Genomic DNA, 115,343 nt, shown 5'->3' on the forward strand with positions numbered 1-115,343 from the left:
GACCCTCGACAAGTCCCATCGTTGCAGGTCAGGAGCACTCTCCGCTTATTTGATCAAGCCTCGGACACCCCATCTCGTGAAAGCGCGAGGCTAGGCGAAGTAGCTCGCGCCCTTGATGTCCCCGCCCCGGTAGTCACCGCCGGCTTCGTGGATCTTGTGGCCGATGGCGATGAGTGCGTGGTGGATGGCGTTCGCGTGGGTGTCCCACTCCTTGTGCTGCCGGGTGAACGCCTCGTGCGCCTCACCGCCCCACCCGTCGGCGATCTTCTTCACATCGGCTTCGAGCGCCTTGATGTTGGCCTCGAACTGCTTCGCCAGGTCACCCAGTTCGGTCGTGAGTGCGTCCAGGCCGCCGTAGTTGACGGCGAGATCCCGGTAGTGAGCGTCGGTCATGGTTGATTGCCCTATCTGGTCGGTGGTGGGTTAGGGAAACGTCGCGAAGCGGCTTACGCCGCCGCTCAGTAGCTGCTGAGAGCCGAGTTCTTCCCGCCCAGGTCCTGCACGTCGATCTGGTGGATCCGCTGGTGCAGTTCCTCCTCGAGGGCGTCCTTGTCCTTGCGGTTGAGGTCGACGCCATCGAGGACCTTCTCGAGCATGCGTCCGATCTTCACGACGTGCTCGTTGATTTCCGTCTGCTTCTTGTTGAACGCACCCGCGCCGAGACCCGACCAGTTGTTCTCGAGCATGTCGATCGTCCCCTGGAGGCGGCCGAGCAGGCCCTTGATCGTCTCGTACCTCTCGATGATCCCTTGTTCCAGCTTGAATACTTCAGCGCTGTCGAGCTTGCGGCCACCGGCCATGCCTGCACTCCCTTTGTCGTAGCTGGGCTTCGTCTTCCTCACGCGTCACCGGGTGATGAGGCGCTCGTTCTCTGCTGCCGCATGGCCTGCCTCTCCCGTGCGGCAACAGTCGTCCTGTGGTCATGCGCCTCGCCGTGAACGCACCACCGCGAAGGCGGCTCCGCCGATCAGCACGACGGCCGCCACTCCCCCGAGCGCCCACCACATCGTGTCGTCGTTGTCGTCGGAGGACTGGGCACTTGATTCCGCCGCCACCTGGCTTCCCGCAGCGTCCTTCGAGGGCTTCGGGGAGTGTGACGCGGAGGTGGACGGCGATGCGTCCCCGGCACCGGCCGCCCCCGGAGTCTTCTCGTCGGTGAGCGGGTCGACATCCGCGGCGCCCGGCTTGCCCTTGCCGTCCAGGAGCACCTGCCCGGGGCGGATCAGGCCGTACCCGAGGTACTTGCTGGGCCGGTCCTTCGGCCAGTCACGCCCCGCGGTGTCGATCATGACGCGGAGAACCTGGTTGGCCGTCCAGTCGGGGTGAGCGGACCAGATGAGGGCGGCGGTGGCGGAGGTGATGGCGGAAGCCGCACTGGTTCCGTTGTCCTGGCAATGGGACTGGAAGGTCGCGTCGCACCAGAACGGAACGTCCAGGCCCGGCGCCGCCAGGTCCACGTAGGCGCCGGATTCCGAGAACTTGCCTACAGTTCCCTCGTCATCAGCCGCGGAAACCCCGACCACTCGCGGGTAGGCAGCCGGGTAGCCGATGAAGTTTTTCTTCTGAGCGTCGTTCCCCACGCTCGCGAACATCAGTTTCCCTTTGGACGCGGCATACGCGATTGCCGCTTTCTCGTCCGGGTCGACAAAATCCCGTCCGAACGACATATTGATGATCTTGACGTCACTGTCGGCGACTGCCCTGATAACCGCATCCAGGCTAGGACTTTTCCGCTTCTCCGCCTTGTTCTTCAAACCTGTGGTGACAATGCGATACGGCACGATCTTCGCACCCGGAGCAAGGCCTCTTATACCGCTCCCGGCTCCAGTACCTGCAATCAGTTCGGCCACACTGGTTCCATGTCCGGCGTAGTCCTCGGTCACGTGGTACGAAACCTTCTTCGGGACCTCGTCGACAAGAACCTGTCCCCTCAGCGATGGAGTGTCAGGATTGACTCCCGAGTCGATGACAGCGACCTTGACACCTTTGCCGGTGCTCACCTTCCACAGGTTGTCGGCTTCCATCGCGTCCAAGTACCACTGCCGGGACCGGACGTCGTCGGCCGTTGCGTCAGGAACTGGTCCCACAACCACGGCTGCCAGAGCCCCGAATGCTGCGCACACGGTAGACAGCCACCTTCCGGTACGCCTGGCGGAAGGTGTGACCCAACTGCCGCGTCGGTGCGTCCCTGACCTCATGCCTCGGTACATCCTCGCTCGTGTTCAGTCGGTTGCCGGTGATCCGTCACGCCGCTGGCTCTCTTGGTTTCGAGGGTCGTCTCGCTCATTTCGTCGAGCAACCTGCCGCTGGCTCCCTGCCGTGGACCGACCTCGTGGCTCACCGATCACACCGTCGCCACGGCCCGCCGAGCGGCGCCGGGACTGCCCCGTTCCCCTGTCGGTTGCTGGGCTGGCGGCACCGACCACTCCTCGTTGCCCGATGCTTCCAGATGCCGGGGTACGCGGATTGACGGCGCTCTCGCCTCCGACGACCGCGCCGCGCGGCGTTCTGGAGGTGTTCCTGGTGGGGACGGGCCCCGACGTGGGCTTTCCCCCCACCACACCGTTGCCGCGTCCTGCGCCTGTGGCACCGGGACTGCCGACGCGCCCGTTCGTCGCACCGCCGGCCCTGGGTGTGCCGCCGGTGATACCGCGCCCCATCATGGGTCGGCCCGCGGGTGACGCGTTGCCGCGCGGCGCGCCCTGTCCGGTGGCAGCGACACGGCCGGACGGACCGATGGGGCCCCGCCCCGTTATGCCTCGGCCGGCACCAGGTGTATTGACGGGCCGCCCCTGTGCTGAGGCCGCCTGCTGTGGTCCAGCACGGTACGCCGGTGGAGAACCGACTGGTCCCGACATCACAGGGTTACCGCTGCCGGTGAGGAACGGGGGACTCGTCTCCCCCGTCCCCGACGGGACGCCTTGAGCATGCAACGACGCGCTGGGGGGAGAGCTACCGTTCTGCGGCACCGTGCTGACGCTGTCAATCTCTGTACCCACCTGCCGATCGGGCGAGGACGGGGAAACGTGCACCTCCTGCAGGGAGCGCGTGCCGTCGCTCAAGCGGGCAGCATCGGTACCCGAATGTGGGGAGTGGTGGACGCTTGTGGCGGCATCGACCGTGCCGGCGAGGGTTCCGCTCCCTTCGGCCTTTTGCTTGTCCTGAGGCCCCACATTGAGCGCCGATTCCGCCTTCGGCACCCCCACATCCGGCATCGACTCGAACTTCGGGGGTTCCTGGGTCGCCAGGGTGTCTCTCGATACCGCGTAGAAGGACGCCAGGCGGTTCATCTGGTTGATCGCCTCTTGGCGGTGCTTCTCCGTCTTCAGCGCGGCCGCGTACTCCTCGTTGCCGTCGACCCGTTTCGCCACCGGGATGTCGTCGACCGACTTGGGGTCGGCCCGGTCGTCGCGCGGGGGCATCGCGCTGATCACCGACGCCAGTCCCGTGCCCGCCGCTGTGATCTGGTCGCCCGCGACATCCGCGAAGGTGGACAGGGCGTGCGTGTTGTTGACCAGCTTCCGGCCCCAGCTGCGGAACGCGTCCCCGGATTCGCCGACCCATTCCACACGGTCGATGTGGCCACTGAGCTCGTCGGCGGCCGACTTGATGGCGTCCCGGGCGTCCCAGAGGGCCTTGCCCACGCTCTCCAGGTCCTCCGGCTTCGTCCGGTGGACCATGTCGAGCAGGCTGTTCAGTTCGCAGTCCTCGAAGCTGGAGCGGCCCTGCCGCGCCACGCCGCTGAAGAACGTGCCGTCCAGGAGGTCCGCCATCGCGGTCCTGGCGTCGGTGACGTAGACCTGGGCGGCCACGTCCCGCAGATCTTCCTGGTGCCGCTCGTCGTGGTTCCTGCCGCCGGACATCAGCGATACCCACCCTTGGACGTGTCGTTGTCGGACAGCTTCTCGCGGGGCTTGCCGTCCTTCTCCCGCTGAGTCGTGTCCTCTTCACGCTGGAGCTCGGTCTGGATCTCCCAGAAGCGATGCCGGAGGTCGTCCTCGAGAGCGTTGAAGCCGACCTTGGCGCCCTGTACGGCGATGCCCGTGGCCTCGATCTGCAGGCCCAGCGTCTTGACGAGCGAGGTGAGGCGTTCGTGCACCCGCTCGTACTCCGCGAACAGACCGTCGGCCTCGACGAAGCACACGCTGTCGCTGCGCAGAGAGGTCCGGGCGATCCTCTGGGACCCCACCTTGGTCGCGCTGCCCGCGGAGTTCTCGAACTCGGCCAGAAGGGTGGTCACCCGCTTCTGGAAGGCCGACAGGACCTCATTGCCGGCCTTCAGGTTCGCGGCCCTGGACGCGGAGACGCCCCCCACCATGTCCGCAGGAAGCACTATGCCTTCCCTCCCCGTTTCGCTGCCCCTCGTCCGGCTCGCGGCGCACAGCCCCCGAACGTTCCTTTCCGCAACGCCACCACTCTAGTCACCTCCTGTGACAGCCCCAACTGCCCTCTGCCACAAGCCGGTCGCCACCGGGCGAAGCTTCACCCTTCCTCCACCGCGCCCCTGCCCCACGCGCTACGGCCATCGTCTCAACGACCCGTCGAGAGGCTAGACGGTCGACGGGCGGTCGGCATGAGTACGGCTACTCAGTCAAGGAAGTTCCTCACCGCCGACCGCGCCCGCCTGGACGGCGATAACCGGCCAGCGCGAACACCGGGGCCGTTGCGGTCGCGCACGGTCCTTCGTCCCGCGTCCCACGAACGGGTGGCATCGCGACGCCCCGTTGCCCTGTCCGGGCAGGGCGGCTCGTACGCGGCTCCCCTTTCGCGCCGCCTCCACGCGCCACGCTCTGGCTACGCTTCGGATCGCTAATGTGACCGTGAGTGAAGCGCCGAGGGAGGAGTCCTGCCATGACGTGGGACGAGTGGGAGCGGGCACGGGGGCGGGTGGCCGGGCGAGAGGGCAGTGAGCGTGCGGACGCCGTTCCCGGTCTGCGGCAAGGACCCGCCCAAGGGCGGCCTGATCTCGCCTCCAGCCCCTCGGAGAAGAAGGCCGCCGCCCACGCCATCGAGGAGCGTCTTGAACCGGACACCAGGAAGGCCGGGGAATGGGCCGATCAGGAGACCGCCGCCGCGGTGAAGGCCTTCGGCGCCAAGGACGGTGACGGCTGGGCGACATCGAATGCCTTGAAGAAGGCGCACGCGGCATGGGGTGATCAGGTCAAGGCGCTGCTGGACCGGCTCGGGTCCGAGAAGCGGGCGCTCGGGAACACCGCCGTTCTCTTCCAGAAGACCGACATCGGGGTCGGTGCCCAGCTGCGCCGGCCGTCCGGGCTCGACCGGCTCTAGGAGGAACCATGCCGACCTATCACGAGATCATGACCACCGACCTCTCCGCCCTCACCGCTGCCGCCGACCGCTGGGACGGCATGGCCGCGGAGTTCGGGAAGCGGGAAGCACATTATGGGCGGGCCGTGCACGGGGTCTCCATGGGGCAGTCCTGGCAGGGACTCAGCGCCGATGCCGCCAACGCGCGGTTCGACATCACCCTCGAACAGTTCCGGGCCGCCCAGACCGAGGCGAGAGCACTCGCCTCGCTCCTGCGCGACGCCCACACGCAGTTCGTCGATCTGCGCGGTGCTGTGCGGGCCGTTCGGCAGGCCGCCTTCGACGCGGGCATGAGGGTTTCCGAACGGGGCGTGGTCTCCCACGATGCCGACCGGCAGGGCGGGAAGGGCAAAGCTACGGCTACGGACGCGGCCTCTTGGCAGCAGCGTCTCGATCGGGCGGTCCGGGCGGTGGGGGACGCCGATCAAGGGGCCGAACTCGCCCTGGCGGCCGTGGTCGTGGACGCGGACGTCTGCGACGGCACGCTCAACGGCTTCAACTCCCGTGCTCTCGGCGACATCGAGAAGTACGAGGCCCGGGCAGCCGACGAGATCGCCATGAGACTGAGCGGCGGTGCGGATCTGCCGGGCAGCGACATCGCGGAGTTGCGGCGGGTATTTCGCGACAACGGCGACGACAAGGCGTTCAGCCGTACGTTCCTCGACGGACTCGGAGCCGGCGGGACGATCAGGATGACGAACCGGCTCAACGACCTCATCCATGCCCGGGGCGGCAAGCGGAGCGGCGATTTCTCCGCCATCGAGTCCGGGCTCGCCCGCACGCTCGCCACGGCCACGCGGGACACCAGGTCGGGGTGGTACAAGGGCTGGCGCGCCGATATGCGGAAAGCGGGGGGCGAGCGCATTCGGACCGCGTTCCACGACGGACGGCTCGACAAGGTCCGGGGATATCAGTCCCTGGTCACGCTCATGGGGAAGGGGCACGGGTACGCGCCTCAGTTCCTGGAGGACGTGAGCGACGACATCATCGCGGCGGAGAGGAAGAACCCCGACGTGTGGGACATGAAGGGCCCGTACAGCGGTAGACGCGGGGGCTGGTTCGCCAACGACCCGTTGGACGGCGTACTCGGCGTCATGAGTCATGATCCGGACACCGCGGCGGCCTATCTCAAGTCGGACGACCGGATGAAGTACCTGATGGAGGAGCGGGACTGGAAGGTCGTCGTCCAGGAGCGGGACGGTACGAAGGTCTCCACGTACAGCGATGCACTGGACGCTGACGACCGGGCGGGCTTCGGAGCGGCGCTCCAGGCGGCGGCGACGGGGATCGATCCGTCCGACAGGCATGGGGTGTTCGTCCCCCATTCGAAGGACAACGACGCGGTCTTCAGGTCGTCCCTGAAGTATCTCGCCGCCAACGGGGACGACTTTCCTGCCTCACTGCGGGAGCCCGTCGCCAGGATTCTCGTCAACCACGGGGACACGGTTCACGCCGCCGCGAGCAGCGTCGACATGTCGGATTCTCCGGTCCCGCAGGACCGGCTCTTCGAGGTCATGAAACAGGTGTCCAAGGACCAGCATGCCTACGGCGAGCTCAATGGCGGGCTGAATCGGACGATGGTCGCCGAGATCCATGAGCCCGGTCAGAGGAATCCGGAGGATTCCCTCATCCGGGCGGGCAGGACCGTCGGGTTCCTGGAAGGAAGTCGTGCTCAGGCTCTCGGCGACCCGGACACCGCCGCCTGGGACGACAAGTGGATCTTCGACAGAGCCATCAGCTACCTGCCGGTCGGCAGCGACGACGTGCAGCAAGGGTTCGACTACGTGACGGACAAATGGCTCGCGGACGAGCAGCAGCGCCTCGACGAGAGAGCGGAGGACCGCAGCATCAGCATCTACCGCAGGAGAAACGGCCAGCTCATGGCCATCGCCGGAGAATGGCAGAAGGCGCATCCCGGCTCGGGGGGCTTCGCTGCCCAGACCACCATCGAGCGGGCTTCCAATGACGGGCTGGCCCGGTCTACCGGGGTTTCGGGCCAGGGGGCGAGTTGAGTACCCGACACGTCCGCGCTGCTCGCTTGGCCACGCTCGCCTTGCTGATGACCACTGCTGCGGTCTCGTGCGGCGCTCGGTCGCCGGATCGCCGTATCCCTTCGTCACTTTGCGGGACGCCTGTCGACGAAGATCTTTCCAGGCCCCTCTTCCAGTCGCCGGGGGAGATCACCGAGTGGAACCGCGTGGACCGGGCTGCCGCGGGCTCATCCTGGTGCGTCCTGCTCGTGGGCAAGCGCGAGGCCCTCAGCTTCAAGTTCGCCTGGCACGGGGGAAGCATGGACCCCCTTGCCGCCGCGTCGCCCGACAACTCGGTCACCGGTTTGCAGAACGCCCACCGCATCGACCTCGCTGACGACGCGGTACTCGCCGACGACGGTGCCATCGCCACCACACACTGCAAGACCAGCGGCGGGGACCACTTCACGCTCGCCATCAAACTGCACCAGGGCGTCAAGAATCGCCCTGAGCGGAAAGACATCGAACGGTTCATGCGCGCCTACATGCCCGCCACCGTGAAGACCCTCGGCTGTGGCTAAGCGTTGTCCCGGGGCCTGGTGAGGGGGCCCCTTCTGCGGCGGGCGTCGCGGGTGGCTATCGCGGCGCCGGTGAGGCCCGCGACCAGGACTCCGGCGGCCACCGCCGCGTACGTGGCGAGGCGGGTGTTGCGTTCGTCCGGGGTCTCGCCGAGCTGGAGCTCGGCGGGGGTGGGGGCCTCGGCCCGGGTCAGGCCTTCGTGCGGGTGGGGGGACTCGACGGGGGCGTCGTCCTCCGTGAGCGCGCGGACGGGGTCGACGACGCCCCAGCCGACCAGGCGGTCGTGCCCGGCGATGGAGCGTTCCGCGGTCTGTTCGATCTGGGCGACGATCTCGCGGCCGGTCCAGTCGGGGTGTTTCGCCTTGATGAGCGCGGCGACTCCCGCCACGTACGGGGCGGAGAAGCTGGTGCCGTTGTCGGAGCAGTGGCCGCCCCGGGGGACGGTGGAGATCATGTCGACGCCGGGTGCCGCGACGTCGACGGTCTCGTCGGACTGGGAGAAGGGGGCGCGTTCGTTGTTGCGGTCGGAGGCGGCGACGGCGAGGACGCCTTCGTAGGACGCCGGGTAGGTGCGCTTGACGTTGCCGCCGAGCCCGTCGTTGCCGGCGGAGGCGACGACGACGATCCCCTGGGCCAGGGCGGCGTCCACGGCGTCCTTCAGGGCGGAGCCCGGCTTCACCGCGTTGGACGTGTCCTGGGAGATGTTGATGACGTCGGCCTTGGCCCGGATCGCGTAGCGGATGGCGTCGGCGAGGGTTTCGGCGGTGCCGTGGCCCTCCGCGTCGTTCTGCTGGATGGGGATGATCGTGGCCTGGGGGGCGAGGCCGACGAAGCCGGTCTTCTCGGCGGGGCGGGCCGCGATGATGCCGGCGACGCGGGTCCCGTGGCCGACGGTGTCCGTCGTGCCGTTCTCCTTGCCGCGCGGGACGGGGTCGCCGTTGTCGTCCTTCAGCTTCCGGGGAAGGAGGTTGCGGCCGGCGCCGGTGTCGACGGCGTGGGTGAGCTGGGGGTTGTGCACGTCGACGCCGGTGTCGATCACCGCCACGCGTACGCCCTTGCCCTTGGACTGGCGCCACAGTTCGTCGAGGAGGACGCGCTGGAGGGACCAGGGGCGGCCCGCGTACTTCTTGTTGGGGAACGTGCACTGGCCGGTGGACGTGTCCGCGGAGGCGGGGGACGCGAGGACCAGCGGGGCGCAGGCGAGGGCGGCGGTCGCCGCCGTCGCGGCCACCCTACGGAAGACGGCCACCGTACGGAGGACTGTCACCGTATGGAGAACGGCCACCGTACGGAGGGGGCGTGGGGTGGGTTCGTACGCCATGGTCGCCCTCCTTCCTACGAGCCCTGCGGCTGGCGGGCCGCCGTGGTCGACAGGCGGGGGCCCGTGGACAGGAACGAGGACCAGGCGACGGGGATGCGGGCCGGGTCGACGTCGGCGTATCCGAGGCGGGTCTGGGCGAGTTTCGCCTCCTGCTGGAGGTCCTTGCGCTCCTTGGCCGTGGTGCCGATGCCCGCGTCCTCCTTGTCGCTGTCGGCGTTGGACTGCATGGCGTACCGCAGCCCGGTGTCGGTGACGAGGAAGACGCCGCCCGCCTCGGTCTCCTTGCCCTGGAACTGGCGGTAGAGCTGGCCGGACCCGGGGGTGACGTAGGCGCTGGAGGAGCCGGTGGGCAGGGTGGCGGGGAAGTCCGTACCCGCCCAGGTGCTGAGCGTGGTTCCGCCGTCGTCGCCGACGTCGCGCAGGACGTTGCAGACGGTGTTGCGGCTGCCGTGCGAGGAGTCCGCCTCGTTGACGGCCTTCGGCCAGTGGCTCGGCCAGTGGTGACCGGCCGCGAACTCGACCGGGCTGGGGACGAAGGCGCCCGCGCTGACCTCGATGGCCTTGCCCGCCTCCTTGCCGAGGCTCGTCAGGGCACGGTCGGACAGGAGCAGCTTGGCGGTGAAGTCCGAGACGGGGGCGACCTTGCCCTGTTCGACGACGTAGTACTGCTCGGTGGCGCCGTCGAGGGCCCTGAGGACGATGCCGACCCGGTTGGCCCGGGCGGGCAGACTGCCCTGGACGCCCGCGTCGGCGCCGATCCGCCCGTCCACCTTCGGGAAGCCGACGGGATCACCCTGATGGAGGGTCTCCATCCACTCGTCCGACACCTTTTGGGGGGCGCGTCCGGCGCCGACGGTGGCGCGCAGCAGCAGTTCGTCGTCCCTGTCGACCTCGTACGCGGTGCCGCCGGCGTCCACGATGTAGCGGGTCCCGTCCGGGGCGGCGACGTACATCATCTCGCCGCCGTGCAGGCGCTCGGTGCCCTCGGTCCGCTTCATGTCACGGGAGGCGAGGACGAACGCGGCCTTCTGGATCGACCTGCCGCCCGCGCCCGGGCGCTCGCACACGGCCCAGCGCTTCGGGGCGCCCGCCTCCTTCCCGGAGGGCAGCCGGTCGGGGGCGTACGGGATGCCGATGGTGACGCCGTGCGGGATGTCGCCCTTGTCGAGGACGGACTCGTCGACGGTGACGACCTCGCCCTTGCCGGGGACGAGGAGGAGTTTCGCGGAGGCCATGTTGAGGACCGGGTGCAACTGGACCTTGCCGTCGGTCCTCAGGACGACGTAGCGGGTGGTGGAGTCGCTGGCGATGATCACCTTTTCGCCGGGCGTGTCCCAGCCCTGCGGCGCGGTCGGTTTGAACATCCCCCACGCGCCGAAGACGGCCATGATGACGACACCCACGATGGTGCCGGGGACCACGGCGCGCAGCGGGCGCGGTGCCCCTTCCTCCGAGCCGTCGGGCGACGACTGGACGAAGGCCGCGAGCATGCGGCGCTTCGCGAAGGTGTAGGCGTTGAGCTGGTCCCGCCGAGATGCCATGTGTGCCTGAGTCTCCCCGTGTCTCGCCTGGGCGGCGCTCGGGGGTCACCGTCCCCGCCCTCCGTTGTCAGACCGGGCCCCTACTATGCCTGGTGACGGGAGGGGTCTGCGGAGCGGGTAGGGTACCGGGGCCTCAAGGGCCCTGTGCGGCGGGGCGATTGCAGTGAGTCGTGAGGAAAGCGGGGGGACGAAGTGATGGCTTCCGGACCGCGGACGCGGTCGCGTGACCGGTCCGGGACGCGGGGCACGGCGGCGCCTCTCCCCCAGCCCTCCGGCCGACGGCCGCACGCTCCGGCCGCTCCTCCGGCGGCGGCCGCCCCGCACCTCGGATCGCGTGCCGGGAGGCCCGGATCGTTCCGGCTGCAACGGATCGTACTGATCGAGATCGCGGCCGCGGTGCTGCTCGCCGGGTGGGTGGTCGGCCCGCTGGCGCTGGCCCCGGCGGCCGTCGTGGCGGTCACCCTGGTGCTGCTCGCGGTCGTACGGCGGCGTGGACGCTCCCTGCCCGAATGGCTCGGTACGGCGCGGGCGTTGCGGGCGCGGAGGCGGCGGGCCGCCCAGTCGCCGGTGCCCGCGGGGACGGAACCAGGGCTCGCTCCGGCCGTGGAGTGCGACCCGAGCCTGCGGACCTGCACGTACGGGGGCAGGGACCAGCGGCCGGTGGGACTGGTCGGGGACGGCACGTTCTTCACCGCCGTGCTCCAGGTGGAGGCCGACGCGACCGCGCTGCGGGCGGAGCGGAGCCGGCAGCCACTGCCGCTCGGGCTGGTGCGGGACGCTCTGGACGTCGACGGCATCCGGCTGGAGTCGGCGCAGATAGTGCTGCACACCCAGCCCGCACCCGCGCTGCATCTGCCCCGGCAGTCCGTGGCCGTCAGCAACTACGCCCCGTTGCAGGCGCAGACCGGTGCCCCCGCCGTGCGGATCACCTGGATCGCGCTGAAGCTCGATCCGGAGCTGTGCCCCGAGGCCGTGGCCGCGCGCGGCGGAGGGCGGACCGGGGCACAGAAGTGCGTCGTGCGCACGGCAGATCATCTGGCGAGCCGCCTTACCGGGGCGGGTTTCAGGGCGACCGTGCTCAACGAGGAGGAGTTGACCGCGGCGCTGGCCACCTCGGCGTGCGCCGACCCCCTGGTGACCGCGGAGGCGGGCCGCGGCGACCGTCCGGAGCGGCGGACTGAGGAGTCGGGCCGCAGCTGGCGCTGCGACGGCCGTCGGCACACCACGTACTGGGTGCGCCGCTGGCCCTCGCTGGGCGGCGGCACGGGACCCTCGTTGCCGCAACTGGTCGGACTGCTCACCGCCGTCCCCACCTTGGCGACCACCTTCAGTCTGGCGCTGCGGCCGGGCGAGCGTCAGGAGGTGTCGTTCTGCGGCCACCTGCGCGTGACCGGTCGTGACGACGACGAACTCGTCGCGGCGCGGCGCGCGTTGGAGGACGCGGCGCGACAGGCCGGTGCGGGGCTCGCCCGGCTCGACCGCGAGCAGCTGCCCGGTGTGCTCGCCACGCTCCCCCTCGGAGGTGCCCGCTGATGGCCACGACCAGCCCGCGCACGACGGGCCCCGCGGGGGCGCACGGACAGGCGAGGACGATGAACGGAGCTCCCCCGCCCGGCGGACCGACGGCGGTGCCCGGGTCTCCCGACGTGACGGGGGACCCGGCGCCCGGCGGGCGTCCACGGGGCCTGCTGCGCAGCGGGTTCGGGCTCATCGGTCCCCGGCACGGACGGCATGCGCTGTCCGCGGAGCAGTTGGACGCGCTCGCGCTGCCCATCGGGGACGACGGTGTGGTCATAGGGGTGGACGCCGAGGGCCGGCCGGCCGTGCTGGGGCTCAACCGGCCCACGCCGTACGACGTCGTCCTCATCGGCGGCCTGTGGACCGCGCAGGTGCTCGCGCTGAGGGCGGCGGCCACGGGTGCGCGGGTGGCCGTGGAGACCGGACGCCCGCAGTCCTGGATGCAGATGGTGCACGCCATGGGCGGCGGGCAGAACGGGATGTCCGTGCACGACGTCGGCCGGGTCCCGCCGCAGGGCGCCTCGGCGGGCAGTCCCGTGCTGGTGGTCCGCGACTGCGGGATGCGGCCGCCGCGCGGGCGGGTGGTCTCCGGGCCCTGGCAGTCGGTGCTGACGCTGCTGCCGTATCTGAGCCCGGTGGCCCCTCGACTGCTGCGGCAGGCGCGGCTGGTGGGTGTCCAGCGGGTGTCGCCGGACGAGGCCGCGGAGATCGGGCGCACGATGGCGCTGCCCCGGGCGGACGTCGAGTCGCTGCCCACGCTCGTCGACGGCGTCACCCTGTGGTGCGCCGACCGCGATCGGCAGTACGTGATGACGCAGCCGACGGACTCCGAGACGGGCTTGTTCGGTATGCCACGAAGAATGGACTGACGAGGGCGGGCCCGAAGGAGCCTCTTTGCGAGGGGTATTGGATGTTTCCGGACCTTTCACCCGCGTATCAGGGTGACTCGTCGACCACTATGGCCCGGTTTGGCCCGAGTGGACGCGTGGGCGTCGGTCACCAGCGGACGGCGCGGGGCGGAACGGTCCCGCGCGGACGGGCGGACGGGCCTGCCACGGGGGCGCTCGTGGTGATTAGGCTGGGACCGGGGCGCGGCTCGGAACCCGTGGACGGACTGCTCGCGTCTCTTGGGGGACCGGTCGTTTCGGACGGCACCCCGAACGACTTCTGAGGGCTTCGGCCGTACGCATCCGAACGACTCCGAGCGGAAGACAGGGCTCGGAACAGCTCGGACGGCTTCGGTGCGGACTTCTTCAGGAGTGTGCGGGAGCGTGCGAGTTCGAACGGGCTCGGACGCGTTTCGCACGGGTTCGGACGACACGACGGGCGCCCCGCACGGCATTGAAGGTGCTCGACCACACCAGGAGGAACTGTGAACAGCGATCGGGACGGGATCCGCGGGGGCTGGGCCACACCCGGCGATGACCAGCCCGACGCCGAGTCCGCCATCGAGACGACGGGCGAGTTCACCATCGACTACGCGCCGCCTGCCTGGTACACGCAGAACGCGTCGGGAGGTGCGGCCGGACCGGACGGTCCGGACGGTCCGGGTGACGCCGGTGCTCCGGGTGAGTCCGGTGACGAGGCGGAGGCGGCCCAGGAGCCGCCACCCGCCTGGGCACCCTCGGCTCCCGCGCCCGCCGAGGCGGATTCCGGGACGGGGAACGGCGATCTGGAGAGCGGCGCGACCATGCGCTTCTCCTCGGCCGCTCTGAAGCGTGAGATCGCGGAGCGCTCGGGCGAGGGCCGGGACGCCGGGGAACCGGCGGCCGCCCCGGCCGCCGACGTTCCCGCGCCGCCCTCACCCGCCCCCTCGCCCGGCCCCGCAGCCGAGGTGGCAGGCGGGGACTTCGCACTCAGGATGCCGGAACCGGTCACGGCGGTACCGGAGTTCACCGGCGGTACGGCTGCCGACGACGCCGCTCCCGTGGACCCGGCGGCCGGCCCGACGGACGCCGTCACGACCGACGGGGCAGACGGGGCCGTGACCGAGGGCGCTGGGACCGACGGGGCCGGTGGGGCCGTGACCGACGGTGACGCGGCGGATGCCGTCACGGCGGGTGCCGTCGCCGCAGATACCGAGGACGTCGCGGCGGGGAGCGACGCCGGGCCCGCACCGGAGACCCCGGAGGGGTCCGCCTCCCCCGAGGCTCCGCAGGCCCCGACGGCGACGGCGACGGCGGGTGACAGCTCGTCGGAGGCGCTCTCGGAAGTCGTGGCATCCCACGCCTCTACCGCCGCGCCCGGTTCCGTCCCCACTGACACCGCTCCCACCGGTTCCGTCCCCACTGACGCCGCTCCCACCGGTTCCCTCCCCGCCGACGCCGCTCCCACCGATCCCCGTCCTGCCGACGCCGCTCCTGCCGTCCCCGTCGTCGCGGCGGGCACCGGTGGCGAGCCGGCGGACGCCGTTCCCGAGGATGCCGTCCTGGCGGACGCCGTCCCCGAGGACGCGGTTCCCGCCGTCCCGGCCGACGGAGGTGCCGGACCCGACGCCGGGATACAGGACGCGCCGCCCGCCTGGGCCCCTCCCCCCGCACCGCAGGCCGGGCTTCCGCCGCTGCCCCCGGCGTACCAGCCCGCCGCGCCCGCTCCGGCGCCGCAGTGGCCGATGCCGACGGCACCGGCGCCCGAAGCGCCGCAGCAGCCGCCCACGGCCGCGCAGCCCGCTCCGGGCGTGCCGCCCCAGCAGCAGTCGGCGTACCCGCCGCAGGCGCCGCAGCCCGCGCCCGCGCCCGCGCCCGCCGCATGGAACCCACCCGCCCCGGCGCCCGCGCCGACCCCGGCGCCGCCCGTGACCCCCGGTCCGACCGCTCCCGCACCGGCCGCACCCCAGGGCGGCTACGGGTTCCCGCAGACCGGGGCCCCGGCTCCCGCCTCCCCGTCCGCTCCTCCCGCGGCGCCCGGTGTTCCGGATCAGCCGGCCGGCTACGGCTTCCCCCCGCAGGGCGGCGCACCGGTGCCGCCTCCGCCCGCCCCGCAGGGCAGCGGCTACGGGTTCCCGCAGCCGGGTGCCCCGCTCCCGTCTCCCGCCACTCCGCAGCCCGCGGCGCCCCAGCCCTCCAGCCCCCAGGCCGGTTACGGCTTCCCGCAGCAGCAGCCCCAACCCGGTCAGCAGCCCGGTCAGCCGGGACACCCTCACGCGCCCCAGGCACCGCAACCGCCCCAGGCGCAGCATCCCCAGCACCCGCAGCCCGCTCAGCACCCGCAGCCCGCTCAGCACCCCCAGCCCCAGGCCCAGCCCCCGGTCGACCCCCGTACCGGAGCCGCCTGGCCGCAGCCCATCCAGCACGACCAGCGACAACCCACCAACCCGAGCGCCGCGCCCCTCGGTTACACCGCCGCGGTGGAGCTGTCCTCCGACCGGCTGCTCAACAACAAGCGGCAGAAGGCCAAGAGCGGCAGGCCGACGGCGGGTTCGTCGCGGTTCAGGCTCGGCGGCAAGAAGGAGGAGGCGGAGCGGCAGCGGAAGCTGGAGCTGATCCGGACGCCGGTGCTCTCCTGCTACCGGATCGCGGTCATCAGCCTCAAGGGCGGCGTCGGCAAGACGACGACCACGACGGCGCTGGGTTCGACGCTCGCCACCGAGCGGCAGGACAAGATCCTCGCGATCGACGCCAACCCGGACGCCGGTACGCTCGGCCGCCGCGTGCGCCGTGAGACCGGGGCCACCATCCGCGACCTCGTACAGGCGATCCCGTACCTCAACTCCTACATGGACATCAGGCGGTTCACCTCGCAGGCGTCCTCGGGGCTCGAGATCATCGCCAACGACGTCGACCCGGCCGTCTCCACGACCTTCAACGACGAGGACTACCGGCGCGCCATCGACGTCCTGGGCAGGCAGTACCCGATCATCCTCACCGACTCGGGTACCGGTCTGCTCTACAGCGCCATGCGCGGCGTGCTCGACCTCGCCGACCAGCTGATCATCATCTCGACCCCGTCCGTGGACGGTGCGAGCAGCGCCAGTACGACGCTGGACTGGCTCTCGGCGCACGGATACGCGGATCTCGTGTCGCGGTCCATCACGGTCATCTCAGGGGTGCGCGAGACCGGCAAGATGATCAAGGTGGAGGACATCGTCAGCCACTTCGAGACGCGGTGCCGCGGTGTCGTGGTCGTGCCCTTCGACGAGCACCTGGCCGCGGGCGCTGAGGTCGACCTGGACATGATGCGCCCGAAGGTGCGTGAGGCGTACTTCAACCTGTCGGCCATGGTCGCCGAGGACATCGCACGGCATCAGCAGTCGCACGGGCTGTGGACGTCGGACGGCAACCCGCCCCCGGTGGCCGCGCCTCCGTTGCCGGGTCAGCAGATCCCCGGTCAGCCGGCGCCCGGACAGCCCGTGCCGGGCGGCCCCTACCCCGGCCAGGGACACCCTGCCCCGCAGCAGCCCTACCCCGGCCAGCCGTACGCCCAGCCGGGCCAGCCGGGCCAGCCGGGCCAGGGTTACCCGCAGCAGCCGCCGCAGGGACAGCCCCAGTCGCCCCCACAACCCCAGCCCCAGCCGCAACCCCAACCCCAGCCGTACCCGCAGTACCCGCAGCCGGGAAGCCCGCCGCCGCCTCCTCACCAGTAGCGCCGACGAGAGAGCGGGCCCGCGTCGTGTGAACGACGCGGGCCCGCTCTCCCGGTTCGTGGGCACCCCGGCCGGCTGGCGAGCGCCGACGCGCGGGCGCTACCTCGCCTCGTACGCCCCGATCAGCTCCCGGGAGCGCTTCACGTCGTCCGAGATGGCCTCGAGCAGAGCCTCGATGGAGTCGAACTTGGCCTGGCCCCGGACGAAGGCGAGGAAGTCGACGGCGACGTGCAGCCCGTAGAGGTCGAGGCCGACACGGTCGATGGCGTACGCCTCTACCGTCCGCTCGGTGCCGTCGAACTGCGGGTTCGTGCCGACGGAGATCGCCGCCGGCATGGCCTCGCCCTGGGCGTGCAGCCAGCCGGCGTAGACGCCGTCGGCGGGGATCGCGGTGTGCGGCAGCGTCTCGACGTTGGCGGTGGGGAAACCGAGCTCGCGGCCCCGCTGCGCCCCGCGCACGACGATGCCCTCGACGCGGTGCGGGCGGCCGAGGATCTCGCTCGCGCCCTCGACGTCGCCCTCGGTGACGAGGCGCCGGGTGAGCGTCGAGGAGAACGGCTGCCCGCCCCCGGCGTCACCGGTCACGTACAGGTCGACGACCTCGACCTCGAAGTCGTACGTCTTGCCCTGCTCGGCGAGGAAGGCGACGTCGCCGGTGGCCTTGTGGCCGAAGCGGAAGTTGGGGCCCTCGACGACGGCCTTCGCGTGCAGCTTGTCGACCAGGACCTTGACGACGAAGTCGGCGGGCGACAGCTTCGAGAACTCGGTGGTGAACGGCAGGACGAGCACCGCGTCCACGCCCAGCTCGGCCATCAGTTCGGCGCGACGGTGGTGCGGGGCGAGCAGCGGCGGATGGCTGCCCGGGCGCACGACCTCGCTGGGGTGGGGGTCGAAGGTGACCACGACGCAGGGGACGCCCCGCTCGCGGGAGCGTTCCACGGCGTGCCGGATGATCAGCTGGTGCCCCCGGTGGACCCCGTCGTAGGAGCCGATGGTGACGACGCTGCGTCCCCAGTCCTGGGGGATGTCCTCCAAGCCACGCCAGCGCTGCACTGTGACCGCTCCTTGTCGAACCCGTGTCCGTGATTGCCTCATTACGCAGGTCTAAGGGTGCCATGCCGCGTGCTCCCGGCTTGCATCGGCATGGAGGCTGTGACGGGCGGCACGTGCGGACCGGAGCGCCGGGCCGGCCGTCCCGGCCCGCTCCGGGACGGCCGTCTCAGGCGTCCTGCCCGATCAGAGGCTCGGCACGGGTGCCGGGGCGGGGTCCGGGAGGACCGTCGGTCCGGTTCGCCGGGTGGGCGTCCGGGGCGGTTCCGTCCCGTCCCGGTGCGGAGGCGGTGGCCAGCTGCCCCAGGGTGTGGCGGGCGCTGGGGCCGACCATCGCCACCCACGTCGCGGGCTCCTCGTCGAGCCACTGTACGAGGCGGGCGGCGAATCCGGGGTCGTGGAGGGCGACGTCGATCAGGGCGCGGTCGAAGCGGGCCGCCCCGGCGGGCGTTCGCAGGAACCGCAGGCCGACGCGGTGGACGAGCGCGCGGGCGTGTTCGTCCGTGTCAAGGAGGACTCCGGCGCCCGTCACCGCGGCGCGCAGCAGTGCGTCGAGGACGAGCGGATCGCTCTCGCAGGCGAGCAGGAGATCCATGAGTTCGTTCCGCAGGGGGCGGGACTCCGGGCGGCCCGGCCCGGCCAGGACCTCGGCGAGCACGGCCCGCACCCGCGCGGAGGTCCCCTCCAGCACACCTTCGACCAGGGGGAGGAGAGCGGCGCGCGCCGCGGGGCCGTGCTCCAGGCAGCGGTCGACGTACGCGGCCAGGTGCGCGTGGACCCGGTCGGCCGCCTCGGGGCAGTGCTCCGCCGGGACCCGTACGACCGTCTCGTGCACCAGCGCGGCGACGCGGCGGGCCAGGGCGGGCACGGTGACGTCGGCGAGGGCGCGCAGATCCTCGCCGGCGTCCTGGTCCGGGCGGCGCAGCCGGGCCCCGAGCGCGTCGAGCACCGGATCCGGGTCGGTGACGAGGGCGGGGAGCAGCGCGCTCGCGGGCAACCCGGGGTCGCCGGCCGCGCACCGCTCCAGGGCCCGGTGGAGGTGGTCGACCCGGGTGCTCGGGTCCCGTACGAGGAGGGCGAGCGCGGCGCTGTGCAGGGCGCCGTCGGCGGCGCGGGCGAGGACGGCCCCGGCCGCGTACCGCAGCAGGGCGCGGTCGGCCTCGGTTCGGACCCACGGTGCCACGCGCAGTCCGTAGGTCATCGCCGCCGCCCTTCGTACCGGGCGGTCGTCGTGGGCCCAGCGGTCCACCGCGCGGCAGACGGCGGCGGGCTCCTCCTCGGCGAGCGTCGCGAGCAGTTCGTCCGCGCGCCGGTGCGGCCGGCCGGCCAGCGCTTCCGTGAGGGCGTCCGGGTCGCGCCGCCGGTGGGCGTAGAGCAGCGCCTGCGCGGCGGTCGCCACGGTCGCGTCGGGCGTCGCGGGGAGGGGCCGCTCGTCGTCGAACCAGTCGGTGAGGTGGGGCTGTACGGCGCTCGGGGCGGCGGCGAGCAGCCGGGCCACGACGTCGAGGTAGCGGCCGGGACCGGCCTCGTCGCCGTCCGCCACGACCAGCCGGCCGAGCAGTTCGAGCCGCTCCTCCTCGGGCAGGGCCAGCGCCTCCCAGAACGCGGGCCCGAATTCCCCCGGCACGCGTGCGCCGCACTCCCGCCAGGCCACGATCCGGTCGGCGAGGAGGCGCAGGAGCCCGGTGTACGGGACGGCGTCGGGCACCCGCAGCAGCGTGCCGGCGACGAGGCGGCCGGCCCACCAGGCGGAGTCGTCGGACTCGCCCCCCGCCCCCGCCCCGGTACCAACTCCGGCTCCGGCTCCGGGGGCGTCCCCCGGCGCGGGCCCGGGGACGTCCATGCCGAGGACGAGTTCCTCCAGGTACAGGGCGAGCGCTCCGGCTCCGCGTCGGCGGCCCAGCAGGAGGAGGGCCTGCACCAGGGGCCCGACGCGGTGCCGGGGCACAGGGAGGGAGGCGTCCGCGTCCGGGACGGTGCGGTCACGGCGGCGCGCGCCGGGCACGGCGGGAGCGGACGGAAGGTGCCCGGCGGCTTCCGCGGACGGGTCCTCGTGGTGGAGCAGGGACCGCAGGGCGGCGTCCAGGTCGAGGTGCACGCCCTGGATCCAGTCGGCGAACTCCTCGTCGGCGAAGCGGTAGCCGTTGCCCGCGGGGACGAGCACGCCCTCGGTGAGCACGGCGGAGGCCCAGCCCGTGACCCCGTGGAACGGACCGCCGCCCGGCGCGGGCCCCCAGGGGAAGACGGCCTCGAACGACCGCCGGTCCAGCTCACCGCGTCCGGGCCACAGACACCGCCGCGCGGCCTCGTGCACCTGCCCGCAGACGCGGGCCGCGAGGCGTCGTACGGCCGTGCCGTGCAGCCCGTTCTCCGCGGCGAGACGGACCGCGACGCGCAGGCACCTCAGGTCCAGGTAGGCGGCGAGGATCTCGTCCCGGTCGGGCCACCCGGCGCACGGGCCGGGCTGCGCCGCCCGCACCTCTGCCAGCATCCGCAGGGTCAGCGGGTGCCGCGCGTCGGCCGCGTCGAGCACGCCGTCGGGGATTCCCAGCCGGGACCGGGCCGACCGCGCCTCGTCCTCGGTCAGCGGGCCGAGCCACACGCACGGGGGCAGCGGCCCGCCCGCGTACGCCGTCGGCTCCCCCGGCAGCGGCGCCGCCACGGGCCGGTGCAGCGTCCCGGGCGGGAATCGCGCGCCCGCCTGCTCCCAGTACTCGGCCCCGCAGGCGACGACGAGGCGCGTGCCGGTCTCCCGCAGCCACGCGGCGCTCTCCGCGGTCCATTCGGGCAGCCGGTGGGCGAGTTGGGGTGGCATCTCCTCGGGGCTGTCGAGGAGGAGGAGCAGCGCGCGCCCGGCCCGCCTCGCGATCCCGGCCACGCGCTCCGGGCCGATGTCGCCGAGTTCGCCGCCGTATCCGGGCGGGGGCAGCACGCTCGACGCGGCGGTCCCCTCCGCCGCGCGCCCGGTCCCGGGGGCGTCTCCGTCGCCCGCCGCCGAGGCCGTCACGATGCGTCCGGCCCGCTCCAGTGCGCGTGCCGCCGCGTCCGCCACGGAGTCGTCCGAGGCGAGCAGGTCGGCGCCGCGCAGCCAGAGCGTGGGCGCCGGTTCCGCTCCGCCGGTGCGGCGGGCGGCGAGGGCGGCCAGTTCCGTCGTACGGCCGCTGCCGGGCTGGCCGACGAGGCCGAGGACACCGGCCGGGCCGTCCGCGAACGCGGTGAACTCCTCGACCACGCGCACCCGTTCGACGGGCGCGGGGGCGGGGGCGGGGGCCGGTCCGGCGGGTGCCGGGGGCCGGGGGCCGTCGGAGCCGACGGAGGTGGCCGTGAGTTCCAGGACGCCCGCGAGGTTCAGATCGGCTCCGTAGGCCGGGACCGTCGCCGCGTTGCGGGCCAGCAGGGCGGCCAGGGGGCCGTGCGCGCCGTCCCGGAGGGGTACGGCGAATCCGGCCGTCCGGTCCCCGGAGTGCAGCGTGGTGCCGAGGACGCCCAGCACCGCGCCGGTCGCGGCGTCGAGGACGGGGCCGCCGGCCGCGCCTCCTCCGGGGCGCAGCGCGTCACGGCCCGCCGTGCCGATGGCCAGCTCCAGCGCGCCGGTCAGGGTGTGGGAGGCGCCGGTCGCGGTGCAGGTGACGTCGGCCGTGCCGAGCAGCCGGGCCTGACGCCATCCGCCGGCGGCGACCCGGACGTACGTGCCCGTCCCGAACCTGTGCCGTGCGGTGACCGGGAGGGGTTCGAGGCCGAGTCCGTCGGTGCGTACGAGCGCGAGACCGGCCCACGGCAGTGCGGTGATCTCCGCGGCCGTCACGACGCGGCTGCGGCCGCCGGCGCCGTGCAGGACCAGGGAGGCCGCGCCGTCGACCGTCTCGTGGCTCGTGATCACCGTGCCGTGGTGGTCGGCGAGGAATCCGGTGCCGCGCGGCCGCCCGGACGTGTCGCAGACGCGGACCAGGACCTCACCACCCGTCTCCGGGCCCTCGTCCGGTGCCTGACGGACGCCTCCCGCCATGCTCGAACCTCCCGACGTGCGCTCTCGTCCCGACGGTAGGCGCCGGATGATCAGCGGCACAGATCACGCCGTGAACGCGCCCCTTCCACCCCCTCGGTTCACTCCGAGCGCCTGCCCGAAGGGGTGAATCGGCGGGGGTGGATGGATACACCCTTGGGTGGGGGAAGAGGGGGACCGTGGAGCGGCGGACCGGGCCCCGTGATCGCCGCTCCACGGGAGAGACCACCGGCCGGGCCGCGACGATGCCAGGCGGTTCCCGGCGAGACCGGCGGGCCGGCGCCCGCCCACCGTCCTGAAGCGCCGTCCCGCCCCGCCGAGCTGAAGTGCCGTCAGCCGAAGACGGCCAGGCTCTTCGCCTTGCCCTTCTGCTCCTCCACCAGCGCGAGGAACTGCCCCGCCGCGTCGTAGACCGCGACGGCTCCGGCTCCCGCGTACTCCTCGGGCATGTCGAGCCGCACGCCGTTGGTGAGCAGCCGGGCCCGCCGTTCGTCGACGTCCCAGCGCGGGAAGGCCGCCGTGGCCGCCTCCGCGATGGGCATCACGGTCAGGTCCTGCTGGAGCTGGTCCAGGGTGCGCGCGGAGTCCAGCTTGTACGGCCCGACGCGGGTGCGGCGCAGCGCGGTGAGGTGTCCGCCGACGCCCAGGTCCGCGCCCAGGTCCCGGGCGAGCGCCCGGATGTAGGTGCCGGAGGAGCAGACCACCGAGACCACCAGGTCGCGGACGGGGGTGCCGTCCTCGGCGACGGCGTCCCGCATGTCGTGCACGGTGAACGCGGAGATGGTCACCGGGCGGGCCGGGATCTCGAAGTCCTCGCCCTCACGGGCCCGCTTGTACGAGCGCACGCCGTCGATCTTGATGGCGCTGACCTTGGATGGCACCTGCATGATGTCGCCGCTGAGCTTGGCGATGCCGGCGTCGACGGCGTCCCGGGTGACGGCGGAGGCGTCCGTGGAGGACATGATGTCGCCCTCGGCGTCGTCGGTGAGCGTGTTCTGCCCGAGCCGGATCGTGCCGAGGTACTCCTTCTCGGTCAGCGCGAGGTGACCGAGGAGCTTGGTCGCCTTCTCGACGCCGAGGACCAGCACACCCGTGGCCATGGGGTCGAGGGTGCCGGCGTGTCCGACGCGTCGGGTCCTGGCGATCCCGCGCATCTTCGCGACGACGTCGTGCGAGGTGAAGCCCGACGGCTTGTCCACGATGACAAGCCCGTCGGGCGTCCGGTGCTTCTCGGTCATTCGGCGGTGTCGTCCTCGTCCTCGCCCGGCTTGCGGTACGGGTCTGCGTCACCGGCGAAGGCGGCGCCCGCCGAGACCTCACGGACCTTGGCGTCGGAGGCCCGCGCCTTGTCGAGCAGGTCCTCGATGGTCTTGGCGGTGTCCGGAAGGGCGTCGGCGACGAAGGTGAGGGTCGGGGTGAACTTCACGCCCGCCGCGGCACCGACCGCCGACCGGAGCACGCCCTTGGCGCTCTCCAGACCCGCCGCCGCCGCCGCGCGCTCCTCGTCGTCCCCGTAGACCGTGTAGAAGACGGTCGCCTCCCGGAGGTCCCCGGTGACCCGGGTGTCCGTGATGGTCACATGCGAACCGAGCCGCGGGTCCTTGATCCCGCGCTGCAGCTTCTGGGCCACCACCTCTCGGATGAGGTCCGCCAGCCTCTTCGCCCGCGCGTTGTCGGCCACTGGTCCGTCTCCCGTTCTTCCTGTTTCCCTGTTCTGGGCTCTGGGTCTCGACCGGCCGTCGGTCGCGGCCCGGTCGTCTCGGTGTCGATCAGTCGTCGTCGCCGTGCAGGCGCCGCCGGACCGACAGAAGCTCGATCTCCGGGCGGGCGGCGACCAGCCGCTCGCACCGGTCCAGCACGTCGGTCACGTGCCCCACGTCCGAGGCGACCACCGCGAGGCCGATGCCGGCCCTGCGGTGGAGGTCCATGTTCTCGACCTCGGCCGCGCTCACCGCGTACTTGCGCTGGAGCTCGGCCACGATCGGGCGGACGACGGAACGCTTCTCCTTCAGCGACCGTACGTCGCCGAGCAGGAGGTCGAAGGACAGAGTCCCCACATACATGTGTGTCCGGATGTCCCGCCGGTACGGGGTAGACGGCCTGCCCATGCGCTGGACAGGGACATCTGAACCGTACAACGAACGGCCGGGGCCGATCGACGGAAATAACTCTCCGCCGACCGGCCCCGGACCGGACCCGTACGGTCAGCCGCGCCCTTACGAGCGGGGCTTCTCGCGCATCTCGTACGTCGCGATGACGTCGTCGACCTTGATGTCGTTGAAGTTGCCGAGGTTGATACCGCCCTCGAAGCCTTCGCGGATCTCGGTGACGTCGTCCTTGAAGCGGCGCAGACCGGAGATGGTGAGGCTCTCCGCGATGACCTTGCCGTCGCGGACGAGGCGCGCCTTGGTGTTGCGCTTGACCTCTCCGGAGCGGACCAGGACACCGGCGATGTTGCCCAGCTTGGACGACTTGAAGACCTCGCGGATCTCCGCCGTGCCGAGCTCGACCTCCTCGTACTCCGGCTTCAGCATGCCCTTCAGGGCCGCCTCGATCTCCTCGATCGCCTGGTAGATGACCGAGTAGTACCGGACGTCGACGCCCTCGCGCTCCGCCATCTGCGCGGCACGGCCGGCCGCGCGGACGTTGAAGCCGATGACGATGGCGTCGGAGCCGGTCGCCAGGTCGATGTCCGACTCGGTGACCGCACCCACACCGCGGTGCAGGACGCGGATGTCGACCTCGTCGCCGACGTCGAGCTGGAGCAGCGAGGACTCGAGGGCCTCCACCGAACCGGACGCGTCGCCCTTGATGATGAGGTTGAGTTCCTGCACCAGGCCGGCCTTGAGGGCCTCGTCCAGGTTCTCCAGGGAGAACCGGACGCCACGGCGGGCGAAGTTGGCGTTGCGCTCGCGCGCCGCGCGCTTCTCGGCGATCTGCCGGGCCGTGCGGTCCTCGTCGACGACGAGGAAGTTGTCGCCGGCGCCCGGGACGTTGGTGAGACCGAGGACGAGGACCGGGGTCGAGGGACCCGCCTCTTCCACGTTCTCGCCCTTGTCGTCGAGCATCGCGCGGACACGGCCGTACGCGTCGCCGACCACCATGGTGTCGCCGACCCGCAGGGTGCCTCGCTGGACCAGGACGGTCGCGACGGCGCCGCGGCCACGGTCCAGGTGGGACTCGATCGCGATGCCCTGCGCGTCCTGCTCCGGGTTGGCCCGCAGGTCGAGCGAGGCGTCCGCGGTGAGGACCACGGCTTCGAGCAGCTGCTCGATGTTGAGGCCCTGCTTGGCGGAGATGTCGACGAACATGGTGTCGCCGCCGTACTCCTCGGCCACCAGACCGAACTCGGTGAGCTGACCGCGCACCTTGGTCGGGTCCGCGCCCTCGACGTCGATCTTGTTGACCGCGACCACGATCGGCACGTCGGCCGCCTTGGCGTGGTTCAGCGCCTCGATCGTCTGGGGCATCACACCGTCGTTGGCCGCCACCACGAGGATCGCGATGTCGGTCGACTTGGCACCGCGGGCACGCATGGCGGTGAACGCCTCGTGACCCGGGGTGTCGATGAAGGTGATCCTGCGCTCTTCGTCGTTGACCTCGGTGGCGACCTGGTAGGCGCCGATGTGCTGCGTGATGCCGCCGGCCTCGCCCGCGACGACGTTCGTCTTGCGGATGGTGTCGAGGAGGCGGGTCTTACCGTGGTCGACGTGACCCATGACGGTCACGACCGGCGGACGCGCGACGAGTGCTTCCTCGCCGCCCTCGTCCTCACCGAACTCGATGTCGAAGGACTCGAGCAGCTCGCGGTCCTCCTCCTCCGGGCTGACGATCTCGATGACGTAGTTCATCTCGCCGGCGAGCAGCTGGAGGGTCTCGTCGGAGACGGACTGCGTGGCAGTGACCATCTCGCCGAGGTTCATCATCACGGCGACGAGCGACGCCGGGTTGGCGTTGATCTTCTCCGCGAAGTCGGTGAGGGACGCACCGCGCGACAGGCGGACGGTCTGTCCGTTGCCGCGAGGCAGCATCACGCCGCCGACCGACGGGGCCTGCATGGCCTCGTACTCCTGGCGCCTCTGCCGCTTCGACTTGCGGCCACGACGCGCGGGACCGCCGGGACGGCCGAAGGCGCCCTGCGTGCCACCACGGCCACCCGGGCCACCGGGACGACCACCGAAGCCGGGACGGCCACCGCCGCCACCCGGACCACCGGGACGGCCGGCGAAGCCGCCACCGCCGCCACCGCCGGGACGGCCGGCGAAGCCGCCGCCGCCACCGCCGCCGGGACGGCCGGCGAAGCCGCCGCCACCCGGACGACCGCCGCCGCCACCACCGGGACGACCGCCGCCACCGGGACCGCGGCCGCCGGGGCCACCGCCACCGGGACGCGGGCCCGCTGCGGGACGCTGCGGCATCATGCCGGGGTTCGGACGGTTGCCGCCGGGGCCGCCGCCGGGACGCGGGGCCTGCGGACGGGGCATGCCGCCCGGAGTCGGACGGGCACCGCCCTGACCCTGCGGACGCGGAGCGCCGCCGGGACCGCCCTGCGGGCGGGGACCGCCCTGGCCGCCCTGGGGACGCGGAGCACCGCCCGGGGCACCGCCGCCGGGACGCGGGGCGCCGCCCGGACGGGGCGCCTGCGGGCGCGCCATGCCGGTGGAGCCACCAGAGGTGAACGGGTTGTTGCCGGGACGCGGGCCGGCCGGACGGGCACCGCCGGGACGCGGGGCACCGCCCTGGCGCGGAGCGCCCTGACGGTCACCGCGGTCGCCGCGCTCACCACGGCCCTGGCCGCCCTGACCACCCTGTGCGGGGCCGGCCGGACGGGCGCCGGGCTTGGGACCGGCGGGGCGCGCACCGGGACGCGGGGCGCCGGTGGCCGGGGCACCGGCGGCCGGGGCCGCAGGGGCCGCGGGGGCCGACGGCGGCGCGGTGAACTCGGGCGCGGCCGGTGCCGGAGCCGCCGGGGCGGGCTTCGGCGCGGGCTTGGGACCCGGAGTCGGGCGCGGGCCCGGCGTCGCCGGGGCCGCGGGCCGCTCGGCCGCCGGCTTGGGGGCCGGCGGGCGCGGGGCGGCCGGACGGGCGGCCTGCGCCTGGGAGGGGGCTGCCGGCCTGGCCGGGGCAGCCTTGCGGGCGGCGGGCTTGCCGCCGCCGTTGCCCTGCTGGAGGGCGTCAGTCAGTTTGCGTACAACGGGCGCCTCGATCGTCGAGGACGCCGAACGGACGAATTCACCGAGTTCTTGGAGCTTGGCCATGACGACCTTGCTCTCCACCCCGAACTCCTTGGCGAGTTCGTATACCCGGACCTTAGCCACTTCGCTCCTTTTAGGTCCGGGTCTGCGTCCGGACCGTCGCTACTTCATGGGCGTACTCATCGCGTGCTCATCGAGTGCTCATCGCAATCTCGACCTACTTCCAACTCGCGGGGTACCAGGGCCGCACGGGGTTCCGTGCGACACGTTTTACTGTGTTGCCTGCTCGACGTGGTGGCGCAGCGCCAGGGTGTCGAGCGGTCCCGGGACGCGCAGCGCCCTCGGGAGTGCCCGGCGGCGGACCGCCAGGTCGAGACAGGCCAGGGCGGGGTGCAGATACGCACCCCGGCCGGGCAGCGTACCGCGAGGATCGGGGGCACACTCGCCCCCGACCGCCACGATGCGCAGCAGATCGGGCTTGGCCGCTCGCTCCCGGCACCCCACACAGGTGCGTTCAGGGCAGGCGCGGGCTCGCGTCCGGCCAGACACCGTTAAGTCTACCTCCCCGCACCGACCTCACCCCTGCGGGGCAAAAATCGAACAGTGCTGCGCGTGAAACTGTCGTGATCTCAGCGTCGGGCGGCCTGGATTTATTCCCGGGCCTGGTCGGCGCCCTGATCGCCGGGCCGCTGGGAGCCCTGGGGCTGCTCCGTGTCGGGCCGGATGTCGATCCGCCATCCGGTGAGGCGGGCGGCCAGACGGGCGTTCTGCCCTTCCTTGCCGATCGCCAGGGACAGCTGGTAGTCGGGGACGGTCACGCGGGCCGAGCGGGCCGCGAGATCGACGACCTCGACCTTGGAGACGCGGGCCGGGGACAGCGCGTTCGCCACCATGTCCGCCGGGTCGTCCGACCAGTCGACGATGTCGATCTTCTCACCGTTCAGCTCGGCCATGACGTTGCGCACACGGCCGCCCATGGGACCGATGCAGGCGCCCTTGGCGTTCAGGCCCGATCGGGTGGACCTGACGGCGATCTTCGTCCGGTGACCGGCCTCACGGGCGATCGCGGCGATCTCGACGGAGCCGTCGGCGATCTCCGGGACCTCCAGCGCGAAGAGCTTCTTCACGAGGTTGGGGTGCGTGCGCGAGAGGGTCACGGAGGGGCCGCGGACGCCCTTCGCCACCCGCACGACGTACGAGCGCAGGCGCATGCCGTGCTGGTACGACTCGCCGGGGACCTGCTCCTGCACGGGCAGGATCGCCTCCAGCTTGCCGATGTCCACGAGCACGTTCTTCGGGTCGCGGCCCTGCTGGACGACACCGGTGACGATGTCGCCCTCACGGCCCGCGTACTCGCCGAGCGTGGCGTCGTCCTCGGCGTCGCGCAGGCGCTGCAGGATGACCTGCTTGGCGGTGGTGGCGGCGATCCGGCCGAACCCGGACGGGGTGTCGTCGAACTCGCGTGCCTCCTGCCCCTCCTCCAGGTCCTCCGGGTCCTCCTTCGCCCACACGGTCACGTGGCCGCTCTCGCGGTTCAGCTCCACGCGCGCGTGGCGACGGCTTCCGTCGGTGCGGTGGTAGGCGATGAGGAGGGCCGACTCGATCGCCTCGACCAGCAGGTCGAAGGAGATCTCCTTCTCCCGTACCAAGCCCCGCAGGGCGCTCATGTCGATGTCCACGGCTACGCCTCCTCCTCGTTCTTGTTCTTCCGGTTGAACTCGACCTGGACGCGCGCCTTGGCGACGTCCGCGAAGGCGAGCCTTCTGGCGGTGGGCCTGCGCCCCTTCACGCCGGGAACTTCCACGTCGATGCCGTCCTCGTCCACCCGGAGGATCCGGGCGACGAGTTCGCCGGCCCCCGCGGCCTCGGTCAGCTGGAACTTCACCAGCCGCTCGGTGGCGCGGACGTAGTGACGGTGTTCGGTGAGGGCGCGCTCGGCGCCCGGGGTCCCGACCTCGAGGGTGTACTCGCCCTCGCCCATCGCGTCGCTCTCGTCGAGCTTCGCCGAGAGCGCGCGGCTCACATCGGCGATCCGGTCCAGGTCGGCTCCGTCGTCGGAGTCGACGACGACGCGCAGCACACGCTTTCGCCCCACCGAGTCGACGGCGATCTCCTCGAGATCGAGTCCCTGAGAGCCGACGAGCGGTTCCAGCAGTTGTCGCAGCCTCTCGCTCTGGGTGGTGCTCATCCGGGTGACTCCTCGGCCGCGTGTGCTGTTGTGGTTGGTCGTGTGTCAGGTCAAAGGGTATCCGGTCCCGGAGGGTGTTGCCGTCCACCTCGGCTCGTCCCGGCGGTGCGCGGGGACGCGATGCCGGGCCGTGTCCCGCGTGGGCGAGGCGCAGCGGGACCGCGTATCCGCGCGCGGGCGGGCGGAGCGCGGGGAGAGCCGCTGTCGGACGCGGAGGCGGGGCGCGGGTACCTTGATCAAGGGCGCGCCGCCCTCCTGGCCGCTCTCCTGTTCGTACGAGCCCTCCGAGGACGTCTGCCGTGCCGTTCACCCCGCCGCCGCGCGACCCCTCGGGGCCGCGCCGGAGATCTCTCCTCTTCGCGTCCGCCGCGGGCACCCTGGTGCTCGCGGGCTGTTCCGGGTCCGGCTCGTCGGACGGCACGGCCGCGAAGGGCCCGTCGGCCGCCGACCGCGCGCGCACGCGCGCCGCCCGCGACAGCGAGACGCTCGCGGCGCACTACGCCGCGGTGATCGGGGTGCACCCGAAGCTCGCGGAGCGTCTGGGGCCGCTGCGCGCGGAGGTCCTGCGTCACGCGGAGGCGTTCGGCGCCGGGAAGGACGCGCCGGCCTCCGCCTCACCGGCGACTCCGTCGGCGAGGAAGGCGTCCGGATCCGCTTCCCCCTCCCCGGCGGCCACGGCCACCGTGCCGGCCGACGAGCGGGACGCGCTGGCCGGCCTCGCCTCGGCGGAACGTTCCCTGGCGGACGGGCGGGCCAAGGCGCTGCTGGATGTGCCGGGCGAACTGGCCCGGCTGCTGGCCTCGGTCGCGGCGGCCGGGGCGGCGCACGCGTATCTGCTGACGGAGGGCGACAAGTGAGCGAGGAACGAGCGGGCGAACTGCGGGCCCTGCAGGCCGCGCTGGGCGCGGAGCACGCCGCCGTCTACGGGTACGGGGTCGTCGGCGGCAGGATCGGCGAGAAGCGGCGGGACGAGGCGCGGGCGGCGTACGACGCGCACCGCGCCCGGCGGGACGAACTCACCCGCGCGGTACGGGACCTCGGGGGCGAGCCGCAGGCCGCGTCGGCGGCGTACGCCCTGCCTTTCGCCGTCCCGGACCCGGCGGCGGCCCTGCGGCTCGCGGCCGAGCTGGAGGAGCGGGTGGCGGGGGTCTACTCCGACCTGGTGCGGGCCGCGCGCGGGGACCGCCGGCGCGGGGCGGCGGACGCCCTGCGGGAAGCGGCGGTGCGGGCGGTGCGGTGGCGGGGCGGCAGCGTAGCCTTCCCTGGTCTCGCCGAGCGGCCGGCCACCGCCACCGCGTCGGCGGCACCGCGGACGTGACGCGTACGCGGACGAAGGCGACGTCGGAGAGGACAACGCGCGCATGGCTTTCGAACCGCCGCCCAGGCTCGTACGGGCACTCGGTGAGGCGCGGCGGGGCGTGACGGGGGCGTCCGGTGGGCCCGGCTCACCGGACCCGGCGGGCGCTGCGCACTCGGCGGACGCCACGGATGGCTGGCTGGACGCGTTGCCGCGATTGCTCCAGGAAGCCGTCGAGCAGCGGGAGTTGACCGTCGAACGGGTCCAGGCCCCCGGCGGGCGCAGCAGCCTGGTCGTCCTGGTGCGGCGGATCGACGGGACGCCCGCGGTGCTGAAGCTCGCGCCGCCCCGGGCCCGGCCCGAGAGCGAGCGGGCCGCACTGGCCCACTGGGACGGACGGGGCGCGGTACGGCTCCTCGACCCGGGCGACACCCATGGCGTACTGCTGCTGGAGCGGCTGCACCCCGAGATGTCCGTGCGGTCGCTGCCGGAGCCGAAGGCGCTGCTGGAAGCGGCGGGGACGCTGCGCCGGCTGTGGGTGGAGCCGCCGGCCGGGCACGTCTTCGAGACGGTCGCGGAGCGGACCGGCCGCCAGGCCGAGGCCATGCGGGCGGAATCCGACGCGGTCGTCGGCCCGCTGGTGGACGCGGCGCTGGCGGCCCGCGACGAGCTGCTCGACCAGGCTCCGGAGGCGCGGCTGCTGCACGGCACGTTCCGGCAGAGCAAGGTGCTGGCCGGGGAGCGGATGCCGTGGCTGGCCGTGGGCCCCGACCCGGTGATCGGCGAGTGCGCGTTCGACCTGGCCCGGCTGGTGCGCGACCGGGTGGAGGACCTGATCGCCTCCCCGTCGGGCGCCTCGATCACCCGCCGCCGGGTGAAGCGTCTCGCGGAGTCCCTGGAGGTGGACCAGGAACGGCTGCGCGGCTGGACCCTCTTCCGCGCGGTCGAGTCGGGCGTACGGGCCCGCCGTGTGGGCCGCGCCCAGGACGCGGAACTGCTGCTGGAGTTCGCGGGCTGGCTGTAGGGGTCCCGGCCCGCTGCATCCACGGGCTCCACAGAGGGCCGCCCCCATGCCGGCTCCCGTGCTGCGGCATGGGAACGGGCCCCGTTCTCCTCGGTGGGAGAACGGGGCCCGCGGCCGTTCGTGTCAGGCCGAGAGACGGGCGATCGCCTCGGCGACCGTCAGCTCCTCGCGCTCACCGGTGCGGCGGTCCTTCAGCTCCAGGACGCCCTCGGCCGAGCGGCGGCCCGCGACCAGGATCTTCGGCACGCCGATGAGCTCGGCGTCCGTGAACTTCACGCCCGGGGAGACCCCGGCCCGGTCGTCGACCAGGACGCGGACGCCCGCCGCGCCCAGCTGCTCGGAGACGTCGAGGGCCAGCTCGGTCTGCAGGGCCTTGCCCGCGGCGACGACGTGGACGTCGGCCGGGGCGATCTCCTTGGGCCAGCACAGGCCCTGGTCGTCGGCCGACTGCTCGGCCAGCGCCGCGACGGCACGCGAGACGCCGATGCCGTACGAGCCCATGGTCACGCGGACCGGCTTGCCCTGCTGGCCCAGGACGTCGAGCTGGAAGGTGTCCGCGTACTTGCGGCCCAGCTGGAAGATGTGACCGATCTCGATCGCACGGTCGAGCTTGAGGCCGGTGCCGCAGGCGGGGCAGGGGTCGCCCTCCTCGACCACGACGACGTCGAGGTAGTCGTCGACCTGGAAGTCACGGCCCGCGACGACGTTCTTCGCGTGCGTGTCGGGCTTGTTGGCGCCGGTGATCCACGCCGTGCCGGGGGCGACGCGCGGGTCGGCGATGTAGCGGACCTTCTCCAGGCCCTGCGGGCCCACGTAGCCCCGTACGAGGTCGTCGCGGCCCTCGAAGTCCTCGGCCGTCACCAGTTCGACGACGGCGGGGGCGAGGTGCTCGCCCAGCTTGCCGAGGTCGACCTCGCGGTCGCCCGGGACGCCGACGGCGACGATCTCGCCGTCGACCTTGACCAGCAGGTTCTTCAGGGTCGCCGAGGCCGGCACACCCAGGTGCTCGGCGAGTGTCTCGATGGTCGGCGTGTCGGGGGTGTCCAGCTCCTCGACGGGGCCGTGCTCCTCGGAGACGGGCGTGAGCGCGAAGGTCACGGCCTCCGTGTTCGCCGCGTAGTCGCAGGCCGGGCAGTCCACGAAGGTGTCCTCGCCGGCTGCGGCGGGCGCGAGGAACTCCTCGGAGGCCGAGCCGCCCATCGCGCCCGAGACCGCCGACACGATGCGGTAGTCGAGGCCGAGGCGGGCGAAGATCTTCTGGTAGGCGGCGCGGTGCAGCGCGTACGACTCGGCCAGGCCCTCGTCCGTGGTGTCGAAGGAGTACGAGTCCTTCATCTGGAACTCACGGCCGCGCAGCACGCCGGAGCGCGGACGGGCCTCGTCGCGGTACTTCGTCTGGATCTGGTAGAGCATGACCGGAAGGTCCTTGTACGACGCCACCTGGTCCTTCACCACGAGGGTGAAGATCTCCTCGTGGGTCGGGCCGAGCAGGTACTCGCCGCCCTTGCGGTCCTTGAGCCGGAACAGCAGGTCGCCGTACTCCTCCCAGCGCGCGGAGGCCTCGTACGGCTCCTTGGGCAGCAGGGCGGGGAGCAGGACCTCCTGGGCGCCGATCGCGTCCATCTCCTCGCGGACCACGCGCGAGACGTTGTCGAGGACCTTCTTGCCGAGCGGCAGCCAGCTCCAGATGCCCGCGGAGTTGCGGCGCACGTAGCCGGCGCGGACGAGCAGTTTGTGGCTGAGCGTCTCGGCGTCCGCCGGGTCGTCACGCAGTGTCTTGACCATCAAACGGGACATGCGCTGGACCTGGGCCATGATTCTCGACTCCTGCTGCGTAAGGGTGATGCCTAGGAGGTTAGCCGGGCGGGACGGGGCGGTGGAAATCCATTCCTTGCCGCGCCCTCGGCCGGGAGCATCCCGCCGTCGCGGCGCGGCCGGGTCATCGTCGCCGCAGCGGCAGCGGCGCCCCCATCACGGCGTACGGCTTCGGGGCGCTGGGGAACAGGACCCGGCGTGCCAGGTCCTGGTAGCCGAGCGAGCGGTAGAGGCCGCGCGCAGGGCTCCGCGTGTCGATGGCGGAGAGGATCGAGCGGGGCTGTGCGGCCCCGTCGGTGATGCCGGTGATCAGGGAGCGTCCGATGCCGCGGTTCTGGTAGTGCGGGTGGACGTGCAGCTCGGTGATCACGAAGGAGTCGTCGAGCCAGCCTTCGTGGCCCTGGGCGCGCAGGTAGGGCTCGACGACGGTGGACCACCAGTGGGACCGGTCGTTGGGCATCCCGTAGACGAAGCCGACCAGCCGTCCGTCGGGGGTGGTGGCGCCGAGGGCGCGGGCGCCGGGCTGGGTGAGGTGCCGCAGCACGATCTGCCGCCGTACGGCGACCTCGTCGGCGCCGAGCCCGAAGGCCACGGCCTGCACGGCGAGCGCCTCGTCGACGCGCGCGGCGAGATCCAGTGGGCCGATGACCACGTCGTCGGGGTTACTGGGGCCCTGACCCGGGAAGCGCAGCATGCCGGGGAGACTACCCGGCGGGAGGCGGTGTGATCAGAACAGGACGCTCATGAAGGCGCCGACCTCTTCGAAGCCCACCCGCCGGTACGTGGCCCGGGCTGCGGTGTTGAAGTCGTTGACGTAGAGACTGGCGACCGGTGCGACGTCCGCGAGCGCGTAGCGCAGGACGGCGGCCATCGCGGGGGCGGCGAGTCCCTGGCCCCGGTGTTCGGGGGCGACCCAGACGCCCTGGATCTGGCAGGCCCGCCGGGTCGCGGCGCCGATCTCCGCCTTGAAGACGACCCGGCCGTCCTGGTCGAGGCGGGCGAAGGAACGGCCCGAGCCGACCAGTTCGGCGACCCGGGCCTGATAAAGCAGTCCGCCGTCGCCGGCCAGCGGGGAGACGCCGACCTCCTCGGTGAACATGGCCACGCACGCCGGCATGATCGTCTCCATCTCGTCCTTGCGGATGCGGCGGACGTACGAATCGGGGGCTATGCCCTCCGGGAGACGGTCGGCGACCATCAGGGGCTGGTGGGCGCGGACCTCGCGGGCACGGCCCCAGTTCGGCTCCAGCAGCCGCCACAGCTGGGCGGTGGGTTCCGCGGGGCCGACGATCGAGGAGCAGCGGCGCCCGGCGCGACGGGCGCGGTCGGCGAAGGCGCGCACGGCGCGCGGGGTGGCGCAGATCGGCACCAGGTTCGCGCCGGCGTAGCAGAGGGACGTCAGCATGCCGTCCTCGTACCAGCCCCACATCTCGCCGCCGAGGCGCCAGGGGTCGAGTCCGGCGACCTGGACCCGGGATGCCACGAAGGCGTTCGCGATCGGGTCACGGTCGAGGACGGCGAGCGCGGCGTCCAGGTCGCTCGGTTCGAGGACCCGGGTGGTGGTCTGCGTCAACACGAGGGGCCTCACCGTACGGGCTGCTGGTCTCCGCACTGTACCTGGCGGAGTTGTGGGGCGCGGCTCGGTGAGGGCGTTCCTGGTGAGGGGGCGGGGTCGCGCCGGGGGCGGGCCGGGGTTCCGTCTCCGGTGCGGGACGGCTTCGGCGCGGGGCGGCTCACGCCGTGCCCCGCCTCGGGGCGGGGCCGGTGCCGGAGGGGGCGGGGCAGGGGCGGGTGCCGAGCCTGTTTTCGCCCCCTCCGCCCCTTCCCGTCCCGTTCCCAGGGGCTCCGCCCCCGGACCCCCGGTCGCCCTCACGGGCTCGTCCTCAAACGCCGGACGGGCTGGAGACCCGCACGGAGCCGGTCTCAGCCTGCTACCGATACCTCGGGTTCGCCGGAGGCGGTGCCGTTCTTCTCCATCTCGGCGGCGATCTTCATGGCCTCCTCGATGAGGGTCTCCACGATCTTCGACTCGGGCACCGTCTTGATGACCTCGCCCTTCACGAAGATCTGGCCCTTGCCGTTGCCCGAGGCGACGCCCAGGTCGGCCTCACGCGCCTCCCCCGGCCCGTTCACCACACAGCCCATCACCGCCACCCGCAGCGGCACCTCCATGCCCTCGAGACCGGCCGTGACCTCCTCGGCCAGCTTGTAGACGTCCACCTGCGCACGCCCGCACGACGGACACGACACGATCTCCAGGCCACGCTGCCTCAGGTTCAGCGACTCCAGGATCTGGATGCCGACCTTGACCTCCTCCGCCGGGGGCGCCGACAGCGACACGCGGATGGTGTCCCCGATGCCCTCGCTCAGCAGCGCCCCGAAAGCCACCGCCGACTTGATCGTCCCCTGGAACGCCGGACCCGCCTCCGTCACACCCAGATGCAACGGATAGTCACACGCCGCCGCCAACTGCCGGTACGCGTTCACCATGACCACCGGATCGTTGTGCTTCACCGAGATCTTGATGTCCCGGAAGTCGTGCTCCTCGAACAGCGACGCCTCCCACAACGCCGACTCGACCAGCGCCTCCGGCGTCGCCTTCCCGTACTTCTGCAAAAGCCGCTTGTCCAGCGAACCCGCGTTGACCCCGATCCGGATCGGCGTCCCCGTGTCCTTCGCCGCCCGCGCGATCTCCTTCACCTGATCGTCGAACTGCTTGATGTTGCCCGGATTCACCCGCACCGCCGCACACCCCGCGTCGATCGCCGCGAACACGTACTTCGGCTGGAAGTGAATGTCCGCGATCACCGGGATCTGCGACTTCCGCGCGATCGTCGCCAACGCGTCCGCGTCGTCCTGCGTCGGACACGCCACCCGCACGATCTGGCACCCCGACGCCGTCAGCTCCGCGATCTGCTGCAACGTCGCACCGATGTCCGACGTACGCGTCGTCGTCATCGACTGCACCGACACGGGTGCGTCTCCACCCACGGCCACGGTCCCGACCTGGATCTGCCGGCTCTTGCGGCGTTCGGCGAGCTTGGTCGGGACGGACGGCATGCCGAGAGAAATCGCAGTCATCTGCTGTGCAACCCCAAGTGATGTATCAAGGTCCCGGAACAGCGGGCTCCAGGAGCCGAGATTACGTCACCGCCCTGGGCCCGGGCACATCCCGCTGCTCACACCGCACGACGGGTCGCGGCCGGGCACGAAGCGTGCCCGGCCGCGGGGAGCGTCCTGGGGACCGCCGGGCGGAACGCGCCGGACGGGTCCCTGACGGTCAGGAGATCTTCACCGGGTTGACGACGTCGGCGAGCAGCACGAGCACCGTGAAGCAGAGGAAGATCCCGGCCACCACGTAGGCGACGGGCATGAGCTTCGCGACGTCGAAGGGGCCCGGGTCGGGCCTGCGGAGCACCTTGGCCGTGTTGCGGCGCAGCGCCTCCCAGAGCGCGCCCGCGATGTGCCCGCCGTCGAGCGGGAGGAGCGGGAGCATGTTGAACAGGAACAGGGAGAGGTTGAAGCCGGCGACGAGGAGCAGCATCATCGCGATCTGCTGGGACGGCGGGATGTCGAGGGTGAAGACCTCGCCGCCGACGCGGGCCGCGCCGACCACGCCCATCGGGGAGTCCGCCTCGCGCGGGCCGTCGCCGAAGACCGCGTCCCACAGGCCGGGGATCTTGCCGGGAAGGGCGACGAGCGACTCGACGCCGTTCTGCATCATGTCGCCCATGCGGTCGACGGAGTCCCCGAAGGACTGCTGGACGATGCCGGAGGCGGGCGTGAAGCCGAGGAAGCCGGCCTGCACGTACTTCCCCTCGACATAGCCTCCGTGGCCGTCGGTCTTGCTGACCTGGTTGCTGATCAGGTGGGCGTCGAGGTCGATCCGCTCGCCCTTGCGCTCGACGGTGATCGTGACGTCGTTGCCGGGGTTGTCGCGGATGTCGGACTGGAGGGCGGACCAGTCGGTGACGGCCTTGCCGTCGAAGGCGACGATCTTGTCCCCGGCCTTGAGGCCGGCGGCCTTGGCGGGCGCCGCCTCGTCGCCCTTGGCGCACTTCGTGCGGTTCTCGCTCTGCTGGATGACGCAGTCGGAGACCTTGCCGACGGTGGTCGTCTGGGTGTTGATGCCGAAGGTCATCATCACGCCGAAGAAGATCGCCACGGCGAGGATCAGGTTCATGAAGGGGCCGGCGAACATGACGATGACGCGCTTCCACGGCTTGCGCGTGTAGAAGAGACGGGTCTCGTCGCCGGGCTTGAGCTCCTCGAACGCCGCCGACCTGGCGTCCTCTATCATCCCGCGGAACGGCGAGGTCGAGCGTGCCTCGATCCTGCCGTCCGGTCCGGGCGGGAACATGCCGATCATGCGGATGTAGCCGCCCAGGGGGACCGCCTTCACCCCGTACTCGGTCTCGCCCTTCCTGCGCGACCAGATGGTGGGGCCGAAGCCGACCATGTACTGGGGCACGCGGATGCCGAAGAGCTTGGCCGTCGACAGATGCCCCAGCTCGTGCCAGGCGATCGAGACCAGCAGGCCGACCGCGAAGACGACTATGCCGAGGATCATCATCAGGGTCGTCATGCACGGGCCTCCGCGGTCTGCGCCGTCTGCTTCGTCTGTTCGGTCAGTTCACGGGCCCGGGCGCGCGCCCAGGTCTCCGCTTCGAGGACGTCCGCGACGGTCAGGGAAGTTCCCGTACGGGGGGTGCCGTGTTCCTCGACCACTCTCGTGACGGTGTCCATGATGCCGTTGAACGGCAGGGCGCCGCTCAGGAACGCGTCCACGCACTCCTCGTTCGCGGCATTGAACACCGCCGGGGCCGTGCCCGCGAGTCCGCCGACGTGCCGGGCGAGTCCGACCGACGGGAACGCCTCGGTGTCGAGGGGGAAGAACTCCCAGCTCGACGCCTTGGTCCAGTCGAAGGCGGGGGCCGCGTCGGGGACGCGCTCGGGCCAGCCGAGGCCGATGGCGATGGGTCCGCCCATGTCGGGGGGCGTCGCCTGCGCGAGCGTGGATCCGTCGGTGAACTCGACCATCGAGTGGACGTACGACTGCGGGTGGACGACCACCTCGATGCGGTCGAAGGGGATGTCGTAGAGGAGGTGTGCCTCGATGACCTCGAGGCCCTTGTTGACGAGGGTCGCGGAGTTGACGGTGATGACCGGTCCCATGGCCCAGGTGGGGTGGGCCAGGGCGTCCGCGGGGGTGACGTCCGCAAGGTCCGCCCTGGTGCGCCCCCGGAAGGGGCCGCCGGACGCGGTGACGACGAGTTTGCGCACGTCGGCGCGGGTGCCGGCGGCCAGGGCCTGGAAGAGGGCGGCGTGCTCGGAGTCGACGGGGATGATCTGGCCCGGCTTGGCCAGCGCCTTGACCAGCGGGCCGCCGACGATGAGCGACTCCTTGTTGGCGAGCGCGAGGGTGCGGCCCGCCTCGAGTGCGGCGAGGGTGGGGGCCAGGCCGATGGATCCGGTGATGCCGTTCAGCACGGTGTGGCAGTCGGAGGCGGCGAGCAGGGACGCGGCCTGCGGGCCGGCGAGGATCTCGGGAAGCGGCTCACCGGTGCCGTACCGCGCGGCCAGGGCCTCGCGCAGGTCCGGTACGACGTCCTCGCGGGCGACGGCGACCGTCCTCACGCGCAGCCGGCGGGCCTGCTCGGCGAGCAGGCCGACGCGTCCGCCCGCGGCGGAGAGCCCGGTCACCCGGAACCGGTCGGGGTTGCGCAGCACGAGGTCGATGGCCTGGGTGCCGATCGATCCGGTGGAGCCGAGGATCACCACGTCCCGGACTCCGTCGACGGGGTCGAAGACGAGATGCGGGTCGGCGAGGGGGGCTGGACTGTCGCTCATCCCCCCATTCTTGCCGCATCGCCGCCCGCGCAGGGCAGGGTGTCCCGGCATTCCCCCGTTTCGGCGCGGTTCGTGGCGCGCGTCGGCCCGCTTCCCCTCGCGCCCGTCCCCGGACCGGGGACGGGCGCGAGCGGGTGCGGGTACGGGTCAGCGGATGGAGGGCGCGGGTCAGCGGATGGGGCGGCGGACGTTCTCGCGCCGGGACGGCCCGGGGGTCGCGTCGGCGATCCAGGGTCCGTCGCCGGACGGGTCGATGACGCCCTCCTCCAGCCACGTGTACGTACCGGACAGGACGCCCTTGACGACCTTGCGGTCGAGGTCGTCGGTGTTGGTCCACAGCCGGCCGAACAGTTCGTCGACGCGGACGCGGGACTGCTGGCAGAAGGCGTCGGCGAGCTGGTACGCCTCGCGGCCGTGCTCGCCGGTGGTCCGCAGGTGCTCGGCGCGGACGCAGGCGGCGCTCATCGCGAAGAGCTCCGCGCCGATGTCCACGATCCGGCCGAGGAAGCCCTGCTTGGTCTCCATGCGGCCCTGCCAGCGGGACATCGCGTAGAAGGTGGAGCGGGCGAGCTTGCGGGCGCCGCGCTCCACGAAGCGCAGATGGACGGAGAGGTCCTGGTGGCCCGCCGGATGGAACTCCGCGTACGAGCGGGGCAGCTGGCCCGCTCCCGCGACCAGTTTCGGCAGCCACTTGGCGTAGAAGACGCCGGCGTTGGCGCCCGCCCTCGCCTTGTCGGAGAGGGACTTCTCGGGGTCGATCAGGTCGCCCGCGACGGAGAGGTGGGCGTCGACGGCCTCGCGGGCGATCAGCAGGTGCATGATCTCCGTGGAGCCCTCGAAGATGCGGTTGATGCGCAGGTCGCGGAGCATCTGCTCGGCGGGGACCGCGCGTTCGCCGCGGGCGGCCAGCGACTCGGCCGTCTCGAAGCCGCGGCCGCCGCGGATCTGGACCAGCTCGTCGGCCATCAGCCAGCCCATCTCGGAGCCGTACAGCTTGGCGAGGGCGGCCTCGATGCGGATGTCGTTGCGGTCCTCGTCGGCCATCTGCGAGGACAGGTCGACGACGGCCTCCAGGGCGAACGTGGTCGCCGCGATGAAGGAGATCTTGGAGCCGACCGCCTCGTGGAAGGCCACCGGCTTGCCCCACTGCTCGCGTGCCGCCGACCACTCGCGGGCGATCTTCAGGCACCACTTGCCCGAGCCGACGCACATCGCGGGCAGCGAGAGGCGGCCGGTGTTCAGGGTGGTGAGGGCGATCTTCAGTCCGGCGCCCTCGGGGCCGATGCGGTTCGCGGCGGGGACGCGGACCTGGTGGAAGCGCGTCACGCCGTTCTCCAGGCCGCGCAGGCCCATGAAGGCGTTGCGGTTCTCGACCGTGATGCCCTCGGAGCCCGCCTCGACGACGAACGCCGTGATGCCGCCCTTGTGCCCCTCGGACTTCGGCACCCGGGCCATGACGACGAGGAGGTCGGCGACGACTCCGTTGGTCGTCCAGAGCTTCACCCCGTCCAGGACGTAGGAGTCGCCGTCGGGCACGGCCGTGGTGGCCAGGCGGGCCGGGTCGGAGCCGACGTCGGGCTCGGTCAGCAGGAACGCGGAGATGTCGGTGCGGGCGCAGCGCGGCAGGAAGGCGTCCTTCTGCTCCTGGGTGCCGAAGATCTTCAGCGGCTGCGGTACGCCGATCGACTGGTGCGCGGAGAGCAGGGCGCCGACCGCCGGGTTCGCGGAGCCGGCCAGGGCGAGCGCCTTGTTGTAGTACACCTGGGTCAGCCCCAGGCCGCCGTACTTGGTGTCGATCTTCATGCCGAGCGCGCCGAGTTCCTTGAGGCCGTCGATCACCTCGTCGGGGATGCGGGCCTCGCGCTCGATCCGGGCGGAGTCGATCCGCGTCTCGGCGAAGTCGCGGAGCTTGGCGAGGAACTCCTCGCCGCGCTGGACGTGTTCGGCGGGGGGCATGGGGTGGGGGTGGATGAGGTCCAGCCGGAAGCGGCCGAGGAACAGCTCCTTGGCGAAACTGGGCTTGCGCCAGTCCTGCTCGCGCGCGGCCTCCGCTACCTGACGGGCCTCACGTTCGGTGACAGTGGGCTGGTGGGGTGTTGCGGACAAGAGGCTCACCTCGCCGCGAATAGGGATCTTGGTCCCGGTACGTTACCGACCGGTGCTACTCGATCGTTGGTACCCGATTCCGGGCGCTGCTACCAGTCTTCGCGCAGCGTTCGGCCGATCCCCGTCCCCTTACGGGTCTGTCGGGCCCGTGTTCGTCCGGGGGCGCGGGATGCCGGGCCGCCGGGGCCGGGGCGCGATCCTGGCGGTGCTGCGGCTGAGCGCGACGCCGGGACCGTACGACTACGCCACCGTCACCGCGCGGACGGCCGGCGTCGCGGGGGTGCGGGACCTGCGCCTGGGACTGCGCGGCCCGCTGCGGCTCGCGCACGTCGGCTTCTCCGGCTGAGGGTCCGGGGCTGCCGACGCGAAGGGGCCCGGAGCCGATGGCTCCGGGCCCCTCCGCACGGGCGGGACGGTCAGAGCGCGAGACCCGTCAGGACCATGACCCGCTCGTACGTGTAGTCGTCCATCGCGAACCGGACGCCCTCACGGCCGACGCCGGACTGCTTGACGCCGCCGTACGGCATCTGGTCGGCGCGGTAGGACGGGACGTCGCCGACGACGACACCGCCGACCTCCAGCGCCCGGTGGGCACGGAAGGCCGCCTGGAGGTCGTGCGTGAACACACCGGCCTGCAGGCCGTACTTGGAGTCGTTGACGGCGGCGAACGCCTCCGCCTCGCCGTCCACCTTCTGCACGGTCAGGACCGGCCCGAAGACCTCCTCGCAGGAGAGCGTCACGTCCGCCGGGACGTCGGCGAGCACGGTCGGCGCGTACGAGGCGCCGTCCCGCTTGCCGCCCGTGAGCAGCGTGGCGCCCGCGGCGACCGCCTCCTCGACCCACGACTCCACGCGCTTGGCGGCGTCCTCGCTGACCAGCGGGCCGACATCGGTGGCGTCGTCGGACGGGTCGCCGGTGACCTGCGCCTCGACGGCGGCGACGATGCGCGGCAGCAGCCGCTCGTACACGGAGGCGTCCGCGATCACGCGCTGGACGGAGATGCAGGACTGGCCGCCCTGGTAGTTGGAGAACGTGGCGATGCGGCCGGCCGCCCGGTCCAGGTCCTCGTCGCTCGCGAAGTCGGCGAGGACCACGGCCGCGCCGTTCCCGCCCAGCTCCAGCGTGCAGTGCTTGCGCGGCACCGAGTCCATGATCGCGTAACCGACCTGCTCGGAACCGGTGAAGGAGATCACGGGCAGCCGCTCGTCCTGGACGAGGGCGGGCATCCGGTCGTTCGCCACGGGCAGGATGCTCCACGACCCGGCCGGCAGTTCGGTCTCCGCGAGCATCTCGCCGATGACCACACCCGACAGCGGGGTGGCGGGGGCGGGCTTCAGGATGATCGGCACACCGGCCGCGATCGCCGGGGCGATCTTGTGGGCACAGAGGTTCAGCGGGAAGTTGAACGGCGCGATCCCGAGGACGACGCCCTTCGGGAAACGGCGGGTGAAGGCGAGCCGCCCCTGGCCGCCGGCGTCGGTGTCGAGACGCTGGGCCTCGCCGCCGTTGAACCGCCGGGCCTCCTCGGCCGCGAACCGGAACACGGACACCGCGCGGCCGACCTCGCCGCGGGCCCACTTGAGGGGCTTGCCGTTCTCGGCGGAGATCAGCCGCGCGAGCTCCTCGGTGCGCTCCGCCAGCCGCTTGCTGACGTGGTCGAGGGCGGCTGCCCGTACGTGGGCGGGCGTCGCGGCGAACTCGTCGCGGACGGCGTACGCGGCGGCGACGGCCTCCTCGACCTGCTCCTCGGTCGGCACGCTCGCCCTGCCGACGAGCCGCCCGTCCCACGGGGAGGTGACGTCGAGCGTGGTCTCACCGGTGGCCTGGCGGCCGGCGAGCCAGAAGGCGTGGGTGGAAGTCATAGCGAGTCCCGGCCCTTCCGAGGTTGAGGTTCTGGTCGGTTCTTCCCGACCACGGTAGGGCCGGGACGGCGGACGGTCGTTTGTCCGGGGTGTCGCAGTCGGGGGGACGGGTACGCCGGTTTGGCCGGGTGGGCGGGGGTGCGGGGCCTCCCCTTCCGGTCCCGAACGCGGGGATCCGCTCCGGACCCGGCTCCTTGAGCGCCGGAGGGGCTGGACCAGGCGCTCACACGCCGGAAGGGCTGGTCGCCGTCGCCTTCAGGGCCAGCCAGAGTTCCATCCGGACGTCGGGGTCGTCCAGGGAGCGGCCCAGGATCTCCTCGACCCTGCGCATCCGGTACCGCAGCGTGTGGCGGTGGACGCCCAGGTCGGCGGCGGCCGCGTCCCACTGGCCGTGCCGGGAGAGCCAGGCCCGCAGCGAGGCGACGAGGTCGCCGCGCCCCGTGGCGTCGTGCTCGCGCAGCGCCCGCAGCAGGCCGTCCGCGAAGGCACGCACCGCGTCGTCCGCGAGCAGGGGCAGCACCGAGCCCGCCGCCAGCTCCTCGTGCTCGACGAGGGTGCGGCCGCGCCGCCGCGCCACCGACAGCGCCTGCTCCGCCTGCTTGTAGGCGGCGGCAGCGGCGATGGGTCCCGCGGGCGCCGAGAGGCCGACGACCAGCTCGTCCTCCTCACCGGCCGCGGCGCCCCGGGCCGCGCCCCGCGCCGCCTCCAGAGCCGCCGCGTGCTCCCCGCAGGCGGCGACCGCCGCTCCGCCGTCCACGGCGAGCACCACGAGCCGTTCCCCGTCGGGCACGACGAGCACGGACTCCCCGGAGCGGGCCGCGGCCGACTCGACGACCTCGGCGAGGACGTCGAGCGGGTCCCCCGCCGCCTCTGCGGGCGCGGGGGCGGCCGCCGGGGGCTTGGCGGCGGCGGCCACGCGCGCGTGGCCGTCGGCATGGGCCCGGCCCGCCGAGGCGGACGCCGACTCGGCGACGATCATCCGGTACGGGGCGTCGAGCAGCGCGCCGTACAGATGCCCGGCGACGGCCCTGGCGTGGTCGGGTTCGCCCGCGAGCAGCATCCGCAGGACGGCCCCGCCGATCCGCTGCTCGGCCGCGTGCAGGGACCGGGAGCGCTCGGTGGTGAGGGTGAGCAGGGCGATCGCCGAGTGCACGGCGTACCGCTCGGCGGTCCCCGGTGCGGCGGCCGTCCCCACCGCGAGCGCGGCGCGGGCCCTGCGCCCGGTCCCGAGGGAGTGCAGCTCGACCCGGTCCTCGCCCTCGGGCCCGCCGACGACGGAGCTCGCCGGAGCGGGCCGCTCGCGCAGCCGCTCGACGTCGGCGGTGAGCCGGGCGGCCCTGCGGCCCGCCCAGTCGGGCGCGGTGGCGACGACGGCTCCGGACGCGTCGTAGAGAGCGGCCCAGCCGTCGACCTGCCCGGCGAGCGCGGCGAGCAGTCCTTCGGGACCGGAGTTGAGGGCCTGCTTGGTCAGTTCGCGCTGCGCGGCGAATCCCGCGGTCACGGCCCGGTACTGGTCGGCGGCGAGGGCGGCGGAGACCGCCTTGCTGATGGCGAGGAAGGGGGTGCGCCTGGGTACTTCGAGGAGCGGGAGCCCCGCCCCGGCGGCGGCGTCGAGGAGGGCCTTCGGGATCTCCTCGTAGTGCACGCCGACGGCGAAACCGAGGCCGACGACGCCCGCTCCGACCAGCCGCTTCACATAGCGGCGCATCGCCTTGGGGTCCCCCGCGTCCAGCTTCAGGGCGGTGATGAGCAGCAGCTCCCCGCCCTCCATGTAGGGCACGGGGTCGGCGAGTTCGCTGGCGTGCACCCAGCGGACGGCCGCGTCCAGGTGCTCCTCGCCCGCGCGCACGGCCAGCTTGAGCGTGGAGTGGTGGACGAGCGAGGCGAGCGTGGGAGGCATGGGACCTTCAGGCCTTCGGGCGGACTTCGGCGGTCACGGAGCGGTCGGCGTTCGGTGATCGTTCCGGCGGTCGCAGGCGGTGTGATCCTCCGGCGCCGAGGGGGTAGATCTTTTGGCCGTCGCGTATGAACGGCCCCTGTCGATTCTGCCTCACTGTACGGTCGCCGCGCGCCGCGAAGCCCGGATCGCCCCGCCGCCGGGGAGCGCCTCAGCCGCGGAGGTCCACCAGCAGCGGAGGCGCGTGCTCGCCGCTCACGCTGGTGAGGGAGAGGACCGCGTGCCCCGGCGGCACGGCGTGCGCCAGCTCGGACGCCGACCACCGCTCCCGCTCGACCTGCCGCACGGTCACGGCGCGCGCGGTGGGCGCGTTGCCGGTGATCACCCGGCGCAGCATGTGCACGGCCTTGCCCGCCGGGGTCTCCGCGATGATCTGCCGGTCGGTGACGTCCCGTGCCTCGGTCCACTCCTTGCCCCAGACCTCCGCGAAGTCCTGCCCGTCCCAGGGCGTGAGCCCGGACAGCGCCATCCGGCAGCCGATGGCGCCGAGCAGCGGACTGCGCAGCGCCCGGGGGACGTCGTCGAGGGTGCGCAGGGTGAGGACGGTCCCCGCGTTGGCGGACCGCAGCCGCTGGATGCCGCGCACGGCCTCGGGGGTGACGACACCGGTCGCGTCGTCGAGGACGAGGGCGGCGAACAGCGAGCGGTCCTCGCGGACGGCGACGTTCGCGGTGAACTGGGCGAGCACCAGCCGGGCGAGGATCCGTGAGGCGTCGGCGTGGCCGCGCTCGGGCAGGTCGATCCGGACCCGTACGGGGTGGTCGAGGGCCCGCAGCGAGAAGGGCCGGGACTGCCCCGAGGTGTCGAAGAACCCGGCGAAGGCGGGCCGGTCGAGCAGCGCGACCCGGTCGGCGAGCACTCCGCCGAGGTCCGCGGGGTGGGCCAGCTGCCGCTCCCGCGCGTCCAGTTCGCGCAGCAGCGACTCCTGTCCGGTGTCCTGGAGCCCCTGGCGCAGCGCCCCGAGCGGTCCGGGGGCGCCGTCGAGGAGCTGCCGCAGCTCGGGCACGGAGGGGAAGCGGCCGTGGACGGCGTGGTACGGGCCGAGCAGCTGGGCGAGCACAGTGGTCGAGCGGCGGCTGTCGCCGCCGGGGTGCGGGTCGGCGAGGTCGCCGACGAGGGCCTCGGCGAGCACGGCCGCCGCCTCGTCGGGGTCCGTGGTGCCGCCGTACAGGTCGAGGTCGTACACGGACTCGGGGTTGCCGATCCGTACGACGACGTCGTAGGCGTCGGCCGAGCCGACCCCGGCGCCGGCGGCGCCCACCACGACGACGGCGGCGCGCCCGGCGAGCGCGTGCAGGCACAGGGACTCGGCCAGCGGCCGGACGACGGCGCCGGTCTTGCCGGACCCGGCGGGGCCGACGGCGAGCAGTGAGGTGCCGAGCAGGTCGGGGCCGAGGGCGAGGCCGGTGCCGCGGTAGGCGTACGGGTTGCGGGCGTCGTCGGCGGTGGTGCCGAGCCGTACCTGTCCGGTGACCAGGTCGTGCCGGGCGAGCCGGCCGGGCAGGTCGCGGTGTCCGGAGGGGTGCGGGCAGGCGGCGGAGCCGTCCTCGAGAACCGCGCCGGTGAAGGTGGCGAGGCTGTGCCGGCCGCTGCGCACGCCCTGCCAGGCGCGGAGGATGCGGGCGTGGTCGACGTCGCGCATGAGGCCCTGGTGCGCCTCGGTGGAGAGCCGGTCCGCGGCCTCGGCGGCACCGGCGGCGCGCAGCGGGTTCCACAGGGCGGGGTCGTCCTCGGGGGCGGGTGGGCGCTCGTCGGCGGGCGCGGCGCGGCGCCAGGCGGGCAGTCCGTACCTCCGCCAGATCTCGTTCCAGCGGCCGAGCCGTCCCACTCCGATCATGATGGCGAGCGCGATGGCCGTGTAGTAGGCGTAGACGACGATCACCGCGCCGAAGCTGTGGGGCTGCGCCCAGGAGTCCGGGATCATCGCGTAGAGGGGCAGCAGCCACCAGCCGCCGAGGTAGCCGTTCCACAGCAGCGACCAGATCAGCCAGCCGACGAGGAACGCGATCAGCGCCCCGCTGACGAGCTGGCGGGCGGGGATGACCTCCGGTTCCTCGGCGGGGCGGGGCCGGTGCCCGAACCGCCAGACGCCGGGTGCCGCGTCGGGGCGCGGAGTCCGCACCCAGGTGAGGAACGCCGACCCGTCCGGCAGCGGCGGCATCCCCGGGGCCCGCGCGGGCCTGGGCGGCGTCGCGGGCGGCTGCGAAGTGTTCGGCGGCGGGGCCGCCGTGTGCGTCTCCCACGAGCCCGCCGGGGGTCCGGCGGGCATCCGAGGCGGGCCCGCCGGGCGCGGCACGGGATGGGGATGCGTACCCCGTGCGTCCTGCGTGCCGTCGCTGTCCATCGCCCCTGCCCCCTGACCAGCCGCTCCGTCCACCGTCAGCGAGCCAATCTAGTGCCCCGGCGGGTGGAGTCCACCGTGTACGCGCCCGGACCCGCGCCGGTGCGGAGATCTTCGGCCGCCACCGTTCTATGTCCACGGCGGACAACCGGCTCCTTCGACACTGCCCACATGGAGCATGCCCAGCCCCCCGGCCCGGCCCTAGCCTGCGAAGAAAGAAGGCAAGCGTCCGAAAAACGCCCCGACCCCCCGCCGCAAGATCATCAGGGAGCCCCTCATGACCGCACTTCCGCAGGAGCGCCGCGTCGTCACCGCCATCCCCGGCCCGAAGTCCCAGGAGCTGCAGGCCCGGCGCACCGCCGCGGTCGCCGCCGGTGTGGGCTCCGTGCTGCCGGTCTTCACCACGCGCGCGGGCGGCGGGATCATCGAGGACGTCGACGGGAACCGCCTGATCGACTTCGGGTCCGGCATCGCCGTGACGTCCGTCGGCGCGTCCGCCGAGGCCGTGGTGCGCCGGGCCTCCGCCCAGCTCCAGGACTTCACGCACACCTGCTTCATGGTCACGCCGTACGAGGGGTACGTGGCCGTCGCCGAGGCGCTGGCGGAGCTGACCCCGGGCGACCACGCGAAGAAGTCGGCCCTGTTCAACTCGGGCGCCGAGGCCGTGGAGAACGCCGTCAAGATCGCCCGCGCGTACACCAAGCGGCAGGCCGTCGTGGTCTTCGACCACGGCTACCACGGACGCACCAACCTCACGATGGCGCTGACGGCGAAGAACATGCCGTACAAGCACGGCTTCGGCCCGTTCGCCCCCGAGGTCTACCGGGTGCCGGTGGCGTACGGCTACCGCTGGCCGACCGGTGCCGAGAACGCGGGTCCGGAGGCCGCCGCGCAGGCGATCGACCAGATCACCAAGCAGGTCGGCGCGGAGAACGTGGCCGCGATCATCATCGAGCCGGTGCTCGGCGAGGGCGGCTTCATCGAGCCGGCCAAGGGCTTCCTGCCCGCGATCAGCGCGTTCGCCAAGGACAAGGGCATCGTGTTCGTCGCCGACGAGATCCAGTCGGGCTTCTGCCGCACCGGCCAGTGGTTCGCGTGCGAGGACGAGGGCATCGTCCCGGACCTGATCACCACGGCCAAGGGCATCGCGGGCGGTCTGCCGCTCGCCGCCGTCACCGGGCGCGCGGAGATCATGGACGCGGCGCACTCCGGCGGTCTGGGCGGCACCTACGGCGGCAACCCGGTGGCCTGCGCGGGCGCGCTCGGCGCGATCGAGACGATGAAGGAGCTCGACCTCAACGCCAGGGCGAAGGCGATCGAGGCGACGATGAAGGCGCGGCTGACGGCGATGGCCGAGAAGTTCGACGCCATCGGCGACATCCGCGGCCGCGGCGCCATGATCGCGATCGAGCTGGTCAAGGACCGCGACACCAAGGAGCCGGACGCCGAGGCCACCGCGGCGCTCGCCAAGGCCTGCCACCAGGAGGGTCTGCTGGTCCTGACCTGTGGCACCTACGGCAACGTGCTGCGCTTCCTGCCGCCGCTGGTCATCGGCGAGGACCTGCTGAACGAGGGCCTCGACATCATCGAGCAGGCGTTCGCCGGGATCTGACACACCGTGCCCGTGCCCGTGCCCGTCGCGAACGGCCACGGGCACGGCCGGGCGTCGGGGCGTGTGAAGAAGGTGTGCGAGGTGGATGGCGGGAGGCGATTCCTGCTGACCCGGACGCACGCCCTGTCGTAGGTTCTACCCAGATGAGAGAAACACCCCGCCCACAGGGGACTGTGGGCGAACCCGGGACGGGGCCTCCCCGGCTTCGACCTGGTCGTGCCCTCGCGCACACACCCGGAGCCTCCGACTCCGGATCTCCTCACCGATCGGATGGCCGCTCGCCCCAGACCCCCCGGGGCGTGCGGCACACCGATCCGGTCGGCCGCCCCGGAACCACCCCCCCTGTTCCGGGGCGGCCGAGCCTCCTCCTCGGCCTCCTGGCCCTCCTCTTCGCGCTGATCACCTGGCAGGTGGCCGTCGACGGCCCGCTCGCCCGGGCGGACGCGCGCCTCAGCGGCCGCCTCGTGCGTCCGGACCGGTTCCCGGAGCTGCTCGCCGACCTCGGCAACGTCACGGTCGCCGTCCCGGTGCTGGCCCTCGCCCTCGCGTACGCCGCCCTGCGTGCCCGCCGGTCCGGTGTGCCGCGCTGGTGGGTGCCGCCGCTGGCCGGCGCCGTCCTGATGGCCCTCGTACCGGCCCTGATCGTGCCCCTCAAGGAACTGGTCGCCCGTCCGGGCCCACCGGTGACGGGCCCGGGCACGGGCTTCTACCCCTCCGGCCACACGGCCACCGCCACCGTCGCGTACGGCACGGCGGTCCTCCTGCTGCTGCCCTGGCTGCGCTCGGCCCGTGCCCGCGCGGGGCTGGTCTGCCTCGGCCTCGTCGTCAACCTCGGAGTGGGCTTCGGGCTGGCCCGGCGGGGCTACCACTGGCCGCTGGACGTGGTGGCCGCCTGGTGCCTGTGCGGGATGCTGCTGCTGGGACTCACGGTGTTCCTGAGCCGTACCGGGACCACGGGGAACGGCGACGGGGACGGCGGGGGACCGGCGCCGACCGGGCACCCACGGCGGCGTCACCGCGCGGCTGACCCGGCCGGCCCGCCCCTCCCCCCGGCTCTCAGCCGAAGTAGCTGTCGAAGTTCTTCGAGAACTCCCAGCCGCCGAAGCGGTCCCAGTTGACCGACCACGTCATCAGTCCGCGCAGCGCGGGCCAGGTGCCGTGGGGGGTGTACGACCCGCAGTTCGTCTTCTTCGTCAGGCAGTCGAGGGTCTTGTCGACCTCCGCCGGTGACACGTACCCGTTGCCCGCGTTCGTCGTGGCCGGCATGCCGATGGCGATCTGGTCGGGGCGCAGCGGCGGGAAGACGTTGTTCGCGTCGCCCGCGACCGGGAAGCCGGTGAGCAGCATGTCGGTCATGGCGATGTGGAAGTCCGCGCCGCCCATCGAGTGGTACTGGTTGTCCAGGCCCATGATCGAGCCGGAGTTGTAGTCCTGGACGTGCAGCAGCGTCAGGTCGTCCCGCAGGGCGTGGATGACCGGCAGGTACGCGCCGGCGCGCGGGTCCTGGCCGCCCCACTTTCCGGTGCCGTAGTACTGGTGGCCGAGCTGGACGAAGAAGGTCTCGGGGGCCATGGTCAGGACGAACTTCTGGCCGTACCTGGCCTTGAGGGTCTTCACCGCCGAGATGAGGTTGACGATCACCGGGGTCTTCGGGTTCCTGAAGTCCGTGTCGTCGGCGTCGAGCGAGAGGGAGTGCCCCTCGAAGTCGATGTCGAGTCCGTCGAGACCGTACTCGTCGATGATCTTCGAGACGGAGGAGACGAAGGTGTCGCGGGCCGCCGTGGTCGTCAGCCGCACCTGTCCGTTCTGGCCGCCGATGGAGATCAGCACCTTCTTGCCGGCCGACTGCTTGGCCTTGATGGCGGCCTTGAACTCGGCGTCGCTCTCCACACCCGGACACTCGGAGACGGGGCAGCGGTCGAAGCGGATGTCGCCGGAGGTGACGGAGGTGGGCTCGCCGAAGGCCAGGTCGATGACGTCCCAGCTGTCCGGGACGTCGGCCATCCGGGTGTAGCCGGCGCCGTTGGCGAAGCTGGCGTGGAGGTAGCCGACCAGGGCGTGGGCGGGGAGGTCCGAGGAGCCCCCGCCGCCGTCCCCGCCGCCCGGGCCGGGTGACGTGGTGGCGCTGACGGACGCCGACCTGGCGGACTCGCCGGCGTCGTTGACCGCGGCGACCTGGAAGGCGTACGCGGTCGAGGGCGTCAGTCCGTCGACGGTGGCCGACGTGCCGGTGACCGTGCGGACCTTGGCGCCGTCACGGTAGACGGCGTAGCCGGTGGCGCCGGGGACGGCGGTCCAGGACAGGGCGACGGCGGTGGCGGTGACGGTGCCGGTCCGCAGGCCGGTGGGTGGGGCGGGCGGCTGACTCGTGTCCCCGCCGGGCCCCACGAGGGTGATGTCGTCGGCGTGGTAGGCGCCGGTGCCGTACCAGCCGTGTGTGTAGAGGGTGACCTTCGTGGTGGAGGGGCCGGTGCGGAAGGTCGTCGTCAGGTGCTGCCAGTCGGTCGCGGACTGGGTCCAGGCGTAGACGTCGCTCGTGCCGGTGCCGCTCGCGCCGAGGTAGACGTAACTGCCCCGGACGTAGCCGCCGATGGTGTACTGCGAGTCCGGCTTCACGGTGACGGTCTGCGCGCACTGGGCGTTGTCGTTGCCGGCCGGGGTGGCCTTCAGCGCCGAACTGCCGCCGTGGACGGGACTGTCGACAATGGCGCCGCTGCCGGACGTGCAGGTCCAGCCGTCGAGGCCGGACTCGAAGCCGCCGTTGCGCGCGAGGTCGGCGTCGGCTGCCCGGGCGGCCGAGGAGAGCACGGTGAGGCCGGGCACGGCCAGCGCGGCGGCCGTGCACACCGCGAGCAGTCTGCGTCGAAGAGCGGGTCTGGTGCGGTCCACAACTGCCTCCGGACATGGGGGAAACGGGGAGGGCGGAGCGCGCTCAATTTGGTCCAGACCAATCAAGTTGTCAATACCTCTGACGGCATGCGGGGTCCGTCCGGTGCGCCCCCGCGCCGCTAGGGCCTTTCGGTTGGATCAGGCCGGACCCCGCGAGCCCGGCATGATCCAGACGAGAGGCCCTAGCTGTCGAAGCCGAGGCCCAGCCGGTCCATCGTCCGCAGCCACATGTTGCGCCGGCCCTCGTGGGCGTCGGCTCTGGCCAGGGACCACTTGGTGAGGGCGATGCCCGTCCACGCGAACGGCTCGGGCGGGAAGGGCAGCGGTTTCGTGCGGACCATCTCCAGTTCCGTGCGCTCGGTGCGTTCGCCGGACAGCAGGTCGAGCATCACGTCCGCGCCGAACCGCGTCGCGCCCACGCCGAGCCCGGTGTACCCGGCCGCGTACGCGACCCTGCCGCCGTGGGCCATGCCGAAGAACGCCGAGAAGCGCGAGCAGGTGTCGATCGCGCCGCCCCAGGCGTGCGTGAAGCGGACGCCCTCCAGTTGCGGGAAGCACGCGAAGAAGTGGCCGGCGAGCCGGGCGTACGTCTCCGGGCGGTCGTCGTGCTCGGCTCGCACCCGGCCGCCGTACGGGTAGACCGCGTCGTAGCCTCCCCACAGGATCCGGTTGTCGGCGGAGAGCCGGAAGTAGTGGAACTGGTTGGCGCTGTCCCCGAGCCCCTGGCGGTTCTTCCAGCCGATCGAGGCCAGCCGGCCGGCGTCGAGCGGTTCCGTCATCAGCGCGTAGTCGTAGACGGGGACGGTGTACGGGCGCACACGCCTGACCAGGTTCGGGAAGACGTTGGTGCCCAGGGCGACCTGGCGGGCGTCGATCCGGCCGTACGGGGTGCGTACGGCCATGGCGGCGCCGCGCGCCTTCAGGGCGAGCGCGGGCGTGTGCTCGTACACCCGGACGCCGAGGCCGAGGCAGGCGCGTTTGAGGCCCCAGGCGAGCTTGGCGGGATGGAGCAGGGCGACACCCCGGCGGTCGTGCAGCCCGGCGAGGAACGTCGGGGAGTCGACCTGCTCCCGCACGGCGTCGGCGTCGAGGAGCTCGGTGCCGTCGGCGAGGCCCGCGCTCCGCGTCTGTTCGTACCAGGACCGCAGTTCGGCGACCTGGTGCGGCGCCGTCGCCACGTCGATCTCGCCGGTGCGCTCGAAGTCGCAGTCGAGACCGTGGCGGACGACGGCGTCCTCGATCGCGTCGAGGTTGCGGGCGCCGAGCTCCTCGAGCCGGTGGATCTCGCCGGGCCAGCGGGAGAGGCCGTTGGCGAGGCCGTGGGTGAGGGAGGCGGCGCAGAAGCCGCCGTTGCGGCCGGACGCGGCCCAGCCCACCTCGCGGCCCTCGACGAGGACCACCTCGCGGCGCGGGTCGCGCTCCTTGGCGAGGAGCGCGGTCCACAGCCCGCTGTAGCCGCCGCCGACGACGAGCAGGTCGCAGGTCTCGGCGCCGGTCAGGGCCGGCTCCGGGCGGGGCCGGGCGGGGTCGTCGAGCCAGTAGGACACCGGCTGGGCGTCGGCCAGCGCCTTCGTCCAGCGGCTCACGACGCGGCCCGGTTCCTGCGCCGGCTGCCGGCGAGCATTCCGGACAGGACGAGCAGCACGGCGACGAGGAACATGGCCGTCCCGATGACGTTGATCTGCACGGGCGTTCCGCGCTGCGCCGACCCCCAGACGAACATGGGGAAGGTGACCGTCGAGCCGGCGTTGAAGTTGGTGATGATGAAGTCGTCGAAGGAGAGCGCGAAGGCCAGCAGCGCTCCGGCGGCGATGCCGGGGGCCGCGATGGGCAGGGTGACCCGCAGGAAGGTCTGCACGGGACCGGCGTAGAGGTCCTGCGCGGCCTGTTCGAGGCGCGGGTCCATCGACATGACGCGGGCCTTGACGGCGGTGACGACGAAGCTGAGGCAGAACATGATGTGGGCGATCAGGATCGTCCAGAAGCCGAGCTGGGCGCCCATGTTGAGGAAGAGCGTCAGCAGCGAGGCGGCCATCACGACCTCGGGCATCGCCATCGGCAGGAAGATCAGCGAGTTGACCGCCCCGCGGGCCCGGAAGCGGTAGCGGACCAGTGCGAACGCGATCATCGTGCCGAGGGCGGTGGCCCCGAGGGTCGCCCAGAAGGCGATCCGCAGGCTGAGGGAGAGCGAGCCGCACATGTCGGCGACGCCGCACGGGTCGGTCCAGGCGTCGGTGGAGAACTCCTGCCACTCGTAGTTGAAGCGGCCCTTGGGGTTGTTGAACGAGAACACCGTGACGACGACGTTCGGGAGCAGCAGATAGCCGAGTGTCAGCAGTCCCGCGATCACGACGAGATGGCGCCTGAGCCATTTCACGAAGGCCATCAGAGGAGATCCTCCGTCCCGGACTTGCGGATGTAGAGCGTGACCATGATGAGGATCGCGGTCATCAGGATGAACGACAGAGCGGCCGCCGTCGGGTAGTCGAGGATGCGCAGGAACTGCGTCTGGATGACGTTGCCGACCATGCGGGTGTCCGTCGAACCGAGCAGGTCGGCGTTGACGTAGTCGCCGCTCGCGGGGATGAAGGTGAGCAGTGTGCCGGACACGACGCCGGGCATCGACAGCGGGAACGTCACCTTGCGGAAGACGGTGGAGGGGCTCGCGTACAGGTCGCCCGCCGCCTCGTGCAGCCGTCCGTCGATGCGCTCGAGGGAGGTGTACAGCGGCAGGATCATGAACGGCAGGAAGTTGTACGTGAGTCCGCAGACCACCGCGAGAGGGGTGGCCAGCACCCGGTCGCCGGCGGTCATGCCGAGCCAGCCCGTGACGTCCAGGACGTGCAGGGTGTCGAGGGCGCCGACGACCGGCCCGCCGTCCGCGAGGATCGTCTTCCACGCCAGCGTCCGGATCAGGAAGCTGGTGAAGAACGGCGCGATGACGAGGATGAGCACGAGGTTGCGCCAGCGGCCCGCGCGGAAGGCGATGAGGTAGGCGAGCGGGTAGCCGAGGACGAGGCACAGGACCGTCGCGGAGCCCGCGTAGAGCACCGAGCGCAGGAACTGCGGCCAGTAGTCCGCCAGCGCGTCCCAGTAGGTCGCGAAGTGCCAGGTGACCCGGTACCCGTCCTCCAGGGAGCCCGTCTGCACCGACGTCGAGGCCTGGTAGACCATCGGCAGGGCGAAGAAGACCAGCAGCCAGAGGATGCCGGGCAGCAGCAGCCAGTACGGCACGAGGCGGCCGCGCCTGCGCGGACGGGACCGCGCCGCGTCGGGGTCCTCGGCGACGGGGGCGAGAGGTGGCCCCTCGGTGACGGTGGCCATCAGGCGGCCGCCCCTTCTTCCGCGTCGGCCGTCACCGCGCCCGCGTCGATGTCCTGCGCGGCGTCCAGGCCGAAGGTGTGCTCCGGGTTCCAGTGCAGGACGACCTCGGCGCCGGGGACGAGCCGGGTGTCGCGGTCGATGTTCTGGACGTAGACCTCGAACCCGGGGCAGGCCGGGCAGTCGACGACGTACTGCGTGGAGACGCCGATGAAGCTGGTGTCGGCGATGGTCCCGGTGATCCGGTTGCGGCCCTCCGGGATCCGGGCCGCGTCGTCGGCGTGGGCGAGGGAGATCTTCTCGGGGCGGATGCCGGCCAGCACCTTTCCGCCGGTCGCCGTGGGCGCCGAGCAGCGCGCCCTGGGCAGCCGGAGCCTGCCGCCGCCGGCCCTGAGGACGATCTCGTCGCCGCTGGTGGAGTCGACCTCGGCCTCGATGAGGTTGGAGGTGCCGAGGAAGTTGGCGACGAACGTGGTGCCCGGGTTCTCGTAGAGGTCGGCGGGCGAGCCGAGCTGTTCGACGCGGCCCGCGTTCATCACGGCGACGGTGTCGGCCATGGTCATGGCCTCCTCCTGGTCGTGCGTGACATGGACGAAGGTGATGCCCACCTCGGTCTGGATCCGCTTGAGCTCCAGCTGCATCTGGCGGCGCAGCTTGAGGTCGAGGGCGCCCAGGGGTTCGTCGAGGAGCAGCACCCTGGGGTGGTTGATCAGGGCGCGGGCGACGGCGACGCGCTGCTGCTGGCCGCCGGAGAGCTGGTGCGGCTTCTTGCGGGCCTGTTCGCCGAGCTGCACCAGGTCCAGCATCTCCCCGACCTGCTTCTTCACGGACTTGATGCCGCGCCGGCGCAGGCCGAAGGCCACGTTCTCGAAGATGTCGAGGTGCGGGAAGAGGGCGTAGGACTGGAAGACGGTGTTCACCGGCCGCTTGTACGGGGGCAGGTGCGTGACGTCCTGCTCGCCGAGGTGGACGGTGCCGGAGCTGGGTTCCTCCAGCCCGGCGATCATCCTGAGGGTGGTGGTCTTGCCGCAGCCGGACGCGCCGAGCAGGGCGAAGAAGGAGCCCTGCGGCACGGTCAGGTCGAGCGGGTGGACGGCCGTGAAGGAGCCGTAGGTCTTGCTGATCCCGTGGAGGCGGACGTCGCCGCCGCTGTCTGTGGTCATCGTGGTCACGCCCCTGTGAGCTTCGCGAACTTCTCTTCGTAGGCCGTCTCTTCCTTCTGCGTCAGTGAGCGGAAGGCGTGCGACTTGGCGGCCATGGCCTTGTCGGGAATGATCAGCGGGTTGTTCGCCGCGTCCTCGTCGATCTTCGCGAGCTCGTCCTTCACCCCGTCCACGGGGCACACGTAGTTGATGTAGGCGGCGAGTTGCGCGGCCGTCCTCGGCTCGTAGTAGTAGTCGATCAGCCGTTCGGCGTTGGTCTTGTGGCGCGCCTTGTTGGGGACCAGCAGGACGTCCGTGGACGTCAGATAGCCGCTGTCCGGGATGAGGAAGTCGACGTCCGGGCTGTCCGCCTTGAGCTGGACGACGTCACCGGCCCAGGCGAGGCAGGCCGCGAGGTCGCCCTTGGTGAGGTCGGACGTGTAGTCGTTGCCGGTGAAGCGGCGTATCTGGCCCTTGTCGACGGCCTTCTGCAGGCGGGCGATCGCCGCGTCGTAGTCGTCGCCGGTGAAGGCGGCCGGGTCCTTGCCCATGTCGAGCAGGGTCATGCCCATGCTGTCGCGCATCTCCGACAGGAAGCCGACCCGTCCCTTGAGCTTCGGGTTGTCGAGCAGGTCGGAGACGGAGGTGACCTTCTCGCCGTCGAGCGCCTTCTTGTTGTAGGCGATGACGGTCGAGATGCCCTGCCAGGGGTACGAGTAGGCGCGTCCGGGGTCCCAGTCGGGGCTGCGGAACTGGTCGGACAGGTTGGCGTAGGCGTGCGGCAGGTTGGACGGGTCCAGCTTCTGCACCCAGCCGAAGCGGATCAGGCGCGCGGCCAGCCAGTCGGTGACGACGATGAGGTCGCGTCCGGTGTCCTGGCCCGCCGCGAGCTGCGGCTTGATCTTCCCGAAGAACTCGACGTTGTCGTTGATGTCCTCGGTGTACTTGACCTTGATCCCGGTGCGTTTGTAGAAGGCGTCGAGGGTGGGATGACGCTTCTCGCTGTCGTCGACGTCCATGTACTCGGTCCAGTTGGAGAAGTCGACCGTCTTCTCCTTCGCCGAGTGGTCCTCCGCCGAGACGCCGCCCTTGGTGCTGCCCGCCGCGGGGATGCCGCAGGCGCTGAGCGCCCCGATCCCGCCGGCGGTGAGCGCGCCGCCGGCGGAGGCGCGCAGCAGTGAGCGGCGGGTGAGGGCGGCCCTGGCTCGGGTGGGGCCGCGCAGGGCGGCTGCCGATGGCGGGCGGGCGGGCTCGTACTGCTCCATGCTCGTGGTGTGCCTTTCGGGAGGGTCGCGGCCTGTGCGCGGCCTGAGCTGGCTATCGGTCCCCGAAGATCGTGCGGTGCCAGTCCTTCCTGGCAACCGCGGTGTTGTCGAACATGACGTGCTTGATCTGGGTGTACTCCTCGAACGAGTACGCGGACATGTCCTTGCCGAAGCCGGACGCCTTGTACCCGCCGTGCGGCATCTCGCTGATGATCGGGATGTGGTCGTTGACCCACACGCAGCCCGCCTTGATCTCGCGGGTGGCGCGGTTCGCGCGGTACACGTCGCGGCTCCAGGCGGAGGCGGCGAGCCCGTACGGGGTGTCGTTGGCGAGCCGGATGCCCTCGTCGTCGCTGTCGAAGGGCAGCACGACGAGGACCGGCCCGAAGATCTCGGCCTGCACGATCTCGCTGTCCTGGGCGGCGCCGGCGACGAGGGTCGGCCGGTAGTAGGCCCCCTTGGCGAGGTCCCCTCCGGGTGCCTCGCCGCCGGTGACCACGCGCGCGTAGGCACGTGCCCGGTCGACGAAGGCGGCGACCCGGTCGCGCTGGGCGTGCGAGACCAGCGGACCGAGGTCGGTGCCCGGGGCGAAGGGGTCGCCGAGCCGGACGCCCGCCATCAGCTCGGCGGTCCGCTCGACGAACTCCTCGTAGAGGGGCCTTTGCACGTACGCGCGCGTGGCCGCCGTGCAGTCCTGCCCGGTGTTGATGAGCGCCCCCGCGACGGCGCCGTGCACGGCGGCCTCCAGGTCCGCGTCGTCGAACACGACGAAGGGGGCCTTGCCGCCCAGCTCCAGGTGGAGCCGTTTGACGGTGGCGGTGGCGAGTTCGGCGACGCGCCGGCCGACGGCGGTGGACCCGGTGAACGACGTCATCGCCACGTCCGGGTGGGAGACGAGGTGTTCACCGGCGTCCCTGCCCGCGCCCGTGACGACGTTGACGACACCGTCCGGGATGCCCGCCTCGGTGGCGGCCTCCGCGAACAGCAGGGAGGTGAACGGGGTGAGCTCGGCGGGTTTGAGGACGATCGTGTTGCCCGCCGCGATGGCCGGCAGCACCTTCCACGCGGCCATCTGGAGGGGGTAGTTCCAGGGCGCGATCGAACCGACCACTCCGATGGGCTCACGGCGTACGTACGAGGTGTGGTCGCCCGAGTACTCCCCCGCGGACTGCCCCTGGAGATGCCGGGCGGCACCCGCGAAGAACGCGGCGTTGTCGACCGTCCCCGGGACGTCGAACTCCCGGGTGAGCTTGAGCGGCTTGCCGCACTGCAGGGACTCGGCACGGGCCAGTTCGTCGGCGCGGTCGGCGAGCACGGAGGCGAAGCGGTGCAGGGCGTCGGAGCGCTCACCCGGGGTGCCACCGGACCAGCCGGGGAAGGCGGCGCGGGCGGCGGCCACCGCGCGGTCCACGTCGTCGGTGCCGGCGAGTTCGTACCGGAGGATCTCCTCGCCGGTCGACGGGTCGACGACCGCGTGCGTACGCCCGGAGGTGCCCTCGCCGAACCGGCCCGCGACGTACTGCACGCCGGCCGCGAAGCGGTCCCGCGCGGGGAAGCGGTCCTGTGCCTGGAAGCGATGGCCCGGACTGTGCATGTCGCGCTCCTCCGTCGTCCACCCCGTCCCGTGGGGTGGGATGTGGCTCCAGCTCGAATTGAGTGCCGATCCTGACAGAGCGAGGGGACCTCAACAAGTGATTCCGTTGTTGCCTTTTGGTTACGCGACGGAATCTGTCGACCAGGTGTCGAGTCTCCGCGGAAAAGGGGGGACGGAGTGTCAGTGGCGCCTGCCAGACTCGCGTGCATGGAGGAGACGACGGGGACGGTCACCGGTCTGCAGGCCCTCACCAGGCAGGTCCGTGCGGGGGCGAGAATCAGGTATCTGTACTTCTGGGGGCACCGGCCGCGCCCGGACGGCCGGGTGGGAGCGAGCTGTCTCAGCCAGTGGTGGCCGTCGCCTTTCACGGTCGACGGCGTGCACTACGCGACGGCCGAGCACTGGATGATGGCGGGCAAGGCGCGGCTGTTCCAGGACGCCGAGGCCGAGCGCGCCGCTCTCGACGCGCGCAGCCCCGCGCTGGCCAAGAAGGCGGGGCGGCTGGTGCGCGGCTTCGACGACGCCACGTGGGAGAGGGAGCGGTGGAGGATCGTGGTCGAGGGCAGCGTCCACAAGTTCACCGCCCACGCCGACCTGAGGGCGTTCCTGCTGGGCACGGGCGAGAGGGTGCTGGTCGAGGCGAGCCCGATGGACCGGGTGTGGGGCATAGGCCTCACGGCGGACGACGAGCGGGCGGCGCACCCCGAGCGATGGCGGGGGTCGAACCTGCTGGGCTTCGCGCTGATGGAGGCACGGGCGCGGCTGCGGGCGGCACCGGCGGCCGCCTGAGACACGGCCGCGCCGCGCGGTGCGGTCAGCCCAGGTGGTCCGGGAGCAGCGTCGCGGAGTAGCCGCCGTCGTCGCTGACCGGGCCGTCGTCCCCGTCGTCGGCGCGGTCGACGAAGAACATCACCAGCAGGGCTGCGCCCAGGGCGATCCCCACGGCTCCGCAGATGATCCCGGCCAGGGCCTGGCCGCCGTTCGTCGCCTCGCCGCGGCGCGCCCTGGCCCGGCCCAGCGCACCGAACACCACCCCGAGCACGCCCAGCACGATGGCCAGCGGCCACAGACAGAAGACGACGGCCGCGACGATGCCGAGCACCAGTCCGGCGGTGCCCATCCCGTTGCTCGGGGCGACGGGCGCGGCCGGCCAGCCGTACGCGGGGCCGCCGAACCAGGCGGGGGGCTGGGACCCGCCGTAGGTGTGACCGTAGGCGTACGCGGGCCGGCCGGGACCGTCGGGGGCGATGGGCGGTGGGGGGACGTGCTCGCCGGGGGCGGGCCGGGCGTCCTCCGGCGGGGCGAAGGGGTTCGCCCAGGGAGGGGCGTCGGCAGCGGCGGGGTGCGCCGTCGGCCGGTCGTACCCGCCGCCGGGCACGGGCGGGGCGCCGCTCCAGCCGGCCCCCGGGCCGGGGCCCGGCGGCGCGGGCGGGCCCGCCGGGGCCAGGGGCGCCGTGGAGCCCGGAGGCGCCCAGGGGTCCACGGGCGCGGCCCCGCGCGGCTCCGGCGTGTGCGCGTCGTCGGACATGCGCGAGTCCCCCTCGGTCGTACGTTCCGTCATGCCGATGCCACCCCTCCGGCCCTCCGGGGGCCGCCTACGATGATCCCCGGACCACCGATCAGCCGATCACCCGCGCCGTACCGCGTGCCGGAATGCGACACCGGCCACCGGACGGACGCCCTGCCGGGGAGGACCCCTTGACCGAGCTCACCGATCCCAGCGCCCCGCGCGACCTGCGGGCCTTCATCACCGGGCTGCCCAAGGCCGAGCTGCACGTGCACCACGTCGGTTCCGCCTCCCCGCGGATCGTCTCCACCCTCGCCGCCCGCCACCCCGACTCCAGGGTGCCGACCGACCCCGAGGCCCTGGCCGACTACTTCACGTTCACGGACTTCGCCCACTTCATCGAGGTGTACCTGTCGGTCGTCGACCTGATCCGTACCCCCGAGGACGTGCGCACCCTGACGTACGAGATCGCCCGGGACATGGCCCGCCAGCAGGTCCGTTACGCCGAGCTGACCCTCACGCCGTTCTCCTCGACCCGCCGCGGCATCGACGAGCTCGGCTTCATGGAGGCCATCGAGGACGCCCGCAAGGCGGCCGAGAGCGAGCTCGGCGTCGTACTGCGCTGGTGCTTCGACATCCCCGGCGAGGCGGGCCTCGAGTCGGCCGAGGAGACGACGCGGCTGGCCACCGACGACAGGGTGCGCCCGGAGGGTTTGGTCTCGTTCGGCCTGGGCGGCCCCGAGATCGGGGTGCCCCGTCCGCAGTTCAAGCCGTACTTCGACCGGGCGATCGCGGCCGGGCTGCACTCCGTGCCGCACGCGGGCGAGACGACCGGCCCGCAGACGGTGTGGGACGCGCTCACGGACCTGCGCGCCGAGCGGATCGGCCACGGCACCAGCTCGGTGCGTGACCCGAGGCTCCTCGCCCACCTCGCGGACCACCGCATCGCCCTGGAGGTCTGCCCGACGTCGAACATCGCGACCCGCGCGGTCCGCACCCTCGACGAGCACCCCCTCGCGCAGATGATCGCCGCGGGCGTCCTGGTGACCATCAACTCCGACGACCCGCCGATGTTCGGCACGGACCTGAACAACGAGTACGCGGTCGCCGCCCGCCTCCTCGGCCTCGACGAGCAGGGCCTGGCCGCGCTCGCGAGGAACGCGGTCGAGGCCTCGTTCCTGGACCCGGCGGGCAAGCGGCGGCTGACCGCCGAGATCGACACGTACACCTCGGCCTGGCTCACGCCCTGACGTCGCCGAAGACGAGCGAAGGACGATCCCATGCGCACCGTGACAGCCGTCGCCCACCGCGGTGACCCCTACCGGGTCCGCGAGAACACGATCGCCTCGCTGCGTTCCGCGCTCGGCCGCGGCGCGGACGTGGTGGAGATCGACGTGCGGCTGACCCGGGACGGCGTGCCCGTGCTGCTGCACGACGAGACACTGGAGCGGTTGTGGGAGCTGGAGCGGCCGCTGCTCTCGCTCTCCGCCGCCGAGGTGCGCGGGCTCACCGCCGACGGCGTGCCCACGCTCGTGGACGCGCTGGAGGCCACCGGTGACGCCCGGCTCATGATCGACCTGCCGGGCGCACCGGACGTCAGGGCCGTGCGGCGGGTCGTCGGTGTGATCCGCGAGTGCGGTGCGGCCGAGCGCGTGTACTACTGCGCGGGCGCCGCGGCCATGCTCGCGGTGCGCGCCGCCGACCCCGCCGCGGAGATCGCGCTGACCTGGACGAGCCTCGCGCCGCCGCGCCCCGCCGTACTCGACGCGGTGCGGCCGCGCTGGCTCAACTACCGGTTCACCCTGGTCGACCGCGCCCTGACGGCCCGCGTGCACCGGGGCGGCCATCTGCTGTCCGTCTGGACCCCCGACACCCGCCGCTCGATGCGACGGCTGCTCGACATGGGGGTCGACTCCATCACGACGAACCGCATCGACGCGCTGTGCTCCCTGCGCAGAAGCTAGGCGTATCGCCCCGCGCACCGTCTAGGCCGGGTCCGGGAGGGCGCCGGAGCCGGGTTCGGTGGGGGCGCCGGCCCCGGGAGCGGTCCAGTTCCCGGTCAGCGCCTCCAGCCGCTTGATCCTGCGCCGCAGTACGTACAGCGGGATCACCCCGAAGACGCCGAACGACATGTCGATGAGCGACCACCAGAAGGGGATGCCGCGGATCGGTCCGCAGATCAGGGCGAGCGGGATGATGCCGGCGCAGGCGATCATGCCGAACTCGACGACCCAGATGTTGCGGACGGGGTCGCGGTAGGGGCCGTAGAAGGCGACCGCGATCACCAGGTGGGCGAACGCCAGCCAGTCGGTCCCGTACAGCACGAAGGGGTACTCGGCGTCCGTGGCGTCGAGGCCGCGGCGTACGCGCTCGATCCACTCCATGAGGCCGGGCAGATGCTCGGGCACGGACAGGGACCGCAGCAGGTCCTCGGTCCAGTGCAGTTCGTGCACCAAGGGGAAGGCCGTCGCGCCGCTGAGCACCAGGCAGACGACGAACACGACCAGCCACGCGCGGATGCCCCGGAGAAGGGCGGCTCTGTCGCTCATGGCTGGAGCGTACGCCATTCTTGAACGTGTTCAAAAGTGACCCCGGCCGATCCCGCGGTCCCGGCGCACAACACGGCGCGGCCCCGGACGGTCGCGCACCGTCCGGGGCCGCGCCGGGGAACGCTTCCCGGGTCAGGCGTCCAGCGACGTCATCACGTGCTTGACGCGCGTGTAGTCGTCGAAGCCGTACGCCGAGAGGTCCTTGCCGTAGCCGGACTTCTTGAAACCGCCGTGCGGCATCTCCGCGACCAGCGGGATGTGCGTGTTGATCCACACACAGCCGAAGTCCAGCGACTTCGACATGCGCATGGCCCGGCCGTGGTCCTTCGTCCAGACCGAGGAGGCCAGCGCGTAGTCCACGCCGTTCGCCCACTCGACGGCCTGGGCCTCGTCCGAGAAGGACTGGACGGTGATGACCGGTCCGAAGACCTCGTTCTGGATGATCTCGTCGTCCTGCCTGAGGCCGGAGACGACGGTCGGGGCGTAGAAGTAGCCCTTGTCGCCGACCTGGTGGCCGCCGGACTCGACCTTGGCGTGGGCGGGCAGCCGCTCGATGAAGCCGGACACCTGCTTGAGCTGGTTCGGGTTGTTCAGCGGGCCGTAGAGCACGTCCTCGTCGTCCGGCATGCCGGTCTTCGTCTCGGCGGCGGCCTTGGCGAGCGCGGCCACGAACTCGTCGTGGATGGCCTCCTGGACGAGCACGCGCGTGGCGGCCGTGCAGTCCTGGCCCGCGTTGAAGAAGCCCGCGACCGAGATGTCCTCGACGGCCTTGGCGATGTCGGTGTCCTCGAAGACGACGACCGGCGCCTTGCCGCCCAGTTCCAGGTGGACCCGCTTCAAATCCTTGGACGCCGACTCGGCGACCGACATGCCGGCCCGGACCGAACCGGTGATGGAGGCCATCGCCGGGGTCGGGTGCTCGACCATCGTGCGGCCGGTGTCACGGTCGCCGCAGACCACGTTGAAGACGCCCTTGGGCACGATCGAGCCGATGATCTCCGCGATGAGGACCGTGGAGGCGGGGGTCGTGTCCGAGGGCTTGAGCACGACCGTGTTGCCCGCGGCCAGCGCCGGGGCGAACTTCCACACGGCCATCATCATCGGGTAGTTCCACGGCGCGACCTGCGCGCAGACACCGATCGGCTCACGTCGGACGATCGAGGTCAGCCCCTCCATGTACTCACCGGCCGAGCGGCCCTCGAGCATCCGGGCCGCACCCGCGAAGAAGCGGATCTGGTCGACCATGGGCGGAATTTCCTCGGTGCGGGTCAGCCCGGTGGGCTTGCCCGTGTTCTCCACCTCGGCGGCGATGAGCTCCTCGGCCCGCTCCTCGAACGCGTCCGCGATCTTGAGGAGGGCCTTCTGGCGCTCGGCGGGGGTCTGGTCGCGCCAGGCCGGGAAGGCCGCCGCGGCAGCGGCCATCGCGGCGTCGACGTCCGCCTGCCCGGACAGCGGCGCGGTCGCGTACGCCTCACCGGTCGCGGGGTTGACCACCTCGGTGGTCCGTCCGTCGGCGGCGTCCCGGAACTCACCATCGATGTAGTTGCGCAGACGACGCAGCTCGGTGCTCACTGCCCGGCCCTCCTGTCAGAAGTGCGTGTGAAGTGCTGTGAAGTGCTGTGAAGCCGCGACCTGGGTGTCCCTCGACCCCGAAGCCGCCCGTTCCCCGAGTGTCCACTGGCTGAGACACCCGGCTGTCCCACCCTAATCGGTGCGCTGACGTTTTCAACACCCCCACTCGGGCCGTAGCTGCGAAATCCGCAGACTGATGACCCACGCACAACGAATTTCATCGATTCGGCCTTGCGGAACTATCGATACGTCGTGCACAGTGACCTCGTGGCCAGTCGAAGCGCAGACCCCAGGGACTCTCGGGAGTCAAAGAACGGCGGCGGTCCCCAGTTGGACGCCGTCTCCCTCGCCATCATCGAGCAGCTCCAGCAGGACGGACGCCGCCCGTACGCCGCGATCGGCAAGGCCGTCGGCCTGTCCGAGGCGGCCGTGCGCCAGCGCGTCCAGAAGCTGCTCGACCAGGGCGTGATGCAGATCGTCGCCGTCACGGACCCGCTCACCGTGGGTTTCCGCAGGCAGGCGATGGTCGGCATCAACGTCGAGGGCGAGCTGGACCCTGTGGCCGACGCCCTGACCGCCATGTCGGAAGTCGAGTACGTGGTGATGACCGCGGGCTCGTTCGACCTCCTCGTGGAGATCGTCTGCGAGGACGACGACCACCTGCTGGACGTCATCAGCAAACGCATCCGGGCCCTGCCCGGCGTGCGCTCCACCGAGAGCTTCGTCTACCTCAAGCTCAAGAAGCAGACCTACATGTGGGGAACCCGATAGCCGTGAGCACCAAGGACCTCAGCAAGACCGCGTACGACCATCTGTGGATGCACTTCACCCGCATGGCCTCGTACGAGAACGCGCCCGTACCCACCATCGTCCGTGGTGAGGGCACTTACATCTACGACGACCAGGGCAAGCGCTACCTCGACGGTCTCGCGGGCCTGTTCGTGGTCCAGGCGGGCCACGGCCGCGAGGAGCTCGCCCAGGCCGCGCTCAAGCAGGCCAAGGAGCTGGCCTTCTTCCCGATCTGGTCCTACGCCCACCCGAAGGCGGTCGAGCTCGCCGAGCGCCTCGCCCACTACGCGCCGGGCGACCTGAACAAGGTCTTCTTCACCACCGGCGGCGGCGAGGCCGTCGAGACGGCGTGGAAGCTGGCGAAGCAGTACCACAAGCTCACCGGCAACTACACGAAGTACAAGGTCATATCCCGCGCGGTCGCCTACCACGGCACCCCGCAGGGCGCCCTGTCCATCACCGGTCTGCCGGCCCTGAAGGCCCCCTTCGAGCCGCTCGTCCCCGGCGCCCACAAGGTGCCCAACACCAACATCTACCGCGCCCCGATCCACGGCGACGACCCGGAGGCCTTCGGCCGCTGGGCCGCCGACCAGATCGAGCAGGAGATCCTCTTCGAGGGCCCCGAGACCGTCGCCGCCGTCTTCCTGGAGCCGGTGCAGAACGCCGGCGGCTGCTTCCCGCCGCCGCCCGGCTACTTCCAGCGGGTCCGCGAGATCTGCGACCGGCACGGCGTCCTGCTGGTCTCGGACGAGGTCATCTGCGCCTTCGGCCGCCTCGGCACCATGTTCGCGTGCGACAAGTTCGACTACGTGCCGGACATCATCACCTGCGCCAAGGGCATGACCTCGGGCTACTCCCCGATCGGTGCCGCCGTCGTCTCCGACCGGATCGCCGAGCCGTTCTACAAGGGCGACAACACCTTCCTGCACGGCTACACCTTCGGCGGCCACCCGGTCTCCGCGGCCGTGGCGCTGACCAACCTCGACATCTTCGAGCGGGAGAACCTCAACCAGCACGTGCTCGACAACGAGAGCGCGTTCCTGAACACGCTGCAGAAGCTGCACGACCTGCCGCTCGTCGGCGACGTCCGCGGCAACGGCTTCTTCTACGGCATCGAGCTGGTGAAGGACAAGGCCACCAAGGAGACCTTCACGGACGAGGAGTCGGAGCGCGTGCTGTACGGCTTCGTCTCCAAGAAGCTCTTCGAGTACGGCCTGTACTGCCGCGCCGACGACCGCGGTGACCCGGTCATCCAGCTGTCGCCGCCGCTGATCGCCGACCAGGCGACCTTCGACGAGATCGAGGGAATCCTCCGCCAGGTGCTGACGGAGGCCTGGGCGAAGCTCTGACCCCGGCCGCCGGTCCTCCGCCGAGGGCCGCCGGTGTGATCAACCCCGGTCCCCGTGCCGCCCGTTCGAGTGAGAAGGGCGGCACGGGGCCGCGTGCTGTCCGGCGTCCCGCCCCTGACTACCTAGCGTGCCCAGTGACCGATCGGCCCTGCCTTCGTTCCCCCGGAAGGGGGACTTCGCACGGCACATCAGATCTGAACCGAGGTGTACGCCCATGGTGGCCCCGCCGGACAACGACGTGCTCTGGGCACGCGCCCTGCACTTCAAGCACAACGGCTCACCCGCGCTGAACGGTGTCTCGCTCGGCGTCCGCGAGGGCGAGATCCTCGCCGTCAGCGGCCCGCGCGGCAGCGGCAAGACGACCCTCCTGCGCTGTCTGTCCGGGCAGCTCCCCGCCCAGCAGGGAGAGGTCTGGTTCAACAGCGTTCCCATCCACACCATGGGCCGGCACACCCGCGAGCGGCTGCGCCGCGACCGCTTCGGCTGGATCGACCCCGCGCCGGTCCTCGTACCCGAACTGAACGCCTGGGAGAACGCCGCCCTGCCGCTGATGCTGCGCGGCACCGGCCGCAGGGCCGCCAAGACCACCGCCCTGGAGTGGCTGGAGCGCCTCGACATCCGGGGCTGCGCCCGCAAGCGCCCGTACGCGCTGCTGCAGGCCGAGCGCCAGCGGGTGGCCGTGGCCCGGGCCCTGGTCTCCTCCCCCACGGTCCTGTTCGCCGACGAACCGACCGCCCCGCTGCACCGCGCCGACCACGCCCACGTGCTGCGCACCCTCACCACGGCGGCCCGCTCGCACGGCATCACCGTGGTGCTGGCCACGCACGACCCCCAGACCGCGGCCCTCGCCGACCGCACGGTGGCCCTGCTCGACGGGCGCCGCGTCAGCACCGTGCACCTCCCCCCGGCCACCGAGGCGGAAGGCCGGGCCGCGTGCTCGCTCTCCGTCTAGCCCGCGGCGCCCACCCCCTCGTCCAGTTCCGCAGGCTCCTGGTGACCGCCGCCTCGGCGGGCACCGGCTTCCTGCTGCTGTGCACGCTGGGATACGCGATGGCGCACCCCGGGGCACCCGCCGGCTCGGTGCTGCGGCTCACCTGGTGTCTCGCGCCGGCGGCCGCCACCGTCTACTTCGCGGTCGCCGTCGCCCGCACCGACCCGGGGACCCGGCCGCGGCCCGGACTCTCCGCGATCGGACTCGGACCGGCCCGGCTGATGGCGTACTCGGCCGTGACCACCGCGCTCTCCTGCGGACTCGGCTCGCTGCTCGCGCTGCTCCTCTTCCTGCACCTGCGCGGCGACCTGACCGGCATGCCGTTCGACGGAGCCGCCTCCGGACTCCTCGCCGCCGGCCGGCCGCTCCCGCTGCCGGGCATCCTCACCCTGCTGGCACTGGTGCCGCTGGCCGCCTCCCTGGCCAGCGCCGTCGTCCTGCGGCCCCGGCCCGGCAGCGGGCCGTACGGCGGCGGCCGGTCCGGCGAACCCGAGCAGACGGAGGGAACACGGCCCGGCGAGGCCGGTGACGCCCTCGGCGACCAGGGGCACTACCCGTCGCCCGGTCACCCGGACGCGGTGCGGTCCGCGCAGCACCCCGCCCCGCCGCTCCCCACCCCCGGCGGGCTCCCCTGGGGCGTGGCCCTCCTCGCGGCGGGCCTCGCCATCGAGACGTACGGGAGCCGCTCGGGGCCCGCCCCCGGGCTCGCGCTGCCCGGCGGACTCACCGGCGGCCCGGCCGCGGTGCTCGCCGGCTGGCTCCTGACGGCGGTCGGCCTCGCCCTGGCCGGGCCGGGGATCACCCATCTGTGCGGATGGCTGCTGCAGGCCGTCAGGCCCGGCGCGCTGCGGCTGCTCGCCGGGCGCGGTCTCCAGGAGGAGGGGCGGCGCGTGGGACGTCCGCTCGGCGTGATGTGCGCCGTCGCGTCCGGGGCGTACGCGCTGGCGACCCTGTACGCGGGCGTGCGGCCGTCGTTCGGGCCGCTGACCACGCTGGGCGGGGTGCTCGTCGTGGGGTGCGCGGCGGCGACCCTGGCCACCTCCGCGGTCGAGGCCCGGCAGGCGCGCGCCGCCACCACGGCCGCGCTGCTGCGGCTGGGCGCCGCTCCCCGGGCGCTGCGGAGCGCCGCGGCCCTGCGCGTGGGCGCGCTGGCCGCCGTCTTCGGGCCGCTGACATGGGGCGTCGCCGAGCTGGCCGCGATTCCCCTGACCGGCTGAGGCATTCCGCGCAAAAACCCGGCTCCGGGCGATGAGTTCCGCGGACGGCACCGGTCTACCCCCCGAACAGCACGACACCGACGGGAGAGACCTCGCATGTACCAGCAGATGATTTTCGTGAACCTCGCCACGAACGACGTCGACGCGTCCAGGAAGTTCTTCACCGAACTCGGCTACTCGATCAACCCGCAGTTCTCGACGGACGACTGCACCTGCGTCGTGATCAGCGACACGATCATCGCGATGCTGATGAGCAGGCAGCGATACTCCGACTTCACCAAGAAGCCGATCGCCGACTCCACCGCGACCAGTGAGGTACTGCTGTGTCTGAGCGCCGAGAGCCGCGAGAAGGTCGACGAACTGGTCGACCGGGCGATCGCGGCCGGCGGCACGGCCACCGGCGAGCCGCAGGACCACGGCCACATGTACGGCCGCGCCTTCGACGACCTGGACGGCCACACCTGGGAGGTCGCGTGGATGGACCCGGCGGCGATCGAGGGATGAGCGGTTTCCGGACCCGCCCGGCACGGGGCGGGCGGGTCCGGCACCCCTAGGGGGTGTCTGATGAAGGAGCGCGCGACGCCGCGGGCATGTGTCAGACACCCCCTAGCATGGGCGCGTGAAGCCGACACCCGCGCCCGCCGTCTCCCACGACCGTGAGATCGAGTCCCTCGCCGAGTTCGACGCGGTGACCGGGGCACACGGCTCGCTCGCCCACCACCGCGTACAGGCGGTCGATCTGACGGACCGTACGAAGGTGCTGCTGTCCGTGGACACCACGGGCGCCGTCTTCCTCGGCTGCCCGATGGACCCGGAGGCGGCGGCGACGGTGCGGGCCTCGGGCGCGCTGGTCTTCCCGCCCGTCCCCGGGCTCCCCTTCGACCCGTACCGGGGGACGCTCTACTCCCCCGGCGAACTCTTCGCATCGCTCGACGCCGGTTACGAGGCGACTCCCGACGCGCGCGCGTACGCCTGGTTCCAGCGGACCAGGGCCGACGGGGACGTCTTCGCGTCGATGCTGCGGGCGGTCCACGACGACTCGGTCTCGGACGCCCTCGACGAACTCCTCGTCGGCGCACGGGTGGTGGGCGTCATGGGCGGCCACGCGATGGCGCGCGGCACGCGGGAGTACGAGGGCGCCGCCCTGCTGGGCCGCGAGCTCGCGCGTGCCGGGTTCACGGCCGCCACCGGCGGCGGTCCGGGCGCGATGGAGGCCGCCAACCTCGGCGCGTACGCGGCCCCGCACGACGACGGCATGCTCGCCGAGGCCCTGCCGATACTGGGCGGGGCGCCCTCGTTCAGGCCCTCGGTCACCGCGTGGGCGTCGGCCGCCTTCGCGATACGTGAACGCTGGCCCTCCGGTGGCTCCTCGGTCGGCATCCCGACCTGGTTCTACGGCCACGAGCCGCCCAACGCGTTCGCCACGCACATAGCCAAGTACTTCGCCAACGCCACCCGGGAGGACGGCCTGCTGGCCCGCTGCAACGCGGGGGTCGTCTTCCTGCCCGGCGCGGCCGGCACCGTACAGGAGATCTTCGACAACGCGACGCCGAACTACTACGAGTCGCGTGGCGAACCCACCCCGATGGTCCTGGTGGACCGGGCGCACTGGACCGAGACCCTGCCGGCCTGGCCGCTGCTGCGGTCGCTGGCCCGGGAGCGCTCGATGGAGTCCCGGATCGCCCTGGTGGACCGCGTCGAGGACGCCCCGGCGGCGCTCAAACACCTCGGCGGGCAATAACGGCGCAAAGCCAACGGGTGTGACACGCCTACGCATTGACAGCCCTTACCCCGCGCTTATAAACCTGTGAGACTCCTGGGGGAGCTGTTGTCCACGACAACTCCCTCATCACCCCCCGCAGTTGCGCATTCTGTGAAGGGCAATCGTGTCCATATCTTCCCGTACCGCACGTTCCGTGCGAATCCTCGGAGTCGCATCCGCCACCGCCGCCCTGGCCATCGGCCTCGCCGGCAACGCGGCGGCCTGCAACATCCGTGACTTCACCGCCAAGGCCGTCTGCGACGACAACGGCAAGGGCGTCATCACCGTCACTGACATCGATGCCTCGGGCGTCGAGGCGACCGTCTCGGTCTACCTGGAGTCGAACGGCTCCGACGCGAAGCTCGTCGGTGAGAAGCAGGTCAAGGGCACCCGTGAGGGTGCCACGGTCTCCTTCTCCGAGGACTGGACGCCCAACGCCCAGTACCGCGTCCACGTCAAGGCCGGAAAGATCGTCGACGAGGACATCGAGGGCGGCCTGACCGCCCCGTCCGAGGCGTGCAAGTCCACCGAGACGCCCAAGCCGTCGGAGACCCCGAAGCCGTCCGAGACCCCGAAGCCGTCGGACAAGCCGACCGAGAAGCCCTCGGCGACCCCGTCGGAGTCGGACACCACCACCGCTCCGGCCGGGGACAACGCCCCGTCCCCCGCGGCCGGTGACTCCAACCTCGCCGAGACCGGTGCGAACAGCAACACCGGGATGATCGCCGGTGTCGCCGGTGCCCTCGTCGTGGCCGGTGGCGGAGCCGTGTTCTTCGGCATGCGCCGCCGCGGCGCGTCGAAGGCGAGCTGACCCGCAGTACGCATGACCGTGCGGCCCGTCCCTCCGGGGGCGGGCCGCACGCCGTCAAAGCGGCCCCGCGGGCCTCCCGGCGGCCACCCAGCCGCCCCCGTCACCGTCCCGGCGCCCTCCACGGGCGGCCTATCCGAAGGTGGCGCGATCCAGCCAGAAGTCCAGCAGCTCCCGGTCCCCCAGCACGTCCAGCCGGCCGTCGTCCAGCGGCAGCCGGCGGTAGAAGCCGAGCAGTACGTCGGTGAGCGTGCCCCGCAGCGCGACGGTGGCCTTCTCGTGGCCCCGGCGCCAGACGACACCCTCCTCGGTGAGCTCGACGACCCACTCCGCGTTCAGCTCCGCGGGGGCGTCGGTCGCGTGGAGATGGATGCTGCGGCCGGGGCCGCGCAACTCGTTCGCCGCGTCGTCCGGCTGGGTCCGCTGTACGAACGTGACGATCTCCAGCCACTCGTCGACGGCGTCCGCCGCCACGTCGGCGTCGACCTCGTACGGCACGCCCGCGGCCAGCGCGGCGTCGGCCCGGTGGATCGCCAGCTCATGGGTCATCCGGCGGGCCCAGAAGCCGGAGCTGGGGACACCGGCCCAGGACCACACCACCGCGTCCGGGCCCGCCTCGCGGAGCGCCCCGACGAGCAACTCCCCGGTCTCCGCGAGCCAGGCGTCCAGTGCGGCGGGATCTCCCTCGGCCTCGGGGCCCCCGGCGAACGGCACCTTCTCCTCGGGTACGTCCTCCTCGGCCCTCGTCCGGACGAGGAGTTCCACCCAGCGCAGCGCCCCGCCCGTGTGCCGGACGAGCTCTTCCAGCGTCCAGTCCGGGCAGGTCGGCACCACCGCCGACAGATCCGCCCCGGAGACCACCACGTCCCGCAGCAGGCGCACCTGCGCCTCGATGGCGTCGCAGTACCGTTCGTGCCCGAGAAGCGTCATGATCGTCACCCTAGGGGTCCGTGCACGCACCCGGCGCGCCATTTTCGGGCGGCACCCGGCCGCCGGCAGCGCGGCTCGCGGCCGGACGGCACCGGCCGGGGCGGGTGCTCAGCCGAGGACGACGACCTCGGCCGCGTCGAACTCCACGCCGACCACGTCACCGGGCTCGGGCGCCCGCCGCAGCGCGCACGCCGCCTCCAGGCGCGGGGCGTCCCCGGGCTGCAGGCCGACGGCCACATGGGTGCCGCGGAAGGTGCGGGCCACCACCGTGCAGCGCAGTCCGTCCGCCGCCTCCACGAGCCGTACACCGGCCGGCCGCACCAGCAGCGTGCGCGGGCCCTGCGGGGCGCCCTCCGCCACCGGGACCTTGCCCCAGGGGGTGTCGGCGGCCCGGCCGGTCACCGTGGCCCCGACCACGTTGTCGAAGCCGAGGAACCGGGCCACGAACTCGTCCGCCGGGTGCTGCCACACCTCCAGCGGCGTCCCGGACTGGGCGATCCGCCCGTCCCGCATCACCACGACACGGTCGGCGAGCGCGAACGCCTCGCCCTGGTCGTGCGTGACCGCGAGCACGGTGGTGCCCAACGCCCCGAACAGCTCCCGCAGTTCCACGACCAGCCGTTCCCGCAGGGAGCGGTCGAGCTGGCCCAGCGGCTCGTCGAGCATCAGCAGGCGGGGCCGTGGCGCCAGGGCGCGTGCCAGCGCGACCCGCTGCTGCTCGCCGCCGGAGAGCGAGGCGACGCCCCTGCGCCCGGCTCCGGGCAGCCCCACGAGCGCCAGCAACTCCCTTACGCGTACGTCCTGTTCGGCGCGCGGGACACCGTGCATCCGCAGCCCGAAGGCGACGTTGCCGCCCACGTCGCGCTGCGGGAAGAGCTGGTGGTCCTGGAACATCAGTCCGACGCCCCGCTTGTGCGCGGGCACCGCCGACTGGTCGCGGCCGTCGAGCAGCACCCGGCCCGCGTCCAGCGTCTGGAGCCCCGCCACCGCGCGCAGCAGCGTCGACTTGCCGCTGCCGCTCGGCCCGAGCACGCACACGGTCTCGTGCTCGGCCACGGCGAGGCCCACGGCGTCGAGCACGGCCCGCCCGCCGAAGCGCACGGTGGCCGCGTCGAGGCGCAGCAGCGGGCCGGCTCCCGGCCGGCCGGGGGCCGTCCGCGGCTCCGCGGGGGTCGCGGCCGCAACGGGGGCCGCGGGGGCCACGTCCTTGTCGGTCCCACCGGCCGTGCCCGGCTTGCCGAGCCTCGTCATCAGAACTCCCCCGTCCGGTCCGTCCGTACGTGCTCCAGGACGAGCAGCGCCACCGCGCACACCACCATCAAGATCGTCGAGAGGGCCATCGCCTGACCGTAGTTGAGGTCGCCCGGCCGGCCCAGCAGTCGCGCCACGGCGACCGGCAGCGTCGGGTTGTCGGGCCGCGCGATGAACACGGTCGCCCCGAACTCGCCCAGCGACACCGCGAACGCGAACCCGGCGGCGACCAGCAGCGCCCGCCGCACCAGCGGCAGGTCGACCTCGCGCCACACCTGCCACGGCGACGCACCGAGCACGGCCGCCGCCTCCCGCAGCCGGCCGTCCACCGCCCGCAGCACCGGCAGCATCGTGCGGACGACGAACGGGACACCGACGAGCGCCTGCGCCAGCGGCACCAGCATCCAGGAGCTTCTGAGGTTCAGCGGCGGCTCGTCGAGTGCGATCAGGAACCCGAAGCCGACCGTCACCGCGGAGACACCGAGCGGCAGCATCAGCAGGGCGTCGAAGCCCCGGACGAGACGGCCCGCCCGCCGGGTCAGCGCGGCCGCGGCGAGACCGCCGATCAGCACGGCGACGCCGGTGGCGGCGAGCGCGTACCGCAGCGAGTTGACGATCGCCTCCACCGGCGGCACGAGGAACGTGCCGTCGTCCTCGGTCAGCGTCCTGTAGTACGCGAACCCGTAGCCGCCGGGGGCGTCGAGGGACCGCTGGACCAGCACTCCGAGGGGCAGCACGAGCAGGACGGCGATCGTGGCCAGGACCCCGGCGAGCAGTGCCCACTGCCCGGCGCCCCGGGGGCGGCGCGCGGTCGTCGCGGCGTCGACGAGCCGCAGGGCGCTCTCCCGGCGGCGTACGGTCCCGGCGTGCACGGCGAGGACCGCGCCGACCGCCGCGAACTGGACGAGGGTGAGCACGGCCGCCGTGGACAGGTCGAAGATCTCCGAGGTCTGGCGGTAGATCTCCACCTCCAGGGTCGAGAACCCGGGGCCGCCGAGGATCTGCACCACGCCGAAGGAGGTGAAGGTGAACAGGAAGACCATGAGCGCGGCCGCCGCGACGGCGGGCGTGAGCGCCGGGAGCGTCACCGTGCGCCACGCCGCGAGGCGGGAGGCGCCGAGCATCCGGGCGGCCTCCTCCTGCCGCGGGTCGAGCTGCGCCCAGAGCCCGCCGACGGTACGGACGACGACCGCGTAGTTGAAGAACACGTGCGCGAGGAGGATCGCCCAGACCGTGGTGTCCAGGCGCACCCCCCACAGGCCGTCGAGGAGCCCTCCCCGGCCGACCAGGGCCAGGAACGCGGTGCCGACGACGACGGTGGGCAGCACGAAGGGCACCGTGACGACCGCGCGCAGCACCTGCTTGCCCCGGAAGTCGAAGCGCGCGAACACATACGCGCCGGGGAGTGCGATCAGCAGCGTGAGGGCCGTCGAGGCGAGCGCCTGCCAGGTGGTGAACCACAGGACGTGCCGGATGCCGGGATCGGCGAGCACCTCACCGATCCGCCCGAACTGCCAGACGCCGTTTATCCTGAGTCCCCGGGCGACGATCGCCGCGACGGGGTAGGCGAAGAACACCGCGAAGAACGCGACGGGCAGGGCCATCAGGCCCAGCCGCGCCGCGCCCGAGCGAGGACGGGAGTCCGCCGCGCGGTGCCCGCTCGCTACTTCAGTACGAGTGAGGTCCACGACTTGACCCACTGGTCACGGTGGTCGGCGATGTCGGCCGGGTCCATGGTCTCGGGGTTCTCGGCCTGCGGGCCGAACTTCGTGAACTCCGGGGGAACCTGGGCGGCTTCCCGGACCGGGTACACGAACATGTTGAGCGGCATGTCGTCCTGGAACTCCTTGCTGAGCAGGAAGTCGAGGAGCGCCTTGCCTCCCTTGGTGTTCCCGGCGTTGCTCAGCAGGCCCGCGTACTCGACCTGCCGGAAGCAGGTGCCGGTCGCCACGCCGGTGGGCGCGGTCTTCGGCTTCGGGTCGGCGTAGATGATCTCGGCGGGCGGGGAGGAGGCGTAGGAGACGACGAGCGGGCGGTCGGCCTTGGCCTTCCTGCCGCCGGCGGACCCGGAGAACTCCTCGTTGTAGGCCTGCTCCCAGCCGTCGACCACCTTGACGCCGTTGGCCTTGAGCTTCTTCCAGTAGTCCTGCCAGCCCTTGTCCCCGTACTTCGCCGCGCTGCCGAGCAGGAAGCCGAGGCCCGGCGAGGAGGTGGACGCGTTCTCGGTGACGAGCAGGTTCTTGTACGCGGGCTTCGCCAGGTCGTCGAAGGTGGACGGCGGGTCCAGCTTGTGATCGGCGAAGTACTTCTTGTCGTAGTTGACGCAGATGTCGCCGGAGTCGATGGGCGTCACCCGGTGCTTGGCCCGGTCGACGCGGTACTCGGGGAGGACGAGGTCCGAGCCCTTGGGCTCGTACGGCTGGAACAGCCCGTTGTCGAGGGCGCGGGAGAGCAGGGTGTTGTCGACGCCGAAGAAGACGTCGCCCTGCGGGTTGTCCTTGGTCAGGATCGCCTTGTTGACGGCCTGGCCGGCGTCGCCGTCCTTGAGGACCCTGACCTTGTAGCCGGACTCCTTCTCGAACGCCTTGAGCACGCTCTTGGAGTAGGCGAAGGAGTCGTGGCTGACGAGCGTCACGGTCTTCGAGCCGGCGGCCTTGTCGCCGGAGTCGGACGTACCGCACGCGGAGAGCGTGACGAGTCCCAGACCGACGGCCATCGCCGTGATCGCTCTGCCGGTACGTGCGGTGCTGGTGGTGCTCACTGGATTCCTCCTGGGGTGACCAGGAAGAGACGCGGCCCTGCCCGGGGACCTCTGAAAGTCCCCGGGCAGGGCGCAACAGCTCGAGTAACGACCGAACTTCCTACCCAGAATGACCTGGGCAAGGTTCAGAGGGTCTGCGGCCTGTGCCGCACTCTCAGCGCTGTGGCGCTCCCCTGTCGGAATATGAAGATGTACCTACGGATGACGCTGTACGCACCGTACGCTCCGTACGCATCCGGTGCTTACCCGGGCCACACTACCGCTCGGTCGCCGCGAGCTGACCGCACGCCCCGTCGATCTCCTGGCCACGGGTGTCCCGGACCGTGACGGGTACACCATGGGCGGCGATTGCCTCGACGAACGCCTTCTCGTCCTCGGGCCGCGAGGCGGTCCACTTGGAGCCGGGCGTCGGGTTCAGCGGGATCAGGTTGACGTGGACCGGCTTGCCCTTGAGGAGGCGGCCGAGCCGGTCACCGCGCCACGCCTGGTCGTTGATGTCCCGGATCAGCGCGTACTCGATGGACAGGCGCCGCCCGGACCTCGCCGCGTACTCCCAGCCGGCGTCGAGGACCTCACGGACCTTCCACCGGGTGTTGACGGGGACGAGGGTGTCGCGCAGGTCGTCGTCCGGGGCGTGCAGCGAGATCGCCAGCCGGCACTTGAAGCCCTCGTCGGCGAACCGGTGGATGGCGGGGACGAGGCCGACCGTGGAGACGGTGATCCCGCGCTGCGACAGCCCGAGACCGTCCGGCTCGGGGTCGGTCAGCGCGCGGATCGCGCCGACGACCCGCTTGTAGTTGGCCAGCGGCTCGCCCATGCCCATGAACACGATGTTGCTCAGCCGCGCCGGGCCGCCGGGGATCTCGCCGTCCCGCAGGGCGCGCATCCCGTCGACGATCTGGTGCACGATCTCGCCGGTGGACAGGTTCCGGTCGAGCCCGGCCTGGCCGGTGGCGCAGAACGGGCAGTTCATCCCGCAGCCGGCCTGTGAGCTGATGCACATGGTGACCCGGTCCGGGTAGCGCATCAGGACCGACTCGACGAGCGTGCCGTCGAAGAGCCGCCACAGCGTCTTGCGCGTGGTCTCCTGGTCGGTGGAGAGATGCCGCACGACCGTCATCAGCTCGGGAAGCAGCGCTTCCTGGAGCTTGGCTCGCGAACCGGCCGGGATGTCGGTCCACTGCTCCGGGTCGTGCGCGTACCGCGCGAAGTAGTGCTGCGACAGCTGCTTGGCGCGGAACGGCTTCTCGCCGACGGCGGCGACAGCCTCCTTGCGCTCGGCGGGCGTGAGATCGGCAAGGTGCCGCGGCGGCTTCTTGGCTCCGCGCGGCGCGACGAATGTGAGTTCTCCAGGGGCAGGCATAACCCTTCCAGTGTCGCAGACGTACGAAGAGGGACTCGCCGTCTGTGGACGACGAGGCCCTCTTCCCTGTTTGCGCAGGTCAGCGCCGGTCACCGGAACTCATCCGGAACCCACGAAGATCACCAGCAGCAGCCACACCACCGGTGCCGTCGGCAATATGGAGTCCAGCCGGTCCATGATGCCGCCGTGGCCGGGCAGGAGCGTGCCCATGTCCTTGATGCCGAGGTCCCGCTTGATCATGGACTCGCCGAGGTCGCCGAGGGTGGCGCTGGCCGCGACCGCGAGGCCCAGGAGCAGGCCCTGCCACCAGGCGCCGTCGTCGATCAGGAACTGCGTGCACAGCGCGCCGGCGACCATCGCGAAGGCGACCGCGCCGAACAGGCCCTCGCGGGTCTTGCCCGGGCTGATGCGCGGCGCCAGCTTGTGCTTGCCGAAGCGCCAGCCGATCGCGTACGCGCCGGTGTCGCTGACCACCGTCAGGAGCAGGAACGTCAACACCCGGCGCGGGCCGTCGTCGGCGGTCAGCATCATCGCCACGAACGTCGCCAGGAACGGCACGTAGAACGCCGCGAACAGGCCCGCCGTGACGTCCTTCAGATAGCCCTCGGGCGGTTCCGTCATGCGCCAGACCAGGACCGCGAGCGCGGTGAGCGCCATGGCCACCCACGCGCCCTCGGCACCGCGGACGTATCCGGCGACGACCATCGCCGCGCCGCCCACCGCCAGCGGCACGAGGGGCGCCTTGATGTCCTTGCGCTCCTGCAGCCGCGAGGTTAGCTCCCACAGGCCCACGACCACGGCGACGACTATCACGCCGAGGAACACGGCCTTCACGACGAACAAGGACGCGACGATCACCGCACCGAGACCGACGCCCACCCCTATGGCGGCACCCAGGTCTCGGCCCGCACTCTTCTTCTGCGGTGCGGGCGCGGGCTGGGGGGCGCTGGGCATGGGCTCCTGCGGGCTGTGCGGCTCGTGCGGCGCGGCCCGGTGGGGCGTTGCCGGCGGTGTGTCGTCGCGGAACGGGGGGCCGCTCACCCGAGCGGCCCCCCGGTGGTCGTCCTGGTCTCCGCCGTGTGCGGTCGCCCCGGGCACGATGGGCATGGGGCGAGTGTGCTGGGCGTCATGCGCATCGTATGCGGGACCCGCCGGGGCCGCCCCCTGGGCAGACCCCTGATCGGAAGGCCCCCAGTACCCGGCTTGTGGCGGCGCTCCCCAGGAAGAGTCGTTCATCAGACCTCGAGCAGCTCCGCTTCCTTGTGCTTGAGCAGCTCGTCCACCTGGGCGACGTACTTCGCCGTGGTGTCGTCGAGCTCCTTCTCCGCACGGCGGCCCTCGTCCTCGCCGACCTCGCCGTCCTTGATCAGCTTGTCGATCGCGTCCTTGGCCTTGCGGCGGACCGAGCGGATCGAGACCTTGGCGTCCTCGCCCTTGGTCTTGGCGACCTTGATGTAGTCCTTGCGGCGCTCCTCGGTCAGCTCGGGGAACACCACCCGGATGATGTTGCCGTCGTTGCTCGGGTTGACGCCCAGGTCGGAGTCGCGGATGGCCTGCTCGATGTTGCGCATCGCGCTCTTGTCGAACGGGGTCACCACGGCCATGCGCGGCTCGGGCACCGAGAACGAGGCCAGCTGGTTGATCGGCGTCAGCGCACCGTAGTAGTCCGCCACGATCTTGTTGAACATCGCCGGGTGCGCACGACCGGTTCGGATCGCGGCGAAGTCCTCCTTGGCGACCACGACGGCCTTCTCCATCTTCTCCTCGGCCTCGAGGAGGGTCTCTTCGATCACCACTTGCTCCTGCGTGTCTTGAGTAGGCCCGGCAGCTGTCCTCGTCGGTCGGCGGCCGGCTGCGTCGCGTCTTGTTCCTGCACCGTTCCCGACCGGCAGGACATTGTCCATCCCCCGGTCAGGGTCCATCCCCGGCCGTCAGGCCCGGCCGCTCTGGTCACCCACGAGAGTGCCGATCTTCTCACCCTTGACGGCCCGCGCGATATTGCCCTCCGCCAGAAGCTCGAAGACCAGGATCGGCAGCTTGTTGTCCCGGCACAGGGTGATCGCGGTCATGTCGGCGACCTTGAGGTCGCGCGTGATGACCTCGCCGTAACCGAGGGCGTCGAACTTCACCGCTTCCGGGTTGGTCTTGGGGTCGGAGTCGTAGACCCCGTCCACGCCGTTCTTCCCCATCAGCAGGGCCTGGGCGTCGATCTCCAGGGCGCGCTGGGCCGCTGTGGTGTCGGTGGAGAAGTACGGCATCCCCATGCCCGCGCCGAAGATGACCACGCGGCCCTTCTCCAGGTGACGCACGGCGCGCAGCGGGATGTACGGCTCGGCGACCTGCCCCATCGTGATGGCGGTCTGCACCCGGCTGTCGATGCCCTCCTTCTCCAGGAAGTCCTGGAGGGCCAGGCAGTTCATGACCGTGCCGAGCATGCCCATGTAGTCGGACCGGGCGCGGTCCATGCCGCGCTGCTGCAGCTCGGCGCCGCGGAAGAAGTTGCCGCCGCCGATGACGACCGCGATCTGGGCGCCGCCGCGTACGACGGACGCGATCTCGCGGGCGATCTTGTGCACCACGTCGGGGTCGACGCCCAGTCCGCCGCCGCCGGCGAACGCCTCACCGGAAAGCTTCAGCAGGAAGCGCCCCGCGCCTTTGCCGTCGTCGCTCGTCTCGCCCTTGTCGGCCTGGGTGGTGGTCATGGAGATCGCCTTTTCTACGTGTCGCACATACGAAGAAGGCCATTGCCGGTGGGGTGTGGGCTCCCAAGCTCGGCAATGGCCTCCTCGTCAGATCTGCTGTCGTCCGCCGCGCACGCGCGCGGGTCGGCAAACGCGACCGGCACGGACGACTGCTGTCGACCCTAGCGGGATCGCGCGTCGATCGCGGTACGGACTCAGATGCCGACCTTGATGCGCATGAAGCGCTTCAGGGTGACACCGGCCTCGTCCAGAACCTTCTGGACGGACTTCTTGTTGTCGAGCGCGTACGGCTGACCGAGGAGGGTGGCCTCCTTGAAGAAGCCGTTGACGCGACCCTCGACGATCTTCGGGAGCGCGGCCTCGGGCTTGCCCTCGGCGCGCGTGGTCTCCTCGGCGACGCGACGCTCGGACTCGACGACCTCGGCCGGGACGTCCTCACGGGAGAGGTACTTCGGCGCGAAGGCGGCGATGTGCTGGGCGACACCCTTGGCGAGGTCGGCGTCGGCCTTGTCCAGCTCGACCAGGACACCGATCTGCGGGGGCAGGTCGGGCATGGTGCGGTGCATGTACGCGGTGACGTAGGCGCCGGAGAACTGGGCGAAGCGGTCCAGGACGATCTTCTCGCCCAGGTTGGCGTTGGCCTCGTCGACGTACGCCTGGACCGTCTTGCCGGCCTCGATCTCGGACGCGAGCAGCGCCTCGAGGCCGGCCGGGGAGGTCTTGGCGACGTGCTCGGCGAGGGCGTTGGCCACGGCCTGGAACTTCTCGCCCTTGGCGACGAAGTCCGTCTCGCACTTCAGCTCGACCAGGACACCGGAGGTGTTGTCGTCGGCGATGAGGGAGACCACGGCGCCGTTCTCGGCGGAGCGGCCCTCACGCTTGGCGACGCCCTTCTGGCCCTTGATGCGCAGGGCCTCGACGGCCTTGTCGACGTTGCCGTCGGCCTCGTCCAGCGCCTTCTTGCAGTCCATCATGCCGGCGCCCGTGAGCTCGCGGAGCTTCTTGACGTCGGCGGCGGTGTAGTTCGCCATGATTCCTGGAATCTCTCTCGAAGTCTGAAGATCTACGGGTGAACGGCGGGGGCCTTGTGAGCCCCCGCCGTCAGCAACCCGAAGGGGTGAGGGGTCAGGCCTGCTCGGCGTCCGCGGCCGGAGCCTCGGCGGCGGGGGCCTCGGTGGCCGGAGCCTCGTCGGCAGCCGGGGCCTCGGCGGCCGGAGCCTCAGCGGCGGCCTCGGCCGGCTTCTCGGCCTCGGCGGCGGCCGGAGCCTCGGCGTCGTCGGCCTTCTTCTCGCCCTCGAGCAGGTCACGCTCCCACGCGGCGAGCGGCTCGCCCGCGGCCTTGTCACCCTCGGCGGCCTTGCCGGCGCCGGAGCGGGCGATGAGGCCCTCGGCGACGGCGTCGGCGATCACGCGGGTGAGCAGGGTGACGGAGCGGATCGCGTCGTCGTTGCCCGGGATCTTGTAGTCGACCTCGTCGGGGTCGCAGTTGGTGTCGAGGATGGCGACGACCGGGATGTTGAGCTTCCGGGCCTCACCGACCGCGATGTGCTCCTTCTTGGTGTCCACGATCCAGACGGCGCTGGGCACCTTCTGCATCTCGCGGATACCACCGAGGGTCTTCTCCAGCTTGGCCTTCTCGCGCGAGAGCACGAGAAGCTCCTTCTTGGTGAGACCCGACGCGGCGACGTCCTCGAAGTCGATCTGCTCGAGCTCCTTGAGGCGCTGCAGACGCTTGTAGACGGTCGAGAAGTTGGTGAGCATGCCGCCCAGCCAGCGCTGGTTGACGTAGGGCATGCCGACGCGGGTGGCCTGCTCGGCGATGGCCTCCTGCGCCTGCTTCTTCGTGCCGACGAACATGACCGTGCCGCCGTGGGCGACGGTCTCCTTGACGAACTCGTAGGCGCGGTCGATGTACGACAGCGACTGGAGCAGGTCGATGATGTAGATGCCGTTGCGCTCCGTGAAGATGAAACGCTTCATCTTCGGGTTCCAACGACGGGTCTGGTGACCGAAGTGGACGCCGCTTTCCAGCAGCTCCCGCATCGTGACGACGGCCATGGCCGTTCTCCTTGTTGTTCTCGGTTGTGCCGCGCTCGCCGGACGGCAGGCGCGCCTGACGCCCACGACGCGCCTTGCCACAAGGGACCGAGAGGCGCTGACACCGGCTTCCGTCGTACGTTCGCCGTACGAAACGGAGCCCGGGGTCGGGGCGTGCGAAGTCGACCCGGTGACCCGGATCGCCACAAGAAGTGTACGGGACCGGCGGGGTACCGGGTGACGCCGCTGTCCACAACCGGCCGGTGATCCACACTTCCGGCCGCGATCCGCCCCGGTACGGCACGGTTCTCCCATGCGAACGAGGCGAAGCAAGCGGACCGGGCAAGGCGCATGCCGGGCGCGCGCACGCGGCCGGCGGGGGCTGTCCCTGCTCGCGCTGGTGGCCGTGCTCGGCGCGGTCCCGCCGGTTGCCGCAGCGCGGCCGGGCGCCGCGGCACGGCCGGGCGACGCGGCACGGCCGGGCGACGCGGCACGGCCGGGCGACGCGGCACGGCCGGGCGACGCCCCGCCGCCGGGTCCGCCCGCGCCCGCGGGGCTCGACCCGTCGGTACCGGCCGTGGGCCGCGCCTGGCCCGTCGGGTCCCGGCCCGCGGTCGTACGCGGCTGGGAGCCTCCGGCGACGGCGTACGGCAGGGGGCACCGGGGTGTGGATCTCGGGGCGGCGCCGGGAGCGCCGGTGCGCGCCGTGGCGCCGGGACGGGTGTCGTTCGCGGGTCCGGTCGCGGGCCGCGGTGCCGTCTCCGTGGAGCTGGAAGGGACCGGTGCCCCGCCTCTGCGGACGACCTATCAGCCCGTGCGCGCCTCCGTGCGCGAGGGCGACGAGGTGGCGGCCGGTGACGTGGTGGGCACGGTGGAGGCGGGCACCGCGGGACCCGGCGGCCCCCACTGCCCGGCCACCTGTCTCCACTGGGGCCTGCGCCGGGCCGACGCCTACCTCAACCCGCTGTCCCTGCTTCCGCCCTGGCTGCTCCGCGGGGGCCCGTCCCGGCTGCTGCCCGTCGCGGGCGCGCGTCCCGGTGAGCCGCCCGGGGCCCCGCGAACCGGTCCGGCCCTCATGGGGACTTCGCCCGCCTCGGACGGGGGACGAGCTCGGCGGCCCTAACCCCGCACGCCCCGCAGCGCCATCCCGACCGCCGCGTCGGCGATCGCCGCGGGGTCCTCCGCCACGCCCAGCTCGATCCGCCGCACCGCCGCGTCCACCACGCCCTGCAACAGCATCGCGGCCAGCCGGGGCTCCGCGTGCCCCAGGGCGCCCAGCGCCTCGGCGATCATGACGACCAGCCCGCCGTGGGCGGCACGGATCCTGTCCCGTGCGCCCGCGTCGAGCTCGCTCGCGGAGATCGCCACGACGGCCCGGTGCCGCCGGTCCCCGACCAGGGCCAGCTGCTGCCGGACGTACGCCTCGACCTTGCCCTCGGGCCCTTCCGCCGCGGCCATCGCCGCCTCGACCTCCGCCGCCCAGACGGGGAAGTCGACCGCGCAGAGCTCCTCCACGACGGCCGCACGGGACCTGAAGTACTCGTACACGGAGGACCGGGCGAGCCCGGTGCGTTCGGCGAGGGCCGGGAAGGTCAGTGCCTCCGTCCCGCCCTCGGACAACAGGGAACGCGCCGCGTCCAGCAGGGCGGCTCGCTGCATCGACCGGTGCTCGGCCACGGAGGCCGCTCGAATCCTTGGCACCCTCCCACTTTACGGACGCCCCGGTCCGGGCGGGAGGGAACGGCGGGGGTCAGCGGCCGAAGCTCGCCAGCTTCGCCCTCAGCTGGAGCACGGACTTGGTGTGGATCTGACTGACCCGGCTCTCGGTCACGCCCAGCACGTTGCCGATCTCGGCGAGCGTGAGTCCCTCGTAGTAGTAGAGGGTGACCACGGTCTTCTCCCGCTCGGGCAGCGTGTTGATCGCGCGGGCCAGGAACCGTCGCAGCTCCCGGTCCTCGGCGACCTCCACCGGATTGTCGGCGGCCGTGTCCTCGAGGGTGTCCATCAGGCTCAGCCGGTCGCCGCCGTCGCCGCCCACGTGCAGCAGCTCCTCCAGGGCCACCACGTTCGCCAGTGACAGCTGGCTGAAGACGGCGTGGAGCTCGTCCACCGCGATGCCCAGCTCGCCGGCCACCTCGGCCTCGGACGGGGTGCGGCGCAGGCGGGCCTCCAGCGTCGCGTACGCGCGCTCGACGTTGCGGGCCTTCTGCCGCACGGACCGGGGGATCCAGTCCAGCGCCCGCAGCTCGTCGATCATCGCGCCGCGGATGCGCGTGATCGCGTACGTCTCGAACTTGATCTCGCGTTCGATGTCGAACTTCTCGATCGCGTCGATCAGCCCGAACACTCCGGAGGAGACGAAGTCCGCCTGCTCGACGTTGGCCGGCAGGCCGACGCTGACCCGTCCCGCGACGTACTTGACGAGCGGCGAGTAGTGCAGGATCAGCTGCTCGCGCAGCCGGTCGTCACCGGTGGTCTTGTACGACCGCCACAGCTCGTCGAGCGTCGACGGAGCGGGCGGGCGCACGCTGCCACGGGCGGCGGGTGGTACTGCCGCCCGGTCAGACCCGGAGGTGTGCTGGGGCATTCGTCGCCTTGTGCCGTTCTGCTGTGAACTGGGGGTGTGGGAGAGAGCTGTCGGTGTGATGTCGGGTTGCCTGTCTGAGCCGGAATCCTTGTGAGCGTAGCGTGACTGCGGTGTCGCAGTGAGCGAAGACCGGGTGATCACCCCTGCGCGAACGAGCCCGTCCGCCTCCCCCTCGGGACCCGCCCGTAGCCCTGTGTGACCTCCGGGGGGCGTCAACTACGGGAATTGCCAAGGCTGTCAGGGTTCGCCCGGACGGCCGAACACGCTGGGTCAGGGACGGGCGGGCCGACGGCGGCGGGACTCCGCGCCTGGCGTGTCAACTTCCAGCCGTCGCCGTGTCGTTCGACGAATCCAAGTGATCGGAGTTCGTACAGTCTCCCGATCGCGTCGTCCTCGGTGGTCCCGGCGCCCCGCGCGATGTCCGCGGCGCTCGCCGTGTCGCGGGCCGGCAGCGCGGCGAGCACCTGCGCGGCACCGGGTTCCAGCAGGTCGCGGGGGAGCACGGGGCCGCGCTTGTCGGGTGCCAGCTCACCGATGTCACCGACGAGTTCGGCGACCTCGGCGGCATCGGAGACGAGCACCGCCTCCTGGCGCAGCAGTGCGTGCACCCCGGCCGACAGGCCGCTGGTGGCGGGTCCCGGTACTCCCATCGTGAAGCGTCCGAGCCGCTGTGCCGCGCGTGCCGTGACCAGCGCGCCGCTGCGGTACGCCGCCTCGACGACCACGGTCCCCCGGGTGAGCGCCGCGATCACCCTGTTGCGGAGGATGAATCTGCTCGGCGTCGGATGCTCGCCCGGAGGCAACTCCCCCACGACCAGTCCCTGTTCCGCGATCCGGCCGATCAGCCGGGTGTGTCCGCGCGGGTAGGGGCGGTCGACCCCGCAGGCCAGTACGGCGACGGTGGCTCCACCCGCCCCGAGTGCTCCCCGGTGGGCGGCGCCGTCCACCCCGTAGGCCCCGCCCGAGACCACCACCCAGCCGCGCTCCGCCAGGCCCGAGCCGAGCACGGCCGCCATGTGCGCCCCGTACTCGGTGCAGGCCCGGGCTCCCACGACGGCCACGGACCGCAGGGCCCACATCCGCAGACTGGGCCGGCCGCGCACCCACAGGCCGGTGGGCCGCGCGTCTCCCAGGTCGTCGAGCTGCGCCGGCCACTCCGGCTCGCCGGGGCAGACGAACCTCGCCCCGGCCCGCTCGGCCTCGTCCAGGTCCTGCCGGGGCCTGGCCCGGGCGGCTCGCGCCCGCAGCCCTTCCCAGCGCGCGTCGGTCACCCCGGGCAGCGGCTTTCCTCCCCGCACGAGCCGCCGGGCCACCTCGGCCGCCCCCAGCTCCCGCAGCCAGCGTCCGGCGGTCTCGTCCCCCGGTTCGACGACGCGGGTGAGGGCGGCGCGGGCCAGCCGCTCCTCGCCGGTCATGAGGCGGCGCCGATCGTCATGGGCAGCCCGCGAGGCACACCGGTGCGCAGCTGCAGGCCGAGGGCGACGTCACCGGCGTCGGGGCGGTCGTGTCCCCGGAGGTCGGCGACGGTCCAGGCGACGCGCAGCACACGGTCCAGGCCCCGGGCGGTGAGCATGCCGCGCTCGAGTCCTCGCTCGGCCTCGTCCATCGCACCCGGAACGGCCTGCCAGCGGCCGCGTAGCTCACGTCCGGGCATCTCGCTGTTGGTGTGCCACGGTGTCCCCGCGAGTCGTGCCGCGCACCGCTCGCGGGCCTCCCGCACCCGGTCGGCGACCGTCCGCGTGGACTCGCCCCCGGCGTCACGGGCCGTCAGCTCGGAGCGGGTGACCGGCTCCACCCGCACCTTGAGGTCGACGCGGTCGAGCAGCGGGCCGGAGAGCCTGGCCTGATAGCGGCGGACTGCGGAGGGCGGACAGTCGCAGCTGTCGGGCACCAGGCCGAAACGCCCGCAGGGGCAGGGGTTGGCCGCGAGCACCATCAGGAACTTCGCCGGGAACCGCACGACGCCGGCGCTGCGGGCGATCACGACGTGCCCCGACTCGAGGGGCTGGCGCAGGGCGTCCAGGACGAAGCCGCTGAACTCAGGCGCCTCGTCGAGGAAGAGCACCCCGCGGTGCGCGAGCGACACGGCGCCGGGGCGTGCCATCCCCTTGCCGCCGCCGACCAGGGACTGCATGGTCGCCGAGTGGTGGGGAGCGCAGTACGGAGGTGCGTCCACCATGGGTTTGCCCGGTGGCAGCAGGCCCGCGACGGAGTGGATCGCCGTCACCTCCAGGGACTCCGCGCTGCTGAGGCGGGGCATGATCGACGGCATCCGCTCGGCCAGCATCGTCTTGCCTGCGCCGGGCGGCCCCTCCAGGAAGAGGTGGTGGCCGCCCGCCGCCGCGACCTCCAGGGCGGCCCGTGCCGGCCTCTGGCCGACGACGTCCGCCAGGTCGTGCCCCTGGTCGCGCTCGGTGGCGGCGGTGCCGCACAGGCCGGTCGCCTCCCCGGTGCCGGGGACCCGCAGACCGGCGAGCAGCGGGTCGGGCCTGCCCTGCTCGTCCGGGGGTTCCTCGGGCACCGGCTCGTCGGTGAGCACGGCGATCAGCTGGCGCAGGCTGCGCACCCCGAGCACGGAGACGCCCGGCACCAGGGACGCCTCGGTCGCCGCACACTCCGGTACGACCACCTGTTCGTAGCCCGCGTCGGCCGCGGCGAGGACGGCGGGCAGGATGCCGCGCACCGGACGGATCCGCCCGTCGAGGCCCAGTTCACCGATCATCACCAGGTCGCAGAGGACGCGGGGGTCGATCCGCTCGGAGGCGCCCAGCACGGCGCACGCCACCGCCATGTCGAAACCGCTGCCGCTCTTGGGCACCGAGGCCGGGCTGAGGCCGACCGTCAGCTTCTTCTGGGGCCATTCGGCGCCGGAGTTGACCACCGCGGCCCGGACCCGGTCGCGGCTCTCGGTGAGGCTCTTGTCGGGCAGGCCGACCAGGGTGAAGGCCGCGACTCCCGGTTCGAGGTCCGCCTGGACCTCGACCACGACACCCTCGACACCCACGAGGGCGACGGAGCAGGTGCGTGCGAAACCCATCACGACACCCCCCGCACGTGCTCGATCACCGGGGCACCACGGTGCGGGACCAGGACGCCCACCACGTCGATGCGGACCCCGCCGGGCGGTGCGCCGCCGTGTTCCTGGAGCCAGCGTTCGGCGAGGCCCCGCAGCCGCTCGGTCCGCGTGGGCGTGATCGCGGCCATCGGGTGCTCGAAGGAGCCGGCGGCGCCCGTCCTGCGGGTCTTGACCTCGCAGATGACGAGCGCGTCGCCGTCCCGGGCCACGATGTCGATCTCGCCGGCCCTCCCGCAGCGCCAGTTGCGCCGCAGGATCGTCATTCCCCCGCCGGTCAGCCGCCGTGCGGCCAGTTCCTCGCCGAACCTGCCGAGTGCGCCTCGTGCGTTCATGTCGGCACCACCTCCGGCACCCACACTGCGGCCGCGGCGGCCTTGCTGTGGATCTTGGTGGACGGCCCGCCGCTTGTGGACAAGTCCGCCACCCTCGCGGGGGCCCGCGGGTCACCCCGGAGGGCTCCCGCGGGCCGCTCCGCGGGCGCCGTCAGCCGCCAGGAAGCTCCAGGTCGCTCTTGTTGAGCTCCTCGATGTTCACGTCCTTGAACGTGAGCACGCGGACCTGCTTCACGAACCGAGCCGGCCTGTACATGTCCCACACCCAGGCGTCCGCCATCGACACCTCGAAGAACACCTCACCCTGGACCGAGTGCACCTGCATCTCGTAATCGTTGGTGAGATAGAAACGCCGCTCGGTTTCGATCACGTATTTGAACAGACCGACGACGTCGCGGTACTCCCGGTAGAGCTTCAGCTCCATCTCGGTCTCGTACTTCTCGAGGTCCTCGGCGCTCATGGCATGTTCCCCTTCAGCCGTGCGTCCCCCTATTGTGCGCCAGTCCCGCGGGCCCCTAGACGATTTCGGTGTCGAGGACCTCGGGTCTGGCCGGGGGACCCTCGTCGAGCAGCCTGCGCAGCAGCCCGGCGAGCCTGGTCGGATACACCGTCTCATGTGCTTCGGTCAGTTCCTGGCACGTCCACCAGCGTGCTCCGGCGACACTGCGCCGTTCCAGCTCCGTCAGCCCGGTCGCCGCGATCGCCGTCTGCGTCGTGCGGGCCAGGTAGTACCACTCGTCCTGGTCCCAGCGGCGGCCGGCGAACGGGAAGGAACAGGTCCGCCGCCACAGCACCGGGCCCAGCTCGACCTCGGTGATGCCGGTCTCCTCCACGAGCTCCCGCAGCGCGGCCTCCTCGCGGGTCTCCGTGCCCTCGACACCGCCGCCGGGGGTGAACCACCAGTCGTCGGCGGGGTCGTCCGGCTCGTGCCCGTGCAGCAGCAGGATGCGCTGGTCGGGGTCGAGCAGCACGACGCGGGCGACCTTGCGCAGCCCGCCCTCGTACGGCGCCTCAGCGGGCACCGGCGAGCTCCGTCCGCGCACGGCCGCGCCTGCCCGCGCGCTTGGCGATCGGCCCGTAGGCCGCGCCGCCGAGGACGAGTACGGCGCCCGCGATCACCAGGCCCGTCACCAGGCGCAGCGGGCCCGGCCGGGAGAGGCCGCCGAGCGCCTCGAAGCCCGTGGGGCGCTCCAGCATCCCGTTCATGGGCCACACGACCGCGTCGACGCGGGCGTCCACGGCGCCGCGCGGCACCGTGCCGTTGCCGACCTCGGTGAGGTGGGCCGTGGAGTCGAGGGAGCCGCTGCGCTCGTCACCGAGCAGGAACAGCCTGCCCTCGGGGACCGTGACCTCGGGGATCTTCTTCGACTCGGCGGCCTGGCCCTCGGGGAGGTAGTTCTCGTCGATCCGCTTGCCGTTGACCGTCAGCCTGCCGTCCGTGCAGCAGGCGACCTTGTCACCGCCAATGGCGACGACCCGCTTGACCATGGGCATGTCGCCCCAGGTCTTCTGCTTGAAGACGACGACATCGCCACGCTTCACCTCGCCGCCGTCCACCCGCTCCGCGAGCACCCGGTCCCCGGCGGCGATCGTCGGCGACATGGAGTCGGTCGGCACGGTGTACGGCTGGTACAGGATCGCGCCCCAGACGAAGCCGCCGAGGAAGAGCACACAGCCGAGGGCCACGGCCAGCCCCGACAGCACGCTGCCGAGCCGCCCGCGGCCCTCGTCGGTACGACCTGTCCTGCTCATCCCAGTGCTCCCCCGGTTCGGAGAATCGATCCCGCCGGCGCGTAGGTCCGGGCCGCGGAAGATCGGCGATCTGGGACGGCACCCTACCCGGCGGTACGCCGACCAGAAACCCTCGGGTTTGCGGACGTGAGCCGCCGCCTGCGCCACAGCACGAGCGGCACGGCCCCGGCGAGGCCGAGCGCACCGGGGGCCGCGGCGCCCAGTCCCTGGTCGAAGGTGTCGGGAACCGGCAGCGTGTCCCAGCGGTTGGGCGGCCAGGCGATGACGATGGCACGGCCCACGACGTTGCCCACGGGAACGAAGCCGTGGTTCTCGTCCTGCTGGTGGTAGCGGGAGTCCAGCGAGTTCTGGCGGTGGTCACCCATGACCCAGATTTTGCCCTTGGGTACCTTCACCTTGAACTGGCCGCCCTGATCGTCGACGCTGCACGGGGTGTTCCCGTCGAAGACGTACGGCTCGTTCAGCGCCTTGCCGTTGACCTTCAGCGGGCCGGAGCCCTTGCACTCGATCGTGTCACCCGCGACGCCGACGACCCTCTTGATGAGGTCCTTCTCCTCCGCGGACGGCATCAGACCGATCCAGCTGAGGACCTTCTGCACGGCGTTCGGGTTGGGCGTGGGCTCGCCCGCCAGCCAGTTGTCCGGGTCGTGGAAGACGACGACCTCGCCGCGCTCCGGTTCCGAGCCGAACCACGGGGTCAGCTTGTCGACGAGCACCCGGTCGCCCGTCTCCAGCGTGTGCTGCATCGAGTCGGAGGGGATCGAGAACGCCTGCACCAGGAAGGTCTTGATCAGCAGCGCGAGCACCAGCGCGATGCCGACGAGCAGTGGAAGCTCCTTCCAGAAGGAGCGCTGCTTCTTGGCCGCGGACCCGCTCCGGCCGGACTCCTGCCGGTCCGTGGCCTGCCCGTCCGTGCCCTGCCCGGTGCCGTCCTGATCGCCACCGCCGTCCTCCGGGTCACTCCCGGAGCTCACCGCGTCTTCCGCGGCCGGGGATTCCGATGCGTCGGGCCGCTCCGGCTGCTCCTCTGGGCCATCGTGTCCGGATCGTGCGCCGACTGCCACATCCCCCACATCCACTCCTCACTCCGTGCCGCCGCCTGCGCCGGATCCGGCGCAGGCCCACCACTCCCATAACGAGCGGGAGTTCCGCAGGGCTCGGGAGCCGGACCAATCCATTGAGATCCGAGGACGCCACCCTATGCGACGGGCCGAGCGCGGTGGCTGACCCGCTCGGCACCGTGGCGTACGTGTCAGGCTCCTTGAGGCGGGTCCAGTGGCCGAAGGGCCAGGCGATGAGCATGGCCCGGCCGACGACGGACTTCTCGGAGACGGTGCCGCCGTACTCCTCGGTGCGGTGGAAACGGGAGTCGGCCGAGTTGGCGCGGTGGTCGCCCATGACCCAGAGGCGGCCCTCGGGGACGGTCACCTCGAAGGGAATGGTGGAGGGTTTGTTGTCCGGGTGGATGTAGGGCTCGTCGAGCGGCTTGCCGTTGACGGTCACCCTCCCCTGGGCGTCGCAGCACTTGACGGTGTCGCCACCGACGGCGACGACCCGCTTGATCAGGTCCTGGTCGTCGTCCGAGGGCAGCAGACCGATGAAGGTCAGCCCTTCCTTGACCTGCTTGACGACGACGGGGTCGTCCTTCTTCGCCTCCTCCGGGGGCAGCCAGCCACCCGGGTCCTTGAAGACGACGACGTCGCCGCGCTGGGGCCGGGAACCGAACCAGGGGGTCAGCTTGTCGACGAGGACCCGGTCGCCGATCTGGATCGTCTGCTCCATGGAGCCCGACGGGATCACGAACGCCTGGACGAGGAAGGTCTTCAGTACGAGCGCGATGAGCACCGCGACGCCCACGAGGAGAGGTATCTCCTTGATCGCCGAACGCCGTCGCCGCCGCTTGACCTTGCGCTGGAGCTTGCGTCGCTCCGCGCGGCCCGGCCGGACGCGGCCGCCGGCCCGCCGGGAGCCGGTGGGCAGCAGTTCGTCGGCGGCGCCGTGGGTGCCGCGCGGTCTGCCCCGGTTACCCATGGACGCCGTCCGCGGCGGGTACGCGCGCGTAGGCGCCGGGGCGGTCCAGGTGGGTCCAGCGGTCCGCGGGCCAGGCGATCCAGTCGGCCCGGCCGATCACGTCGCCGACCGGGATCATCCCGCCGCCCGGCGAGCCGAGGTGGTCACGTGAGTCGCTGGAGTCGCCGCGGTGGTCGCCGAGGACGAAGAGGGTGCCGTCGGGCACGACGACGTCGAAGGGGACGTCGGACGGACTGTCCCCCGGGTACAGGAACGCCGACTCGTCGACCGGCCGTCCGTTCACCTCTAGACTCCCCTCCCTGTCGCAGCAGACCACGTGGTCTCCCCCCACACCGACGACGCGTTTGATGTAGTCGGCGTTCCCGAAGTATCCGGTGCCGTCGAACACGACGACGTCCCCCCGCCGCGGCCCGGAACCGAAACGGTACGCCAACTTATTTACGAGGACGCGGTCCCCGATCCTCAATCCGCGCTCCATCGAGCCGCTGGGAATCCGGAACGGCTGCATCACAAACGTGCTGAAAACCAGCAGAAACACCAGGCAGGTCAGGAGGGTGAGGGTGATCCGGCCGCCGGGCAGCGCTTCGGCGACGCGCGACAACGCGAAACGCGACCGTCCCTCCCGGCCGTCCGTGTCCGAGGTCTCCTCGGAACGGGAAGGGCGGGAGGAGCGGTCGCGCTCCACAGGCTGTGCTTCGGTGTCCATCGGAGCCAGATGCTATCCGGCCCCGGCGGGGGATCAGCGCTCGCGCTTCTCCTTGATCTTCGCGGCCTTGCCGCGCAGCTCACGCAGGTAGTACAGCTTGGCGCGACGGACGTCACCGCGGGTGACGAGCTCGATCTTCTCGACGATCGGGGTGTGCACCGGGAAGGTGCGCTCGACGCCGACGGAGAACGAGACCTTGCGGACCGTGAAGGTCTCGCGGACACCGGCGCCCTGGCGACGGATGACTACGCCCTTGAACTGCTGCACACGGGAGCGGTTGCCCTCGATGACGCGGACGTGGACGTTGACGGTGTCACCCGGGCGGAAGGCCGGGACGTCGGTGCGCAGCGAGGCGCTGTCGACGGTGTCGAGCAGGTGAGACATGATCGTCTGCTTTCTTCGCCGATGCCACAGGTCATCAGCGGTACATCGCGATGGGATGAAGGGGCTGTCGCGTCGGGACGGGCGTCGTGTCCCCCTGTGGCAGGGGCGCACGCCGGACGACGTACAACAGCGGCCTAGTCTCCCACGTCCTGCTGCCTGCGCCAAAATCGGCCGTGTGGCGCCCCCTCGGCGTCCGGGGCCCAGCCGAGGATCGACAGCATCTCGCGGTCCTTCTTGTCGAAGGCCGCGGGCTCGCAACGCTCGATCAGGTCCGGCCGGTTGGCCGTCGTGCGCCGCAGCGCCTCGTCCCGGCGCCAGCGCGCGATCTTCCCGTGGTGGCCGCTGAGCAGCACCTCGGGGATCTCACGGCCGCGCCACGCGGGGGGCTTGGTGTACACCGGCCCCTCCAGGAGGTTCGCCATGGCGCCCGGGGCGAAGGAGTCGTCCCGGTGGGACTCGGCGTTGCCGAGGACACCGGGGAGCAGCCGGGCGACGGCCTCGGTGACGACGAGGACGGCCGCCTCGCCGCCTGCGAGCACGTAGTCGCCGATGGACACCTCGTGAACCGGCATCCGGGTCGCGTACTCGTCGAAGACGCGGCGGTCGATGCCCTCGTAGCGCGCGGGCGCGAAGACCAGCCACGGGCGCTCGGCCAGCTCGACGGCCAGTTCCTGGGTGAAAGGGCGTCCGCTGGGGGTCGGGACGACCAGGGCGGGCGCGTGCGAGCCCGTCTCGTAGCCGTCCGCGAGCACGGAGTCCAGCGCGTCGCCCCAGGGGTCGGTCTTCATGACCATGCCGGGGCCGCCGCCGTACGGGGTGTCGTCGACCGTGTTGTGGCGGTCGTACGTCCACTCCCGCAGGTCGTGCACGTGCACCTGCAGCTTCCCGCGCGCGCGTGCCTTGCCCACGAGGGAGACGTTCAGCGGTTCCAGGTATTCGGGGAAGATCGTGACGACGTCGAGCCGCATCAGGCGCCGGCCTCTCCGGAGCCCCCGGCGCTCCCGCTCTTCCCGGCGCCGTCGGCTCCCTCGCCGCCCGCGGACTTCTCGCCACCCGCGGGCTCCTCGGCGTCGCGCGCCGAGGCGATCTCCGCACGGTCGTCGATCAGGCCCGGAGGCGGGTCGATCACCGCGCGCTGCTCCTCCAGGTCGATCTCGGTGACGATCTCCTCGACGAACGGGATCAGCACCTCACTGCCGTCGGCCCGCTCCACCACGAACAGGTCCTGCGAGGGCAGATGTGAGATCTCCGTGATCCGCCCGACCTCGGTGCCGTCGACGGTGACGACGTCCAGGTCCATCAGCTGGTGGTCGTAGAACTCGTCGGGGTCCTCGGGCGCCTCGTCCGGGTCCACCTCCGCGATCAGCAGGGTGTTGCGCAGCGCCTCGGCGCCGTTGCGGTCGCGTACACCCGCGAAACGCAGCAGCAGACGGCCGCTGTGCACCCGGCCCGTCTCGATGGTCAGCGGACCGGCTGAGGCGGGGTCGGTGGCGAGGACGGCGCCGGGCGCGAGCCTCAGCTCCGGCTCGTCGGTGCGTACCTCGACCGTGACCTCGCCCTTGATGCCATGGGCGCGGCCCACGCGCGCGACTACGAGCTGCACTTCTACGGATCTCCTGTCGGTACGACTACGGGCCGGGGACGGCCCAGTAGGCCTTCCCCGGCCCGAGCCGGTGTTGCGTTCTGCGTCAGCGGACGTGATCCACGTCGACGAGGTCGACACGGACACCACGGCCACCGATGGCGCCCACGACGGTGCGCAGAGCGCGCGCGGTGCGGCCGTTGCGGCCGATCACCTTGCCGAGGTCGTCGGGGTGGACCCGGACCTCGAGGACGCGCCCGCGGCGCAGGTCACGCGAGGCGACCTGCACGTCGTCGGGGTTGTCGACGATGCCCTTGACGAGGTGCTCGAGAGCCTCCTCGAGCATGCTCAGGCCTCGGTCGACTCGGACGCGGCCGGAGCCTCGTCCTTCTTCTCAGCCTTCTTCTTCTGGGTGATGGCCTCACCCTTGCCCTCGTCGTCGCCGCCCAGGGCGTCGAACGACGGGCGCGCGGCCTTCGGCTCGGCCACGAGCAGAGGCGCCGGGGCGGGCTCGCCCTTGTACTTCTGCCAGTCGCCGGTCAGCTTGAGGATGGCGAGAACGGGCTCGGTCGGCTGCGCGCCGACACCCAGCCAGTACTGCGCACGCTCCGAGTCGACCTCGATGCGCGAGGGGTTCTGCACCGGGTGGTACAGGCCGATCTCCTCGATGGCCCGGCCGTCACGGCGGGTACGGGAGTCGGCGACGACAATGCGGTAGTGAGGCGAACGGATCTTGCCCAGACGCTTCAGCTTGATCTTGACTGCCACGGAAGTGGTGTCTCCTGGTCTTGACGTGGGTGGGCACGGCGAGAGAGCCGCGTGGGGTTGCGGTACCCGAGTGCCCGATGGACGCGTCAGCCGGAGGAGAGAGGGGTCCTGTGCGGCTGTCGAGTACAGCTAGCCATTGTGCCATATCCGGCGGCGCGCCTCTTACGGAGGGCCGGGCGGGCATGACGCGGGGGCACCCGGCGTCATGCCCGCCGGATGCCCCTCGGTCGTGACGGGCACGGTGCCGGCCGCGAACACCGCGCCGGTCGTGCCGCCCTGCTCCACGACCGCCCTGGGGGCGGCCCCTCAGCCGGCCGCCGCCGCGACGGCCTCCGGGATGCGGAAGGGTTTGCCGCAGCCGCCGCAGACGATGGGGGCCTGGGCCAGGACCGAGGGGACGACGCGTACGTTGCGGCCGCAGTCGCAGACGGCCTTGACGCGGACACCTCCACCGGAGGAGCCGTGCCGGGCGGCGGGGCCGCGGAAGCTGCGGGCGGTGTCAGCGGCGGTCGCGGCCGTGTGCGCCTTGAGGGCGCGCTGCAGCCGCTCGATCGTCGGGCGGTAACGCCGCCTCGCCTCGGGGTTGAGCGTGACCAGCGAGAAGCCGCTGCTGGGATGCGGCTCCTCGGGGTGGTCCAGGCCCAGCTCCTCGGCGATCGCGAGGAATCTGCGGTTGTGGTACCGGCCGGCGCGCGAGGTGTCGCGGATTCCGCGCGCGGCGGCGATGCCGTGGACTGCCTCGTGAAGCAGTCGTTCGAAGGAGAGCTCGTGTCCGCAGGCGGACGACGACTCCCCGATCAGGGACTCGGGCGCGGCAAGATCCGGCAGTTCGGGGTGGTGCCGCTGAATGTCGGCCCACGCCCCTGCCAGCTCTGCGGCGAGAACAGGTGGTGTCGTGCTCACGTCGTGACAACGAGCCTGGGTGCCTCAGTGTTCCTATTCCGGGGCATCCCAAATAATTTGCACGTACCCGTCAGTTGCCACTGATGCGTCCTGACGAGGGCGGGTGCGCTGATCTGCGGAGAAGCCTCACAGCTCATACCAAGGCGGTACGTAGTAACGCGTACGTTCCGGCGTGTAGACGGTGCCCGCACGCCGGGACGGATGTGGTCCGCGGGTGTGCAAGGGGCGTTTCGGCCTCGCGCGGGGATACCCGCGCGGGCTCAGTACGCGCGCGCCATGACGGCGACGTTACCCGGTGCGCCGCCGGCACCGGGCACCGCCCCGTCCCCGGGGGCCGGACACCGTACGGTCAGGGCGCATCGCGCGCCCGCGCACCGGACGGGGCCGCCGTCGCCGCGGCGGCCCGGTACGGCGGCCGCGCGCGCCCGCCACGGAACGGCCCGCCGCTCACGGGGCGGCCCGCCCTCCGCCACCTGGGCTCGCGTCCTGCCGACCATGGCCGGAACCTCCCCTTCCCCCCGCGCTCCGGGACGGCGGTCGCCCGGAAGGACGGCCCGCGGGGGCGCCGGCCACCCGCTGTCACGGCCATGCGCGCGATCCGGCCATCCGCGGGACGCGAGCCGGGCGCGGCGGGCGCGCGGGCGATCACCCGGCGCGCAGGGTCGCACACAGGCCGTTCGCAAGCCGGGGTCCGCAACCCCTGGACGCCGGGACGAGCGCGGAGTTATCTGGCATACGGGGGGAGTGCGAGCGCGATGCACGGGGGCGGAGAAACGGGGCACAGAGGCAGACTCTCGGCTGATTGGGGCGCTTTCGATGACACCTACGCTCGTGCGGCAGCACCGGCCTCGTGCGGGAGCGACACCCCGCCTGGACCCGTGTGCACGCGCGCGTGACTGGGCCGAGATCCAGGAGCGGATGCTGGTACCGCTCTACGAGGCGGTCTACGACCGGCTCGAAGTGGGCGCCGGGACGCGGCTGCTGGGTCTGGGCTGCGGTTCGGGACTGGCCCTGCTGATGGCGGCCTCGCGCGGCGCCGCGGTGACCGGTGTCGACTCCTTCGCCCCCGAACGGCTGGCTCTCGCGCGCCGGCGGCTGTCGTCCGGAGCGGCGGGTACGCGCGCGTGCGCCCACCCCGGACTCGTGGCCGGGTCCCCCGGGGACTTCCGAGACCCCGCCGCCCCCACGGCAGCGAGCGGCCCCGCCGACGCGGCCGCTCCCCCGTACAACCTGGTGACCGCCTTCGAACCGATCGGCTGTGCGCCGGGCGACACGGAAGGGCTCGACGGGCTTCTGGGGACGGCGGCACGGCTCAGCGGGCGCGGGACACCGGTGGTGATCGCCGGGTGGGGGCCGCCGGAGCGCTGCGCCACGGCCTCGGTCCTGCGGGCCGCCACCGAGCAGGCGGATCCGCTGCGCGGTCCGGACGCCCTGCGGACCGCCCGCCGCGACGACCTGGAGCAGGCCGCCCTGCGCGCGGGGCTGCGGCCGGACGGATCGGGCCGCGTCGCCTGCCCCTTCGGGTACGCGGACATCGACAGCGCGGTACGGGGGCTGCTTTCGACGGGACTGCTCGACGCGGCGATCGCGGCGGCGGGCCTGGACCAGGTCGAGAAGGAACTCGACGAAGCGCTGCAGCCGTATCTGCGGCAGGAGGGTCCCGTCTGGATGCCGAACGTCTTCCGCTACCTGATCGCCCGTACCCCGTGAGCGGCTGACGCCCGTCCGGCACGCATGGTGCGGCGCGGGCCCGTGGGAGATACGACCGGGCGCCCCCTCGGCTTTTCGAAGGGGCGCCCGGTCATGTGCTGGGGAGCGGCGTCGGGGACGTCAGTCCATGAACTTCTTGAACTCGTCCGGGAGCTCGAAGTCCTGGGCCTGCTGCCCGGCCGGCAGACCGAAGGCGCCACCGGGGCGGCCCCCGGCCTCACGGCGTGCGGCGGCCTCCTCCTCCTGCTGCTTGCGCTTCATCGGGTTGCCGGAGCGCTGCTTGCCCTTGGCCTGCTTCTGCTTCTTCTTCGTCCGGCCGGGACCGCCGCCCATGCCCGGGATGCCCGGCATCCCCGGCATTCCGCCGCCCTGCGCCATCCGGGACATCATCTTGCGGGCCTCGAAGAACCGCTCGACCAGGCCCTTCACCGCGCTGACGTCGACACCGGAGCCCTTGGCGATACGGGCACGGCGCGAGCCGTTGATGATGGTCGGCTCCTGGCGCTCGGCCGGGGTCATCGACTTGATGATCGCGCCGACGCGGTCGACCTCACGCTCGTCCAGGTTGTTGATCTGGTCCTTGATCTGGCCCATGCCGGGAAGCATGCCGAGCAGCTTGCTGATGCTGCCCATCTTCCTGACCTGCTCCATCTGGGCCAGGAAGTCGTCCAGGGTGAAGTCCTGGCCCTTCTTGGACGCCAGCTTGGAGGCCATCTTCTCGGCCTCTTCCTGGCTGAACGTCTTCTCCGCCTGCTCGATCAGGGTGAGCAGGTCACCCATGTCGAGGATGCGGGAGGCCATCCGGTCAGGGTGGAAGGCGTCGAAGTCGTCGAGCTTCTCGCCGTTCGACGCGAACATGATCGGCTTGCCGGTGACGGAGGCGATCGACAGCGCGGCACCACCGCGGGCGTCGCCGTCGAGCTTCGACAGCACGACGCCGTCGAAGCCGACGCCGTCCCGGAAGGACTCGGCGGTGTTGACCGCGTCCTGGCCGATCATCGCGTCGACGACGAAGAGGATCTCGTCGGGGCTGACCGCGTCGCGGATGTCCGCGGCCTGCCGCATCAGTTCCTGATCGATGCCGAGGCGGCCGGCGGTGTCCACGATCACGAGGTCGTGGACCTTGGTCCGCGCGAACTCGATGGAGTCCCTGGCGACCTTGACCGGGTCGCCCACACCGTTGCCCGGCTCGGGGGCGTAGACGGCGACACCGGCGCGCTCGGCGACGACGCTGAGCTGGTTTACGGCGTTCGGGCGCTGGAGGTCGGCGGCGACCAGGAGGGGCGAGTGCCCCTGGTCCTTGAGCCACTTGCCGAGCTTGCCCGCGAGGGTCGTCTTACCGGCACCCTGGAGGCCGGCCAGCATGATCACGGTGGGCGGCTGCTTGGCGAAGCGCAGGCGACGGGTCTCGCCGCCCAGCACGTGGACAAGCTCGTCGTTGACGATCTTGAGGACCTGCTGAGCGGGATTCAGCGCCTTGGAGACCTCGGCACCCGAGGCCCTGTCCTTGACGTTCTTGATGAACGACCGGACGACCGGCAGGGCCACGTCGGCTTCGAGGAGCGCGATGCGGATCTCACGCGCCGTGGCGTCGATGTCCGCTTCGCTCAGTCGGCCTTTTCCACGGAGGTTTTTGAAGGTCGCGCTGAGGCGGTCGGAGAGAGTATCGAACACGGCGGCGTCGGTCCTCGGGGTCGGGGGCGGAACTGGGCTGCCCTCCAGAGTATCCGGCCCGGCAAGCACATCGCCCCCGCCCGCTGCGGGAGCGAACGGGAGCGGGCCCCGCGTCGGCGGAGAGCACACCCGTTCCACCCACGGGGCGACGACCAGGGCTCCTCGTTCGAGTCAGCCCCGCAGCGTCTCCTCCAGTTTCCGCGCCACCGCCACCGCCTCCTCACCGGGCAGCGGCGTGCCGTCGGGGCCGGTGACGTAGAAGGCGTCCACGGCGTTCGCACCGAGCGTGGAGACGTGTGCGCTCCGTACCCGTACCGCCGCGTCCTCCAGCGCCCGGCCGATCCGGAACAGCAGCCCCGGTGCGTCCTGGGCGCGGACCTCGATGACGGTGGCGTGCCGGGAGGCGGCCGGGGCGACGGTCACCCGGGGCGGGGGCGCGACCGTGCCCCGGCGGCGCGGGTAGGCCGCGTCACGCTCAGCCAGGCGGGAGGCGGTGTCGAGGGAGCCGTCCAGCGCCCTGACGAGGTCGGCCCGCAGCCGGGCGGCCTGGGGCAGCGAGCCGTACTCGGCGGCGACCCGCCAGTCGAGCAGCAGTACGGATCCGGGTACGGCGTCGGGCAGACCGAGGGTGCGCAGTTCCGCGGTGCGGACGGTCAGCCGGTGCAGGGCGAGGACGCCGGCCACGGCGGGCAGGACGCCGGGCCGGTCGCCCACGGCGATCAGCAGCTCCACACCGAGGGGTTCCGGGTCACCGGCGCCCTCCCCCAGCGTCTCCCCGGCCTTCTCCCCCGCCGGCGGTTCCGTCTGGGTGCGCAGCGACAGCACCGGGCCGCCGGTGCGCAGCGCCTCGACCGCCAGGCGTTCCTGCTCGGCGGTGGGCGCCGCCTCCGGCTCCTCGGGGGCGTCCCCGGCGAGGACGGCCGCGGCGCGTTCGACGAGGCCGGCGACGAGGGAGCCGCGCCAGGAGGACCAGGCGGCGGGTCCGGTGGCGAGCGCGTCGGCCTCCGTCAGGGCGTGCAGCAGTTCGAGGGTGCTCTGGGAGCCGACGGCCTCGGCGACCGAGCGGACCGTCGCGGGGTCCTCCAGATCACGCCGGGTCGCCGTGTCGACGAGCAGCAGGTGGTGGCGGACCAGCGTGGCGAGCACCGCCACGTCCGCGCGGTCGAAACCGAGCCGGGCGGCCACGTCGCGCGCGATGGTCTCGCCCGCGACCGAGTGGTCGCCGGGCCAGCCCTTGCCGATGTCGTGGAGGAGCGCGGCGAGGAGCAGGAGGTCGGGGCGGCCCACGCGCCGGGTCAGGTCGGAGGCGCGGACGGCCGTCTCGATGAGGTGCCGGTCCACGGTCCAGATGTGCACGGCGTTGCGCTGCGGGCGGCAGCGCACGCGTTCCCAGTCGGGCAGCAGCCTCGTGATCAGCCCCTCGGCCTCCAGCGCCTCCCAGACCTCGACGGTCGGCCGCCCCGAGCCGAGCAGGGTGACGAGCTGTTCGCGGGCCTCGGCGGGCCAGGGGGTGGGCAGCGGGCGGGCGGCGGCCATGCGGCGTACGGCGTGCGGGGAGAGGGGCAGGCCGGACTGGGCCGCCGCGGCGGCCGCGCGCAACGGCAGCACGGGGTCGCGTTCGGGCCGGGCGGCGCGGGCGAGGACGACCTCGCCGTCCTGTTCGACGACGCCCTCGGCGAGCGGCGAGCGTTCCGCGGTGGGTCTGCCGCCGCCGAGCAGGGCACGCAGGCGCGGGCGCACGGCACGGGACTTGAGGACGCGCCCCACCTCGCGCCAGGTGACGTCGCCGGCGTACGCGACGGTGCGTGCCGCCTCGTACACCTGGCGCAGCAGGGTGTCGGCGTCGAGGAGGCCGAGTTCCGCGGCGACCTGGTCCTGCTCCTGCAGGGAGAGCCGGTCGGTGGCGCGTCCGGTGACGAGGTGCAGGGCGTCGCGTACGTCGAGCAGGCGCCGGCGGGCGTCCGCGAGGCCCTCGCGGGGGGCGTCGGCGAGCCAGGAGGCGGCGACGGCGCGCAGGGCGGTGGCGTCGCGCAGGCCGCCCCTGGCCTCCTTGAGGTCCGGTTCGAGCAGGTACCGCAGTTCGCCCTGGCGTTCGGCCCGTTCGGCGCAGAGTTCGCGCAGCTCCGGGAGGCGTCGGGGTGCCTGGTCGCGCCAGTCGGCGAGGACGGCGGTGCGCAGTCCCGCGGTGAGGCCGGGGTCGCCCGCGAGGTGCCGGGCGTCCAGGAGGCCCAGGTGGACCTTGAGGTCCTCGCCTGCGGTCCGGCGGGCCTCGGCGGGGGTGCGGACGGAGTGGTCGAGGGCGAGACCGAGGTCCCAGACCGGGTACCAGAGGCGGTCGGCGAGTACCGCGACCGCGTCGGTGTCGGTGCCGTCGTGGAGGAGCAGCAGGTCGAGGTCGCTGCGCGGGGAGAGCTCGCCGCGCCCGTATCCGCCGACGGCGACGAGCGCGACGCCGCGCACGGCGCCGGCGCCGTGCGCCCCGTCGTCGCCCTCGGCGTTCCCGGCGGACCCGCGCCCGCCGCCCCTGCCGGCGCCCGCGTCGAAGAGCCCGGTGAGCCAGTCGTCCGTGAGTCCGGCGAGGGCGGCACGGCGCGGCGGCCCGGGCCGCGCCTCCCCCTGGAGGAGGCGCAGCCGGGCCGCCGCGTAGCCGCTGGGTCCCGCGTCCTCTGCTTCCCTGCCCGTGTCGGATCGTGTCACCCGGCGACTCCTGCCTGTGCTTCTTCTCGACTGCTGACTGCCCGGGCCCCGCGGGGCCGGCCCGGGCCTGGTCCGGACGGGAGGCCCAAGGGTCTTTCGTCTCGGATCAGGCCGGACCGCGCGGGCATGTGTCGGACACCCCCTAGAGGGCGTCCGGTCCGCGTTCGCCGGTGCGGACCCGGACCGCGGTGTCGACCGGGACGGACCAGACCTTGCCGTCCCCGATCTTGCCGGTGCGGGCGGCCTTGACGACGACGTCGACGAGCTGTTCGGCGTCGTCGTCCTCGGCCAGCACCTCGATGCGGATCTTGGGGACGAGGTCGACGGTGTACTCGGCGCCCCGGTAGACCTCGGTGTGCCCGCGCTGCCGGCCGTAGCCGCTGGCCTCGGTGACGGTCAGGCCGTGCACCCCGAAGGCCTGCAGTGCCTCCTTGATCTCGTCGAGCCTGTGCGGCTTGACGACCGCCGTGATCAGCTTCATGCGTCCACCTTCTTGCTCGCCGTGTCCTGGGCCGGGGCGGCCACGGCCGTCCGGGGGGCGGCGCCTCCGCCGGCGCCGCTGAAGTCGTACGCGGTCTCGGCGTGCTCCGCCTGGTCGATGCCCGCGATCTCCTCGTCCTCGGTGACCCGCATCCCCATCGCCTTGTCGATCAGGAAGGCGAGGACCGCGGAGACGACCAGGGAGTAGGCGAGGACGCCGAAGACACCGGCGCACTGCTTCCAGAACTGGTCGAGGCCGCCTCCGTAGAAGAGGCCCTTGACGTCGGACTGGCCGCCGCCGCTGGCGAAGAGGCCGACCAGCAGTGAACCGGCGACGCCGCCGACCATGTGGACGCCGACGACGTCGAGGGAGTCGTCGTAGCCGAACCGGTACTTCAGGCCGACGGCCATGGCGCACAGCACACCGGCGACGGCGCCGACGGCGATCGCGCCGAGCGGGGAGACGGCGCCGCCGGACGGGGTGATGGCGACGAGCCCGGCGACGGCGCCGGAGGCCGCGCCGAGCGTGGTGAAGGCACCGTGCCGGATCTTCTCGTAGGCGAGCCAGGCGAGCATCGCGGCGGCGGTGGCGACCTGGGTGTTGACGAACATCAGCGCGCCCACGCCGTCGTCGTTGCCGAGCCAGGAGCCGGCGTTGAAGCCGAACCAGCCGAACCACAGGAGACCGGCACCGAGCATGACCAGCGGGAGGCTGTGCGGGCGCATCGGGTCCCTCTTGAATCCGGACCGCTTGCCGATGACGAGGATCACGCCGAGCGCCGCGGCACCGGCGTTGATGTGGACCGCGGTGCCTCCCGCGAAGTCGATGACCCCGAGGTCGAAGGCCCAGCCACCGGTGCCCCAGACCCAGTGGGCGACCGGGAAGTAGACGACGGTGACCCACAGGGCGATGAACAGGGACCAGGCCGTGAACTTGACACGGTCCGCGAGGGCGCCGCTGATCAGGGCGGGTGTGATGATCGCGAACATCAGCTGGAAGACGGCGAAGACGTAGACCGGGATGGTGTAGCCGTCCCAGAGCTCCACCTTGCCGATGCCGCTGAAGCCGACGAAGTCGGAGGTCCAGCCGATGAGCGAACCCTTGTCGGTGCCGAAGGCGATGGAGAAGCCGTAGAGCACCCACAGGATGGTGACGATCCCGAGGCTGATGAAGCTCATCATCAGCATGTTCAGGGTGCTCTTGACGCGGACCATGCCTCCGTAGAAGAAGGCCAGGCCCGGGGTCATGAGCATCACCAGGGCGGAGCAGATGAGCATGAAGCCTGTGTTGGCGGACGACAGTGTCGGTGCGTCCGCGGCGAGCGTGATGGCTGGAGCCATCGGCGTCTCCTCGTCGTTGGTACGGCCCCGTGCGGGCGAAGCCTGAGCGGGAGTGAGGGGTGGGCCGGTTATGAGCCATGAGAGTGGCGCAGCGCGGTTTCGGTGGGCGCCCCTCGATGTTTCGCCGCAGTGACGAAGGCACCTCGTGTGTTACGCGTCCATGAACTGGCCGATGTCCGGCCGTGCGCCCGCGGTCGTGGCGCGATGTGCGGGAGAGGCGCTGGAACGGCCTGAAACCGGTCCGGCGCCGGGACCCGGCTTCGGGCGGGCTCGCCCGGGCGTGGAACCGGCCGCGGCGGCCGTCCGATGACCTGGCACGGGGGAGCCGAGTCGGGCAGTTCGGGACGGCCGGCCGCGGCCGGGGTCGGGCGGGACGCGCGGGTGGGCGGGCCCCCGCGCGCTCGTGCGGTCAGACCGCTTCGGCGGTCTCGGGCAGGTCGACGGCGAGCTGTTCGGTGAGGTCCACGACGTCGGCGAGGTCACCGAAGTCGCGTACGGCCGTGTCGACGGTCTTGCGGATACGGGTGTTGACGCGCTCGGAGCGGACCTTCCTGGCGATGGCCATGGCCTTCCTGGCCAGCACCGCGCTCTGCTCGGGCTCGCGCTGGAGCAGGTGGACGGTCGCCATCCCGATCAGGTTGAGGGCGTACGAACGGTGGTGCTCGGCGTCCCCGGCGAAGAGGTCGACGGCCTTCCGCATCACCGGTTCGGCGAGGGAGGCGTAGGTGGGGCTGCGGCCGGCGACATAGGCCAGGTCGCGGTAGGAGTGGGAGTTCTCGCCGTGCAGCTCCGCCTCGGAGAAGAAGCGGATCCAGTCGGGCTCGGGCTCGTCGAACTCGACGGCGTCCTGATAGGTGTCCTCGGCCATCCGCACGGCCCGCTTGCACTTGCCGGGCTGGCCCATGTTGGCGTAGGCGCGGGCCTCCATCGCATACAGCATCGACTGGGTGCGCGGGCCGGCACAGTCCCGGCTGCCGTACTGCGCGAGGTGGATCAGCTCCAGCGCGTCGTCGGGCCGTCCGAGGTGGATCATCTGGCGGCTCATGCTGGAGAGGATGTACGAGCCGAGCGGCTTGTCACCGGCTTCCTTCGCGGCGTGCAGGGCCAGCACGAAGTACTTCTGCGCGGTGGGCTGGAGTCCGACGTCGTAGCTCATCCAGCCCGCCAGCTCGGCGAGTTCGGCGGCGACCTTGAAGAGCCGCCTGCTGGTGGCGCCCGGCTGGGGCTCCTGGAGGAGATCCGTCACCTCGTGCAGCTGGCCGACGACCGCCTTGCGGCGCAGGCCGCCGCCGCACTGGGCGTCCCACTGCCTGAACATCACGGTCGTCGACTCCAGCAGGTCCAGCTCGGGGCGGGAGAGCCGGCCGCCGCGACGTGCGGAGGCGGCGCTCTCCATGTCGTCGGCCGGGGCCTGCTGGGTCGGCACGAGCCAGCGCTGCAGGGGTTCGATGAGCGTCGGACCCGCCGCCAGGGCGAGGGAACTGCCGAGGAATCCACGCCTGGCCAGCATCAGGTCGCTGCGCGAGAACTCACTGATCAGCGCGACCGTCTGCGGGCCCGTCCAGGGCAGGTCGACACCGGACACGGACGGTGACTGGTGGGGGGCGCGCAGGCCGAGATCCTCCACGGCGACGACGCAGCCGAAGCGCTCGGAGAACAGCTCGGAGAGGATCCGCGGGATCGGCTCGCGGGGGTTCTCACCGTCGAGCCAGCGGCGGACCCGCGAGGTGTCCGTGGAGATGTGGCCGGCGCCGAGCTGGCGGGCTCTGCGGTTCACCTGGCGCGCGAGTTCGCCCTTGGACCAGCCGCTGCGCACGAACCACGAGCCCAGCAGCTCATTGGGGCGCTTGTCAGCGTTCGTCCCGCTTCCGCCGTTGCCGCCCAACTGGAACGCCCCCATCCCTGAAACCACTTGTTGCGCCATATGCGCCGCACCGTCTGCGCCAAGCACTACCAGAATGCCGTCAAGTACGGCCTTCCGTCCGGGAGTTCTCACCCGTCGAACGGGATGTCGACTTGCCTGCGGCATACCCACGAACCCATGCGCCTCAGGAGACGTGCACTCACAGTAATCCTACGATCACTGCTCCAGCCATGGCGATTGCGGAAACGCCACCATTCGCCACCCCTTCGAATGAACTCCCCATGGCGTACTAGCGATTCACTTGACACATGACGGACGGAAGCGGCGCAGCGAGGTACGCCGGGGCGCGTGAGGCCGGGCTCACCACCCGGCGAGCCTCCACACGCCGCCCGCGCGACGTCGCACAGGGAATCACCCCGCGGTCGCGTCCGAACGGAGAGTGACGCTCCGCATCCGTCTCGTAACCACAGGCGCGCTGGACCCGTTGGAGGGGGTATGGGCTTCACGATCGGCGGCAGTCGCGGGATCCGCGAAATCCGGCCCGGCTCACGCCGCCGTGGCCGCTCGTCCGAGTGCACGGCCGTGGCCGAGTTCACCGGCCTGCGGGGCTGGGACGTGGTCCCGGGTGCGCGGGCCGCGGCGGGCGTGTGCTCGTGCGGCAGTGCCGGATGCCGGGTGCCGGGCGCCCATCCTCTGGACTTCGCGCCGCCCGTTCCGGCGGGCGCGACGCTCGACGAGGTGACCGAGGCCTGGGGCGGGTTCCCCGGCGCCGCGGCCATGCTGCCGGTCGGCCGGGCCTTCGACGTGATCGAGGTCGCCGAGGCCGCCGGCCGGTGTGCGCTGGTCCGGCTGGAGCGGATGGGACTGCCCCTGGGCCCGGTGGCGGCGACGCCGGACGGCCGGGCGCAGTTCTTCGTGGCGCCCGGCGGGGCGGCCGAGCTGCCCGAGCTGCTGTACCGCACGGGCTGGGACGACGCGGCGCTCGATCTGCGCGCGCTCGGTCCCGGCATGTACATCACGGCCCCGCCCTGCGACCGGGGCGGCCTCGGTCCGGTCCGCTGGCTGCGCTCCCCCGCCCTGGACTCCGCGACCCGGCCACCGCAGGCCCGGCTGCTGCTGGGGACGCTGGCGTACGTGGCCCACCGGTCGCGGGTCTAGCACGTCGCCCGGCGAGACGCCTGGACGGTCATGCCCAGCACGTCGCCCGTGAGACGCCGGGACCGTCGCGTCCAGCCGTCGTCCGGCGGAGCGCCGGGGTGTCGCCCGGGCAGCGCCTCGTGCGGAGTGGCGTCCGGGCGGCACCGTACGCCGTGAGAGCCCCCGGATCCCGTAGCGGCGGCGGGCGGGGGCCGCCAGATCCCGTACCAGCGGGCGGAAGCCGCCACCAGGTCCCGTACCGGCGGGCGATCCGCCCGCGTCGGCCCGCACACGGCGAAGCGCCCGCTTCCGGCCATGGGCCGGCAGCGGGCGCTTCTCGCTCGGTCGGGGCCGGGGTCCGGCCCCGACAGCAGTCCGGTCCGGCCGGGTCAGTCGCCGATGAGCGCGTCGACGAAGACGCCCGGCTCGAACGGCGCCAGGTCGTCGGCACCCTCGCCGAGGCCCACCAGCTTGACCGGCACCCCCAGCTCGCGCTGCACGGCGATCACGATGCCGCCCTTGGCCGTGCCGTCCAGCTTGGTCAGGACGATGCCGGTGATGTCGACGACCTCGGCGAAGACGCGCGCCTGGACCAGACCGTTCTGCCCGGTCGTGGCGTCCAGGACGAGCAGCACCTCGTCGAGCGGCGCGTGCTTCTCGACCACGCGCTTGACCTTGCCGAGCTCGTCCATGAGCCCGGTCTTGGTGTGCAGCCGGCCCGCGGTGTCGATGAGGACGACGTCGGCGCCCGCCTCGATACCCTCCTTGACGGAGTCGAAGGCGACCGAGGCCGGGTCACCGCCCTCCGGACCGCGCACGGTGCGGGCGCCCACGCGCTCGCCCCAGGTCTGCAGCTGGTCCGCGGCGGCGGCGCGGAAGGTGTCGGCGGCGCCGAGCACCACGTTCTTCCCGTCGGCGACGAGCACCCGGGCGAGCTTGCCGGTGGTGGTGGTCTTGCCGGTGCCGTTCACCCCGACGACCATCACGATGCCCGGGGTGTCGAGGTTCGCGTCGGTCTTCACCGTGCGGTCGAACTCGGGTTCGAGGATCTGGACGAGTTCCTCGCGCAGCAGGGCGCGCAGCTCGTCCGGCGTACGGGTGCCGAGCACCTTGACGCGCTCGCGCAGCCGCTCGACCAGCTCCTGGGTCGGCTGGACGCCGACGTCGGCGGTGAGCAGCGTGTCCTCGACCTCCTCCCAGGTCTCCTCGTCGAGGTGCTCACGCGACAGGAGCGTGAGCAGTCCCTTGCCGAGGGCGTTCTGCGAGCGGGAGAGGCGGGAGCGCAGGCGGACCAGACGTCCCGCGGTCGGCTCCGGAACCTCGATCTCGGGGGCCGGGAGTTCCTCGACGACGACCGGGGCCGAGGGCTCCGTCTCGACGAGTGGGAGATCCACCTCCTCCAGGGTGCGGCGCGGTTCCTCGCGCGGCGTTTCGGCCTCGTCGCCGACGTGCGGCTCGGCCGGCGGGGCGGTGATGTCGGGGGTCGTGGGGGGTGCCGGGGGCAGCTGCTTGCTCCTGCGGCTGCCGACGACGAGCCCGCCGAGCGCACCGAGCACGACCACGGCGATGACTACAGCAAGGATGACGATTTCCATAACGGGTCCAGTATCGGCCATGGAACCCCGCGGAACCCAGATTGTGTGTTCCTCCAAGAGGCGGACGGCTCCGCCCGGCCGAGGGCAGGGGGGCCACGCCGCCCGAAGAGAGGGCGCCCCGCCACCCGGGCCGGTGGCGGGGCGTGCCGCTGTCGCCGCCGCTTCCGGGCGCGGCGAAGACGTGCCGGCCCGGTCGGACCATGAGGTCCGTACCGGGCCGGCACGTCTTACGGGTACGGGGAGAGGGGCAGCGGGGACTTGGCCCGTCCCCCCGAGTCCGGGGAGGGCGGGGTCAGCCCATCTCCTCCAGGGCCTTGCCCTTGGTCTCCTTCACGAACTTCAGCACGAACGGGATGGAGAGCGCGGCGAAGACCGTGTAGATGACGTAGGTCCCGGAGAGGTTCCAGTCGGCCAGCGACGGGAAGCTCGCGGTGATCGCCCAGTTGGCGATCCACTGGGCGCAGGCGGCGACACCGAGGGCGGCGGCGCGGATCCTGTTCGGGAACATCTCACCGAGGAAGACCCAGACGACGACACCCCACGACAGGGCGAAGAAGAGCACGAAGACGTGGGCGGCGATCAGGGCGACCCAGCCCTGCGTCTCGGGCAGCTTGCCGTTGACGAGGTCGAAGGAGAAGGCCCAGGCCTCCAGGGCCAGGCCGACGACCATGCCCACGGAGCCGATCAGCGCGAGGGGCCTGCGGCCGATGCGGTCGACGAAGATCATGGCGATCACGGTGCCGACGATGTTGATGATCGACGTGGTGAACGAGTAGAAGAACGACTGCGAGGGGTCGACGCCGACCGACTGCCACAGCGTCGAGGAGTAGTAGAAGGCGACGTTGATGCCGACGAACTGCTGGAAGACGGAGAGGCCGATGCCGATCCAGACGATCGGCTTGAAGAAGAAACTGCCGCCGAGCAGGTCCTTGAAGGTCGACCTGTGCTCGCTCTTCATCGCGTGCTCGATCTCGGCGACGCGGGCGTCGAGATCGACCTCCTTGCCCTCGACCTCGGCGAGCACCTCTCGGGCCCTGGCGTCCTTGCCCGCGGAGATGAGGTAGCGCGGGGACTCCGGGATGGCGAAGGAAAGAAGGCCGTACAGGACGGCCGGGACGACCATCACACCGAGCATGACCTGCCAGGCCTCCAGGCCCATAAGCTCACCGCGCTGCTTGCCGTCGGCGGCGTTCAGGATGCCCCAGTTGACCAGCTGGGAGATGGCGATGCCGACGACGATCGCGGCCTGCTGGAAGGAGCCGAGACGCCCTCGGTAGGCGGGCGGGGCGACCTCGGCGATGTAGGCGGGGCCGATCACGGAGGCCATACCGATGGCGAATCCGCCGATGATGCGCCAGAAGGCGAGGTCCCACAGCGCGAAGGGCAGTGCCGAACCGACGGCGCTGACCGTGAAGAGGACGGCGGCGATCTGCATGCAGCGGATACGCCCGATGCGGTCGGCGATGCGGCCCGCGGTCGCGGCGCCGATGGCACAGCCGATCAGCGCGATGGCGATGACCTGGGCCAGCGTCCCGGAGCCGACGTCGTAGCGGTCGCGGATGGCCTCGACCGCCCCGTTGATCACGGCGCTGTCATAGCCGAAGAGGAAGCCGCCCATCGCGGCCGCCGCCGCGATGAAGATGACATGCCCGAGATGTTCGGGGTGAGCCGCTCTGGCTCCTGACGCCTGCGCTGTGCTGGTCACGTGTGTACTCCTCACCGGCGTCGCTGCCGGGGGTGGGGGCGAGCCCTTCCAGTGGCGCACAACTTCACGCCGCCCACCACCTGAAGGTAAAAAGCAACGTGGAGAGACTATGTATTCAAGTTCCGAAGTCAATACCTGGATTGCTGTGAGTTTGCGCCACCCCTAGAGAGACTCTGCGTTCAAGGCTTGAAGTAATGGCTCCTCGGGATCCATGTACCCCGAGATCCGCACGGCACGCCGCGGTGCCGCCCCGGCCGCGGAGGGCGGCTTCAGCGCAGGCGCTGGCTGATCACCTTCGAGACGCCGTCGCCCTGCATGGAGACGCCGTACAGCGCGTCGGCGACCTCCATCGTGCGCTTCTGGTGCGTGATCACGATCAGCTGCGAGGCCTCCTGCAGCTCCTGCATGATCCGGATGAGCCGCTGCAGGTTGGTGTCGTCGAGGGCGGCCTCGACCTCGTCCATCACATAGAAGGGGCTGGGCCGCGCCTTGAAGATGGAGACGAGCAGCGCGACCGCCGTCAGCGACCGCTCACCGCCGGAGAGCAGGCTCAGCCGCTTGACCTTCTTGCCCGGCGGCCGCGCCTCCACGTCCACACCCGTGGTGAGCATGTTGTCGGGGTCGGTCAGGACCAGCCGTCCCTCCCCGCCCGGGAACAGCCGGCTGAACACGCCCTCGAACTCCCTGGCCGTGTCCCGGTACGCCTCGGTGAAGACCTGCTCGACCCGCTCGTCGACCTCCTTCACCACCTGGAGGAGGTCGGCGCGCGTCTTCTTCAGGTCCTCCAGCTGCTCGCTGAGGAACTGGTGGCGCTCCTCCAGCGCCGCGAACTCCTCCAGCGCGAGCGGGTTGACCTTGCCCAGCTGCTGGTAGGCCCGCTCGGCCGCCCTCAGGCGCTTCTCCTGTTCGGCGCGGACGAACGGCACCGGCCGGTTGCGCGGGTGCTCCGGGTCCTCGGGCAGTTCCTCGCCCTCGGCAGGCGGCGAGGGAGGCACGGGCTGGTCGGGACCGTATTCGGCGACGAGGGCCGCCGGCTCCACGCCCAGCTCCTCCAGCGCCTTCGACTCCAGCTGCTCCATGCGCAGCCGCTTCTCCGCGCCCAGCACCTCACCGCGGTGCACCGAGTCGGTGAGCTTGTCCAGCTCGGCCTTCAGGTCACGCCCGGCGGTGCGGGCCGCGTCGAGCTCCTGCTCCCGGTGGGCCTTGGCCGCCTCGGCGGCGGTCCGCTCCGCGTCGGCCCGTACGAGGGAGACCTCGACGTGCGCGAGGAGCAGGCGCGCTCCGGCGGCGACCGACCCGGCGACCGCCGCCTCGTGCCGCAGCCGCGCCCGCCGCTGTTCGGCACGCGCACGTGCCTCTCGTTCGGCGCGGGCGGCCCGGTCCAGCCCGTCGGCCCGTCCGGCGAGCCCCTTCACCCGCTCCTCGTGGGTACGAACCTGGAGGCGGGCCTCCATCTCGGTCTGCCGGGCGTTGGCCCCGTCCGCGGCGAGCCGGTCCCGCAGGGAGGTGTCCGGTTCCTCCTCCACCGGCATCTCCTCGGCGACGGCGAGCCGCTCGGCGAGTTCCCCGGCCTCCTCCACGGCCCGGTCGAGGGCCTCCTGCGCGCGGGCCGCGGCGGCGGCGCTCCGCTCGGCCTCGCCCGCGGCGCCCCGGGCCTGCCCGGCCAGCCGGCCCAGCCGCTGGGCGACGGCGGACTTCTCCCGCTCGGCCGCACGCCGGCGCTCCCCCAGTTCCTCGACGAGCCCGGCGCACTCCGCGCGCCGGGCGCCGGCCTGGTGCTGGGCCTCGGCCAGCTCCTCGCACAGCACGCCCAGCTCCACGAGTTCGGCGGCGGCCTCGTCGACGGACGCCTGGACCTCGATCAGGCTCGGCGCCCCGGCGGAACCGCCGTGGGCGAAGTGCGCTCCGAGCAGGTCTCCCTCGGCGGTCACGGCGGTCAGTCCGGGCCGGGCGTGGACGAGGTCCTCGGCGTCCTCCAGGGTGCCGACGACGACGATGCCGCGCAGCAGGCGCCGTACGGCGGGCATCAGTTCGGCGGGGCCACGGACGAGGTCGGCGGCGAGCGGCGGACCGCCGGGCGCCGCACCCTCGCCGCTCTCCCGCGGGGCCACGTCCTCCGGGGCGCTCGCCAGCAGCAGCGCCGCGCGGCCCGCGTCCTGCTTGCGGAGCAGGCGGATGGCCTCCGCCGCCGAGGCGGGCGTGGCCACCGCGACGGCGTCGGCGGCGGCACCGAAGGCGGCGGCCAGCGGGACCTCGTAGCCGGGGGTGACGGTCAGCAGTTCGGCGGCGGGGCCGAGCAGTCCGGCGAGCCGGTCGGCCGCACCGAGCAGCGCGCCCGTGCCGTCCTTGCGCCGCAGGCCCAGGGCGAGCGCCTCATGGCGGGCCGCGAGCGCCGCGCGTCTGCGCTCGGCCGACGTGGCGGCCTCCCGGGCGGCGGTGGCGGCGGCCTCGGCCTCGGCGAGCGCGCTCTTCGCCGCCTCGTGGCGCTCCGTCAGCTCGGTGTCGTCCGCGTCCAGACCGTCGACCTCGGCCTGGAGCTGCTCGTACTCCTCCTGGGCGGCGGCCGCGCGCTGCCCGGCCTCGTCACTGGCGGCGGCGAGCCGGTCGATCTCGGCCTGGGCCGAGGCCGCGCGCGAACGGGCGGCGTTGACCTGGCCGCCGAGGCGGGCGAGTCCTTCGCGCCGGTCGGCGATGGCGCGGGCCACGTCCTTGAGCCGGCGTTCCTCGGCGGCGAGTGCGCGCTCCAGCTCGGCGCGGTGCGCGACGGTGTCCTCCCGGGCGTGCTCCGCCGCCTCCAGTGCCGCCTCCAGCTCGGCCTCCTGCTCGCGGATCCGCGCGGCCTCCCGCTCCATGTCCTCGGGGTCGCGTCCGCGCCGCTCCTCGGCGGGGGCGGAGGTGGCGCTCTTGACGCGCGCGTCGGCCAGCGACACGGTGCCGCGCACCCGCTCGGCGAGCTGCGACAGCTCGTACCAGGTCTGCTGGGCGGTGCGCAGCCGGGGCGCGAGGCGCCGCACCTCGTCCTCGAGCGCGGCCTCGCGCTGCAGCGCCGTCCGCAGCTGGGCCTCGGCGGCTTCCTTGCGCTCCTTGAGCGCGGCCTCGTCCGCGATCTCGGCCTGGAGCGCGCCGCGCAGCCGCAGGAGATCGTCGGCGAGCAGGCGCAGCCGGGCGTCGCGCAGGTCGGCCTGGATCACCGCGGCGCGGCGGGCGACGGCGGCCTGCCGACCGAGCGGCTTCAGCTGCCGCCGCAGTTCGTCCGTCAGGTCCTGCACGCGGGCGAGGTTGGCCCGCATCGCGTCGAGTTTCCGCAGCGCCTTCTCCTTGCGCTTGCGGTGCTTGAGGACGCCGGCGGCCTCCTCGATGAAGGCGCGGCGGCCCATCGGATCGGCGTGCAGGACGGAGTCGAGCTGGCCCTGCCCGACGATGACGTGCATCTCGCGGCCGATGCCGGAGTCGGAGAGCAGTTCCTGGATGTCGAGGAGACGGCAGGTGTCGCCGTTGATCTGGTACTCGCTGCCGCCGTTGCGGAACATGATCCGCGTGATGGTGACCTCGGCGTACTCGATGGGCAGGGCGCCGTCGGAGTTGTCGATGGTGAGGGACACCTCGGCCCGGCCGAGCGGCGGGCGGCCGGTGGTCCCGGCGAAGATGACGTCCTCCATCTTGCCGCCGCGCAGCGACTTGGCGCCCTGCTCGCCCATGACCCAGCTGAGCGCGTCCACGACGTTTGACTTGCCGGAGCCGTTGGGGCCCACGACGCAGGTGATGCCCGGCTCGAACCGCAGCGTGGTCGCCGAGGCGAACGATTTGAACCCGCGCAGGGTCAGGGCCTTGAGGTGCACGCCGCCGGACTCTACCTTTCGGGCCGGTCTCACTCCATGAACGCGCGGTTTCACCCCTGTACGTGCAGGGCACACCCTCCGTTGAAGACAGTGAAGGACTTGTCACGGTCGGGTGGGGCGCGTGCGCGGGGGAGCGCGCGGGGGGAAAGAAGAAGGGACGCCGAATGGCGTCCCTTGGGATTCTGACGACGAGAGCGGTTGATCCGGGCAGCCCGACCGCTGCTGTCGTGGTGCTGTGCTGT

96 protein-coding genes and 1 riboswitch are annotated in these 115,343 nt (G+C 72.1%); of the genes, 25 read left to right on the plus strand and 71 right to left on the minus strand.

The features are described from left to right. Window positions 1–90: 90 nt before the first annotated feature. From ACFY93_RS24245 to ACFY93_RS24265, 5 genes are all read right to left on the minus strand, one after another. On the minus strand, window positions 91–393 hold the full coding sequence (locus ACFY93_RS24245) for a WXG100 family type VII secretion target (protein WP_391362685.1): 303 nt from the start codon (window positions 391–393) through the stop codon (window positions 91–93). Window positions 394–458: 65 nt separating this feature from the next. After that, the gene (locus ACFY93_RS24250; RefSeq protein WP_391362687.1) at window positions 459–842 is read right to left on the minus strand and encodes a WXG100 family type VII secretion target; all 384 of its coding nucleotides are present in this window, start codon (window positions 840–842) and stop codon (window positions 459–461) included. 78 nt (window positions 843–920) lie between these two features. After that, on the minus strand, window positions 921–2,024 hold the full coding sequence (locus ACFY93_RS24255; protein ID WP_391362689.1) for a S8 family serine peptidase: 1,104 nt from the start codon (window positions 2,022–2,024) through the stop codon (window positions 921–923). A 198-nt stretch (window positions 2,025–2,222) separates the two neighbouring features. Next, a complete protein-coding gene (locus ACFY93_RS24260; protein ID WP_391362691.1) occupies window positions 2,223–3,812 on the minus strand; it encodes a hypothetical protein in 1,590 nt (529 codons plus the stop codon). Between the two features lie 50 nt (window positions 3,813–3,862). Then, the gene (locus ACFY93_RS24265; RefSeq protein WP_391362692.1) at window positions 3,863–4,333 is read right to left on the minus strand and encodes a hypothetical protein; all 471 of its coding nucleotides are present in this window, start codon (window positions 4,331–4,333) and stop codon (window positions 3,863–3,865) included. Between the two features lie 518 nt (window positions 4,334–4,851). Between ACFY93_RS24265 and ACFY93_RS24270 the strand changes: the two genes are divergently transcribed. Genes ACFY93_RS24270 through ACFY93_RS24280 form a run of 3 tightly spaced genes read left to right on the plus strand, consistent with a single transcriptional unit; the run spans window position 4,852 to window position 7,879 of the window. Next, on the plus strand, window positions 4,852–5,289 hold the full coding sequence (locus ACFY93_RS24270; RefSeq protein WP_391362693.1) for a hypothetical protein: 438 nt from the start codon (window positions 4,852–4,854) through the stop codon (window positions 5,287–5,289). An 8-nt stretch (window positions 5,290–5,297) separates the two neighbouring features. Next, window positions 5,298–7,340 (plus strand): hypothetical protein, encoded by a 2,043-nt coding sequence (locus ACFY93_RS24275; protein WP_391362695.1) that lies wholly within the window; start codon window positions 5,298–5,300, stop codon window positions 7,338–7,340. A gap of 26 nt (window positions 7,341–7,366) precedes the next feature. Further along, window positions 7,367–7,879 (plus strand): hypothetical protein, encoded by a 513-nt coding sequence (locus ACFY93_RS24280; protein ID WP_391362697.1) that lies wholly within the window; start codon window positions 7,367–7,369, stop codon window positions 7,877–7,879. Here the strand turns inward: ACFY93_RS24280 and mycP are convergent. Together mycP and eccB are read right to left on the minus strand one after the other, a co-directional pair. Beyond that, entirely contained in the window at window positions 7,876–9,198 is a 1,323-nt protein-coding gene (gene mycP, locus ACFY93_RS24285) for a type VII secretion-associated serine protease mycosin (protein ID WP_391362699.1), read from the minus strand. The genes ACFY93_RS24280 and mycP overlap by 4 nt on opposite strands. 14 nt (window positions 9,199–9,212) lie before the next feature. After that, window positions 9,213–10,739: a type VII secretion protein EccB gene (eccB, locus tag ACFY93_RS24290; protein ID WP_391362701.1), complete on the minus strand. Its 1,527-nt coding sequence runs from the start codon at window positions 10,737–10,739 to the stop codon at window positions 9,213–9,215. A gap of 195 nt (window positions 10,740–10,934) precedes the next feature. Here eccB and eccE point away from each other — a divergent pair, with 195 nt between their 5' ends. From eccE to ACFY93_RS24305, 3 genes are all read left to right on the plus strand, one after another. Continuing rightward, a complete protein-coding gene (eccE, locus tag ACFY93_RS24295; RefSeq protein ID WP_391362703.1) occupies window positions 10,935–12,272 on the plus strand; it encodes a type VII secretion protein EccE in 1,338 nt (445 codons plus the stop codon). Next, on the plus strand, window positions 12,272–13,126 hold the full coding sequence (locus ACFY93_RS24300) for a hypothetical protein (RefSeq protein ID WP_391362705.1): 855 nt from the start codon (window positions 12,272–12,274) through the stop codon (window positions 13,124–13,126). Before eccE ends, ACFY93_RS24300 begins: the two co-directional genes overlap by 1 nt. A 503-nt stretch (window positions 13,127–13,629) precedes the next feature. Continuing rightward, entirely contained in the window at window positions 13,630–16,839 is a 3,210-nt protein-coding gene (locus ACFY93_RS24305; RefSeq protein ID WP_391362706.1) for an SCO5717 family growth-regulating ATPase, read from the plus strand. A 99-nt stretch (window positions 16,840–16,938) separates the two neighbouring features. Here the strand turns inward: ACFY93_RS24305 and ACFY93_RS24310 are convergent, their stop codons facing one another. From ACFY93_RS24310 to rimP, 9 genes are all read right to left on the minus strand, one after another. Next, window positions 16,939–17,892, minus strand: a complete 954-nt coding sequence (locus ACFY93_RS24310; RefSeq protein WP_391362708.1) for a bifunctional riboflavin kinase/FAD synthetase — start codon at window positions 17,890–17,892, stop codon at window positions 16,939–16,941. A gap of 166 nt (window positions 17,893–18,058) precedes the next feature. Then, on the minus strand, window positions 18,059–21,895 hold the full coding sequence (locus ACFY93_RS24315; protein ID WP_391362710.1) for a trypsin-like peptidase domain-containing protein: 3,837 nt from the start codon (window positions 21,893–21,895) through the stop codon (window positions 18,059–18,061). 329 nt (window positions 21,896–22,224) lie between these two features. Further along, window positions 22,225–23,130 carry a tRNA pseudouridine(55) synthase TruB gene (gene truB, locus ACFY93_RS24320; RefSeq protein ID WP_391362712.1) on the minus strand — a complete coding sequence of 302 codons (906 nt, stop codon included), beginning with the start codon at window positions 23,128–23,130 and terminating at the stop codon, window positions 22,225–22,227. After that, entirely contained in the window at window positions 23,127–23,573 is a 447-nt protein-coding gene (gene rbfA / locus ACFY93_RS24325) for a 30S ribosome-binding factor RbfA (protein ID WP_391362714.1), read from the minus strand. The genes truB and rbfA overlap by 4 nt, the downstream gene beginning before the upstream one ends. 88 nt (window positions 23,574–23,661) lie before the next feature. Beyond that, window positions 23,662–23,955, minus strand: coding sequence for a DUF503 family protein (locus ACFY93_RS24330; RefSeq protein ID WP_391362716.1), 294 nt, complete (start codon window positions 23,953–23,955; stop codon window positions 23,662–23,664). 153 nt (window positions 23,956–24,108) lie between these two features. Further along, the gene (gene infB, locus ACFY93_RS24335; protein ID WP_391362718.1) at window positions 24,109–27,210 is read right to left on the minus strand and encodes a translation initiation factor IF-2; all 3,102 of its coding nucleotides are present in this window, start codon (window positions 27,208–27,210) and stop codon (window positions 24,109–24,111) included. A gap of 147 nt (window positions 27,211–27,357) precedes the next feature. Beyond that, window positions 27,358–27,636, minus strand: a complete 279-nt coding sequence (locus tag ACFY93_RS24340; RefSeq protein WP_391362720.1) for a DUF448 domain-containing protein — start codon at window positions 27,634–27,636, stop codon at window positions 27,358–27,360. A gap of 101 nt (window positions 27,637–27,737) precedes the next feature. Then, window positions 27,738–28,766 (minus strand): transcription termination factor NusA, encoded by a 1,029-nt coding sequence (gene nusA / locus ACFY93_RS24345; protein ID WP_391362722.1) that lies wholly within the window; start codon window positions 28,764–28,766, stop codon window positions 27,738–27,740. Window positions 28,767–28,768: 2 nt separating this feature from the next. Then, window positions 28,769–29,275, minus strand: a complete 507-nt coding sequence (gene rimP / locus ACFY93_RS24350; protein WP_391362724.1) for a ribosome maturation factor RimP — start codon at window positions 29,273–29,275, stop codon at window positions 28,769–28,771. A 299-nt stretch (window positions 29,276–29,574) separates the two neighbouring features. Between rimP and ACFY93_RS24355 the strand changes: the two genes are divergently transcribed. The 3 genes from ACFY93_RS24355 to ACFY93_RS24365 are packed head-to-tail and all read left to right on the plus strand — an operon-like array spanning window position 29,575 to window position 31,596. Beyond that, on the plus strand, window positions 29,575–30,132 hold the full coding sequence (locus tag ACFY93_RS24355; RefSeq protein WP_391362725.1) for a hypothetical protein: 558 nt from the start codon (window positions 29,575–29,577) through the stop codon (window positions 30,130–30,132). Then, a complete protein-coding gene (locus ACFY93_RS24360; protein ID WP_391362727.1) occupies window positions 30,129–30,593 on the plus strand; it encodes a DUF4439 domain-containing protein in 465 nt (154 codons plus the stop codon). The genes ACFY93_RS24355 and ACFY93_RS24360 overlap by 4 nt, the downstream gene beginning before the upstream one ends. Window positions 30,594–30,636: 43 nt before the next feature. Next, window positions 30,637–31,596, plus strand: a complete 960-nt coding sequence (locus tag ACFY93_RS24365) for an aminoglycoside phosphotransferase family protein (protein ID WP_391362729.1) — start codon at window positions 30,637–30,639, stop codon at window positions 31,594–31,596. Between the two features lie 123 nt (window positions 31,597–31,719). Here ACFY93_RS24365 and ACFY93_RS24370 read toward each other — a convergent pair whose 3' ends face one another. The 7 genes from ACFY93_RS24370 to ACFY93_RS24400 all read right to left on the minus strand — a co-directional run bounded on the left by ACFY93_RS24370 (window position 31,720) and on the right by ACFY93_RS24400 (window position 41,376). Further along, entirely contained in the window at window positions 31,720–33,411 is a 1,692-nt protein-coding gene (locus ACFY93_RS24370) for a proline--tRNA ligase (protein WP_391362731.1), read from the minus strand. A 124-nt stretch (window positions 33,412–33,535) separates the two neighbouring features. Further along, window positions 33,536–34,105 carry a GNAT family N-acetyltransferase gene (locus tag ACFY93_RS24375; RefSeq protein ID WP_391362733.1) on the minus strand — a complete coding sequence of 190 codons (570 nt, stop codon included), beginning with the start codon at window positions 34,103–34,105 and terminating at the stop codon, window positions 33,536–33,538. Window positions 34,106–34,138: 33 nt separating this feature from the next. Further along, window positions 34,139–34,987: a GNAT family N-acetyltransferase gene (locus ACFY93_RS24380; protein ID WP_391362735.1), complete on the minus strand. Its 849-nt coding sequence runs from the start codon at window positions 34,985–34,987 to the stop codon at window positions 34,139–34,141. 347 nt (window positions 34,988–35,334) lie between these two features. Then, complete coding sequence (gene ispG / locus ACFY93_RS24385) at window positions 35,335–36,492, minus strand: flavodoxin-dependent (E)-4-hydroxy-3-methylbut-2-enyl-diphosphate synthase (protein WP_391362737.1); 1,158 nt, start codon at window positions 36,490–36,492, stop codon at window positions 35,335–35,337. A 199-nt stretch (window positions 36,493–36,691) separates the two neighbouring features. Further along, the gene (locus ACFY93_RS24390; protein WP_391362739.1) at window positions 36,692–37,996 is read right to left on the minus strand and encodes a site-2 protease family protein; all 1,305 of its coding nucleotides are present in this window, start codon (window positions 37,994–37,996) and stop codon (window positions 36,692–36,694) included. Beyond that, window positions 37,993–39,261 carry a 1-deoxy-D-xylulose-5-phosphate reductoisomerase gene (gene dxr / locus ACFY93_RS24395; RefSeq protein ID WP_391362741.1) on the minus strand — a complete coding sequence of 423 codons (1,269 nt, stop codon included), beginning with the start codon at window positions 39,259–39,261 and terminating at the stop codon, window positions 37,993–37,995. Before dxr ends, ACFY93_RS24390 begins: the two co-directional genes overlap by 4 nt. 168 nt (window positions 39,262–39,429) lie before the next feature. Beyond that, window positions 39,430–41,376, minus strand: coding sequence for an acyl-CoA dehydrogenase family protein (locus tag ACFY93_RS24400; protein WP_391362743.1), 1,947 nt, complete (start codon window positions 41,374–41,376; stop codon window positions 39,430–39,432). Window positions 41,377–41,536: 160 nt separating this feature from the next. On the opposite strand from ACFY93_RS24400, the gene ACFY93_RS24405 reads away from it, so the two are divergent. Then, window positions 41,537–41,713, plus strand: a complete 177-nt coding sequence (locus tag ACFY93_RS24405) for a hypothetical protein (protein WP_391362745.1) — start codon at window positions 41,537–41,539, stop codon at window positions 41,711–41,713. Window positions 41,714–41,783: 70 nt separating this feature from the next. Here the strand turns inward: ACFY93_RS24405 and ACFY93_RS24410 are convergent, their stop codons facing one another. The 3 genes from ACFY93_RS24410 to ACFY93_RS24420 form a co-directional block, all read right to left on the minus strand. Then, entirely contained in the window at window positions 41,784–43,229 is a 1,446-nt protein-coding gene (locus tag ACFY93_RS24410; protein WP_391362747.1) for an aldehyde dehydrogenase family protein, read from the minus strand. Window positions 43,230–43,452: 223 nt separating this feature from the next. Further along, window positions 43,453–45,129 carry a PucR family transcriptional regulator ligand-binding domain-containing protein gene (locus tag ACFY93_RS24415; protein WP_391362749.1) on the minus strand — a complete coding sequence of 559 codons (1,677 nt, stop codon included), beginning with the start codon at window positions 45,127–45,129 and terminating at the stop codon, window positions 43,453–43,455. A gap of 208 nt (window positions 45,130–45,337) precedes the next feature. Further along, window positions 45,338–47,530, minus strand: a complete 2,193-nt coding sequence (locus ACFY93_RS24420; protein WP_391362751.1) for an ATP-binding protein — start codon at window positions 47,528–47,530, stop codon at window positions 45,338–45,340. A gap of 274 nt (window positions 47,531–47,804) precedes the next feature. Between ACFY93_RS24420 and gabT the strand changes: the two genes are divergently transcribed. Together gabT and ACFY93_RS24430 are read left to right on the plus strand one after the other, a co-directional pair. After that, entirely contained in the window at window positions 47,805–49,139 is a 1,335-nt protein-coding gene (gabT, locus tag ACFY93_RS24425) for a 4-aminobutyrate--2-oxoglutarate transaminase (protein ID WP_391362753.1), read from the plus strand. Between the two features lie 299 nt (window positions 49,140–49,438). Then, a complete protein-coding gene (locus tag ACFY93_RS24430; RefSeq protein WP_391362755.1) occupies window positions 49,439–50,257 on the plus strand; it encodes a phosphatase PAP2 family protein in 819 nt (272 codons plus the stop codon). On the opposite strand, the gene ACFY93_RS24435 is transcribed toward ACFY93_RS24430, so the two are convergent. The 7 genes from ACFY93_RS24435 to ACFY93_RS24465 all read right to left on the minus strand — a co-directional run bounded on the left by ACFY93_RS24435 (window position 50,196) and on the right by ACFY93_RS24465 (window position 59,350). After that, window positions 50,196–52,028: a carbohydrate binding domain-containing protein gene (locus ACFY93_RS24435; protein WP_391362757.1), complete on the minus strand. Its 1,833-nt coding sequence runs from the start codon at window positions 52,026–52,028 to the stop codon at window positions 50,196–50,198. The genes ACFY93_RS24430 and ACFY93_RS24435 overlap by 62 nt on opposite strands. A 182-nt stretch (window positions 52,029–52,210) precedes the next feature. Further along, window positions 52,211–53,614, minus strand: coding sequence for an FAD-dependent oxidoreductase (locus tag ACFY93_RS24440; RefSeq protein WP_391362760.1), 1,404 nt, complete (start codon window positions 53,612–53,614; stop codon window positions 52,211–52,213). Next, window positions 53,611–54,414, minus strand: a complete 804-nt coding sequence (locus ACFY93_RS24445) for an ABC transporter permease subunit (RefSeq protein WP_391362761.1) — start codon at window positions 54,412–54,414, stop codon at window positions 53,611–53,613. Before ACFY93_RS24445 ends, ACFY93_RS24440 begins: the two co-directional genes overlap by 4 nt. Continuing rightward, window positions 54,414–55,352 (minus strand): ABC transporter permease subunit, encoded by a 939-nt coding sequence (locus ACFY93_RS24450; RefSeq protein ID WP_391362763.1) that lies wholly within the window; start codon window positions 55,350–55,352, stop codon window positions 54,414–54,416. Before ACFY93_RS24450 ends, ACFY93_RS24445 begins: the two co-directional genes overlap by 1 nt. Further along, the gene (locus ACFY93_RS24455; protein WP_391362766.1) at window positions 55,352–56,512 is read right to left on the minus strand and encodes a polyamine ABC transporter ATP-binding protein; all 1,161 of its coding nucleotides are present in this window, start codon (window positions 56,510–56,512) and stop codon (window positions 55,352–55,354) included. Before ACFY93_RS24455 ends, ACFY93_RS24450 begins: the two co-directional genes overlap by 1 nt. Before the next feature lie 5 nt (window positions 56,513–56,517). Beyond that, window positions 56,518–57,756: an extracellular solute-binding protein gene (locus tag ACFY93_RS24460; protein ID WP_391362768.1), complete on the minus strand. Its 1,239-nt coding sequence runs from the start codon at window positions 57,754–57,756 to the stop codon at window positions 56,518–56,520. Between the two features lie 52 nt (window positions 57,757–57,808). Beyond that, window positions 57,809–59,350, minus strand: a complete 1,542-nt coding sequence (locus ACFY93_RS24465; protein ID WP_391362770.1) for an aminobutyraldehyde dehydrogenase — start codon at window positions 59,348–59,350, stop codon at window positions 57,809–57,811. Between the two features lie 207 nt (window positions 59,351–59,557). On the opposite strand from ACFY93_RS24465, the gene ACFY93_RS24470 reads away from it, so the two are divergent. Next, window positions 59,558–60,139: an NADAR domain-containing protein gene (locus tag ACFY93_RS24470; RefSeq protein WP_391362772.1), complete on the plus strand. Its 582-nt coding sequence runs from the start codon at window positions 59,558–59,560 to the stop codon at window positions 60,137–60,139. A 25-nt stretch (window positions 60,140–60,164) separates the two neighbouring features. Here ACFY93_RS24470 and ACFY93_RS24475 read toward each other — a convergent pair whose 3' ends face one another. Continuing rightward, window positions 60,165–60,911: a DUF4190 domain-containing protein gene (locus ACFY93_RS24475; RefSeq protein ID WP_391362774.1), complete on the minus strand. Its 747-nt coding sequence runs from the start codon at window positions 60,909–60,911 to the stop codon at window positions 60,165–60,167. 92 nt (window positions 60,912–61,003) lie between these two features. On the opposite strand from ACFY93_RS24475, the gene ACFY93_RS24480 reads away from it, so the two are divergent. After that, a complete protein-coding gene (locus ACFY93_RS24480; RefSeq protein ID WP_391362776.1) occupies window positions 61,004–62,107 on the plus strand; it encodes an adenosine deaminase in 1,104 nt (367 codons plus the stop codon). A 30-nt stretch (window positions 62,108–62,137) separates the two neighbouring features. Then, window positions 62,138–62,821: a glycerophosphodiester phosphodiesterase family protein gene (locus ACFY93_RS24485; protein ID WP_391362778.1), complete on the plus strand. Its 684-nt coding sequence runs from the start codon at window positions 62,138–62,140 to the stop codon at window positions 62,819–62,821. 21 nt (window positions 62,822–62,842) lie between these two features. Here the strand turns inward: ACFY93_RS24485 and ACFY93_RS24490 are convergent, their stop codons facing one another. Then, complete coding sequence (locus ACFY93_RS24490) at window positions 62,843–63,406, minus strand: hypothetical protein (RefSeq protein WP_391362780.1); 564 nt, start codon at window positions 63,404–63,406, stop codon at window positions 62,843–62,845. Window positions 63,407–63,538: 132 nt separating this feature from the next. Then, window positions 63,539–64,978: an aminobutyraldehyde dehydrogenase gene (locus ACFY93_RS24495; protein WP_391362782.1), complete on the minus strand. Its 1,440-nt coding sequence runs from the start codon at window positions 64,976–64,978 to the stop codon at window positions 63,539–63,541. 252 nt (window positions 64,979–65,230) lie between these two features. Here ACFY93_RS24495 and ACFY93_RS24500 point away from each other — a divergent pair, with 252 nt between their 5' ends. From ACFY93_RS24500 to ACFY93_RS24530, 7 genes are all read left to right on the plus strand, one after another. Further along, complete coding sequence (locus tag ACFY93_RS24500) at window positions 65,231–65,749, plus strand: Lrp/AsnC ligand binding domain-containing protein (RefSeq protein WP_391362784.1); 519 nt, start codon at window positions 65,231–65,233, stop codon at window positions 65,747–65,749. Next, window positions 65,734–67,116: an aspartate aminotransferase family protein gene (locus ACFY93_RS24505; RefSeq protein WP_391362786.1), complete on the plus strand. Its 1,383-nt coding sequence runs from the start codon at window positions 65,734–65,736 to the stop codon at window positions 67,114–67,116. The genes ACFY93_RS24500 and ACFY93_RS24505 overlap by 16 nt, the downstream gene beginning before the upstream one ends. Before the next feature lie 214 nt (window positions 67,117–67,330). Next, window positions 67,331–68,068 (plus strand): ATP-binding cassette domain-containing protein, encoded by a 738-nt coding sequence (locus ACFY93_RS24510; protein WP_391362788.1) that lies wholly within the window; start codon window positions 67,331–67,333, stop codon window positions 68,066–68,068. Continuing rightward, entirely contained in the window at window positions 68,050–69,324 is a 1,275-nt protein-coding gene (locus tag ACFY93_RS24515) for a hypothetical protein (protein ID WP_391362790.1), read from the plus strand. The genes ACFY93_RS24510 and ACFY93_RS24515 overlap by 19 nt, the downstream gene beginning before the upstream one ends. Before the next feature lie 96 nt (window positions 69,325–69,420). Beyond that, the gene (locus ACFY93_RS24520) at window positions 69,421–69,828 is read left to right on the plus strand and encodes a VOC family protein (protein ID WP_391362792.1); all 408 of its coding nucleotides are present in this window, start codon (window positions 69,421–69,423) and stop codon (window positions 69,826–69,828) included. A 115-nt stretch (window positions 69,829–69,943) separates the two neighbouring features. Continuing rightward, window positions 69,944–71,065: an LOG family protein gene (locus tag ACFY93_RS24525; RefSeq protein WP_391362794.1), complete on the plus strand. Its 1,122-nt coding sequence runs from the start codon at window positions 69,944–69,946 to the stop codon at window positions 71,063–71,065. 175 nt (window positions 71,066–71,240) lie between these two features. Further along, a complete protein-coding gene (locus tag ACFY93_RS24530) occupies window positions 71,241–71,897 on the plus strand; it encodes an LAETG motif-containing sortase-dependent surface protein (RefSeq protein WP_391362796.1) in 657 nt (218 codons plus the stop codon). 129 nt (window positions 71,898–72,026) lie between these two features. On the opposite strand, the gene ACFY93_RS24535 is transcribed toward ACFY93_RS24530, so the two are convergent. The 10 genes from ACFY93_RS24535 to rpsB all read right to left on the minus strand — a co-directional run bounded on the left by ACFY93_RS24535 (window position 72,027) and on the right by rpsB (window position 82,959). After that, a complete protein-coding gene (locus ACFY93_RS24535; protein WP_391362798.1) occupies window positions 72,027–72,824 on the minus strand; it encodes a maleylpyruvate isomerase N-terminal domain-containing protein in 798 nt (265 codons plus the stop codon). 108 nt (window positions 72,825–72,932) lie between these two features. After that, on the minus strand, window positions 72,933–74,075 hold the full coding sequence (locus tag ACFY93_RS24540; protein WP_391362800.1) for an ATP-binding cassette domain-containing protein: 1,143 nt from the start codon (window positions 74,073–74,075) through the stop codon (window positions 72,933–72,935). Next, window positions 74,075–75,763, minus strand: a complete 1,689-nt coding sequence (locus tag ACFY93_RS24545; RefSeq protein ID WP_391362802.1) for an ABC transporter permease subunit — start codon at window positions 75,761–75,763, stop codon at window positions 74,075–74,077. The genes ACFY93_RS24540 and ACFY93_RS24545 overlap by 1 nt, the downstream gene beginning before the upstream one ends. After that, window positions 75,739–76,791 carry a thiamine ABC transporter substrate-binding protein gene (locus ACFY93_RS24550; RefSeq protein ID WP_391362937.1) on the minus strand — a complete coding sequence of 351 codons (1,053 nt, stop codon included), beginning with the start codon at window positions 76,789–76,791 and terminating at the stop codon, window positions 75,739–75,741. The genes ACFY93_RS24545 and ACFY93_RS24550 overlap by 25 nt, the downstream gene beginning before the upstream one ends. Before the next feature lie 124 nt (window positions 76,792–76,915). After that, window positions 76,916–77,021: riboswitch (TPP riboswitch) on the minus strand. A gap of 71 nt (window positions 77,022–77,092) precedes the next feature. After that, window positions 77,093–78,199 (minus strand): 23S rRNA (adenine(2503)-C(2))-methyltransferase RlmN, encoded by a 1,107-nt coding sequence (rlmN, locus tag ACFY93_RS24555; RefSeq protein WP_391362805.1) that lies wholly within the window; start codon window positions 78,197–78,199, stop codon window positions 77,093–77,095. Between the two features lie 99 nt (window positions 78,200–78,298). Then, the gene (locus ACFY93_RS24560; protein ID WP_391362807.1) at window positions 78,299–79,435 is read right to left on the minus strand and encodes a phosphatidate cytidylyltransferase; all 1,137 of its coding nucleotides are present in this window, start codon (window positions 79,433–79,435) and stop codon (window positions 78,299–78,301) included. Beyond that, a complete protein-coding gene (gene frr / locus ACFY93_RS24565) occupies window positions 79,435–79,992 on the minus strand; it encodes a ribosome recycling factor (RefSeq protein ID WP_054235439.1) in 558 nt (185 codons plus the stop codon). Before frr ends, ACFY93_RS24560 begins: the two co-directional genes overlap by 1 nt. A 138-nt stretch (window positions 79,993–80,130) precedes the next feature. After that, window positions 80,131–80,901: a UMP kinase gene (gene pyrH / locus ACFY93_RS24570; RefSeq protein WP_391362809.1), complete on the minus strand. Its 771-nt coding sequence runs from the start codon at window positions 80,899–80,901 to the stop codon at window positions 80,131–80,133. A 194-nt stretch (window positions 80,902–81,095) separates the two neighbouring features. Continuing rightward, window positions 81,096–81,932 (minus strand): translation elongation factor Ts, encoded by an 837-nt coding sequence (tsf, locus tag ACFY93_RS24575; RefSeq protein WP_391362811.1) that lies wholly within the window; start codon window positions 81,930–81,932, stop codon window positions 81,096–81,098. A 94-nt stretch (window positions 81,933–82,026) separates the two neighbouring features. Then, entirely contained in the window at window positions 82,027–82,959 is a 933-nt protein-coding gene (gene rpsB, locus ACFY93_RS24580; RefSeq protein ID WP_391362813.1) for a 30S ribosomal protein S2, read from the minus strand. A gap of 292 nt (window positions 82,960–83,251) precedes the next feature. On the opposite strand from rpsB, the gene ACFY93_RS24585 reads away from it, so the two are divergent. Continuing rightward, window positions 83,252–84,061, plus strand: a complete 810-nt coding sequence (locus tag ACFY93_RS24585) for a peptidoglycan DD-metalloendopeptidase family protein (RefSeq protein WP_391362815.1) — start codon at window positions 83,252–83,254, stop codon at window positions 84,059–84,061. On the opposite strand, the gene ACFY93_RS24590 is transcribed toward ACFY93_RS24585, so the two are convergent. From ACFY93_RS24590 to ACFY93_RS24670, 17 genes are all read right to left on the minus strand, one after another. After that, window positions 84,058–84,615 (minus strand): TetR family transcriptional regulator, encoded by a 558-nt coding sequence (locus ACFY93_RS24590; RefSeq protein ID WP_391362939.1) that lies wholly within the window; start codon window positions 84,613–84,615, stop codon window positions 84,058–84,060. The two genes, ACFY93_RS24585 and ACFY93_RS24590, sit on opposite strands and share 4 nt — an antisense overlap. A 73-nt stretch (window positions 84,616–84,688) precedes the next feature. Next, window positions 84,689–85,525, minus strand: a complete 837-nt coding sequence (gene whiG, locus ACFY93_RS24595; protein ID WP_391362817.1) for an RNA polymerase sigma factor WhiG — start codon at window positions 85,523–85,525, stop codon at window positions 84,689–84,691. 212 nt (window positions 85,526–85,737) lie between these two features. After that, complete coding sequence (gene dprA, locus ACFY93_RS24600; protein ID WP_391362819.1) at window positions 85,738–86,940, minus strand: DNA-processing protein DprA; 1,203 nt, start codon at window positions 86,938–86,940, stop codon at window positions 85,738–85,740. After that, a complete protein-coding gene (locus ACFY93_RS24605) occupies window positions 86,937–88,562 on the minus strand; it encodes an ATP-binding protein (RefSeq protein WP_391362821.1) in 1,626 nt (541 codons plus the stop codon). The genes dprA and ACFY93_RS24605 overlap by 4 nt, the downstream gene beginning before the upstream one ends. Next, window positions 88,562–88,933 carry a YraN family protein gene (locus tag ACFY93_RS24610; protein WP_391362823.1) on the minus strand — a complete coding sequence of 124 codons (372 nt, stop codon included), beginning with the start codon at window positions 88,931–88,933 and terminating at the stop codon, window positions 88,562–88,564. Before ACFY93_RS24610 ends, ACFY93_RS24605 begins: the two co-directional genes overlap by 1 nt. Before the next feature lie 151 nt (window positions 88,934–89,084). Next, window positions 89,085–89,393: a DUF2469 domain-containing protein gene (locus tag ACFY93_RS24615; protein ID WP_003965949.1), complete on the minus strand. Its 309-nt coding sequence runs from the start codon at window positions 89,391–89,393 to the stop codon at window positions 89,085–89,087. Between the two features lie 55 nt (window positions 89,394–89,448). Then, window positions 89,449–89,955, minus strand: a complete 507-nt coding sequence (locus tag ACFY93_RS24620; RefSeq protein ID WP_391362825.1) for an NUDIX domain-containing protein — start codon at window positions 89,953–89,955, stop codon at window positions 89,449–89,451. Then, entirely contained in the window at window positions 89,945–90,685 is a 741-nt protein-coding gene (lepB, locus tag ACFY93_RS24625; protein WP_391362826.1) for a signal peptidase I, read from the minus strand. Before lepB (ACFY93_RS24625) ends, ACFY93_RS24620 begins: the two co-directional genes overlap by 11 nt. An 83-nt stretch (window positions 90,686–90,768) precedes the next feature. Continuing rightward, entirely contained in the window at window positions 90,769–91,758 is a 990-nt protein-coding gene (gene lepB, locus ACFY93_RS24630; protein ID WP_391362828.1) for a signal peptidase I, read from the minus strand. Then, on the minus strand, window positions 91,643–92,716 hold the full coding sequence (lepB, locus tag ACFY93_RS24635) for a signal peptidase I (protein ID WP_391362830.1): 1,074 nt from the start codon (window positions 92,714–92,716) through the stop codon (window positions 91,643–91,645). The genes lepB (ACFY93_RS24630) and lepB (ACFY93_RS24635) overlap by 116 nt, the downstream gene beginning before the upstream one ends. Next, a complete protein-coding gene (gene lepB, locus ACFY93_RS24640) occupies window positions 92,709–93,422 on the minus strand; it encodes a signal peptidase I (RefSeq protein WP_391362832.1) in 714 nt (237 codons plus the stop codon). The genes lepB (ACFY93_RS24635) and lepB (ACFY93_RS24640) overlap by 8 nt, the downstream gene beginning before the upstream one ends. A gap of 33 nt (window positions 93,423–93,455) precedes the next feature. Beyond that, window positions 93,456–93,806 (minus strand): 50S ribosomal protein L19, encoded by a 351-nt coding sequence (rplS, locus tag ACFY93_RS24645; RefSeq protein ID WP_391362834.1) that lies wholly within the window; start codon window positions 93,804–93,806, stop codon window positions 93,456–93,458. A 134-nt stretch (window positions 93,807–93,940) separates the two neighbouring features. Beyond that, window positions 93,941–94,774: a tRNA (guanosine(37)-N1)-methyltransferase TrmD gene (trmD, locus tag ACFY93_RS24650; RefSeq protein ID WP_391362836.1), complete on the minus strand. Its 834-nt coding sequence runs from the start codon at window positions 94,772–94,774 to the stop codon at window positions 93,941–93,943. Next, entirely contained in the window at window positions 94,774–95,409 is a 636-nt protein-coding gene (gene rimM, locus ACFY93_RS24655; protein WP_391362838.1) for a ribosome maturation factor RimM, read from the minus strand. The genes trmD and rimM overlap by 1 nt, the downstream gene beginning before the upstream one ends. An 85-nt stretch (window positions 95,410–95,494) precedes the next feature. Further along, entirely contained in the window at window positions 95,495–95,734 is a 240-nt protein-coding gene (locus ACFY93_RS24660; protein ID WP_005479813.1) for an RNA-binding protein, read from the minus strand. A 2-nt stretch (window positions 95,735–95,736) separates the two neighbouring features. Beyond that, entirely contained in the window at window positions 95,737–96,156 is a 420-nt protein-coding gene (gene rpsP / locus ACFY93_RS24665) for a 30S ribosomal protein S16 (RefSeq protein WP_391362840.1), read from the minus strand. 306 nt (window positions 96,157–96,462) lie between these two features. Beyond that, window positions 96,463–97,059: a hypothetical protein gene (locus ACFY93_RS24670; RefSeq protein WP_391362843.1), complete on the minus strand. Its 597-nt coding sequence runs from the start codon at window positions 97,057–97,059 to the stop codon at window positions 96,463–96,465. An 816-nt stretch (window positions 97,060–97,875) separates the two neighbouring features. Here ACFY93_RS24670 and ACFY93_RS24675 point away from each other — a divergent pair. Continuing rightward, window positions 97,876–98,769 (plus strand): SAM-dependent methyltransferase, encoded by an 894-nt coding sequence (locus ACFY93_RS24675; RefSeq protein WP_391362845.1) that lies wholly within the window; start codon window positions 97,876–97,878, stop codon window positions 98,767–98,769. Window positions 98,770–98,889: 120 nt separating this feature from the next. Here ACFY93_RS24675 and ffh read toward each other — a convergent pair whose 3' ends face one another. The 5 genes from ffh to ACFY93_RS24700 form a co-directional block, all read right to left on the minus strand. Next, entirely contained in the window at window positions 98,890–100,443 is a 1,554-nt protein-coding gene (gene ffh / locus ACFY93_RS24680) for a signal recognition particle protein (protein ID WP_391362847.1), read from the minus strand. 171 nt (window positions 100,444–100,614) lie between these two features. Further along, entirely contained in the window at window positions 100,615–103,140 is a 2,526-nt protein-coding gene (locus tag ACFY93_RS24685; RefSeq protein WP_391362849.1) for a [protein-PII] uridylyltransferase, read from the minus strand. 142 nt (window positions 103,141–103,282) lie between these two features. After that, window positions 103,283–103,621 (minus strand): P-II family nitrogen regulator, encoded by a 339-nt coding sequence (locus ACFY93_RS24690; RefSeq protein WP_391362851.1) that lies wholly within the window; start codon window positions 103,619–103,621, stop codon window positions 103,283–103,285. Beyond that, on the minus strand, window positions 103,618–104,961 hold the full coding sequence (locus ACFY93_RS24695) for an ammonium transporter (RefSeq protein WP_391362853.1): 1,344 nt from the start codon (window positions 104,959–104,961) through the stop codon (window positions 103,618–103,620). The genes ACFY93_RS24690 and ACFY93_RS24695 overlap by 4 nt, the downstream gene beginning before the upstream one ends. Before the next feature lie 409 nt (window positions 104,962–105,370). After that, window positions 105,371–106,846 carry a hypothetical protein gene (locus ACFY93_RS24700; protein WP_391362941.1) on the minus strand — a complete coding sequence of 492 codons (1,476 nt, stop codon included), beginning with the start codon at window positions 106,844–106,846 and terminating at the stop codon, window positions 105,371–105,373. Between the two features lie 474 nt (window positions 106,847–107,320). Between ACFY93_RS24700 and ACFY93_RS24705 the strand changes: the two genes are divergently transcribed. Continuing rightward, window positions 107,321–107,983 (plus strand): bifunctional DNA primase/polymerase, encoded by a 663-nt coding sequence (locus ACFY93_RS24705; protein ID WP_391362855.1) that lies wholly within the window; start codon window positions 107,321–107,323, stop codon window positions 107,981–107,983. Window positions 107,984–108,351: 368 nt separating this feature from the next. Here the strand turns inward: ACFY93_RS24705 and ftsY are convergent, their stop codons facing one another. The 3 genes from ftsY to smc form a co-directional block, all read right to left on the minus strand. After that, window positions 108,352–109,557, minus strand: a complete 1,206-nt coding sequence (gene ftsY, locus ACFY93_RS24710) for a signal recognition particle-docking protein FtsY (RefSeq protein WP_391362857.1) — start codon at window positions 109,555–109,557, stop codon at window positions 108,352–108,354. A 292-nt stretch (window positions 109,558–109,849) separates the two neighbouring features. Next, window positions 109,850–111,262: a sugar porter family MFS transporter gene (locus ACFY93_RS24715; protein ID WP_391362859.1), complete on the minus strand. Its 1,413-nt coding sequence runs from the start codon at window positions 111,260–111,262 to the stop codon at window positions 109,850–109,852. Between the two features lie 269 nt (window positions 111,263–111,531). Further along, window positions 111,532–115,101 (minus strand): chromosome segregation protein SMC, encoded by a 3,570-nt coding sequence (gene smc / locus ACFY93_RS24720; protein WP_391362861.1) that lies wholly within the window; start codon window positions 115,099–115,101, stop codon window positions 111,532–111,534. Window positions 115,102–115,343 lie beyond the last annotated feature (242 nt).

Origin of the sequence: Streptomyces sp. NPDC008313, assembly GCF_042956125.1 — a bacterium.
GTDB lineage: Bacteria > Actinomycetota > Actinomycetes > Streptomycetales > Streptomycetaceae > Streptomyces.

Coding starts and splice junctions, on each gene's coding strand:
- ftsY (WP_391362857.1), bottom strand. CDS start 109,557: ATGGAAATCGTCATCCTTGCTGTAGTCATCGCCGTGGTCGTGCTCGGT.
- ACFY93_RS24520 (WP_391362792.1), top strand. CDS start 69,421: ATGTACCAGCAGATGATTTTCGTGAACCTCGCCACGAACGACGTCGAC.
- ACFY93_RS24465 (WP_391362770.1), bottom strand. CDS start 59,350: ATGCACAGTCCGGGCCATCGCTTCCAGGCACAGGACCGCTTCCCCGCG.
- ACFY93_RS24270 (WP_391362693.1), top strand. CDS start 4,852: ATGACGTGGGACGAGTGGGAGCGGGCACGGGGGCGGGTGGCCGGGCGA.
- mycP (WP_391362699.1), bottom strand. CDS start 9,198: ATGGCGTACGAACCCACCCCACGCCCCCTCCGTACGGTGGCCGTTCTC.
- ACFY93_RS24560 (WP_391362807.1), bottom strand. CDS start 79,435: ATGAACGACTCTTCCTGGGGAGCGCCGCCACAAGCCGGGTACTGGGGG.
- ACFY93_RS24510 (WP_391362788.1), top strand. CDS start 67,331: ATGGTGGCCCCGCCGGACAACGACGTGCTCTGGGCACGCGCCCTGCAC.
- rpsB (WP_391362813.1), bottom strand. CDS start 82,959: ATGGCCGTCGTCACGATGCGGGAGCTGCTGGAAAGCGGCGTCCACTTC.
- ACFY93_RS24695 (WP_391362853.1), bottom strand. CDS start 104,961: ATGGCTCCAGCCATCACGCTCGCCGCGGACGCACCGACACTGTCGTCC.
- ACFY93_RS24490 (WP_391362780.1), bottom strand. CDS start 63,406: ATGAGCGACAGAGCCGCCCTTCTCCGGGGCATCCGCGCGTGGCTGGTC.
- ACFY93_RS24375 (WP_391362733.1), bottom strand. CDS start 34,105: ATGCTGCGCTTCCCGGGTCAGGGCCCCAGTAACCCCGACGACGTGGTC.
- ACFY93_RS24540 (WP_391362800.1), bottom strand. CDS start 74,075: ATGACGAGGCTCGGCAAGCCGGGCACGGCCGGTGGGACCGACAAGGAC.
- ACFY93_RS24245 (WP_391362685.1), bottom strand. CDS start 393: ATGACCGACGCTCACTACCGGGATCTCGCCGTCAACTACGGCGGCCTG.
- dxr (WP_391362741.1), bottom strand. CDS start 39,261: ATGAGCGACAGTCCAGCCCCCCTCGCCGACCCGCATCTCGTCTTCGAC.
- tsf (WP_391362811.1), bottom strand. CDS start 81,932: ATGGCGAACTACACCGCCGCCGACGTCAAGAAGCTCCGCGAGCTCACG.
- ACFY93_RS24615 (WP_003965949.1), bottom strand. CDS start 89,393: ATGAGCGCCGAGGACCTCGAGAAGTACGAGACCGAGATGGAGCTGAAG.
- ACFY93_RS24460 (WP_391362768.1), bottom strand. CDS start 57,756: ATGGAGCAGTACGAGCCCGCCCGCCCGCCATCGGCAGCCGCCCTGCGC.
- trmD (WP_391362836.1), bottom strand. CDS start 94,774: ATGCGGCTCGACGTCGTCACGATCTTCCCCGAATACCTGGAACCGCTG.
- dprA (WP_391362819.1), bottom strand. CDS start 86,940: ATGACCGGCGAGGAGCGGCTGGCCCGCGCCGCCCTCACCCGCGTCGTC.
- ACFY93_RS24405 (WP_391362745.1), top strand. CDS start 41,537: ATGCCGGGCCGCCGGGGCCGGGGCGCGATCCTGGCGGTGCTGCGGCTG.
- ACFY93_RS24330 (WP_391362716.1), bottom strand. CDS start 23,955: ATGTATGTGGGGACTCTGTCCTTCGACCTCCTGCTCGGCGACGTACGG.
- ACFY93_RS24660 (WP_005479813.1), bottom strand. CDS start 95,734: ATGCTCGAGGAGGCTCTCGAGCACCTCGTCAAGGGCATCGTCGACAAC.
- ACFY93_RS24450 (WP_391362763.1), bottom strand. CDS start 55,352: ATGGCCACCGTCACCGAGGGGCCACCTCTCGCCCCCGTCGCCGAGGAC.
- ACFY93_RS24675 (WP_391362845.1), top strand. CDS start 97,876: ATGACACCTACGCTCGTGCGGCAGCACCGGCCTCGTGCGGGAGCGACA.
- ACFY93_RS24690 (WP_391362851.1), bottom strand. CDS start 103,621: ATGAAGCTGATCACGGCGGTCGTCAAGCCGCACAGGCTCGACGAGATC.
- ACFY93_RS24455 (WP_391362766.1), bottom strand. CDS start 56,512: ATGACCACAGACAGCGGCGGCGACGTCCGCCTCCACGGGATCAGCAAG.
- ACFY93_RS24605 (WP_391362821.1), bottom strand. CDS start 88,562: ATGGGTTTCGCACGCACCTGCTCCGTCGCCCTCGTGGGTGTCGAGGGT.
- ACFY93_RS24480 (WP_391362776.1), top strand. CDS start 61,004: ATGCGACACCGGCCACCGGACGGACGCCCTGCCGGGGAGGACCCCTTG.
- ACFY93_RS24415 (WP_391362749.1), bottom strand. CDS start 45,129: ATGCCTCCCACGCTCGCCTCGCTCGTCCACCACTCCACGCTCAAGCTG.
- ACFY93_RS24275 (WP_391362695.1), top strand. CDS start 5,298: ATGCCGACCTATCACGAGATCATGACCACCGACCTCTCCGCCCTCACC.
- ACFY93_RS24610 (WP_391362823.1), bottom strand. CDS start 88,933: ATGAACGCACGAGGCGCACTCGGCAGGTTCGGCGAGGAACTGGCCGCA.
- ACFY93_RS24470 (WP_391362772.1), top strand. CDS start 59,558: ATGGAGGAGACGACGGGGACGGTCACCGGTCTGCAGGCCCTCACCAGG.
- ispG (WP_391362737.1), bottom strand. CDS start 36,492: ATGACTGCGATTTCTCTCGGCATGCCGTCCGTCCCGACCAAGCTCGCC.
- gabT (WP_391362753.1), top strand. CDS start 47,805: ATGACCGCACTTCCGCAGGAGCGCCGCGTCGTCACCGCCATCCCCGGC.
- ACFY93_RS24300 (WP_391362705.1), top strand. CDS start 12,272: ATGGCCACGACCAGCCCGCGCACGACGGGCCCCGCGGGGGCGCACGGA.
- ACFY93_RS24255 (WP_391362689.1), bottom strand. CDS start 2,024: ATGGAAGCCGACAACCTGTGGAAGGTGAGCACCGGCAAAGGTGTCAAG.
- ACFY93_RS24485 (WP_391362778.1), top strand. CDS start 62,138: ATGCGCACCGTGACAGCCGTCGCCCACCGCGGTGACCCCTACCGGGTC.
- rlmN (WP_391362805.1), bottom strand. CDS start 78,199: ATGCCTGCCCCTGGAGAACTCACATTCGTCGCGCCGCGCGGAGCCAAG.
- lepB (WP_391362832.1), bottom strand. CDS start 93,422: ATGGACACCGAAGCACAGCCTGTGGAGCGCGACCGCTCCTCCCGCCCT.
- eccB (WP_391362701.1), bottom strand. CDS start 10,739: ATGGCATCTCGGCGGGACCAGCTCAACGCCTACACCTTCGCGAAGCGC.
- ACFY93_RS24535 (WP_391362798.1), bottom strand. CDS start 72,824: ATGACGCTTCTCGGGCACGAACGGTACTGCGACGCCATCGAGGCGCAG.
- ACFY93_RS24365 (WP_391362729.1), top strand. CDS start 30,637: ATGGCTTTCGAACCGCCGCCCAGGCTCGTACGGGCACTCGGTGAGGCG.
- pyrH (WP_391362809.1), bottom strand. CDS start 80,901: ATGACCACCACCCAGGCCGACAAGGGCGAGACGAGCGACGACGGCAAA.
- eccE (WP_391362703.1), top strand. CDS start 10,935: ATGGCTTCCGGACCGCGGACGCGGTCGCGTGACCGGTCCGGGACGCGG.
- ACFY93_RS24445 (WP_391362761.1), bottom strand. CDS start 54,414: ATGGCCTTCGTGAAATGGCTCAGGCGCCATCTCGTCGTGATCGCGGGA.
- ACFY93_RS24550 (WP_391362937.1), bottom strand. CDS start 76,791: ATGGCCGTCGGTCTGGGACTCGTCACGCTCTCCGCGTGCGGTACGTCC.
- ACFY93_RS24585 (WP_391362815.1), top strand. CDS start 83,252: ATGCGAACGAGGCGAAGCAAGCGGACCGGGCAAGGCGCATGCCGGGCG.
- ACFY93_RS24410 (WP_391362747.1), bottom strand. CDS start 43,229: ATGACTTCCACCCACGCCTTCTGGCTCGCCGGCCGCCAGGCCACCGGT.
- ACFY93_RS24475 (WP_391362774.1), bottom strand. CDS start 60,911: ATGACGGAACGTACGACCGAGGGGGACTCGCGCATGTCCGACGACGCG.
- truB (WP_391362712.1), bottom strand. CDS start 23,130: ATGACCGAGAAGCACCGGACGCCCGACGGGCTTGTCATCGTGGACAAG.
- ACFY93_RS24420 (WP_391362751.1), bottom strand. CDS start 47,530: ATGGACAGCGACGGCACGCAGGACGCACGGGGTACGCATCCCCATCCC.
- lepB (WP_391362826.1), bottom strand. CDS start 90,685: ATGAGCAGGACAGGTCGTACCGACGAGGGCCGCGGGCGGCTCGGCAGC.
- ACFY93_RS24370 (WP_391362731.1), bottom strand. CDS start 33,411: ATGGCCCAGGTCCAGCGCATGTCCCGTTTGATGGTCAAGACACTGCGT.
- lepB (WP_391362830.1), bottom strand. CDS start 92,716: ATGGGTAACCGGGGCAGACCGCGCGGCACCCACGGCGCCGCCGACGAA.
- ACFY93_RS24315 (WP_391362710.1), bottom strand. CDS start 21,895: ATGGCGGGAGGCGTCCGTCAGGCACCGGACGAGGGCCCGGAGACGGGT.
- rimP (WP_391362724.1), bottom strand. CDS start 29,275: ATGAGCACCACCCAGAGCGAGAGGCTGCGACAACTGCTGGAACCGCTC.
- ACFY93_RS24390 (WP_391362739.1), bottom strand. CDS start 37,996: ATGACGACCCTGATGATGATCCTCGGCATAGTCGTCTTCGCGGTCGGC.
- whiG (WP_391362817.1), bottom strand. CDS start 85,525: ATGCCCCAGCACACCTCCGGGTCTGACCGGGCGGCAGTACCACCCGCC.
- rplS (WP_391362834.1), bottom strand. CDS start 93,806: ATGTCTCACCTGCTCGACACCGTCGACAGCGCCTCGCTGCGCACCGAC.
- ACFY93_RS24705 (WP_391362855.1), top strand. CDS start 107,321: ATGGGCTTCACGATCGGCGGCAGTCGCGGGATCCGCGAAATCCGGCCC.